The following is a 112,348-nucleotide window of genomic DNA, read 5'->3' on the forward strand; positions in this document are numbered from 1 at the left end:
CCAAACTTTCTAACTCTTAAACTCTAATACGCTTCTTTCTCGTTCGGGAAGTCTTTGCTCTTTACATCCTGCACGTAGTTTTTAACGGCATCGGTCATGATGCTGTGCAGGTCGGCGTAGCGGCGCAGGAAGCGGGGCTTAAACTCTTTGTTGATGCCCAGCATATCGTGCACGACCAGTACCTGTCCGTCTACGTGCGGACCGGCGCCTATACCTATGATCGGGATTTGCAATTTCTCTGCCACACGCTTCGCCAGCTCCGAAGGGATTTTCTCCAGCACAATGGCAAAGCAGCCCAGTTCCTGCAGCAATAAAGCGTCTTCTATCAGTTTCTGAGCTTCAGCGTCCTCTTTGGCGCGAACCGTATAAGTGCCGAATTTGTAGATCGACTGCGGTGTCAGGCCCAGGTGCCCCATCACCGGCACACCCGCGCTCAGGATGCGTATGATCGATTCTTTTATCTCAGCGCCACCCTCCAGTTTCACGCCATGCCCACCCGACTCCTTCATAATGCGGATAGTGGAGCGCAAAGCCTCCGAAGAGTTGCCCTGGTAAGAGCCGAATGGCAGGTCTACTACCACAAAAGCACGGTTCACACCCCTGATAACTGAAGAGGCATGGTAGATCATCTGATCGAGTGTGATAGGCAGTGTCGTTTCATGACCGGCCATTACGTTGGAGGCCGAGTCACCTACGAGCAGCACATCCACACCGGCGGCATCCAGAATGGTGGCCATAGAGTAGTCGTAAGCCGTGAGCATAGAGATTTTCTCTCCGCGCTCTTTCATATTCTGTAGTTGATGCGTGGTTATTTTTTTAACGTCGCTTTTGTGTACAGACATAGTATGCTGTTTAGGGTTCGGTTCAAAATTATAAAAATCAAAACAAAAACAGCCACCCAATTTGAAGAGGCGGCTGTTTAACTTTTATCTGAAGTTCATGCCCGATCGGTTCCGGGTGAGGCGCAGGTCGCGCAGCAGGGCGGAGCGGGCATTGATAGTCACGTTATAGCCTCGCATCAAGCCAAACGGCCGCCAGCCAATGCTCATTTCCCAGCAGTGCAGGTCTCGGTATATGTCGAGGCTGGCGTTGGAAATGTTCTTGTTCGAAAAGTCGTAGCCAGCCATATAGCCAAATTTCCACTTTTCGGTGAAGTTCACGGTACCCTGCACCCCAATGTTTTGCGTCAGGCTGCTTGGGTTAAGTGGGCTGGTGGCGCCGGTATAGAAAATGGTATAGTCGACACTAAGCGTCCATGGAATATTGAAGTCTACATAATCTGGTAAGAACTGATCGTTCGGGTTCAGCATACCTGGTAGGTTGGTCGGTGGCGGCGTGTTGCTGGCCCTTGCCTCCGGGTTGAAATTGGCCCTTACACTTAGGTTGGCATTAGTCAGTCTGGCCAGTTTAAAGCCATCGCCCTCCAGCATGTAGCGGTTTATGCGGCGCGTCCCGTCCGGGCTCAGTTGGTACGGGTCGAAGGTTGAGTTAACGTTTATGTCAAAAAGCTTGAGCAGGCGTGTGTTCATGTTCAGATTGATCGGGCTGAGTTGAAGCGAGTCAAGCGCAAAGTTGTAGAACGTACTCACGCCGAGGTTGTCAATCAGGCTGACCTTCTCGGTGGCAGTGGCAGCAGAGTCGGAGCGGGAGCGCACTTTCATCTGTACCTGGTTGTCAATTCGCATGCTCAGGCCGCTTGACATACCTGCCGCAGGCACGTTCCCGCTAAAGCGTGGCAACGTCTGGAAGATCTGTTGGTTGGTCAGGGTATCTATACCTGTCTGAGTGGTCTGGTAAAAGCCAAAGCGGTCCTGATCGCCAAAGTCAGGGCGATACTGATAACCTATGCTCGGGCGCATTACGTGGCGGATCGCCTCTACTTTCTTGCCCTTGCGAAACAGTACTGTACCATACACCGTCGTGTTAAGAGAAGCGCCTGCACTGTACTCATATACCCTGCCGAACTTAGCAGTATCTACCTGCACAGCCTGCGAATCGGGGTTAAAGGTATAAGTAAGCTTGTTGTCGAACCAGGACTCGCGGTAATTAACAGAAGGCGTCAGGTTAAAGAAGCGAAGCACCTTGTAGTTACCCAATCCTATCTGGAAGTTGTGGTCGGCGCTTTTGCGGCCATTGCGCCAGAGGCGGTCCAGGTTGTCTAGGTTAAGGGCAAAGGTATCGCCACGCGACTCGTTCAGTGTTGGGATATTGCTGAGCCTACGGGCCGCCACCGAGTTGGATACCTCGTTGCGGGCACGCACGTTATAGCCGATCGTGAAGTTCTCATACCACTTGCCTGTGGGCACATTCTTCGAGAAGATCTCATAGATGCTCATTTGCGTCATGGCAAAGTTAAGGTCCGGCAGCACGAAGTTCATGATGGTGGGAACCGGACTGCCATCGCTCAATCGCCCGCCGTTGTTCTGTCCCTGGCTCAGGGTGGCGGTATAGCTGAATGGCGTGTTCTGGATATTCTTCTGATAGGTGATGGTTGAGTTGAAAGTAGGGGCCAGGTATTGGTTCGGGCTTTCGAAGTTTACCCGGTTGTGCTGGCTGCTACCCGCCCGAACGTTGGCCGTCAGGCGGCCTCGGCCAGGCTTCTGCACCGGGCTGTGCGACCAGGTTACGAAGGCCGTGCGCTGCGAAGGGGGCAGGCCCTGCAGGTTCGTGGTAGACCTGCTCGGGTCAGCGACATCGGCCTCATCGTTTTTGAAGTAGTCGTAGCTGATGTTGAGGTTGCCCCGGTAAGAGTAGCGGTTGACGTAAGTGTTGTCTACGGATATTTTGTAGCCGCCCAGTGAATAGATGTCGCCGGTAATGCGGGTACCGATATAGTCGTTAAGGGCGAGGTAGTAACCCCCGTTGCTCAGGTAGAAGCCACGGGCACGGGACTCACCAAAAGTCGGCACGATGACGCCCGACGAGCGTTTGTTTCGCGGTGTCGGGAAGAGGCCAAACAGGAAGCCCAGCGGTGTGGGAATATCTGCGATCACGAGGTTGAACGGCCCGGACATGATCTTATCGTTGGGAATGGCCTTGATCTTGCCGGCGCTGATGTAGAAGTGCGGATGCTCCAGGTTACAGGTGGTGTACTTGTTGTGCAGACCGAAAATCTCGTTCTGCTCATTTTTTTTCACCACTTCTGAATGTATATACCCTTCGCCTTGTTGCGTTACTACTTCGGAGATACGGCCTTTTTTGGTTTTGTAATTGTAGGCTATCCGTTTGGCAGCATAGCTTTCTTCGCCATCCTTAAACACCGGAGTACCAACCTCCTTGCCTGTGGAGTCGGCCAGTGTGGTGGCGGTAAGGGTATTGAGGTCGTAATTGATCTGGATGTAGGCTGCCGTCAGGTCCATAGTGCCATAATTAATTTTGGCATCACCATAAAGATGTACGACCTTGCGGTCTACCTCAAACTGGATAGAGTCTCTGGCAGAATATTTGATAGTCGTCTCGATGTCTCCCTTTGGCACGGTTGATATGAGCGTATCCTGAGGAGGGATGATACTGACGGTATCTTTTGGTGTGGCAGATGGTCGCCTCACTCTTTGCCCCATCGCTGGTTGTGCAGAGAGCATGGCAAGCTGGGCCAGCAGCAAAAAAATCAAAATGTAGCGTAACTTCTTCAGACTTCCCTAAAGTTTTATTTATTTTGTACAAAGTTATTGTTTTAGCTTTTAACTAACGAGCGTTGTGAGAAATATTGTTACTATTTCAATTCTGGCCCTTGTTCTACTGCTATTTTCCTCAAGCAAACTTGAGTTCCGTAAGGCGTATAAACTGCGTACGGTAGTTATCGACGCAGGTCACGGCGGTAAGGATATAGGGTGTAACGGAAAAGTTTCGCATGAGGCTGATGTGGCTCTCAAGCTGGCTATGCAGGTGGGCAGCCTGATCGAAAAAAACCTGCCGGATGTGAAGGTGGTGTATACCCGAACGGATGATAAGTTTGTAGAGCTGATTGACCGTGCGGGAGTAGCCAACAAAAACAACGCAGACCTGTTCATCTCCATTCACCTCAATGCAGGCCCTCCGTCAGCGTTTGGTACCGAAACCTATACCATGGGGCTCCATACCACCAATGGCAACCTGTCTGTGGCCAAGCGGGAGAATGCCGTAATCTTGCAGGAAAACGACTACAAGGAAAAATACGGAGGCTTCGACCCGAACTCGCCACAGAGCCATATCATGTTTGCCCTGCACCAGAGCGCCTACATCGATAACAGCTTACGTTTTGCCCAAAAAGTGGAAAATGAGTTTAAAACCCGGGTTGGCCGTACTAGCCGCGGTGTGAAGCAAGCCGGCTTCCTGGTGCTGTGGAAATCGTACATGCCAAGCGTTCTGATCGAGGCTGGGTTCCTGACCAATCCAAATGAAGAAAAATTCCTTAACGATAAAACCGGCCAATCGTATATGGCATCAGGTATATATCGTGCCTTCAAGGAATACAAGCAAGAGCTTGAGGCCATGAACTAATGCAAAACGCTAACTCACCTTCGTGAAAATCTCTAAAGAAATTAAAGTTGCCCTATTAGGTATAGTGGCAATTGTCATCCTGTATTTCGGGTATATGTACCTGAAAGGCTCCGACCTCTTTTCAAAATCAAACACCTTTCATGTCGTTTACGACAATGTAGACGGGCTTACCGTCTCGAATCCCGTGTTTCTGAACGGTATTCAGGTAGGGCATGTGAAGAACATGACACTCCTCATTGACCGAGCCAACATGGTGCAGGTTGACATCGAGGTACGCAAAGACCTGCAGATCGGGGACTCTACCATCGCCAGCCTCGGCAACTCTGACATCCTGGGAAGCAAGGCCATCACCTTACTGCTTCGCAACAACTCGAAACAGTACAATGGCGGCGAAGAGTTGATTGCCTTTAAGGAGACCAGTATTACCGATATGCTTTCTTCCAAGTCGGTACCCGTAATCGATAAGGTGGACACGACGCTCGCTCGCGTCAACAGGCTCCTGGACAGCGAAGCCAAAAGCAACATACAGCAGATCCTGGCCAACTCCAACGAAACGACCAAGCTGATCAATGCGATCCTGGCAAACAACCAGCGTAACATCAACCAAATTACCTCTAACCTGAGCCAACTGACTACGGCCCTTCGGCAAACGCAGCGTAACATCGACCGCCTTGCCCTGAACATGACCGAGATCACCGACACACTCAAGCGTGTAGAGGTGAACAAACTGGTGCGCGACGCCAACTCGGCCGTGAATGAACTGGAAACCACCATCGCCAAGCTCAATTCCAACGAAGGCTCCTTGGGCAGGCTGATGAATGACGAGGAACTTTACCGAAACATGAATCGCTCGACGGAGGCGCTCAACCTGCTGCTGCGCGACATTCAGGCATATCCGAAGCGCTACGTGCAGTTTTCGCTGATTGGCCGCAAAGACAGGTATAAGGTAGATGCTACCGGCCGTGTGATCACGCTAGAGGAGGTGAAGGAGTTGCAGGACGAAAATGCAGACGAGTTCCGTCAGTCTAAGCCTGACTCTGTGAAGCCGTCTTCCGTAGATACCACAAAAAGGCAATAAGCCATCTTATAAAAATTGTATATTTGTGAAATCCGCCCTTAAAGCGGATTTTTCATTGTAAGTAGTCCCCTTATTTATAATAACCCTTTCATGGATATCGAATTCAATAAGAACGAAGACTCTCTCAAACAGCTGAGTTTCCAGCTCAAAAGCAAACTAAACAAAATATACCTGGGTGGCGGTGAAAAGCGCATCGCCAAAGAGCACGCCAAAGGCAAGATGACCGCCCGCGAGCGCATCGACTACCTGCTCGACGAAGGCACGGAGTTCCTGGAAGTAGGGGCTTTTGCCGGCGACGGCATGTACGAAGAGGTGGGAGGCTGCCCGAGCGGCGGTGTGGTGACAGGTATAGGTTACATCAAAGGTCGCCAGTGCGTGGTGGTGGCCAACGACGCCACCGTGAAAGCCGGTGCCTGGTTCCCGATCACTGCCAAGAAAAACCTGCGCGCCCAGGAAATCTCCATCGAAAACAAAATACCGATTGTATACCTGGTAGACAGCGCCGGTGTGTTCCTTCCTATGCAGGATGAGATATTCCCGGACAAAGAGCACTTCGGCCGCATGTTCCGCAACAACGCAGTGATGAGTTCGATGGGCATCGTGCAGATTGCAGCGATTATGGGCAGCTGCGTGGCCGGTGGCGCTTACCTGCCTATTATGAGTGACGAGGCCCTGATCGTGGAAGGTACAGGCTCTGTGTTCTTGGGCGGTTCTTACTTGGTGAAATCTGCTATTGGGGAGACGATCGACAACGAAACGCTGGGTGGGGCTGCCACCCATTGCGAGATTTCTGGCGTAACCGATTACAAGTGCAAAGACGACAAAGAGGCGTTGGATCATATTCGCACTATTTTCGACAAGCTGGGTGATAACCCGAAGGCTGGTTTCAGCCGGGTGGAGCCTGCCGCGCCGAAACTGGACGAGAAAGAGATATATGGCATGCTGCCAGCCGACCGCACCAAGCCCTACGACATGATGGACATCATCAACCGTTTGGTCGACAACTCTGAGTTTGAGCCTTACAAAGAGCTTTACGGCCAGACGCTGATTTGCGGACTGGCGCGCATCGACGGCTGGGCGGTAGGTATAGTTGCCAATCAGCGCAAGATCGTGAAAAGCAAAAAGGGTGAAATGCAGATGGGGGGTGTTATCTACTCCGACTCAGCTGACAAGGCTGCCCGCTTTATCATGAACTGCAATCAGAAAAAGATTCCGTTAGTGTTCCTACACGACGTGTCGGGCTTTATGGTGGGCAGCAAGTCAGAGCATGGCGGTATCATAAAGGATGGAGCCAAAATGGTAAATGCCATGGCCAACTCGGTGGTGCCGAAGTTCACCGTTATCCTCGGTAACAGCTATGGTGCCGGTAACTATGCCATGTGCGGCAAAGCCTATGACCCACGCCTGATCTACGCCTGGCCAACGGCACAGTTAGCCGTAATGAGCGGCGCTGCGGCGGCTAATACCCTGCTTCAGATCCAGGTTTCAGCTTTGAAGTCAAAAGGGGAGGAGATTACTCCGGAAGCTGAAAAAGAACTGCTGGAACGCATCACGGCAAAGTATAACGAAGAATTATCGCCTTACTACGCAGCAGCCCGCCTATGGATAGACGGCATCATCGATCCATTGGAGACCCGCAAGGCCATCTCAATGGGGATAGAAGCCGCCAACCATGCACCAATCGAAAAGCCGTATAATGTGGGCGTAATCCAGACCTAAGCTGCTGCAATTGAAATTTGATGAAGAATACAGGCGATCAGGTATCTGATTGCCTGTGTTTAGAGTAAACTATTGAATACCTGGTACCTAATAAGATTTAAATATTCCTGTGACAAAGAAGGAGATAAAGGCGCTGATCTCGCTGCTGGATGACATAGATTATGAGGTCGCGTCGCATGTAGAGGGTAAGATTGTATCGATGGGAGAGGGGATCATCCCGTTTCTGGAAGAGGAATGGGAAGAAACGCTGGACTCGGACTTACAGAAGAAGATCGAGGACCTGATCCATAACCTGCAATTTGACGGCCTGCTGCAGCGGCTTAAGGCTTGGAAAGAAGGCGGTGGCCTGGACCTGATAGAGGGGATGTGGCTCGTGAATACTTACCTATACCCGGACGTGGAACTGGCAACGCTTACCAAAGGCATAGAACAGCTCTACTTCGACGCCTGGACGCAGATGAAGGAGAACATGCATCCCTATGATCAGGTGAAGGCGCTCAACAATGTGCTGTTCCGGGAGAAGCGATTTTCGGCTAATACCAAAAATTTCCATTCGCCCTCCAACTCCATGATGCATCTGGCGCTGGAAACAAAGCGCGGCAACCCGCTTACCTTGTGCGTTATCTACCTGACCATAGCCCAGAAGCTGGATATGCCCGTGTACGGAGTGAACCTGCCCAATCTGTTTATCCTCACCTACAAGAAAGGCGATGTGCAGTTCTACATCAATGTGTACAACAAAGGACTGATGTTGTCCAAAACGGATATTGATAACTATATCCTGCAGCTCAACCTCAATCCGGTGGATATCTTCTATGAACCTTGCTCTAACCTGGAAATTATCAAGCGGGCACTGCGCAACCTGGCATTCGCGTTTGAGAAGACCAACGATCTGGAAAAAGCCACAGAAGTGACCAAACTGCTCACCGCCATCACCGACGACGATCCGGTTATTTAAATTAGGTATAAAGGTGAAAGCAAAAGGCCGTTCCAAGTATAGGAACGGCCTTTTGCTCTCATTAAGATCTCAAAATCTGTACATGTCGTGCTGGTTGAAAACGTATCTAGTAACGCTTAATCATACAGCCTGTAGCACGCTTATCTGTCGTACTCACGTTTTTGTTAGCCAGCACTTCGTCAATCACTGATTTCAGGTAATTGCTTTTGACACCGCTTTCTACCTGTGGGTTATCATCGATGGCACCTTTGTACTTGAGCACGAACTCACCACCCATGTTGTGCAGCACAAACACTTCGGGCGTTTTAGAGGCTCCAAACTGCTGGCTAATGCGCTGGCCCTCGTCGGCAAGGTATGGGAAGCTGTAGTTCTTGGCGGCTAAATCTTCCATGCTGTCGCTGCCCTCACCAAGGCCCACTCCCGGGTTGATAAAGATAAACTGCACCCCACGGGCTGCATAGGTGCTTGATAGCGTTACCAGTCGGTTTTCATAAAGTTTGGCGTAAGGGCACTGATTGTCCGTAAAGACGACCACCACCGTTTTGCTGTTAGTGAAGTCGCTCAGAGATACGGTTTTATTCTGCCCGTCCTTCAGCGAGAAGTCAGCCACTTTACTGCCCAGTTGGTATCCGCGCTGGGCGAATACACTGGCTGTAACCAGCAAGGCCACAACAAAAGAAGCTAGGTATTTCATATGAGTTTGTTTAAGGTAAGAAGGTGTCAGATTATCGGTCAATACTATACGTGAGTATATGGTTAAGCAGCAACTCGTGGTGAATCTGATACAATTTAGAAAATTTATCGGTAACTACACGACCCAGTAGTAAGTTGTTTTCAGGGCTTTGTGTGGGTTCAACCAACAGGTTTTCTTTAAAAATGAGCTGCTTCTGACTATACATTTTGTACAATGTTTCTTTGGCGCTCCAGTACAGGCAGGTCTGTTGCTCATCGTCTGCGGTCAGGGCTTTCTCCTGCTCCGTCAAAAACTTGTCGGCCACCCGCAGCGCCTTCGCACTTACTAGTTCAATATCTATGCCAACATCATACCTTTCTGAAAGTATAACAGCGGCTAAGCGAGGCGAGTGCGTGATGGACAAATGAAAGCCCTTTTGTGCAAACACCGGTTTACCGGTAGTGTCGCGCAGTAGGGGCAGGGGCTCATCGGTGAAGCGCTGCAACAGCTGGTAAGCCAGTGTGCGGCTGGCCAGCCACTCCCGCTGGCGGCGTGGGTGCGCCTGCGCCATACTGGCTTCCGGACTCAGGTGGGCCGGCAAGGTATGCATGAGCTCCTCCGGGCGCTCCTCCAGCGACCATATACCCAACAGGGTATGGGAGTCGAGTTCGCGGGTGTGGAGCAGGGGCATAGCAGGAATTTTTAAGAGACAGCAAATAGGTTCGCCACAATTGTTGTAAATTTAGCTAAAATTAAGCGTAACAGACCAAGCATAGATGGCCAGTAAAATACAAGTAGAGAAAGTCGCCACCCTGACCGGCCACCGGGACTGCGTGTATACCCTGGAAAGCGGTGCCAGTCCGGCCACGGTATATTCCGCGGGCAGCGATGGCATGGTGGCTTCCTGGGACCTGCACCAGCCAGACAACGGCGAACTGGTAGCCAAGGTCACCACTTCGGTATATGCCTTGCGCTATGTGCCTGAACGCGAGCTGCTGCTGATAGGGCAAAACATGGAAGGTGTGCAGGTAATTGACTTAAAGAGCAAGGCTATACTTAAATCCGTGGCCCTGCCCAAAGTGCCGATTTTTGACATAGCCTATGTGCCGGAGACAGGACAAGTATACGTGGCCCTTGGCAACGGAGGTATAGCCGTAATCGGAGCCGAGGACTTTGAACTGCGCAGCATGGTGCGCAAATCGGACCAGAGCGTGCGCTGCCTTGCCTACAACAAAACCACTAACGAACTGGCCGCAGGATACAGCGACAACATGGTACGGATTTTCGACGCGACCAGTATGGAACTGAAATACGAACTGGCGTCACATACCAACTCCGTGTTCGCGGTCGTTTACTCACCAGACGGCACCCTGCTGCTCACGGCAGGCCGGGACGCACACTTGCGGGTATGGGAGGTAGAAGAAAAATACAAGGAACGCGGCTACGTGATCGCGCATATGTATACTGTAAACCACATATCCTACAGCCCCGATGGGCGCTATTTTGCTACCTGCAGCATGGATAAATCCATCAAAGTATGGGACGCCCAGACCTTCAAGTTGCTTAAGGTTATTGATAAAGTCCGGAACGCGAGCCACGGCACCTCGGTAAATAAATTATTTTGGTCAGCTCATCAGAATCAGTTAGTTTCGTGTAGTGATGACCGCACCATTTCGGTGTGGGATATAAAATTCAGTTTGGATCATGAAGATTACACCCTTAGAAATCAGACAAAAAACATTTGAGAAGGCGTTTAGAGGGCTTGACAAGGACGAAGTAAATGCTTTTTTGCTGACCTTATCGCAGCAGTGGGAGAAGTTGCTGGATGAGAACAAAGACCTGCGTAACAAGCTGGAGGCGGCTCACCGTGAGACGCAGAAGCTACGTGAGGTGGAATCTTCTTTATACAAAACATTGAAAACCGCTGAAGATACGGGCAACTCTATTCTGGAGCAAGCCAACAAGTCTTCTGAACTGAAAATACGGGAAGCGCAACTGCAGGCCGACCAGCTGATGAACACAGCCCGAAACCAAGCCCGCATGGTGCTGGAGGAAAGCCAGAAGCAGGCGGAGCGCTTGCTGATCGAAATGCAGCAGGAGGTGAAGGCCCTGGAGCAGGACTACCAGCGTATGGAGAGCCACCTGGATACGATGGTACGCGATCTTCGCAATCTGGCAAACGAAGCTTTGGAGAAAGCGGAGAAGACAAAAGCTAAACCTAAAACCAATACAAACAGTATTCTTTCAAGAGCAGCCGAACTGCGGGTAGAACAGCCCGAGTTACTGCAAAACCTGAAAGATATGGACACAACTAACAAAACAATACAACTGCCGGAAGCTACAGCCACTGCAGTAACAACTGCACGCGTACTCACAAGTGGCAATGGCTATGATCCGCTGGGCGACCCTGCTCCGGACGTTACGCAACCGCAGCCAGAGGTGCCAAACCCGATCACGCCTGTGCCGGATATACCTGCCCCAGAGATCGAACAGCCAAAACCTGACTACCCGGGTACCGTACCAGCTCCCGAAATCGAGCGTCCTATACCTGAAATTCAGCCAGTAAAACCGAATCAGCCAGAGATTCAGCCACCTATGACCGAGCCATCGCGTAACGCTTTGGCCAACTGGGCACAGCGCCAGCAGAAGCCTGCCGGTTCTTTCTTCGACGAGATAGGCTAATTTACGGCTGATGGGACAGATCGCACTGGAGGGCATGGAGTTTTTTGCCTTCCATGGGTTTTATGACGAGGAGCAGAAAATCGGCAACAAGTATGGCATAGACCTCATCATTGAGGCAGACCTGCGCCGCGCCGCCGAAAGCGACGACCTGCATGAGACGGTAAATTACGAAGTGCTGTATGCGCTCGCGTTGGAGGAAATGAAAATCCCGGCCCGTCTGCTGGAGCACTTAGGCCACCGGATTATCGACAAGATCTATGAACGTTTCCCGTTTGTGCAGTCCGTCAAGATCAACGTGTATAAGTTTAACCCCCCGTTGGGAGGTATATGCAAATGGGCGAAGGTAACGCTGGAAGAAGCCCGCTAAAGAGTTTACTTATTGATAAGAGAGCAGCCGGTACAGTAATGTATCGGCTGTTTTCGTTTACACCAGCTTTAACAACTCTGTGGCAGCTGCAAAAGCCGATTTTTTGCCTTCCTTCACCTGCTCGGCTATACCTGGCAATTGGTCTTTTACCTGCTGGTGCGCGTAGAAATTGTCTTCCAATCCCTGACGGATGGCTTCATACATCCACTGCAGGTTCTGATCGTGGCGCCTTTTCTCAAAAAAGCCGTTCTGCAACGTGAGCTCAACATACTCGGCTATCGTCTGGTAAATGGTGTCCAGACCGGTTCGCTCCAGGGCAGAGCAGATCGATACCTTGGGCAGCCAGCCAGAGGCGGCCATCGGGTATAGGTGCAGGGCGTTCTGGTACTCGGCACGGGCAGCTTTGGCTTTCATGGCGTTCTCGCCATCGGCTTTGGTAATGGCAATGGCATCGGCCATCTCCATGATGCCGCGCTTTATACCTTGCAGTTCGTCTCCGGCACCAGCTAGCATCAGCAGCAAGAAGAAGTCCACCATGGCATGCACCGCCGTCTCAGATTGGCCTACCCCTACGGTTTCCACCATGATGGCGTCAAAGCCGGCCGCTTCGCAGAGAATGATCGATTCGCGGGTGCTACGGGTAACACCCCCCAGCGACCTGCCGGCAGGAGAAGGACGGATAAAAGCCTGCGGATTAATAGAAAGCGATTCCATGCGGGTCTTGTCGCCCAGTATACTGCCGCCTGTACGCTGACTGGTAGGGTCAATGGCCAGTACTGCCAGCTTTTTGCCTTGCTCCTGAATCAGGTAGTTGCCGAATGACTCGATAAAGGTGCTTTTGCCCACGCCCGGCACGCCGGTTATACCTATCCGTACTGACCTTCCTGCATGCGGCAGCACTTGGTTGATCACGTCCTGCGCCAGGTCAAGGTCCGAAACCAGCCGGCTCTCCACGAGTGTGATGGCACGGCTCAGCATCACACGGTCACCGGCCAGAATGCCTGCTACATACTTATCAGCACTGAAACGTTTTGCCAAGGCGCTAAAGCTTTAGGTATAGAATCGATTACACTACAAATTTAGAATTAATGCGCAATCGAGCCAGTTTATTTGTGCGAAACTAAAAAGCCGAACATTATTGTCCGGCTTTTAAAAACTTACGGTTATTGCCTTATTTCACGTTGGCAGATCTTGCTGCGCCAGATCGTATACCCTGCGGGAAGTTGGGCAGGCCAAGGTCGCTTTTGCGACCACCCAAGTGCAGGCCTGTATCCACGTAACCGCTTTCTTTTCCTAGCGCGTTCGGCTTGTTGATCACACCGAGGTGAATATTGTCCTGCCGGGCCACATAGATTTTCCCATCAGGGCCAAGTTGCAAAGCGCCTATGCGCGGGCTGCCGGACGTGCCTACTACCACAGCCGACTTGGCAATGGCTGCTTCGTCGCCAGCCTGCAGATTGAATTGGATGACCTGCGCCTTACCGCCACCTTTGCCGTTGGCCGTGCCGTAAAGTTTGGTGCCATCCGGGGAGAAACACACGCCATACGCTTCCTCATAGCCTTTCAATAAAACAGGGTCGGACACTTCGCCTGTACTTCTGTTGAAGCGGAGAACTTCGAAATTGCTCTCGCTATCCCATAGAGCAGCGGCCAATCGGGTGCCATCCGGCGAAGGCACGAGGTAGCCGATGGCCTTACGGTGAGCGCCACCGTGCACGGTGCCCACATTGGTCATTACAGGTTGCATGCTCACGCCTTCGTCCGTTACCAGGTAGGCAATGTAAGCGTTGCTGTTCCAGCGATGGGCAATCACCCACCAGTCACGGTTGTTGCTGTGTCGGATAGCGGTCAGCTTTTCGGTGGCGGGTGCGATCATGAACACATTGCGGGCGGTAATTCCGCCGTTGCCTTCATCCTTGTTCATGTTCACCACACTGTAACGCAAGCCGTTGGATTGTGCCTGTATATCGGTTGTAAAGATGTAGAAAATACTGTCGCTGGCGGGCTTAGGTATAATCAGGGCAGATTGTGTGGAGGACTTCATGCCCATCAGGCCGTTGCCGTTTGGCATCACGCGGTGGTGTTTATTCCAGACGGTGATGCCATTGGTATAGAACAGCAGGTTGCCGTCTTTATCGGAGATAGTGGCACTGCCTTCTTCGGTGTGGAGTCTGCTGTTAACCACAGCCGTTACCGTGTCACCCCTGAAGATGAGTCCGGCTCCTTTGCCAAAGTACCAGTTGGAGGTTTCGCCTTGCGCAAGGGCGGTGAAGGTAACCAACGCCAAGGCCAGTGATGCTATAATAAGTTTAGGCTGAATCATAGAGCTATTTATGTGTATAACGCTCTTGTTGCAAACTGAGTGCCAGTTTAGGGCGCAATTTGCAGGATTAGGTATAGCAACCATGCCTCATGCCCGGTCAACAGGTCGAAATACAGCAGAACAGCTGCACTGTAAATCAGGTAATGCTAGCGGCGATTCAGTAGGTCAGGTTTCTGCTCTGCAATAGGACGTAGCTCCGGGTATAGCGATAAGAGTTTGAGGAACACACCGTTCGTCCAGCCAAAACCGTCCTGATTTGGGTACTCGCCTCCACCTGCCTCGAGATCGAGGTCTTCCACGTTGTACTTCTCTACCATCTTGCCGGTGTTTTCGTGCACTTCGGTGCCGAGTGTGATCCAACGGGTAGCAATGTCGCGGGCAAGGTCCTGGTGGTTATAATTGCGCAAGGCCTGTATGCTCATCCACTGCAGCGGAGCCCAGCCATTTGGTTTGTCCCATTGCTGGTCGGTGTGCACAAGGGTGGTAGCCAGCCCGCCTGGTTTCAGGAAATCGTTTTGCAGGCGCTCCGCCACGGCCGCTGCCTGTGGTCGTTTGGCCATGCAGAAATAGAGCGGGAATACTGCAGCCAGTGTAGGAACGTTGGTGGTGCTGCCCTTTACAAAATCATAATCGAAGAAAAAGCCCTCTGACTCATGCCATGTATACCTCAGCAAGGCTTTCCGGCGGGCTTTTGCCTTTTGACGGTATAGCCGGGCCTCGGAATTGTTGCCTTCCAGCTCAGCCACCTCGGCCAAGGTGAGCTCCATATGAAAGAGCAGGGAGTTAAGGTCTACGGGAATAATGTCGGTGGTATGGATAGTGCTCAGGTTTTGGGCATCGGCAAACCAGCGGCTGCTAAAATCCCAACCCGATTCGGCGGCTGCCCTTATGTGGCGGTATACCTCTTCTGGATTCCTACCGGACTGTTGCGCAATGTGCACATCTTCTTTAAAAGCCTCTGGGCGCGGTGCCGGCTGATCGTCCCAGTAACGGTTGAGTATGTTCCCATCGGGCAACAGCACCACGCGGCGATATGCAGGATTGGCTACAGTCAGCGACTCGGCTCCGTCCATCCAGAAGGCATATTCTTTACGAAGCGCCGTCCCGTATTTCAGCAGTACTTCTCTGCCCTTAACCTGTGTGAGCAGGTGCAGCATAAGGGCATAAAAAGGAGGCTGGGAACGACTGAGGTAATAGCTTCGGTTGCCGTTCGGTATGTGGCCGGTCGTGTTGATCAGGTGCGTGAAATTGTCGACCATGTTCTGAATCAGGCCAATCTCGCCACTGACCTGCAAGCCAAGCATGGTGAAAAAGCTGTCCCAGTAGTATATTTCCTGAAAGCGTCCGCCCGGCACCACGTAGGCACGCGGAAGGGGCAACAAGGAACCGCCGCTCTCGTCGGGACGTCGGGTCAGCACAGGCCAAAGCTGTTGTATATGGGCTGTTACGGACAGGCTGGTGTCGGTTGTAAAATCAGATGAGGGCTGTGTAGGCAGCATGAAGTGCTGCAGCACAAAGTCTTTTAAATCAAAGCCAGGTTGCTGGCGTTGTTCGCGATAAGCCTGCAGAATGAACTCCGGGGATTGCAGCGGCACGCAATCGGCAAAGGTTTTGGAGTCAGGGAAAACAGGCAGCAACTGTACGTCACTAAAAAGCTCTTCCAAATCAGTCTCAGGGCGGTACTGTGCCTGCGCATAAAATGGGGCAAATATATAGGATAGAAGCAAGAGACTCAGATTTAGTAGGAAGTATAATTTTTTTGATTTACCGTGCTTCATGATCAGTGTTTTTAATATGAATATTCGTTCATACGATATTTGAAGCAGGGAGTCAATTATACTATTCTGTAATCTGTTGCACAAATATTAGTTTGTGCATTTTCGTTTTTTCATAAATAGCTCACGTAATTTCTTAAAATTGTATTAAATCTGTTATTTATCGAAAAGGGTAACGCACAAAAGATACCTGTCCCATGGCGTCTTTTTCGTAGCGGGCCAAGGTATAAGGCGCAAACTCAGGGGCGATGTGCTGCTGCCCGGGCTGTACCTGTGCTGGTGCAGGCAGGCTGTTCAGAAAAAAGTAGACCCGTGTAGTGCCATATTTGGTATGGGGCATGTAGTTGCCATACTGCTCCATCTCTTGCCAAAGCGTGTCAGCCACTGTTACGGCATAGATCCGCACAATCGGGCCAGTGTTATTCTCGTTGCGGTAAAAGGCTACTTCCTTGAAATCACCTTTCAGATCATCGACGCTGGGCTGGGAAAAGGAGTCGTAGATGAAGTAGACGATAAGGACAGCGGTTATGGCGAGGAGTATGTGTTTTAGTTTCATGGTGGAGGATACAATTTGAATTTGCAGATACAAATTTAGGATATCCTAACTTAACCCTTACTCATCTCCAAAGTAATCTATATCAATTCTTTTTACCTCATAGATAGATTCAGTTGCAACGCCTAAGTTATAATCGATCATGTACTGCGAGAGTTGCTCTCCATCAATTAAAACTATTTTAGTTTCATTGCGTGGAGTATAAGCTTTTGCGTCGGGTGTAAAACGGGAAGTGGTAATAAAAACTCCTTTCTTAGCACCATGGCCTGCTAAGGCACCTACGAAGCCTTGTACATCAGGTCTACCTACTGGATTGTTACTGTTCCACCTTTTAGCTTGGATATAAATAACATCAAGACCCAATTTGTCTTCTTTGATAATACCATCTATACCGCCGTCACCGCTTTTGCCAAGTGCTCTACCTGCATCTCTTAGTGAGCCTCCATAACCCATTTTAACTAATAGTTCCACGACAAGCTTTTCAAAGAATGAGGGCGGTAAACTTTGAATTTTATTGAGCAGTTCCTGAGCAAGAGCTTTACGTATAGCTAAATAAGCCAAATCCATTGTCTCTTCTGGAGTTTTGCCATTGTCTTCCTCATCTAATACCGTGACTAATTCACCGTTATTTCGTGGACTATTGTCTATGCTTTTAAACTCTCGGAATTCGGGAAACCGTGTAAGATAGTTGTTGCAAAGTTTATCAGGTTTAGTAGATAATACTTCTAGTCCACGCTGTGTTATTTTGAAGTGTGCTCTTTTAGTTGCTTCTAAAAGGAGCGCTTTCTTAAAATAAGTTATGGCCCAACCTGTACGGTTCCTAATGATTGGCTCTTTTCCACTTGGAATAACTTCATTCTTTTCCTCTTCGGTAAGTTTAAAGTAGTTTGCAAGGTATGCAGTAGCATCTTTACTAGAGTGTTCCTCGTAGTTGCTAGAAAACTTAAGCAAAGGGAGCATTAGAGTTTGAAAATCAGGAATTGCCATATAAACAGGTTATATATTTAAATTCCAATATAAAACAAAAACCCATGCTGAGCAATTTGCTAGCATGGGTTTTAAGATTTATAGAATAAAAAACTTACTCCACCACTCTCCTTATCAATTGCTCCAGAATGTTCTGAGCCGCTACCGAGATGATCGTTCCCGGGCCAAACACCCCGGCTGCACCGGCTTTGAACAGGAAATCATAGTCTTGGGCAGGTATAACACCACCTACAATAACCATGATGTCTTCGCGGTCGAGTTTGCGAAGCTCCTCGATCAGCTGTGGTACCAGTGTTTTGTGGCCGGCTGCCAGCGAGGATACGCCCACCACGTGCACGTCGTTTTCGGCGGCTTGCATGGCTACTTCAGCCGGCGTCTGGAACAGTGGGCCGATGTCCACGTCGAAGCCGAGGTCTGCGAAGGAGGTAGCGATTACCTTGGAGCCGCGGTCATGCCCGTCCTGCCCCATTTTGGCGACCATGATGCGCGGTCGGCGGCCTTCCAGTTCCTCGAACTGATCGGCCAGCACCTTGGCCCGCTCAAAGTTCTCGTCGTCGGAGAGCTCGGCAGAATAGATGCCTGAAATGGATCGTATCACAGCTTTGTGTCTTCCGTAAATTTTCTCGAGTGCGTCTGAAATCTCGCCTAATGTAGCACGCAGACGAGCTGCGTTCACAGCCAGCTCCAGTAAGTTACCTTCACCGGATTCAGCGGCAACTGTCAGGGCTTGCAGTGCCTCTTCCACCGCTTGGTTGTCACGGCTTTCTTTTACCTGTGCCAGTCTTCTCAGTTGCGATTCTCTTACGGCCGTATTGTCGATGTCGAGAATATCGATTTCCTGAATCTGGTCCGGACGGTACTTGTTCACCCCAACGATCACGTCTTTGCCGGAGTCGATGCGGGCCTGCTTGCGGGCAGCGGCCTCTTCGATGCGCATTTTCGGCAAACCGGTCTCGATGGCTTTGGCCATGCCTCCCAGTTCCTCTACTTCCTGAATCAACTCCCAGGCTTTGTGGGCAATCTCGTGCGTGAGTGCCTCTATATAATAGGAGCCACCCCACGGATCGACCACCTTCGTGATGTTAGTTTCCTGTTGCAGGTAGATCTGGGTGTTGCGGGCAATACGTGCCGAGAAGTCGGTTGGTAGTGCGATGGCCTCGTCGAGGGCGTTAGTGTGCAAGCTCTGAGTGCCACCCAAAGCAGCGGCCAAAGCCTCCACGCAGGTACGGGTCACATTGTTGAACGGGTCCTGCTCGGTGAGGCTCCAGCCGGATGTTTGGCAGTGTGTGCGCAGCGCCAGCGATTTCGGGTTTTTTGGGTTAAATTGCTGGATCAGCTTGGCCCACAACATACGGGCAGCACGCATTTTGGCTATCTCCATGAAGTGGTTCATGCCGATAGCCCAGAAAAAGGAGAGGCGCGGGGCGAATACATCGATGTCCATACCTGCCTTTAAGCCGGTGCGCACATACTCCAGGCCATCAGCCAAGGTATAGGCCAACTCAATGTCGGCAGTGGCGCCCGCTTCCTGCATGTGGTAACCCGAAATAGAGATGGAGTTGAAGCGCGGCATGTTCTGAGAAGTATACTCAAAGATATCCGCGATGATTTTCATGCTCGGCTCCGGCGGGTAGATGTAGGTGTTGCGCACCATGAACTCCTTCAGGATGTCGTTCTGGATGGTGCCGCTCAGTTGCTCCGGCGTAACGCCCTGCTCTTCAGCAGCCACAATGTAAAAAGCCATGATGGGCAGCACGGCCCCGTTCATGGTCATCGAAACCGACATATCGTTCAATGGGATCTGGTCGAAAAGGATCTTCATGTCCTCAACCGAGTCAATCGCGACACCAGCTTTGCCCACATCGCCCACCACCCTCGGATGGTCGGAGTCGTAACCGCGGTGCGTGGCCAAGTCAAAGGCTACGGAAAGGCCTTTTTGGCCGCCCGCCAGGTTGCGACGATAAAAGGCGTTGGATTCTTCAGCGGTGGAAAAACCGGCATACTGGCGGATAGTCCAGGGTTTCTGCACATACATTGTGCTGTAAGGGCCGCGCAGGTAGGGCGGCAGACCAGCGGCAAAGTCCAGGTGCTCAAAAGATTGTACGTCCTCGGAGGTATAGTAACTTTTGAGCGGAATCTGCTCAGCGGTTTTCCAGTCCTTCGGCTGTAGCGGGTCTTTGGGGCCATGCGCTGCCGAGGCTACCTTGCTGATATCTATTTTCGAAAAGTCAGGTTTCATGTAATTGAGTTTTGAATGAGTGATTGAGTGAATGAGTGAGTAGGGTTTCCATCAATTCATTCGCTCATCAAAATCCAGTTATATTCTTAATAATTTCAGAATGGGTCACTAAGGGAATATGCTTCAGTAAATTCACTCAATCACTCATTCACTAATTCAGTCACTGTTTAACTCGCGTGCTCGGAGGTGATGACCCAGCGGCCATTGATTTTTTTCCAGAGCTGCGACGAGACGCCGCCCATCAACTTTTTGCCCTGCAGGTCGATCTGCCAGCGGTATACATAATACACGGTTTCCGGGCCTACCTGCTCGATGTGGAGCGGCTCGTAGGTATACTCACCCATCTTGCTGCGGTCGGTGAAGTCATTCTGAAACATTTCCAGCACTTCTTTCCAGCCTTTTTCAGTGCCGTTGCGGCTGATCCAGAGCATGTCCGGCGACTCCCAGTAAAAGTCCATGGCCTTTTCCAGATCACCATTGTTCCAGGCGGCCAGTTGCCCCTCGAGGGCTTGCTTTACTTCTGTTGTTGCGTCAGCCATAGCGATGCGTTCGTTTTTGGTGGTTTTACCTTTAGGGATTGTGCAGGAAGTCACCGCTATACCTGTTAATAGGACAGCGGCGGCAAAATGCTTAGTTAGTCTGGTTGTCCTCATCCCGTGATATCCTTTTGTGCACCAGCTCCAGGATAGTGGACATGTCGCAGTCTTCGAATATGAATTCATCATAACCGTGCGCCACCAATTCCTCTTTCATGTGCTGCGGGTCGTCGGCCATGATAATGGTAGGTTTGGCTTTATGCTCACGCAGTCGCGGTCCGAATTCACGGGCATAGGTATTTTCAGATACTGAAACGACTACCACTTCGGCAGCAGCGTGCAATAGTCTGTCAGCAGCTTCCTGCACATCGTTATACTGCTGTATCTCGGTTTCAAAACCGGCACAGCTGAAAAACTCCTGGGCAAACGATGCGTTGAGATGGCGCTTCTCTGATTTTCCGATCACGGCCACCACGGCTTTTGGGCGGCGCTTGCGCTTGCGCAGGTGCAGCTCCGTCGCCATGCGTATAACCTCGGTCGGGTAGGCGGCGCGGGTCGTGTCAAAATCGGCATGCTGGATCAGCTCCTCCGGGTCGAAGTCAATCTTCTCTTTCGGGTTCGGGTATTTGTTGGTGCCGACCAATACCTCGCGGCCGGTGGCAATATTCCTGAATTTTTTGCGGCTCACCGCTGTGATAGAGCTCAGGATAAAGCCGCTTTCGTAGGCCGCTTCGAAACCGCCTTTCGTCTCCACTTCCTTGAAAAGCTCCCATGCTTTGGTAGCCAGCTCGTTGGTGAGTGTTTCCAGGTAATAAGAGCCGGCGGCAGGGTCCACGGCTTTGTCCAGGTATGACTCCTCTTTAAGGATGATGGACACGTTGCGGGCAATGCGCTCTGAGAACTCATCGGATGACCGGAAAGTATAGTCAAAGGGCATAACCGTAAGCGAGTCGCATCCGGAGAGAACCGCCGACATGGCTTCCGTGGTCACGCGCAGCATGTTCACGTAGGGGTCGAGTGTGGTTTGGTACCAGCTGGAGGTGATGCTGTGAATGCGGAGCTTGGCGGCCAGCGCCGGCTCGGCCTTGTAAGCTTCTACCACGGCCGCCCATAGCAGGCGCAGGGCCCGCAGCTTGGCAATCTCGAAAAAATAATTGGTGCCCGTTCCCACGCAGAAATGCATGTTGCGCAGCACCGATTCCAATGGCTCGCCGGCTGCGGTCAGGCGGTCTGCATAAGCCACAGCCGCACTCAGGGTATAGGCTACTTCCTGGGTGAGCGAAGCGCCAATGCTGCTGAAGTTGGTGCCGCAAATTGAAATGCCGTAGAAGTCGCTGCTGTCCTTGGTCAGGTCCAGTATTTTGGTGATGGCTTTGCCTTCCTTATCTGATAATTCGCCTTTGCCGGTCATCGGGTCGTAGTTCACGAAACCCTTCAGGTTACGGTGCGAGATGTGCTGGTCAGCAAGCAAGGTATAGAGTCGCTTCAGGAAAGCGTCCGGCGTGCTGCTCAGAGTATAGCTGACCGTGTGCTTTGTCAGGTCGATGTTCTCTAGCAGGTATGCGGTGTCAAAAGCCTGTTGATCTTCAATGTTGAAGTGTATGCCGTCAGCGCCTCTGCCAAGTGCGTCAGCTGCCTTGTCGATAGCGGGTCTGCCGTTGCCTTGTGCTTTTATCTGCTGTATGTTCAGCCAGTTGTTGTCGCTGCCAACGTTACCCCGCAGAAAGGGGAAGTCGCCTGGCTTGTGATTTGTAAAAGGAAGGTGCTGAATGTCTTCGCGGGTATAATAGGGCTTGATGGATATGCCCTCATAGGTCTTCCAGGTCAGTTGCTCGAGAGGGGTTTCGCGCAGGTCTTTTTGTGCGCGGGCCGCCCACTCGGCTGCCGTGGCAGGCGTGAATTCTGAGAATAGCTTCTGCTCGTCAGTCATCGTGTATGGGTGTTATTTCCTGTAAATATATACTTTCTCTGGCAGCTTATAAAAACTCAGGGAAAGGTATAGCGGTTTTCTGGCTGCGTTTTTACTCTACGTGCGCAGCCAGCCGCTGGTATAGCCAGAAACCTAAAAGAAGCCAGACGATCAGGATGGCAGCGCCCATGATGTAGTTCGGCTTCCGCTCCTGTAACGCATGCCTGGCTTTTGCGCGGTATTCCTGCACCACCTCGTCAGGTAGAAGCCTGATGGAGAGCCAGATACCCAGCGGCAGCAGAATGAGGTCGTCGAGGTAGCCCAGCACGGGTATAAAGTCCGGGATGAGGTCGATGGGGCTGAAGGCGTAGGCAACCGTAACAATCACAACCACCTTGGCGATGAAGGGGACCCGCGGGTCGCGATAGGCCAGGTATAAGGTATAAATATCCTCCTTGAGTTTACGGACTTTTGCTTTCCACTGCTGCAGCATAGGACGTTGTACGTTCGTGCCGAAAAAACTGTAGCTTTATACCTGTAAGTATCAGAAAACAAGTAACAAGGCATCCTGCAACAGAGTCGTTTCAGGTTTGCCGTGTAACTTATCCCTATTCAGATTCCATATGAAAAATAAACTGACACGCCTGCGTTATACCTTGCCGATTTGCCTTGTCCTAAGCTTTATGGCTACAGGTACGTCCCTGGCGCAAAATGATAAGCTGACTGCCCGCGCCCATGCCCTGGCCGACAAAATGGAGCCCAAAGTGATCGAATGGCGTCGCGACTTCCATCAAAATCCGGAACTGGCAAACCGAGAGAAACGGACAGCCGACAAGGTAGCCCAGCATTTGAAATTGTTGGGTATGGAAGTGCAGACAGGTATAGCGCATACAGGCGTGGTAGGGATACTGAAAGGTGGCAAACCCGGTCCGGTAGTAGCATTGCGTGCCGATATGGATGCGCTGCCTGTAACCGAACGGGTGGAGGTGCCCTTTGCCTCCAAAGTACGCACCACGTTCAATGGGCAGGAAGTAGGGATAATGCACGCCTGCGGCCACGATGCCCATACGGCCATGCTGATGGCCACGGCTGAGATATTGGCAGGTATGAAGAACGACCTGGCTGGCACGGTGAAGTTTATCTTTCAACCCTCTGAAGAAGGTGCGCCCGCCGGAGAGGAGGGGGGGGCCAGCCTGATGATAAAAGAAGGCGTGCTCGACGAAGGACCCAAACCGGAAGTGATCTTTGGGCTGCATTTGAACTCTCAGGCAGAGGTAGGGCAAGTGCTTTATCGTCCGGGAGGGATTATGGCCAGCGCCGATGTTTTCCGGATCAAAGTAAAAGGCAAGCAGGTACACGGGGCAAACCCTTGGGATGGTATAGACCCGATTGTGGTGTCGGCACAAATCGTGACGGGTCTGCAGACCATCGTGAGCCGGCAAGTGCAGTTGACGGAAGACCCCGCCGTGGTGAGTGTGGGCATGATACAGGGCGGCGTGCGCAACAACATCATTCCGGAGGAGGTGCTGATCGAGGGAACTATTCGCGCTTTCAGCCCCGAGATGCAGACGCAGATTCATGAAAAGATAAAACGCACCGCCACCAAGATCGCAGAAAGTGCCGGGGCTACTGCCGAGGTAAGCATACAGCGCATGGCGCCGGTCACCTTCAACGATCCTGCCCTGACTGACCGCATGTTGCCAACGCTGCAGACGGCCATTGGGCGCGACAAGGTGGTGCAGATGAAACCAGTCACCATCGCCGAGGACTTCGCCTTTTACCAGCAGAAGATACCTGGGCTATTTCTGTTCATTGGCGGCATGCCCAAAGGGCAAGACCCCAAAACCGCTCCGGCACACCACACCCCGGATTTCTTTATCGATGAGAGCAGCATGAAGACAGGTATAAAAACCCTGACGAGCCTGACGCTGGATTACATGGCCGGGAAAGGGAAGAAGTAAAAGCCCATTTCTAAGTGTCGGGTAGGTTGCTTTGGTTTGAGTCACCTCATCATATAGCAAAAATGGATGTAATTGGCTGTCAGTGTAGAAATAAGGCGCTTATAAAATCTTGAAATTTTATAAGCGCAGCAAGCTTGCCGGAGCCCTGTAATGTTGATAACTTTGGGGATAATTACAGCAGCATCCCATGAAGCTTCCTCTTTTCAAACACCTCTCCGGAGTAGCCTTGGCCCTGAGTCTGGTCGCCTGCCAGCGGCCCTTGCAGCCCGCGGCCAATCTGAGCGAAACGGATGTAGCCGTTGACCACAACATCGCCGCCGACCCGGCCGTGGAGGCAATAGTAGCCCCATACCGTGAGGAGGTGACTGTGAAAATGTCAGAGGTGGTGGGGACAGCGCCCGTGGCTTTGGGAAAAGGAGACTACGAGTCGCCGCTCGGCAACTTTGTGGTGGACCTGCAACTGGCCCAAAGCGAACCAGTCTACGGCAAGCCCATCGACCTGTCATTGACGACCGAAGGCGGTTTGCGGGTGCCGCTTCCGAAAGGAGAAATCACAACCGGCCATATTTTTGAGCTCATGCCTTTCGAAAATGAGCTGGTGGTGCTGACGCTGCGTGGCGAAACGGTGAAGCAGTTGTTTAACGATGCGGCCGCGCGCAAGATCATCTACATCGGCAATGCGACCTACACGGTGGCTGACGGCAAGGCCACTGACATCCGAATCAAAGGCCAGCCTTTTGACCCTGGCAAGACCTATACCTTGGTGACGTCCGATTACCTGGCTGGCGGCGGCGATAACCTCACTTTGCTCAAGAACCCTGTAAAGTATGAGAAACTGGGCCTCATGCTGCGCGACGCCATTCACCAGCAGATAAAACAACTGACGACCGCCGGCAAACAGGTAACTGCGCCGGCCGGAAAGCGCGTGACTGTTCTCCGATAACCTATACCTGAGCCATGAAAAGAAGAGACTTTATAAAGCACACGGCAGTAGGGGCGGCAGGTATAAGCATGCTGGGCCTGCCCTTTTCGGCGGCGGCCGCCCGCGAAGGTATAAAACTGACCATCCTGCACACCAACGACCAGCACTCGCGCATCGACCCCTTTCCGGATGATGGCCGCAGGTATGGCGGTATGGGCGGCATGGCCCGCCGTGCCACGCTCATCGACAGCATACGACAGCAGGAACCCAACGTGCTCTTGCTCGACTCGGGCGACATCTGGCAAGGCACGCCCTATTTCAATTTCTTTGAAGGAGAGCTCGAGTACAAACTTATGACCCAGATGAAGTACGACGCGGCCACGCTCGGTAACCACGACTTCGATATCGGGCTCGAAGGGTTGCAAAAACAGCTGCCCCTGGCGGGCTTTCCTTTTCTGACCGCTAACTACGACTTCTCCAAAACCATTTTGAAGAACCGTTTTCAACCTTACAAGGCGTTCGAAAAGCAAGGTATACGGATAGGCATTTTCGGTTTGGGCATAGAGCTGGAAGGGTTGGTGAGCAAAAAGATGTATGGCGAGACCATATACCTGGACCCCGTGGAGAAAGCCCGTGAGATGGTGCAGGCCCTGCGCGAAAAGGAGAAATGCCATTTGGTTGTCTGTCTCTCGCACCTCGGGTATAGCTACAACACCGAAAAGATAGACGACCGCAAGCTGGCACAGCAAGTGAGCGGCATCGACCTGATACTGGGTGGCCATACCCATACCTTCCTGGAAAAACCGGAGGTGCTGCGCCACGAAAACGGCCATGAGACCATGATTAACCAAGTGGGCTGGTCTGGGCTGTTTTTAGGGCGAGTCGACTTCATATTTAACAGAAAATCAAAGCGAAGTACAGTTATTAACACGGCTGCTTTGCCTGTGGATAACCCTGTATTAACTTCGTGAATAAATAATTTTTTGTTTAGAATAATTTAATCAAATTTGTAACCCCCCGCCGTAAAGGAGAGGTTTGTTTCACCAAACGAATCTTAGTGAGTTTTGGAAAATTGGATGATAAAAGACTGTTCAACAGTATGGAGTAACTGTCTACAGGTAATAAAGGAAAATATTGGCGAGCAGAGCTTCAAAACCTGGTTCGAACCAATCAAGCCTTTGTCCCTGCGCGACAACGTGCTGACCATACAAGTGCCTAGCCAGTTCTTTTACGAATGGCTGGAGGAGCACTATGTAGGTCTTTTGAAAAAAGTGATTTACCAGGAGCTGGGAAGCGAGGGGCGACTGGAGTATTCTATTATCGTGGACCGTGGCAACGAGGCGAACAAACCGCAGACGGTCAATATCCCTACCAAGAAAATACCGCAGGCCGTGGTTAACTCTTACCGGCCGGAGCAGAACTTTATCAAGAGCCCGTTCGAGTCGAAGACTATCGACCGCAACTTTTTGAACTCGCAGCTCAACGGAGCTTATACCTTTGAGAACTACATCGAAGGAGACTGTAACCGCCTGGCACGCTCAGCCGGTTATGCCGTGGCCAACAAGCCGGGCACGACTTCCTTTAACCCCTTGATGGTATACGGTGGCGTAGGATTGGGCAAAACGCACCTCGTGCAGGCCATCGGCAACCACATCAAAAACAGCAACCCCGATAAGTTCGTGCTCTATGTGTCTTCTGAGAAATTCGTGAATCAGTTCATCGAGTCGCTCAAGACCAACAACGTGCAGGACTTCGCCAACTTCTACCTGCTGGTGGATATCCTGATCATCGACGACGTGCAGTTCCTGAGCGGCAAAGAGAAGACGCAGGAAATGTTCTTCCACATCTTCAACCACCTGCACCAGTCCGGCAAGCAGATCGTCATGACCTCCGACTGTCCGCCGCGTGATCTCAAAGGCTTGGAGGAGCGTCTGTTGTCCCGCTTTAAATGGGGCCTCACCGCCGACCTGCAGAGCCCGGATTTCGAGACGCGTATGGCTATCATCCAGAAAAAGATGCAAGGCGACGGCATTGATATTCCGGACAACGTGGTGGAGTACCTAGCCTACAGCGTGGATACCAACGTGCGTGAACTGGAAGGCGTACTGATCTCGCTTATCGCGCAATCTTCATTAAATAGAAAAGAAATTGACCTGGAGCTTGCCAAGCAGGCCCTGAAGCATATTATTGAGGATGTGGAGACTGAGGTGAACCTCGACTTCATCCAGAAAACCGTGGCGGAGTACTTCCAGGTAAGTTTGGATTCGCTCAAGGCCAAGACTCGTAAGAAAGAGATCGTGACGGCACGCCAGGTGGCTATGTACTTTGCCAAGGAGTTCACGAGCCATTCGCTCAAGTCGATTGGTTACCATTTCGGCGGCCGCGACCACAGTACCGTGATTCACTCGGTGCAAACTGTTTCGGACCTGATCGACACCGACAAGAAATTCAAGGTGAGCATTCAGGAGCTTCAGAAGAAATTCAAATCAAAGGCAGGCTAACCTATACCTGTGTCCTAAAAACTGAAGAAGGCCATACCTGCAGGTATGGCCTTCTTTATTTGTGGCTTCTAAGTATGTATTTCCTAGGAGGGAATATTAGCTTCCGTTATTTCAAAATTGTGCACGGTAGAAAGCTCACGCAAACGGCTCTTTATTTTCTCGATATCTCTTTTTTTGCGCACCTGCTTCAGGTCCAGGTATAGCTTGTTGCCGTCGCGCTGCGTGATGCGCAGAGCCATAGGCGAAACGTGTATAGCGGCAATGTCAGGTATAGCCGTTATCATTTTGGAGCGGAACACACCATTCTTTTGCACGATGTACTCGGGCGTCACCTCAATGTAAGACTGAATGCCAAAAACAGAGGTATTCTGCAAAATCACATAACCCAAGAAAATCACTGCCAGCCCGAAGAAGATGTAATACAGATAATTCTGATCATTGGTCGGGTTTTCGGTTAGCAGCAACATGGTGGCCCAGGCCAACCAAAAGAGGGTGAGCACGAGCTGAACCGTGAACGAGAGCTTAGCATTGCGCGACGGGCTTAACTGTACAAAAAGCGACGATCTTGCATTACCTGCAGTGGGCATAGAAGGATGTTAAAGTGAAACAAACGAGCACAGTCTAAGTGCAAGCTGCAATATAGTAAATTTATTTTTTTAGTGCAGCAGTCAAAATAATCTCCGGCACTGCTCCCAACGCTTTTGAGATCGGGCATTTCGCCTTTGCCTCCTGCGCAAGCTTCTGAAACTCCTCGTCTTCTATTTCTGGCACACTGGCTTCGGTGTTCAGTTCGATTTTCATCACATGCGGTCCACCGTCTTTTTCACCTAAGTGTACGGTTGCCACCGTGCGGATAGTCTCAGGCTGATAATTTGCCTTCTCAAGCAAGGCGCTCAGGAACATGGAGAAGCAACCGGAGTGTGCTGCGCCAATCAACTCCTCAGGATTGGTGGCAGAGGTATCATCGCCAAAGCGGGACGCGAAGGTATAGCTAACCTTGAAGTGGCCGGTGCCTGATTCTACTTCTCCCGACCCGTTTTTCAGGCCTTTGTTCCATTGGGCTTTTGCTGTGCTTTTTTTCATGTCTGTTGTTTTAAGTATTGGTTTTTAGATGAATATAGTACCTATAAACTGCCTGATCGGTTTTTTTGTTAGACGAAAGTACCCCTAAGCGGGCAAAACATGGCAATTGATTATGGCATTGCCCGTTTATCTGGCTATATTTACCTTCTTTAAAAGCAGAAATTTATGGGTGTGAAAGCATGGCTCAGTAAGCCGCTTGCCGCTTACGTGCACAGAAAACACCAGGCCTGGATACAAAACCCGGTAGCAGCACAGCAGGCCGTTTTTGATAAGATAATTAAGAAAGCCCAGCATACGGCATTTGGCCGTGAGCACCGCTTTTCAGAAATAAAGACGCATGCCGACTTTGTGAAGGCTGTGCCTGTGCGCGACTACGAAGGACTGGCTGATTATTTTAACCGGGTAAAAGAAGGAGAAAGCGATATTCTCTGGCCTGGAAAGCCGCTATACCTGGCCAAAACCTCCGGTACCACGTCCGGCGCCAAATACATTCCGATCACAAAAGACTCGATACCGAACCACATCAACGGGGCTAAAGATGCCCTGCTGTCTTACATCCACGAAACAGGCAACGCCAGCTTTCTGGATGGCAAGTTGATTTTTCTGTCGGGTAGCCCGGTGCTGGAGCAGGTAGGCGGTATAAACACCGGCCGTCTGTCTGGCATCGTAAACCACCACGTGCCCGGCTACCTGCGCACCAACCAACTGCCGAGCTACGAGACCAACTGCATCGAAGACTGGGAAACCAAACTCGACGAGATCATCGAGGAAACCATCGAGCAGGACATGACGCTCATTTCAGGTATACCGCCCTGGGTGCAGATGTATTTCGACAAGCTGATCCGGCAGACCGGCAAGCCGATCAAAGATATTTTTCCTAATTTTTCGCTGTTCGTGTACGGTGGCGTAAATTTTGAGCCATACCGCAAGAAACTGTTCGAGTCGATTGGCAAGGAAGTGGACTCTGTCGAAACATTTCCGGCCTCTGAGGGTTTTTTTGCCTACCAGAACGAGCAGCATGACAAGGGGCTTTTGCTCCTGCTGAACGCCGGTATCTTCTATGAGTTTATACCTGCAGGAGAATATTTCAATGAGAACCCGACCCGCCTGACCATTGGGGAGGTAGAGCCCAATGTGAATTATGCCCTCGTGATCAGCAGCAATGCCGGTTTGTGGGCCTACTCTATCGGCGACACGGTGAAGTTTACGTCGGTGAAGCCTTATAAAGTAATCGTGAGTGGCCGCATCAAGCACTTTATCTCGGCTTTTGGCGAGCACGTGATAGGCGAGGAGGTAGAGAAGGCCATGCAGCGCACCATGGAGAAGTACCCAACCGTGGAGTTGGTGGAGTTTTCGGTGGCTCCTTATGTGAGCCAGGACCAGGGACAGTCCTACCACGAGTGGCTGGTCGAGTTTTCGAACCCACCGAGCGATCTGGACGCTTTCGGAAAGGAGCTGAACATGCAGCTGCAGAAGCTCAACACCTATTATGATGATCTGATAACGGGGCATATTCTGCAAGACCTTCAGATTAAGCCGCTGCCCATGGGTACGTTCCGCAACTACATGAAGTCGCAGGGCAAACTCGGAGGGCAAAATAAAGTGCCGCGCCTCAGCAACGACCGCAAATTGGCCGAAGGGCTAATCGAAACGGCCGGCATACTTAACGCTAACAGTTGATAATGAAACGAATTGCCATACTCGGCTCCACCGGCTCCATCGGCACGCAGGCCCTGGAAGTGATCGGGGCCCACCCTGCAAGTTTTGAGCTTGAGGTCATCACGGCCAACAACAACGCCGATTTACTGATAGCCCAGGCCCTGGCTTTTAAACCGAATGCGGTCGTAATCGCGAATGAAAGCCTGTACGAGCAGGTGCGCTACGCCCTGCAGCACGAGGACATCAAGGTATACGCCGGGGCAAATGCACTTTGCGCTGTGGTGGAGATGGGCACTGTGGACATGGTGCTTACCGCCATGGTGGGCTATGCCGGTCTGCAACCAACCATACGCGCCATCAAAGCCGGCAAAGAGATTGCCCTGGCCAACAAAGAAACGCTGGTGGTGGCAGGTCAGCTGATCACCGACCTGGCCCGTCAGCAGGGCGTCAACATTTACCCGGTAGACTCCGAGCACAGCGCTATTTTCCAGTGCCTAGCCGGCGAGTTTCATAACCCTATCGAGAAGATTATCCTGACTGCGTCCGGTGGACCATTCAGGGGCCGAAAAGCCGATGAGTTGCGCCAAGTGACAAGAGCACAAGCGCTCAAGCACCCGAACTGGGAGATGGGCGCCAAGATCACCATTGACTCGGCATCGCTCATGAACAAAGGTTTGGAGGTGATTGAGGCGAAGTGGCTTTTTGGGCTACGGAACGACCAGATCGAAGTAGTGGTGCATCCGCAATCCATCATCCATTCGCTGGTGCAGTTTGAGGATGGCTCTATTAAGGCGCAGCTGGGGCTGCCGGATATGAAACTGCCGATCCAGTATGCGCTGGGCTACCCGAACCGACTCAAATCCGACTTTCCCCGTTTCAGCTTCCTGGACTACCCGCAACTCACCTTCGAGCAGCCTGACCTGGAGACCTTCCGCAACCTGCAGCTCGCTTTCGATGCGATGGAGCGTGGGGGTAACATGCCGTGCATTCTCAACGCAGCCAATGAAGTTGCCGTAACAGCCTTCCTGCGCGAGGAGGTGGGCTTCCTGGAGATGTCCGATATCATCGAAAGCAGTATGGCAAAAGTTGCGTATATTGCGAATCCTTCTTACGAAGACTATGTTACAACAGACAGGGAGACGCGCGCTCATGCGGCAGAAGCAGTTAGCAAACGAAGCCATTAAAGCACGTTATTCATTGTCAAACAATCATCTGTTCTAAATTTATTTCTATTAAATGGATATTTTAATTATGGTGGGCCAGCTCATTTTGGGCCTGACAATATTGGTCGGATTGCATGAGCTGGGACATATGTTGGCTGCCAAGTGGTTTGGCATGCGCGTCGAGAAATATGCGATCGGTTTCCCACCCAAGATATTTAGTAAGAAGGTAGGCGAAACAGAATATATGCTGGGCCTGATTCCGCTGGGAGGTTTTGTGAAGATATCCGGTATGGTGGATGAATCGTTGGATACAGAGGCTCTGAAGAAAGACCCGGAGCCATGGGAATTCCGCGCCAAACCAGCCTGGCAGCGCCTGATTGTGATGATGGGCGGTATTATCGTGAACGTGATCACAGGTATAGTGATCTTCATCGCACTGACTTACAGCTATGGGGAGAGCTATCTGCCCGCCAAAGAAGTGAAGTATGGCGTACAGCCAAACGAGATCGGGCAGGACATTGGTTTCCAGACCGGCGATAAGATTGTGGCCGTGAATGGTCAGCCTCTGGAGAAATTCGAGGATGTGTATTCGATGGACATGCTGCTTGGCCGCGACGCTTTCTATACCGTGGAACGCAACGGCGACCGCATCAACATCCCTATACCTGCCGACTTTATGGATCGCATGGCCGACAACAAGGAGCGTATGTTCTTTGTGCAGCCGCGTGTACCGTTTGTTGTAGGCGAGGTTGCACCAAGCAGTCCTGCCTCTAAAGCTGGCCTACAGTCCGGAGATTACATTAAGCGTATTAACGGAGAAAGCACCCAGTTCTTTACCGAGTTCCAGGCCGTCATGCAGAAGTATGCTGGCAAGCCAGTAACGATAGAAGTGGAGCGTAACAATGAGCTGGTGGTTCTTGAAACCACGGCGAATGAGGACGGAACCCTGGGCTTTTACCAAAAGCCGCTTCTGGAGTACGCCACCCGCGACTATAGTTTGGGTGAGGCCATTCCGCTGGGTACCAACCAGGCCTTCGGAGTGATCACGGCCAACCTGAAAGGCTTCGGCAAGATTTTCCGCGGCGAGGTATCGGCTTCTAAGTCATTGAGCGGACCGATCGGTATAGCCCAGATTTTTGGCGACACTTTCAACTGGTATAAATTCTGGTCGATTACAGGTATGCTGTCGATGGTGCTGGCCTTTATGAACTTCCTGCCTATACCTGCACTGGACGGCGGCCACGTTGTATTTTTGACATATGAGATGATCAGCGGTCGCAAGCCGTCGGATAACTTTTTAGAAAACGCCCAAAAAGTGGGCATGGTTTTATTGTTGGGCTTAATGGCTTTTGCTATATTTAACGATGTGTTCAAGATAATCTTCTAACCAAAGATTCCCCTATGAAAACCTTCGTGAAATATGCCCTGGCAACAGTTGCCCTTATTTTTATTTTTGCATTTAATCAGGCCGGTGCTACACCCGTAGCATCGGCCTTTTCATTTTCCCAGCATAAGGCCGTATCAGACAGCGTGTATGTTGTGCAGCAGGGTGAGACCTATTACAGCCTGTCGCGCCGTTTCAACATTCCACTAGATTCGCTGCAGAAATGGAATGGTACAAAGTTGCAGATGGGGCAGAAGCTATACCTGACCAGCCGCAAGCCGCAGGCGAAAGCAGTAGCCACCAAGCCAGCCACAGCCTCTAAACCGGTTGCCGCTGCAACAACGACTAAGGCTGCAACACCGGCCACAGCCAAGCCTGCCACCGCCGCCAAGCCAGCTGCAGCTATGGGCACTGGCCCGGCCCGCACCCAGGAAAGTACATCTGCCTCGGCTTCTACGCTGCCCTCACTCGAAAGCAAGGTAAAGCAACGCATCCTGGTTGTTCCGTTCGACCCATACCTGTACTTCTCCGATGCCGACGATGAAATAGCCCGTCACTCCAAGATCCCACGCCAGAATGTGCGGCACGTGTTCAGGGGGAGGCTCAATGCCATGTTGGCGCCTGATGGCTACGAGACCATCAACCTGCTGGGCGGGGTATACCGCGATAGTGTGAGCGAGCTCAGCACCCTGTACAAATCATTGAACTACGGCTATCAGGATAACAAACAATCCCGTTACAACCACCAGCCCGTAGTGAAAGCAAAGGAACGTGAAAATGCGCTCGACTGGGTGAAGCGTCAGAAAAAGAACCTGAACATTAAAAGTGGCCAACTGGCCACGGTACCGGTGGCACAGGACGAGAACAAGCACTTCGGCGTGCAGGTGAAAGACCCGAAGTTCTTCACGCACTTCAACAACCAATACGGGATCGACTACTACGTTTTCATCAATCAGTTTGAAGTGAAGACGAATTACGAAAACTGCCTGGACCGTGCCAGCTGGAACTACGAGCGTGACTTCCTGGTTCATTATTCGATCTATGACAGTAAGGGAGAGCTAGTGTCTGGCAACAAGGTGAAAGTGCCTTATCAATCCAATATGAACGACGTGCAGCGCATCGTGAGCGACAACATGCCCAACATGGCCAAACGCGTTCTTTCTGACCTCCCGCAAGCCCAGAAATAAGCATGCTCCGAACAATCATATTTGCATTGGCTCTCACCTTTTTGAGCCAGTTCGCCTTCGCCCACGACTACCACGCCAGCATTACCGATGCCAGGTATAACCCCCGCTCCCAAAGCCTGGAAGTGGCGATAAAGGTGTTTGTGGACGACCTGGAGGAAGCCCTCTCGCGGCGCAGCAAGAAGAAAGTAGTCTACAACCGGTCTGCCCAGGTGCAACAATATGTGCAGGAGTACATTGGGGCTAGCCTTTCTTTTGAACTGGAAAAGGGGAAACCGCTGCGGCCTACCTTTGTAGGCGCGGAGCAGGAGGCCGATGTGGTGTGGGTATACCTGGAGGTGCCACTGAAGACCCCGGTCCTTACCCACCTGTATGTGCGCAACGTGGTGCTGCAGGAGTTGTTCAGTGACCAGATGAATATCGTGAACCTCGACTATAAAGGCAAAGTAAGCAGCACGCTGTTTCAGAAGAATGATGGCACCCGCAAGATGGGCTTTTAAGCTCGCTGCCGGTACCTGCTGATTTGGAGGGCTATGCTCAGGGCCAGCGTGGCCAGCATAGCGCCTGACAGGAACGACACCACAATCCCCATCAACGACCGCATAAAGGCACTTGCAAACAAGGCGAAAACCATAAAGCCAAACCCGGCAACCCCAATACCCGTCCAGAACCAAAATTTACGGCGCAGACCCATGCCGTCAGGTATAGCCACGGCCGGAAGCTGCCAGGTATAGAGCAAAATAGCCAGACTGCCTACCAAAGTGCTGGTATGCTGCAAGATCCGGCAATACATCATTTCCATTCCCAGTATGGTTGTTGTCCTAGTCAGGGCGGGCCACTGTTGCACAAAGTATCCGCCATAATGCGTGAACCCATCCCAGAAAATGTGCGTGGAAGCGCCTATTATCACCGAAGTGGCGAATACCAGCCACCTCTCCCGCATATAGGAAATCCACGATAACCTTGGTACAGCCAGCGCCCGGCTTTGAAGCCAGGTAGGTAAATGTGCCACGACCGGCCTTCGGACTATTACATGAAACACCATTGCCAATACAAAAGCCACAGGCAGGTTGAAATAAAGCAGTCCTTCGAGGGTATGGCCGCTATGCCTGAAAAGGGGGAGTAAAAAGAAATACTGAAAGTCAGGCGCAATGCTACCCGTGATCAGGCCAGTGGCTGAAAACCAGCGGCTACGTCGAAGCAACGGAAGTATGGCGGCAGGATGGGCAGCGGTGAAGGGCATAAAATGGCAAACATGATTACGCTAGTTTGCTTTACCTCCTTTACTCACAACGGGTTTTAACAATCTGAACTCCACGCGGCGGTTTATGCGGCGGTCCGCTTCTGTCTTCTCCTCACGGAGCGGTTTGCTGCTGCCATGCCCATAGGCTTCTATCCGGCCATCGTCTATACGAACCCTATGCTGGATGTACTGCATGATGGCGTCAGCCCGGTCTTTTGACAGAATCTGGTTAAACTCCGGATCGCCGGCACTATCGGTATGGCCTGAAATCTCAAGGCGGAACGCTGGATTCTCCGCCAGGAAGAAAGCCACTTCGTCGAGTATGGGATGCATGCTCTCGGTAATGTTCGACTCATTGGGGGCAAACTCAATGTTCTTGAACACCATCGGAATGTTGTGGTCAATCACCTTGGCCATAATCTGCAGTGAAGTGTCCTGTTTGAGAGCCAGCTCACGCTCAATCGTGAAAAAGTCAGGGCTCTGGATGATCATCATATACCTGGAATTGTCGATCAAGCTGAAGGCAAAGCTGCCATCCGGACGAATGTACTTCGACGAGATTTCAATTCCGTTGTCCAGGTCGATGATAGAGATAATGCCCGTGAGCGGCTTGTTCGTAACCGAATCGCGGACTACTCCCTCCACTTTGGTAACGGCAAGGGGGTGTGCTTCCATGGGGAGCGGGAAAGAGTAAAGGTCCAGATTCTTGATGTCACTCTCTTCGGAACGGGCATAGTAGAGGTTTTTCGACTGCGCATCGATGGTGAAGTAGTACTCGCTGCCTCTTCCGTTCACAAGCGGCCCGATATTGCGGGGTTCCTGCCAACGGTTGCCTACCAGGTATGTTTTGTAGATGTCAAAATCGCCGAAGTTGAAAAGCTGGCCTCTGGAGCTGAAATACAGTACTTTATACTTGGGGTGGTAGAATGGGCTGACTTCACTCTGTCGGGTATTGATGATCGGGCCCATGTTCTGCGCGGGAGCCCACTGTCCGCTCTTGGTTTTGTAGGTGAAGTAGATATCGGAAAGTCCGAATCCGCCCAGGCGGTCAGAAGCAAAATAAAGCGTGTCCTCGTTTGGCGATAGGGCTGGCTGCGAGTCCCAGGCAGCACCGTTAACGTTAGGACCCAGGTTTTCTATTTCGTGCCAGTTGCCGTCTGGTTGCAGGGTGGCCTTGTAAATGTCACAATTGCCGTACCCGTCCGGCGATTCGCAGCGTGCAAAGTAGAGTGTTTTTCCGTCGCGGGTAAGGGTGGCAGAACCTTCGTTGTAAATACTGTTGATCGGCTTGCCAAAAGACTTGGCCTCAGACCAGAAATCATTGTGGTTCTGGGCAAAGTACAGGTCTTCGTTTGGCCTGCTTTGTATCCCTAAAAAAGTACGCTTTGATGTGAAGATCAGGGTATTGTTGTCACCGCTCAGGGTAGGGCCGTAGTCTTCGTAAGGCGAGTTGATGCCATTGCCCATGTTCAGGTATACCCCGCGTGGTGGCTGGTAACTCGAGATGGACTTACGGTACTCCACCAACTCATAGTAGTAGCTAAGCGGCACGTAGTTGTCTTTGGTGTTCTGCTCCAGCGAGTCGTAGTATGACTGTACCTGGCGCACATCGCTGCGATGGTGTTTCAGTACAAGGCGGTATACCTCCATGGCCTGGTTCATCATACCCTGGCGCTCGTACAGCTGGCCAAGCCGCCACAGCAAGCGGGTATCCTTGTAAAAGTTCTGAATACCGAAGCTGCGCACATAGCGCTCGAGCAACGGGAGCGCCTGCCCATACTGCTTGCGCCTTTCGAAACGCTGTATCTCCGATAGCTTTTTGGAGTCTTTGTAGTACGTGATTTTATTCAGGTTCGGGAAGGTGAGGTGCATCTCCTGGTTGGGAGCGGTTTTTTTCACTTTCACATCGGGGCCGTCCTTCAGGGGGGTATGCTTCGACTGGCCCAGGCATAAGATGGGAGTCAATAGAAGAAAGAAAAGCACAAGGGCATTAAATCGTTTCATCAGCACAGGGCACGTTACCTGAAACCAAAGATATTATTTTTTAGCCTATGTTCTGAAACGATTTATTAAATATGGCTTATATTTTAGGTATAGACACCGGAGGAGGTACAAAAAGCGACAATTTCGACTATTGGCCGCACTTGGCACAGCTCTTGACCATAGTACACCTCACAGGCATAAAGGGAGAAATTCGCTATCTTTATGTCAATTTGGCACTGATACAACCTATGAACTATACATCAAAGAACTACTTCAACAACCTTTTGTTCGGAAACATGTCGATTGAAGACAGCGATGACCTGATTCCTGTTATTACCACTGACCCTGACGAAGAAATGCTTCCGGAGGATATGCCCGGCGAACTGCCTATACTGGCCGTGCGCAACACGGTGCTGTTCCCGGGTGTGGTGCTACCGATTACCGTAAGCCGCAAAAAATCAGTACGCCTGGTGCGCAAGGCCCACAAAGGCGACAAGATCATCGGGGTGGTGGCGCAACGCAATACTAACAGCGACGACCCTACTGCGGAAGACCTGTATGATACCGGCACGATGGCCAAGATCCTGAAAATGCTGGTGCTGCCCGACGGCAACACGACCATCATCATTCAGGGCCAGAGCCGCTTCAAGATAGACGAGGTTACGCAAGAAGACCCTTACCTGTCGGCTAAGGTGAGCTACTGCCAGGACACATTCCCGAACAAGAAAAGCAAAGAGGTAAAGGCGCTGGTGCATTCGCTCAAAGACGCGGCTGCCAAAATGCTCAAGCTTAACCCCGAAATTCCGCAGGAAGCCCAGGTAGCCCTTGACAATATTGACAGCCCAAGTTTCCTGACGCATTTCTTGTCGAGTAACCTGAATGTGGATGTGGCGCAGAAGCAGAAGCTTCTGGAAGTGAACGACGGGGTGGAGCGTGGTACGCAACTCCTCGAAATCATGCTGCGCGAGATTCAGCTGCTCGAACTCAAGCAGGAGATTCACAGCAAGGTGCACACCGACATCGATCAGCAGCAGCGCGACTACTTTTTGCGTCAGCAGATCAAAGTGTTGCAGGACGAGTTGGGGCAGGAGGGACCCGATCAGGAAATTGAGCGCTTCCGTGAGCGTGCCGCCAAGAAAAAGTGGCCGGAGCAGGTGGCCAAGCACGTGCAGAAAGAACTGGAGCGACTGGCTCGTCTTAACCCACAGGCTGCGGAATACCCGGTAGCGGTGAACTACATCGAATTCTTGCTAGACCTGCCCTGGAATGAAACCACCAAAGACAATTTTAACCTGAAGCGCACCAAAAAAATACTGGACGCCGATCATTATGGTCTGGAGAAAGTAAAGGAGCGCATACTGGAATACCTGGCTGTACTGAAGCTCAAGCAGGACATGAAAGCTCCTATTTTGTGTCTCTATGGACCTCCGGGTGTGGGTAAAACATCACTGGGCCGTTCCATTGCCACTGCATTGGGGCGTAAATATGTCAGAATGTCACTGGGCGGCGTGCGGGATGAGGCCGAGATTCGTGGTCACCGCCGTACTTATGTGGGGGCCATGCCGGGCAAAATCATTAGCCAGATCAAAAAAGTGGGATCTTCCAATCCTGTGATCATACTCGACGAGATCGATAAGCTAGCCTCTGATTTTCGGGGCGACCCGTCTTCGGCTTTGCTGGAAGTGCTGGACCCGGAGCAGAACCATACCTTCATGGACAACTACCTGGACGTGGAATACGACCTCTCCAAGGTACTGTTCATTGCCACAGCCAATTCCCTAGAGACCATACAGCCTGCCCTGCGCGACCGTATGGAGATCATTGAGCTCACGGGTTATACCATGGAAGAAAAAACCGAGATCGCCAAACGCCACCTCGTGCCGAAGCAAGTGAAAGAGCATGGTCTGGAGGAAGAGGACGTGAAAATGCCGAAGGCTACGATCCAGAAAGTGATCGAGGACTATACCCGTGAGTCAGGGGTACGAAGCCTGGAGCGTAAGATCGGGCGGGTAATCCGCAACACAGCGAAAATGAAGGCGATGGAAGAAGAATATGTTCCGACCATCAAACCGGAGGACGTCGTGAAAATTCTTGGCCCGGAAACTTTTGACAAGGAAATCTACCAGGACATAGATACTGCTGGTGTGGTTACAGGCTTGGCCTGGACCTCGGTAGGTGGTGATATTCTGTTTATCGAGTCGATTCTTAGCAAAGGCAAAGGCAAGCTGACCTTGTCTGGCCAATTAGGCGATGTGATGAAAGAGTCGGCCATGACAGCCCTCTCTTACCTGCGTGCCCATGCCGAGCTGCTGGACATCGACTACCGCATATTCGAGCAATACGACTTGCACATTCACTTCCCGGAAGGCGCCGTTCCGAAAGACGGTCCTTCGGCAGGTATAGCCATTTTCACATCGATTGCTTCGGTGTTCACGCAACGCAAAGTGAAGTCGCGCCTGGCTATGACCGGTGAGATTACGCTGCGTGGCAAGGTGTTGCCGGTAGGAGGTATAAAAGAGAAGATTCTGGCTGCGAAGCGTGCCGGAATATCCGATATCATTCTTTGCAAAAAGAACCGGAAAGACATTAGCGAGATACCGGAGCAGTATATCAAAGGGCTGCACATCCATTATGTGGACCGTGTAGACGAAGTAATTCAGATTGCGTTGCTGAAGCAGAAAGTAAAGCACCCGCTGAAACTGGTTGTGACCGAGAATAATAAGAGTGAGTAATTAGCGTAAGCAGGCTATGCCGCGTTCTCTCCTGAAACCCTCCGTATGTGGTTTAGGCACAGGGTGGCTATTGCTTTGGGCAGTACCTGACATTAAAAAGCTACTGTTATACGGACACGTTTCCGAAACGTAGGAGTAAAAAGTAAGGCAGTTTATGGCCCTGTGGGGTAACTGTCAGGTTTTTAATTTTAAAATATCGAAATGTTAGATTCAATTGAGCATTTGACACCAGCCCAGATTGTTGAGGAGCTGGATAAATATATCATCGGGCAGAAAGACGCTAAACGCAATGTGGCCATCGCGCTGCGTAACCGCTGGCGCCGCATGAACGCTGACGAAAGCATCCGCCGCGATATTGTGCCCAACAACATCCTGATGATCGGTGCAACCGGCGTGGGTAAGACCGAAATTGCCCGTCGCCTGGCCAAAATCGCCGATGCCCCCTTTACTAAGGTAGAGGCCTCTAAATTTACAGAAGTAGGCTACGTGGGCCGCGATGTGGAAAGCATGGTGCGCGACCTGGTGGAGCAATCTGTGAACATGGTGAAAACCAAAAAGAAGGAGGAAGTGAAGCAGAAGGCTGCCGAGGCGGTGGAAGACATCATTCTGGATGCGCTGATTCCGCCGATACAGGGAGGACGCGCGACCCCCGGCTACTCCAGCACAACCGAGCCCAATGCCATGCCCGACAACGACTACGAGCTGAATGAGCGCACCCGTGAGAAGTTCAGGGAGAAAATCCGCAACGGCGAACTAGAAGACCGCAAAATTGAAATCCGCATTCAGCAGAGCGCCATGCCAGGTATGGGCGTGATGGGCCCGGGTATGGACGAAGCCTCTATGATGAATATTCAGGAGATGATCAGCGGCATGATGCCCAAAAAGACCAAGAAGCGCAAAGTAACCATTGCTGAAGCCCGCAAGATTCTGTTGGAGGAAGAGGCGTCTAAGCTTATTGATATGGATGAGGTGAAGGAAGAGGCCATCTTTAAGGCTGAAAACTCCGGCGTGATCTTTATCGACGAGATTGACAAAGTGGCCAGCGCCAGCAGCAAAGGCAGTGGGCCGGACGTGAGCCGCGAAGGCGTGCAGCGTGACCTGTTGCCGATCGTAGAAGGTTCTACGGTAAACACCAAGTATGGCGTCATCAACACCGACCACATTCTGTTCATTGCAGCGGGTGCCTTTCATGTGGCCAAGCCATCAGACCTTATACCTGAGTTACAGGGCCGTTTCCCGATCAGAGTAGAGCTGCAAAGCCTCACCAAAGATGACTTTTACCAAATCCTGAAGTTCCCGAAAAACGCGCTGACCAAACAGTATGTAGCATTGCTGGCAGCCGAGAATGTAGAGCTTAGCTTTGCTGACGAAGCACTGGATGAGATCGCGAACATCGCCTTTGAAGTAAACTCGGAGGTGGAGAACATCGGTGCCCGCCGTCTGCACACGGTGATGAGCCGCCTGCTCAACGACATCCTCTTCGATGTGCCAGACAAGATCGGCCCGAACGCCCACATCATGGTAAACCGCGAGATGGTACTGGAAAGGCTGTCTGATATGGTGAAGAACAGGGATTTGAGCCAGTATATTCTGTAAGTTTAGGAGTTGAGGAAGTTAGAAACGGGTAAACCTCAACTCAAATCATACAAAGCAAGAACAGGTCGCGACCTGTCCGAATCATGCTTAAGTTTTTTAAAGAACTGGCGCGGGAATTATTCCCGTGACTTGCATATAAGAGCGAGTCTGTGACTCGCCAAAATGAAAAGCTGGTGTTTCCGCGAAGGCAGAGACATCAGCTTTTTAGGTTAAGCGAATTCGCTACTTGCAGTCAAGTGATTTTCCTATGAATAGAACGCAGTTTTCTCAGTTATTGGCTGTCCTAACATTGTTTTTAGTGTTAGGCGCTGTTTTGTCTTACTTTCTATTGCTAGATGTGTCCACTTCGAAACATGTGAAAGAGATGAGACATTTCTTTTCCACTGTAGACAGCTGTGAGTCGGCTATTTCAAAGGCAGAAACAGACCATAACAAAGGAGAATTCAAGATGTACTTCAGTAGTGGGTTTGATGCATATGAAAATAAGTTTCCATTCACATTCTACAAGCGCATAGAGGAACAATATGGGATCGAGATTATCTATACTGGTGATGTAGGGCATCCCTATTTCAGTTGTTATAATCTCAAAATGGATAGTCTGTTAATTGAGAAGATCGGCTATAAGACAATAGAAAACCTTTACAAGGCAATGCATAGAGAGCAGTATCCGGATTAAAGTATCCCCATTCACACCCTATCCGTAATCTGAAGAACAACCCTTAACTCCTAAACTCTCAAACTCCCAAACTTTCATGAACTACTACTTCATCACCGGAACGAGCAAAGGTATAGGCAAGGCCATCGCAGAGGAACTTCTTAAGGACGAGCACAACTGTGTGATTGGCGTATGCCGCAACAGTACCATACAGCATAAGAACTACCGCCACCAGCCACTGGATTTCTCGGACATACCTGCCGTGGAGCATAACCTGCACAAGGTGTTTCTACCTTACAAAGACGCCGAGCGATTGGTGCTGATCAACAATGCTGGGGTGCTGGGTGACATCGGGTATGTGGGCGAAGGTATGCCAAACGAGCGTTTTGAGTTCGTGTTTGATATCAACGTGATCGTGCCGGCTATGCTTATGAACAGCTTTCTGCAGGTGTACCAGCCGCTGCAAGTCCCCAAAGTAATAGTCAACATCAGTTCTGGTGCAGGGCAGCACCCGATTGATGGGTGGGCGAGTTACTGCGCTTCCAAGGCGGCGATCGACATGCTTTCGCAAACCATACAGCAGGAGCAAAATGTGCGCGGCTCTGGGGTGCGGGTATACGCCCTTTCGCCAGGCGTGGTGGATACGGCCATGCAGGAGCACATCCGTGAAAGCGATGAAGAGAAGTTTAGCAACGTGCAGCGTTTCCGCGATTATAAAGAGCAAGGCGAACTGGCATCACCGGAAGAGGTGGGACGCAAGATCGTCTGGTTCCTCAACAATACCGATGATTTTGGAGAAGTGCTGGTCTCGGTGCGGGACATGCAGGTATAAAGCAGTTAAGCCAAAACAAAAGCCTTGTCATAAAGACAGGGCTTTTGTTTTTACCGGAAGGCAATAGATATAGGTGCTATACCTGTTGTGTAAGGCAGCCAATACGTCCATATAGTTCAAAGCTATTTTTGTTATTCTTCTGGAGTTGTGCTAATTTAATCAACTGTAGTACAGCACGCTCTAGCCCGGCAACATCTAATTACTGACTTTGGGCGGGCAGCTAAGTCTTACCTAACAATCAAGCCATCTTATGGAGAATGACAAAAAAAGCATGCGGGAGTACTGGCGGCGCAACATCCGGTTACTGTTAATACTACTGGGCCTATGGTTCGCTGTATCCTATGTGTTCGGAATTCTGCTGGTAGACGAAATGAATGCTTTCCGGCTGGGCGGTTTCAAGTTAGGCTTCTGGTTTGCGCAGCAGGGGGCAATTTATGCCTTCGTGCTCATTATTTTCATTTATGTGTGGCTGATGAACAGGCTCGATCGCGAGTTTGATGTAAACGAAGACTAACCAATCTCAACCAAAGCATTCAGCACGATGGATATCCTAACCTGGACCTACCTCATAGTGGGGCTAACCTTCGCCTTGTACATCGGTATTGCAATCTGGTCGCGGGCCGGTTCCACCAAAGAATTCTATGTGGCCGGTGGCGGCGTGAGCCCTTTGGCTAACGGGATGGCCACGGCAGCCGACTGGATGTCGGCCGCCTCGTTCATTTCGATGGCAGGCCTGATTTCGTTTATGGGCTACGACGGCTCGGTATACCTGATGGGCTGGACGGGCGGCTATGTGTTACTGGCCCTACTCCTGGCCCCATACCTGCGCAAGTTCGGCAAGTTCACCGTTCCTGATTTTGTGGGCGACCGCTATTATTCCAAAACCGCCCGGCTGGTGGCGGTGGTCTGTGCCATTTTCATTTCTTTTACCTACGTGGCCGGCCAAATGCGTGGTGTGGGCATTGTGTTCTCCCGTTTCCTGGAAGTACAGATCGAAACAGGGGTAATCATCGGTATGGTGATCGTGTTGTTTTATGCCGTGCTGGGCGGTATGAAAGGCATTACCTATACCCAGGTGGCCCAGTACTGTGTCCTGATTTTCGCATACATGGTACCGGCTATTTTTATCTCGATGATGCTGACAGGCAACCCGGTTCCGCAACTGGGTCTGGGCGGCACTTTGGCCGATGGTACTTACCTGCTCGACAGACTGGATGGCATGCTGACCGAGTTGGGCTTCGTGGCCTATACCGACGGTAGCAAGGCCACAATTGACGTGTTTTTTATTACGGCTGCCCTGATGGTAGGGACAGCGGGACTGCCGCATGTTATTGTGCGATTTTTTACGGTTCCGAGGGTAAAAGACGCCCGCAAGTCGGCAGGTTATGCGTTGGTGTTTATTGCCATACTATACACAGCCGCGCCTGCAGTGGGGGCTTTTGGTATGTACAACATGCTGCAAACCACGAGCAACCAACCCATGGCTTCTATGCCGCAATGGGTAAACAACTGGGAGAAAACCGGACTGATTGGCGTGGACGACAAGAACGGTGATGGCCGCATTCAGTATGCGAAAGACCCTGCCGTGAACGAACTCAAAATCGACAAAGACATCATGGTGCTGGCGAACCCGGAGATTGCTAGGCTGCCCAACTGGGTGATTGCCCTGGTAGCGGCCGGTGGTCTGGCAGCGGCGCTTTCCACAGCGGCCGGTCTTTTGCTGGTCATTTCCACCTCCATCGCACACGACTTGCTCAAAAAGTCGGTTATGACAGGTATATCCGAGCGGCAGGAACTGATTGCGGCCCGTCTGGCAGCGACTTTTGCGGTAGTGGTGGCCGGTTACTTTGGCATCAATCCGCTTGGTTTTGTGGCGGAGGTAGTGGCTTTTGCTTTTGGTCTGGCCGCTGCTTCGTTCTTCCCGGTCATCATCATGGGCATCTTCTCGAAGCGTATGAACAAGCAAGGTGCGATAGGGGGCATGATCTCAGGGCTCTTGTTCACGATCAGCTACATTTACTACTTCAAATTCATGAACCCAGCCGCCAACATACCTGAGAACTGGTTCATGGAGATTTCTCCGGAAGGTATAGGAACCGTCGGGATGATTATCAACTTCGGGGTATCCTTCATTATCTCCCGCTTTACTCCGGCTCCACCAGCCCACATTCAGGATTTGGTAGAGGACATCCGCATACCGAGAGGAGCAGGTGCTGTTGTGGCAAAACATTAAAGCAGATCGGGCAGGTAGTCTTGTTAGCTAAAACCGGAGTAGTCTGTTGTGCCGCTGCTTGCCTTGTGGTATTCTGTCTGGTTAACTCAAAGGGTGATTATAAGACTGAGAATAGGGCATTTTACAAGGAAGATGGCTATATTTAGATCATCGACGATATATTTCTAACTGCCATGTGAGCAATATCTCTAGGGAAATTGGAGCCCGCCCATGAACCGAGGAACCAGAATGCCATCTGATAAAAACACCTGAACCTAAAACACTAAACTAAACTTACCTGTCACCATGCCTAACATCCAAATTAAAACTATTGAAGAATACCAGCAAGCTTATAAGCGTAGTGTGAAAGACCCGGAAGGGTTTTGGGCCGATATAGCCAGCACGTTTACATGGCGTAAAAAGTGGAACACCACATTGGAGTGGAACTTCGAGGAGCCGAACGTGAAATGGTTTAAAGGCGGCAGGCTTAACATTACCGAAAACTGCCTCGATCGGCACCTCAAAACCCGCGGCAACAAACTGGCCCTGATCTGGGAACCGAACGATCCGAAAGAAAGATATATCCGCTATACCTACCGCGAGCTCCACGAGAAGGTATGCCAGTTCGCCAACGTGCTCAAAAAGAACGGAGCTAAAAAAGGCGACCGCATCTGTATTTATATGCCTATGATTCCGGAACTGGCTTTTGCCGTACTGGCCTGTGCCCGTATTGGAGCCGTCCACTCGGTAGTGTTCGCCGGTTTCTCGGCGGTGGCCATGGCCGACCGCATCAACGATGCACAGTGCAGTATGGTACTCACCTCTGACGGTCTGAACCGCGGCACCAAGCAAATACCGGTGAAGCGTGTGGTGGACGAGGCCCTGGAGCGTTGCGACTCGGTGCAGAAAGTGATTGTAGTGGAGCGATTGGGCTGGGCCGTGAACATGGTAGAGGGCCGCGACGTGTGGTTTCACGACGAGGTGAAAGGGGTAAGCAAAGACTGCCCCGCCGAGGAAATGGACGCCGAAGACATGCTTTTTGTTCTCTATACCTCCGGCTCGACAGGCAAGCCGAAAGGTGTGGTGCATACCTGCGGTGGCTACATGGTATACGCCCAATACAGCTTCAGCAACGTGTTTCAGGTGCAGGAAAACGACATCTACTGGTGCACCGCCGACATTGGCTGGATTACGGGGCATACCTACCTGCTTTATGGCCCGCTCTTGTCGGGTTCCACTTCACTGATGTTCGAAGGCGTACCCACTTATCCGGACATGGGCCGTTTCTGGCAGGTGGTGGATAAGTTCGGCGTCAACATTTTCTATACCGCCCCAACTGCCATCCGGTCCCTGATGGGCGGCGATATCGACGATGTGTTATCCTATAGCCTCGACTCCCTCAAAGTGCTGGGTTCGGTGGGCGAACCGATCAACGAGGAGGCGTGGCACTGGTACCATACCCACGTCGGAAAGGAGCGCTGCCCGGTGGTGGATACGTGGTGGCAAACCGAAACCGGTGGCATCATGATCTCGACCATAGCGAACATTACTCCCATGAAACCGAGCCACGCAGGCTTGCCGCTGCCGGGTATACAGCCGATACTGGTAGACGCAGAGGGCAATGAAATAACCGACAATGAGGTGGAAGGTTACCTCTGCATGAAGTTCCCGTGGCCAAGTATCATCCGTACCACCTACGGCGACCACGAGCGGGCCCGCCTCAGCTACTTCTCGACCTACAAAGGTCTGTACTTTACCGGTGATGGCGCCAAGCGCGACAAGGATGGACTGTACCGCATTATCGGCCGCGTGGATGACGTGATCAACGTGTCTGGTCACCGCTTTGGAACCGCCGAGATAGAAGAAGCCATCAACCACAATGCGCATGTGGTGGAGTCGGCTGTGGTGGGGTATCCGCATGATGTGAAGGGGCAGGGCATTTACGCCTTCGTTATTTGTAAAGATGTGCCGGAACGCGCAGATTACCTGCGTGCCGAGATCATCGAGACGGTGGTGGAAAAGATTGGCAAAATCGCGAAGCCAGACAAGATCCAGATCGTGAGCGGTCTGCCAAAGACCCGTTCCGGCAAGATCATGCGCCGCATCCTGCGCAAAGTTGCCGAGGGCGATACGTCCAACCTGGGCGATACCTCTACTTTGCTCGATCCGGATGTGGTGGAGGAGATCAAAGCCGGGGCTTTGTAGAAGTGTATTAGTTTAGTTGATTGTGTAAAGTCCTGCAACGTTTGTGGCAGGATTTTTAACTTTCCTGCGATAGTATACCGGGCGTTTAGCACTGCCAGGAGCCTCATTTGTTACTCGCCTTGCGGCAAGTTTACAAACTGCAAATTCTTATCTTTGCCACAAATGACAGTAACCGCTATGATCGACGAACAACGTAACCCCTGGACGACCCTATCATCCGAAGAAGTGTACCAAAACCCCTGGATAAAAGTACGCGAAGACCAGGTGCTCAATCCAAACGGCGGAGAGGGCATTTACGGTGTGGTCAGCTTCAAAAACAAAGCCATTGCCGTTATACCTGTCGACGACGAGGGCTATACCTATCTGGTGGGGCAGTACCGCTACGCACTCAACGAGTACAGCTGGGAGGTACCCATGGGCGGTGGATTGATCGAACACGACATACTCGATTCGGCGAAACGCGAGCTACAGGAAGAGACCGGTTTCACGGCTGAAAAGTGGACTAACATTGCCCGACTGCATACCTCCAACTCGGTTACCGACGAAGAAGGCTTTGTTTTTCTGGCGCAGGAACTAAAGGCCGGCGAAACAGCTTTTGAAGAAACGGAGGAGCTTCACATCCGACGGGTATCCTTCGAGGAGGCCGTGCGCATGGTCATGGACAATGAGATTACCGATGCCATCAGTGTGGCCGGGATCCTCAAAGCCGCCATACTCTTGCAGCAGGATAAATAAGTGCTCTTTAAGTTGCTGCACTCTCAAAGCGCCCCGATTGTTAACTGATGGATTATTGTTACATTTGAAGGCATGAAAGCGCTGAAATACCTGTCACATCGTCTCTACACAACCTGGTGCGTTACCTGGTTTGTAATGCCGTTTGTGGTTACCTACCCGTTCCAGGCGGTGCTCATCCGGAGGCAACGCTGGTACCGGCACGTGCATGGCATCAACCGCTTTTGGTCCTCCTCGGCCTTGCGCATGTTTTTAGCGCCGATCATAGTAGAGTGGCGCATGCGATTCAGCCATAAGGAGCAGTATATCTTCACGCCCAACCATAGTTCTTACCTCGACATTCCGCTTTTGCTGCATACCATCCCGGGTTTTATTAACTTTGTCGGGAAGAGCTCCTTAGCCAAAGTGCCGCTTTGGGGCAAGGTATACGAGAAACTTTACATCTCCGTAGACCGCAAAAGTGCCATTAGCAGTGCCAAGAGCTATATCCAGTCGATGAGGTCGCTGGAGCAGGGGCGTAACCTGGTTATTTTCCCGGAAGGAACCATTCCGCCTACGGCAGGGGAAGAACTTTTGCCTTTTAAGGATGGTCCTTTCAGGCTGGCCATTGAGAAGCAGTTGCCAGTGGTGCCGGTAACGATGCCCTTTAACCATAGGTTTCTGCCCGTTCTGGACGGCAAGCTGAGGGTACGCTGGCATCCGCTCAAGATCGTGCTCCACGAGCCGATTGAAACCAAGGGCATGACGCTACAGGACGTGCCCGCCCTGAAAGAGAGAGTGCATCATATTATTCAAACTGAAATTACGAAACATAACAAGATAGATGTCAACCGATATTCAAACCATCAGAAAGATCGCGCACCTGGCCAGGCTGGAGTTTAACGAGGAGAAAGAGCAGGAAGTGCTGCAGGACCTGAATAAGATCCTGAACTGGGTAGACCAGTTACGTGAACTCGATACAGAAAACGTAGAGCCGCTGATTCACATGTCGGAAGAAGTGAATGTGATGCGCGAAGACATCGTGTTTAACAGCGTGTCGCACGAAGACGCCCTGAAAAATGCTCCTAAGAAAGACTCCGATTATTTCAGAGTGCCGAAAGTACTGGAATAGCCTCCTGGCGTGTCTATGAACAAAATTAAGTTTTGGAACAGATGGGATGCGGACACCAGGTATCCCTATCTTTTTTTACTGATACTGGCTGTACTGGCACTGCTGCTGGGGGTATACCACTATTTTACTGGTGATAGCACGGCATTTGCCTGGGACAAGTTGCCTGAGCTGCAGGTCGTGCAGGTGCCCGTGCATGAGTTCAGCCGCCTGCTCGAACCTTTCACACTATACGTCGACGGCTACCTGCTAACCGAGCAGTACGATGTGGCCATGCCAAGGGTCAATACCTTTGCGGCCATCGGGGTGCTGGTGGTGCTTGCCATTGCGCTGGCCTTTTATGCCGCCGCCATCAGTACCATGCAGCGTATTCCTTACTTTGCGGGCATGCTGCTGCTTATGCTCTTGCTGGCATCCTTTAACCTCGATCTGCTGGGCGTGATCGGCAACAGCACAGGACAGACCACTCTGCTGCTCTTTATCGTGTTTTTTGCCGTGGCCAGCTATGCATTCCAGGCTTTCTACCAGCAGGTTTCCTTCACGCTGCGTGTGCTGGCCATGTTGGGTCTGGTAGGGGTGCTGGGCGCCTTGGTTTACATGGAGTCCGACTTTCCGCCGCTGCTCACCACACTGCACCTGGTCAACTACAGCTCATTGGGGTTGATCGTGGCATCTTTCCTCTTTATGATCTGGGTGGGCTATGCGAACATCAACGCATTGCTTTGGATCAATACACAGGGCGGCAAGCCCGAGCGCCGTTTCAGCATGTGGCAATTTGTGCTGGTAAGTATGTTATACCTGCTCAACCTGCTGTTGCTATACCTGCGCCACGTGGGCTATGTAAAGGGCGAAGATTTGTTTTATGTGAACGCCTACGTGATCCTGCTGCTCTCGGTGGTGGCCGGGTTCTGGGGGATGGGGCAACGCGAAGCTTACTATGGCAGGCTGTTCCCTTTCAAACCGACCGGGGCGGTGCTATACCTGGTGTTTGCCATCATCACCTTTCTGAGCATAGGCTACGCCTTCGCCACCTCCAACGACTCACTCACCGTGCTGTTTCATGACCTGATCGTGTACACGCACCTGGCTTTTGGGGTGTTTTTCTTCATCTATGTGATGGCCAACTTCGGCCGTCTGATCGAACAGCGGCTACAGGTATACAAGATTGTGTACCAACCGAAACGGCTTCCTGTTTATACCATTTTCACGATGGGAGCCATTCTGATGGCCATTCTGGTGATGCGCACCCAGTACCGGGTCTATTTCTATGCCTACGCAGGCTACTACAGCTACCTCGGCGATCTGTACCGAACCTCCGACAACAGCATTTTGGCCGAGCGCTTCTATCAGGAGAGTGACCTGTACGATGTCAACAACGTGAAGGCCAATTTCAGCCTGTCTAGTATGTACCGCGAGCAGGGACAGCGGAACAACGAGATACTAAGCCTGCAGGAGTCACTGCAAAAGCGCCCAAACCCGAAGCTGTACGTGCGCCTGGCAAACCTCTACGATCTGAAACAGTACTTCTTCGAAAAGCTGTATGTGCTCCAGCAGGGGGCAGCTGCCTTCCCGGAAAGCGGTGAGATATACAATAACCTGGCCCTGTTGTACGCCAAAACCAGTGTGTCTGACAGTGTGGAGTACTATTTTGACCTGGCACAGAAACACACCTCTGAGCCGGATGTGGTGCGAAGCAACAGGCTGGCGTTTTATACCCGCCAGGCCATGCCGGATGAGGCCAAGGAACTGGTGTCTGAGATACGTTCTGCCAAATACAAGCCGCTTCGCAGCAATATGGCCGCGCTCGACCTATTGCTGGGTCGAACGCATGATGTGAAAGCAGACATTTTTGAGCCCGATTCGCTGGAGCAAGTGGCCGATATGACACTGTTCTACAACAACACGATCGGCAGCGTGAACAAAGGCGATACCTCACTTTTGAAGCCGATCAACCGTTACCTGTCCTCCCGCGAGAACCAGCTGTTTATGGAGGACCTGCTATACCTGAAGGGGCTCGTGCACCACTATGACGGACGGCCAAAAGAAGCCAGAAGCGTGGTGGAGAACCTGGCCCTTTCAGCAACAGGCCGCAGTGGCTACTATTACAATGCACTGGGCCACTGGATGATGGAGGAGGAGAACTACGGAGCAGCCGCTTCCTACTTCAAAGAGGCCAAAGACCGAGGGTTCAACCAGGCTTTCATTTCCCACGCCTATGCGCTGGCCCTCAACCACCAGACCGAGGCTGCCACGGAAGCCCTGCGTGAAGTGGGTTTCACAGAATTGGAGTCTGCGATTGCTGTGGCTACCTCCCTGCGCGAAGTGCTGGACCAGTCGCCTGTCACCATCATGGCGGAGGCCCCGGACCGTGACAAGGTGCAGTACCTCATTGCCTACCTGCCGGACCTGCTGCCACAGGATGTGGAGGGCATCGTGAGCAGCGTGAAGGACAAAGACCTGCGCCGCGAGGCCATGGTGGCCCGGGTGGACTATTACATAGAGAAGAAACGCTGGAAACTGGCGAGCGATGCCATAAAAGAGGCCGCTGCAGAACTGCGTCCGGAAGGAGAGCTCCGCTCGAAGTTGAACCTGCAGCAGATGAAGCTCTGGCTCTACACCAAGAACTACGACATACTGGTGAAACGCATAGACAACCTATACCTGACACCGAAGGACAAACGGCAGAAGCTATACCTGCGGGCCAAGATCGCCGAGGTGAAAGGCCGTGACCGCGAAGCCGCCGAACGCTACGAGCAGGCCCTGAGTATGCTACTGTACGATGAGCACGTTGTGGAAGACGCAGCCGCTTTCTTCGCCAGGTATAAGCCAGCAGAAATGAAAGCCTACAGCATCCTGCTGGATGGTATCACCTATAACCCTTACTCGGCGAGGCTGTACAAAGCCTATGCGCTGGAGAGTGTCAACAAAGGCTTGGGGAGCTATGCCGATCAGGCACTTGTTTCGCTGCGCAGCTTGCTTTCTGCCCCGGAATATACTACATTTAAAGAGAAATTTGATAGACAGCGCCGAGCGAAAGAGGCTGAGGCCGACGAATGGCAACTATAACCCAGGTCATATGAGCACCATCATTGAGACAAACGATATTTCCAAGGTATACCGGATGGGGAGCGAAACCATCCACGCACTCAAGTCTGTGTCTATCCGGATAGAGCGGGGCGAATACGTGGCGTTTATGGGGCCTTCCGGATCCGGAAAGTCTACGCTCATGAACATCATCGGCTGTCTCGATACCCCTTCGGGCGGGCAGTACGTTCTCAATGGCAACGATGTGAGCAATATGACTGACAACGAGCTGGCAGAGGTGCGCAACAAGGAGATCGGCTTCGTATTCCAGACATTTAACCTGTTGCCGCGCCAGAGCTCACTCGAGAATGTGGCCTTGCCTTTGATCTACGCCGGGTATAACAAATCTGCACGCGAAGAGAAAGCACAGCAGGCGCTGGAAAGTGTGGGACTGGGCAACCGGGGCAAGCACAAACCGAACGAACTATCCGGTGGTCAGCGGCAGCGTGTGGCCATTGCCCGTGCCCTTATCAATAACCCGAGTATCATTCTGGCCGACGAACCCACGGGTAACCTCGATACCAAGACCTCTTACGAAATTATGGAGCTGTTCGAGAACCTGCACGCCAAAGGCAACACCATTATCATGGTGACGCACGAGGAGGACATTGCCAAGTATGCCCATCGCATCGTTCGACTTCGGGACGGGCTCATAGAATCGGACGAGGTGAACCACGAAATTGCCTCGCATGCGAATGAAAACGCAGCGCATTAACCCAACATGAAAATATACACGAAGACAGGCGACAAAGGCACCACCTCCCTTATAGGAGGCACCCGGGTAGCCAAGTCGCACCTGCGCATAGAATCTTACGGCACCATAGACGAACTCAATTCCTACATCGGACTGGTGCGCGATCAGGAAGTGAACAAAGGCCGGGCTGATATCCTGAAAGAGATTCAGGACCGCCTCTTTACCATCGGCTCCACCCTGGCGACCGATCCTGAAAAGGGCACTAAAATGGTAACGCCCGATCTGCACGAACAGGATGTAACCTTACTGGAGCAGGAAATTGACAAGATGACCGCTGAAGTGCCGCCCTTGCGTGCTTTTGTGCTGCCGGGAGGCCACCAATCCGTTTCGTTCTGCCACCTGGCCCGTTGCGTGTGCCGCCGTGCCGAGCGCCTGGCCATACGCCTGCAGGAAGAGTCTGCTGTCGCTGATCTGGTCATCGTATACCTGAACCGATTGTCGGATTACCTGTTTGCTCTTTGCCGTAAAATGACGTATGAGTTACAGGCTGAAGAGATAGCCTGGAAGCCACGCGTCTGATTTTATTGTTCAACTCTAATAATCCCTTTATTTATGTCAGTTGATACCCCAACTATACCTGTCCGGTGCGTGCCCCAAAGCCGCATTAGCGAGCTGGACTTCAATAATATCGAGTTCGGGAAGATCTTTGCCGATCACATGCTGGTAGCCGATTATAAAAACGGTGCCTGGCAAACTCCTGAAATCGTGCCTTACGGTAACATGTCGCTCAGTCCTGCTACTTCGGCCCTGCACTACGGTCAGGCAATTTTCGAAGGTATGAAGGCCTACAAAAACGCTGAAGGCGATATCCTGTTGTTCAGGGCGCTCGATAACTTCAGGCGCCTCAACATATCCGCTGACCGCATGTGTATACCTGAACTGCCGGAAGAAATCTTCATGCAGGGACTGGAGCAATTGCTGCGTCTCGATGCGGCCTGGGTGCCACCTACACCAGGCTGTGCCCTGTACATTCGTCCGTTCATCTTCGCCACTGACGACTTTATCGGTGTACGCCCGTCATCCAACTACCGGTTCGTGATTTTCAGCTGTCCGGTTGGGGCTTACTACGGCCAGCCGTTACGGGTAGCCATCGAGCCAAACTACGTGCGATCTGCTGAAGGCGGAGCGGGGTATGCCAAGGCAGCCGGTAACTATGGTGCAGCGCTTTACCCTGCCCGTAAAATGCAGGAGCGTGGCTATCATCAGCTAATCTGGACAGATGCCCTGGAGCACAAGTACATCGAGGAATCCGGCACCATGAACCTGATGTTTGTGATCGACGGCAAACTGGTGACACCTTCCGTGAGCACCACCATCCTGGCAGGTATAACCCGCGACAGTGTGCTGCAGATTGCCCGCGACAAAGGCATACCGGTGGAAGAGAGGAAAGTATCTGTAGACGAGATTGCCCAGGCTCACAAAGCAGGCAAGCTGCAAGAGGCTTTCGGTACAGGTACAGCTGCCACCATTGCGCAGATTGCCACCATCCATGTGAATGGCGAAGACCTGGATTTGCCAGCAGTGGAAGATCGCCAGATCTCTCTCAGCATAGCCGAAGAGCTGGAGCGCATTAAGACTGGTCAGGCACCAGACCCGCACAACTGGATTCAAAAAATCAGCCTCTAAAGGCTTTTTCCAATAATACAGTGCTGGAGGACAGGCAGACAAGCTTTTCCTCCAGCATTTTGTCGTTCTAACCAGAATTTAACCAACCCATATGACTGCTGAGCAAGTAAAGGATTTAAAAGCCCGTGTAGAGGCTTTGAGGAGGTATCTTTGACTACGATACCAAGAAAGAACAGATAGAAGAAACCGAGAAGCAGACGCTGGCCTCCAACTTTTGGGACGACCCGAAAGAAGCTGAGAAGGTGCTCAAGGAAGTGAAGTCCATCAAGGTATGGACAGACCATTACGAAGAGGTGGAGAAAGTGCTCTCAGACCTGGAAGTACTTTTTGATTTCTACAAAGAAGGAGACGTTTCGGAGGAGGATATTAAAGAGGAGGCCAAAAAAACGGAGGAGGCCATTGAGGGACTCGAGTTCAAGCGTATGCTAAGCGGCGAGGAAGACCAGCTCAGCGCCATTTTGGAGATAAATCCGGGCGCGGGCGGCACCGAGAGCCAGGACTGGGCCGAAATGCTCATGCGTATGTACATCATGTGGGCCGAGTCGCACAGGTTCGGGGTGAAGCAGGTAAACTACAACCCGGGCGAGGGGGCAGGTATAAAATCGGCCACGCTGGAAATAACCGGCGACTTTGCCTATGGCTACCTGAAGTCTGAGATCGGTGTGCATCGGCTGGTGCGTATCTCTCCGTTTGACTCCGGTGGCCGGCGCCATACCTCTTTCGCTTCTGTGTTTGCCTACCCTGTGGTGGACGACACCATCAACATCGAGGTAAACCCGGCCGACATTGAGTGGGACACTTTTCGTTCAGGTGGTGCAGGTGGTCAGAACGTGAACAAAGTCGAGACGGCCGTACGCCTGAAGCACAAACCGACAGGCATCGTGATCGAGTGCCAGATCGAGCGCTCGCAGCTCATGAACAAAGAGCACGCCATCCGTATGCTTCGGTCGCGCCTGTACCAGATAGAAGTTGACAAGCGCAATGAGGAGCGTGACCGGGTGGAGAGCACCAAAAAGCGCATTGACTTCGGTTCCCAGATTCGCAATTATGTGCTGCACCCATACAAGCTGGTAAAGGATATCCGGACCGGTGTGGAACGCTCTGACGTGCAAAAAGTGCTGGACGGCGACCTGGACGAATACATCAAGGCGTTTCTGATGCAGGCCTAGGCAAATTGCAAAGTATCGTATACCCTTTTAATAAAAAAAGAGGCTCCTTAACGGGAGCCTCTTTTTTTAATTAAACTGAATAACAGGTTTAGTCCTCTGTGCCATCATCCCACCAAACACCGCTTGAGAAAATCTGAGACCCCCTCACATCCGGAACATTTGACTCGTTTGTGTCCAGTTCGTTTTGAGCGTAAGGGAAGCGCAGGGGCGGAGGGGAGATTGGATGCTGGGATATAAAGGCTGGGAAGCCTGTTCTTCGCCAGTCGTTATAAGCCTCAATCGACTGGAAGTAGAAGAAGGCGATCCACTTCTGGCGGATGATACTCTCCAAGGAAACAGTAGCCGCATTTGCAGCGATATACGCGTCAATGGCAGCAGGGGGAGCATTGATCTGCCTGACCATGGCCGCCCTAATTCCTTCCTGATAAGCGATCAGGGCTTGCGCGGTGTTGCCTAATCTAAGGTGAGCTTCGGCCTCAATGAATTTTAATTCATCGTATGTCATCAACGGAAGAGTAGAGGTCGACTCCAGTACATAGGGCCCCGATGAGGTGTTATTCGGGTTCTTGACATCCGAGAAGGCGCGGTTAGCCTGATCATTGATGAGCGTGCCATTGGGAGCTCCGACTATAACGGGGTTTCCGGCTGCAGTGCTCGGATCAGGAGCGGGGGCAACCATAGCCGCCAGGCGAGGGTCATTCAGGCCCTGCAATGTTTGCACGAAAGATGCGCTCACGGCGTGGTGGCTTCGGTCATTGGCTTCTTGCCACCAAGGGTGTTGCCCCGTGGCGGCTGCAGAATATTTGTTGAAAGTGAAATTCTGAGTAGCGCTAGTGAAGCCTTGGGCCGCCGCTGCAAGCGCCGCTTGGGCAGAGCCCGTCGGGTCAATGTTGCTCAACCTGTTGTGAAACCTTGCTTTCAGGGAGTAAGCAGCCCTGGTCCAGTTTGTGGTATTGCCTGAGTAAATCAGATCCTGGCCGGCAGGAGTGGGAGCCCCGCTTGCCAGATCGACAATGGCCTCGTCCAGCAGACTTTGAATCTCGGTGTAGATCTGCTGCTGCGTATCGTAAACCGGCGTGCGGTTCTCTACGCCCTGACCCGCTTCGGAAAGGGGAACGCGGCCCCAGATGTCTGTGGCAATGGACATGGTGTACGCCTTCAATACTTTGGCTATACCTACATGCACCAGGTTGCCGTCCTCCGCACCGCCAGCTGAACCACGCTCAATTATCAGGTTCAGGTCTGGAAGCACGCCAGCGTATATGTTGTTCCACATATTATTGACCAGCGTGTTGTTTTCCAGTCCGGAACGGCGATCTGCCTCCTGCAGCTGGGCATGCACACCGGCGGTATGCTGCACAAAAACGGAGGAATACCACGACAGGTCGGCACCTGCCACTGCTGTTGGAATGTTTACCGTTACCTGCGGCAAAAGCAGGTTCACCGACACCTCCTCGGGGTTATTGGGGTTGGTGTCAATCTCATCTAGCTTATCGTCGCTGCATGAGCCGCCTCCTACGACTAACCCAACAGCAAGAAAAAAACTTATATATCTATGCTTTTTCATGATTCTATGGTTTCTGTCTGTTAAAATGTTAGTCTTAAACCGGCTCCAAAGCTTCTGGCCTGCGGTAGTGTCACATACTCCAATCCCTGGAAGTTGCTACCGCCACCCACACTTGTCTCGGGGTCAAAATTAGGGTAGTCAGAGATCAGGAAGATGTTACGGCCAGTCAGCACCACCGAAGCGTTTTTGACAAAAGTCCGGTCGGTCAGCGTTTCAGGAAGTGAGAAGCTGAGGGCAACCTCCCGCAACCTCACAAAAGAGGTAGAGAACACATTGGATTCATCGATCTGGTCCATGGTGCTTTGCCAAAACACCTGATTTCGCTGGATGGTGATATCATTTGGCCCTTCCACAACCAAGTTTCCATTGTCATCCCGGAATCCTTTCACGCCAGGGTATACATAGTCGCTTTCGCGGTCTTCGGTCAGCTCTGCCATGCCGTACAGCTTCAGCAGTCTGGTATTTCCAGCGTACATGTTGCCGCCTTTGCGCCAGTCCACCTGCGCTGTCAGGTTGATGCCTTTATAAGTGAAGCCATTGGTGAAAGAAATTTCAAAGTCAGGCTGCACGTTGCCAATGTTCTTGGCTTCGCCGCCAAGCAGCGGCATGCCAAACCTTGGGTTCGGGTTGCCGGATATGGTTTCGCGACTGTCTACCACCACATTGCCGTTGTCGTCCCTCACAAAAGAAGAGCCGAATATGATCGGATACAGCGCTCCGGCCTCAGCCCGGACGTTCGGTGTCACGAAGCCACCCAGAAAGATGCTCTCCACCCCTTCGGCCAGTTCGACCACCCGGTTTCGATAGCGGGTATAGTTCGTGGTGAAGGTCCATTCAAAATCTTCTGTCTGAAGAGGGATAATGGAGGCGATTAATTCATGGCCTTTTGTCTCCAGGCGTCCTGCGTTTCTAAACTCAGCGGAAAAACCCGAAGAGCTCGCCACCGGAACACTGAATATCTGATCTTCCGTTGTCTGCACATAATAGGTATAGTCCAGCGTGATGCGGTTATCGAACAGTCTGAAGTCACCGCCAAACTCCACTGTACGCGTGTTCTGTGGCCTCAATTCCTCTGTCCGGAATGTGGCGCTGCGGGTATAGCCAATGGTGTTGTTGAACGGGAACTGTATACCATCATTCAGGAAACCACCCACATTCAGAGCGCCTCCCGGGATGAAGATATTGCGGGTGATATAAGCCTGGTCAGGCGCCTGGCCAGCCTCGGCATACGATGCTCTCACTTTGCCAAAGTTCAGGATATCATTCTGCAGGTCGAAGGCATCGGTAAAGGCAAAGCCCACTCCCACCGAAGGGTAGAAGAAAGCACGGTTGCCGCGGGCCAGGTTAGATACATAGTCCCTTCGTGCTGATGCGTTCAGGAAGAGGTAATCCCGAAATCCGACTTCTGCGTTGGCATAAAATCCGGCGACCCTTCTGCGGGTGATGGTTTCAGCGGCGTTTTGCACCACCGTGTTGCTTATGTTGCGGAAACCGCCCTGCGCTATACCCCGGCCCACCGTAGAAATTAGCCGGTTGCGGATATCGTATATCTCATTTCCCAAAAGGAAGTTTACATTGATGTCCTCACCGAACTCTCTGTTGGCAATAAAGGAAAGGTTGGAGTTGATCTGGTTTTGGTTGTAGGCATAGTCATTGATCTGGCCGCCAGAAGGAGTAGGAGTTCTACCACCCGTAAAGCCCGAACCAAGTTCATAAACCTCTTTGCCATCTGTTATAAAGAAGTCGCCGCCTAGCCTGTAGTTTACTTGCAACCAGTCCAAAGCCTGGTAATTAATATTGGCTGTACTGATAACTCGACGGGTGTCCTCATAGAACTGGTTGTTGGCCAGCGCCCATCTTGGGTTGTCCATCGCGCCCCGGTAGTTGATTTGTCTGTACGGGTTGAGCGGGTCGGCAAAAGGAAGACCCCATAGGTCGAAGTTGCGCGGTGCCGCGTACAGTGTGAAGAGCGGGTTGGAAAGGTTAGAGCCGCCCGGCACCTTATCGATGTGAACGTCAGAATAATTGACGGATGCACCGAGTGTTACCTTAGGGTGCATCTTGAATTCGCCGGCTATTTTACCGTTGAAGCGCTCCATACCTGTAGTCGGGATAATTCCCTCCTGGTCTGTATAGCCCAGGGTTACGGCATAGTTGCCTATCTGGCCGCTGTTAGCTACCGAGATGCTGTTTGTGGCCGTATGTCCGGTCTGGAAGAATGGGTCCACGTTGTCGAACACCCTGTTGCCGGATACTGTTGCGCCAGTGGCATCCACCACATCGCCGAGCTCACTGATCCGGGGGCCCCACGAGAGGGAGGTGGCGCGGTTATACACACCGCCGGAGCCTTGGGAGTATGTGCTTTGCAGGTCTGGCAGTTTGGATACGCGATCTATTTGGTAGTCGGTTGAGAACGTAATGGTTGCTCTCTCTTGTGCATCCAGGCCTCTTCCTTTCTTAGTAGTGATGAGCACAACACCATTTGCGGCGCGAACACCGTAAAGCGCCGCGGCTGCACCACCCTTGAGCACAGAGATCGACTCGATGTCATTCGGGTTGATGTCAAGGGCACGTGCCGAAGCATCGGTTCCGCTGACACCACCCACGCCTATACCTGTACCGCCGGCCTGTTGAATCGCATCGCTTTCAATCGGCATGCCGTCCACCACATACAGCGGTTGGTTGTTGCCTACAAGAGAGCGGGCCCCCCGGATGGTGATCTGTGAGGACGAGCCCGGCATGCCGCTTGACTGGCGGACAATCACGCCGGCCACCTTGCCTTGCAGCGCATTCGTTACGTTGGGCTGGTTAGCCCGGTTCACTTCGTCGCCGCTTACCTGTTGTACGGAGTAGCTTAGCGCCTTTTCTTCCCTTTCTATACCGAAAGCGGTTACCACAACCTCACCAAGTTGCCGCGTGTCTACATTCAGGGTCACGTTAATGGTGGTCTGGTTGTCGATGTTGCGTGTAACGGTAGTATAGCCGATAAAACGGAATGCGAGTGTGTTGGAGCCTTGCGGCACGTTGATGGTATATTCGCCATTGGTTCCGGTTGTTGTGCCGACGCTGGTACCTTGTACCAGTACGGCAACTCCGGGCAGTCCCTGCCCTGTTTGCTGGTCTGTTACGGTGCCCGTAACCGTTTTAGTCTGGGCCATACCTTCATGAAAAAGGAAGAATGCCAGAATAAAACTTACTAGTAGTAGTTTGTGCATGTTGCCAAGTTTTTTGGGTCATGATTAATGCAGAATATCAAAAGTGCAAAGCGCTTGGGAAGACACTTAGTGGGGAATTTGGAATTGGACTTAAGAAGATTTTAGAAATATTTGAACTAAATAAAATGAAAGTTTAAACAATGAATATTTAAATAAAAGTATCTTTTAATGTTAAAATGCAATTATAGATTCATAACATTATACGTAACAAAACTTTAAAAAGGCTTGATATACAATATTTTAACTAAATATATACCCTTTATTAGGCTGCATATAGCATTGTTAAATTTATATATTCAATGTTTAAAAATGTTGAAACATTGTTTTGGGGGAATTTGGGGGTGTTAAGCAGGCGGTAATGCCAACAACGGAGGAGATAGGTGTAATGGAAAAAATAAGTGTGCTTAGCGAAATCCGGAAACTTATATTTCCCGTAAGTGAGGCGCTGAGAATGAGTATGATCTAGGTTTAATTTTATATATATCTGTTTGCTATACTGTGAAATTATATTCTTAATTTACCGCTCTGAAAAGGTGAATTAAAATTTTGACATCCGAAGGATGGAGTATTGCAAGAGCAGAATTTTATTCATAAATATGGGGCATGAATAGCCTGTAAATAATATATTAAAAAGAATATGCTTTAGATTTACTTTACATTTTACCTGTATTTGTAGTTAGCTGCAAAACAAGCCCATCAGGCAAACACTGCCTAATCCATAGAATTCCTGACGACTTTCCGATAAGGGTAGTTCATGCTCTGAGCATCAGAACTTTCAGGATTATTGTGTTAAATGTGTATTACAACTCTAATCTATAATTATTATTCACCTCAATTAACAGACCAATGAAAAAACTACTACTGTTGAGTTTTGCTCTGGTATTCGCCCTGCTTCACCAGGCAGTGGCTCAGAGCAGAACCGTTACGGGTACCGTAACAGACCAGTCGACTGGCCAAGGCCTTCCTGGTGTTGCAGTGCTTGTGAAAGGAACAAGTGCGGGTACCGCTACAGGTGCAGACGGTGCTTTCTCTATTAATGTGCCTGCGGGCGGCAATACTTTGGTATTCCGATTCCTGGGTTACAAGACCGTAGAGCGCCCGATCGGTACTGCTGCCTCTATTAATGTTTCGCTTGAAATTGACCAGAGACAACTTGACGAAGTTGTTGTAGTAGGTTATGGCACGCAACAGAAGAAAGACGTGACCAGCTCTATCGCTTCTGTAAAAGGTTCGGATATTGCCAATTTGGCCACTCCGTCTTTTGATCAGCAGCTGGCAGGTCGTGCATCTGGTGTACAGATCACGCAGCCATCTGGTATCCTAGGTGCGCCTCCAAAGATCAACATCCGTGGTGTAAACTCTATCTCTTCCAGCACGCAGCCGCTTATCGTAATTGATGGTGTGCCAGCTACTTCTGGAAACCAGGGTGCATTTACTCCATCTAACTCGCTTGCCGACATCAACCCGAACGATATCGAGTCATTTGAGATCCTGAAGGACGGTGCTGCAACTGCAGTTTACGGTTCACGTGCATCCAACGGTGTAATCCTGATCACTACAAAACGTGGTAAGGCTGGCCAGGCCAAGTTTGCTTACGATGGCTGGGCAGGTACTGCCAAGGCTATTGAGCTGCATGACCTGCTCAACGCTCAGGAGTTCGTGGAAATCACAAACGAGAAATACAGAAGCCTTGGTCTGACTTCGCCAGCCGCTTTAGGTGACGCAGATACAGACTGGAACGACGAAGTGTTCCGTAGAGCATTCCAGCAGAGCCACTCATTCTCTGCAAGCGGTGGTACTGATAAAACTACTTACTACTTCTCACTTGGCTATTCAAACCAAGAGGGTATTGGCCGTGCCAACAGCCTGGAGCGCTACTCTGTGCGTACCAACCTAAATACCAAAGTAACTAAGTTCTTGGATTTTGGTTTGCAGGCTGGTTTGACCAATCAGATCAACGAGGGTCCTCTTACAGGATCTAACAGCTTGTCAGGTAACATCTTCAGTGTGATTCGTATGCACCCTAACGTGCCGGTATTCAACCCGAACCACCCTACAGGTTACAACATTGACATAGCTGAGCCAAGAGCTCTTGGACGCGGTCCGAACGCCGGCATCATCGCCAATGGTATCCCGAACATCCGTTTCGTTCTAGATAACAACGTTCGTAGAGCAACTACTTACCGTGGTCTTGGTAACGTATACCTGGATTTCAAACTGGTGGATAACCTGCGCTTCAAGACCTTATTGGGTGCTGACTTAACATTGGTTGATGACTTCCTTTACAATGACCCACGTCATGGTGACGGTATAGGTTCTAGCGGTCTGGTATCTCAAGCTTACTCTCCAATCAAAGCATGGAACTGGCAGAATATCCTGAGCTATAACAAAACATTGAACGAGGTTCACAACTTCGATGTAACTGCTGTTCAGGAATATAACAAAACAAGATCAAGCTTCTTCCAGGCACAAGGTACAGGCCTATCTGACCGCTTCTTCAGCGAAAACCTGGTAAGTGGCGCATTTGCGAACCAGTTTGCTTCCGGTGGTGTAGGCGAGAACGGTCTTGCTTCTTACCTGGGTCGTTTCAACTATAACTACGCTGGCAAATACTATGTAGGTGCTTCAATGCGTGCCGACGGTCTTTCTAAACTTTCTCCTGACAACCGTTGGGGCTATTTCCCTGGCGTATCTGCTGCCTGGAGAGTTTCTGAAGAGGAATTCTTTAAGAACGCAAGCAGCCTGAGCTTCATCTCTGATCTGAGATTGCGTGGTAGCTTCGCTGAAGTTGGTAACATTGGTATCCCTGGTGGTAACTATCCATACCTGGGTTCATTCGGTGCAGCTCAGTACGGAACTTTCAATGGTATTTCGTTCAGCAACACTGGTAACCCAGACCTACGTTGGGAATCACAGCAGATTACTGACTTCGGTATGGACTTAGGCTTGTTCGACGGACGTCTTAACCTAGAGCTTGCTTACTGGAAAAAGGACAACTCTGACGTAGTGCTTGCTGCGCCAACACCTCCATCATTGGGCGTTCCTAACAACTCTATCATCAGAAACATCGGCCGTGTGTACAACGACGGTATCGAATTCAGTATCTCTGGTACTGTAATCGATAAGTCTAACTTCAGCTGGAACTCTAACTTCAACTTCTCTACGCAGAACAACGAAGTAAAAGAACTGGTTGACGGTCGTGACATTATATTTGACTACACGATCCACCGTGAAGGAGAGTCTATCAACTCTATCTACGGCTATCAGTACGAAGGTGTAAACAAAGTAAATGGTAACCCAATCTACCGCAAGGCAAATGGCTCATTAGTACAGGGTAACATCTCTGGTAATGGTGGTTCTGCCGGCGTTTACTACGTTTACGATCCTGCTAATCCTAACGTGCTTGGTGCGCAGTCTTCACTGTCATCTGCTGATAAAGTTATCCTTGGTAACACACTTCCTAAGTGGTTCGGTGGTTTCGACAACAACTTCAAGTTGGGTAACTTCGACGCTAACGTGTTTGTTCGCTTCTCTGGTGGCAACAAGATCATGAACCGTACGCGCCAGGACCTTTTGACGATGGCATTTGAAAACAACGGTCGTGAGATCCTTGGCAGATGGCAGAGTGCTGAAAACCCAGGCGACGGACAAACTCCTAGACTGGCAGCAGGTGCGAACTTCGGTAACTTCATCAACACAAACGGCGAATCTTCTTCTCGTTTTGTTGAAAGCGGTGACTTCTTAAAAGTGAGCAACCTTTCATTGGGTTATACCTTGCCTAAGACACTGAGCGAGCGTATCAGCGTTGACCGTCTGAGATTGTATGCGCAGGTTCAGAATGCATTTGTGTTCTCAAGCTACACTGGCCTTGATCCTGAGACCTACACCAACCTGACTAACAACAACCTGGGTGTAGATTGGAATGGCCAGCCTCAGCAGCGTGTGTTCACAGTAGGTTTAAACCTTGGTTTCTAATAATTTAATTTCCTTAAAATGAAAAATAGATCATTCCTGAAAAATAAGCTGAAGTTAGCGGTACTTGCCCCAGCGGTATGCTTCTCGCTGATGCTGACTTCATGTGATAAAGACGTAACGGAGCTGGCTCCATTCGATCGTCTGACAGAAGAGAGTGCCTTTACAACTCCTGAGCGTGTTGAGCTTGCTGTAAACGGTGTTTATGACGCTGCCCAGTCTGGTTTCTATGCCGGTGGAGCTGTTCGTGGCTATCCATTCGGAGCTGCCCACGTAGAGCAAGGCGATAACCGTGGTGAGGACATGTTGAACCTCGAGGCTTTCTATGCCATCACTTACGGCTCAACTTACAATGCGGCATCTGCTAACAACGTTTTCCACTTCGAAACACTTTATGCTGTAATTAACAAGGCAAATATCGTGATTGAAGGTGTTGAGAAGGCAGTAGCAAGTGGTCTGATTACGGCTCAGGTAGGCAATGCTTACATTGGCGAGGCTCGTTTCCTGCGTGCTCTCTCAAACCATGAACTGCTGGTGCATTTTGCACGACCTTACAACCACACGGCGGATGCTTCGCACCCAGGTGTTCCGATCAGAACGATTCCTGTGAACACTCCGGCCCGTGTTGAAGAAGCAAGACAGCAAGGTAGAAACAGTGTGAAAGAAGGTTATGCCGCCATTCTAGCCGATTTGGACTATGCAGAGGCAAACCTTCCGGATACGCGTGCAGCTGGAGCTAAAATCTCAAGAGCAACCAAAGGTGCTGCTATTGGTATGAAGACCAGAGTTAAGCTTCACATGCGCGACTGGCAGGGAGTGGTAACAGAAGGAAATAAGCTTATCACTGGTACGGTAGCTCCTTTCTCCAGCCCAATCGGCGGATATGCATTAACAGCGTCACCTGATGGCCCATGGGCGAGCAACTCTGGTAATACGGAGTCTATGTTCTCGTTCATGAACACAGCAAATGACAACGCCAGTGTAAACGGTTCATTAGGTCAGATGTACAATGCCCTTCCTGGTGCACGTGCGCTGGTGGCTATTAGCCCAATTATCTGGAATGCAACTTTTTGGCCTGCAAATGACGCTCGTCGTGCCATTACCACTTCGACTACCCGAGCGATCTTCACCAGAAAGTACAGAGATGCTGCTACACAGTCAGATTGGTCACCAATCATGCGTTATGCTGAGGTACTGCTAAACGTTGCGGAAGCTGAGTCTAGACTTGGTAACAGCCTGAGAGCCCTTTCACTTCTGAATGCTGTGCGTGGCCGCTCTACCAGCGAGGTTTATACCTTATTGGTTGGCGATAACCTGACGCAGGCGATCGTAAATGAGCGTCGTATCGAGTTCTTGGCAGAAGGTATGCGTTGGAAGGACATCCACCGTCTGGCAAAAGAAGGTAAGTTTGGACCTGCAGGTATACCTGCTAAGGTAGCGTCTGCCCCAGTTGTACTTCCTCAGTACGAGGCTGGCACAGGCAAAGCCGTGACAACTGCTATACCTTTTATACCTTACGATGACTTCCGTTTTATCTGGCCTATTCCAATCTCTGAAATTTCATCTAACCCTGTGTTAGCTGCTCAGCAGAACCCTGGATACTAAGTCAAGCGGTTATTATAAATTGAAGAAAGCCTGCCAATGCAAATTGGCAGGCTTTCTTATTTAAATGGAGTTGATTAACAGGTAGTAGCGAGTATGCAGCTTCAAGTGAAACCTACTCTTTTTTGTCCATCATGGTGCATTGTAATACCTTTACATGTAAATCTAAACCATTTACTAGTACTATGCTCCTCCCCAACTTCAGCGGAAAATTATTCGAAGCCGGCATTGACGAAGCAGGCAGAGGCTGCCTGGCAGGACCGGTGGTGGCCGCAGCCGTTATCCTGCCGCCGGACTACAGGCATGCATTGCTGAACGATTCGAAAAAGCTGAGCCATAAACAGCGGACACTGATACGGGAGGATATTGTGCGAGATGCCGTGGCTTGGGCCATCGGCGAGGCGAGTCCGGAAGAGATAGACGCGATGAATATTTTGCAGGCGACTTACCTGGCCATGCACCGGGCAATTGAGGGGTTGAGGGTAAAGGCAGAATACTTGATTGTAGACGGCAACAGGTTCAAGCCGTTTCAGCTTGTTCCGCATACCTGTATCGTAAAAGGGGATGGCAAATACCTGTCTATCGCTGCCGCTTCGGTATTAGCCAAGACGCACCGAGATGAGCTGATGCACCAGCTGGCGGCAGCGTATGGGCAATATGGTTGGGAAAGAAATGCCGGCTATCCGACGCAGGAACACCGTAGTGCCATTGCCGCATCAGGCACTACGCCGCATCACAGACTGTCTTTTAAATTGCTTCCTGACCAGCTAACACTATTCTAATGGAGGTATAGCAAACTTATTTCAGCTTGATCAGATCCAGGAAAAGCGTGAAACTGTCAAGTGAGGAGTGGCTGTTGTCAAAATGATCAAAAGTCATGGGCTTTACAATGTAGCCAGCTACGTTCAACCGCTGCGCTGCCATCCGGTCGGTCTCCTCGTTCGAAGTGGTCATGATGAAAACCGGAATGTGGCTGAACTCAGGCTCTGTGCGCAGTTCTGCCAAAAACTCCAAGCCGTTCATCTTGGGCATGTTAATGTCGAGTAGGATGACGCTGGGAGCAGGGGAAATTTTGGGCACACCGCTTCCTCGCAACATGTCAAGGGCTTCCCGGCCGTTACGTGCCACGTGTATCGGATGTGTGATACCTATTTTCTTTAGTTCACGTTCGACGTTCATAATATCCAGGTAATCGTCTTCTACAAGCAGGATATTAACTTCTTTATTGGTCATGTTGTTTGTCAAAATTCAATGTGCAAAATTACTATAAATATTTAACTTATACCTGATCTTTAGGCCAAGTAAAGCTAAAAGATGCACCGTTGCCGGGCGATGAAGATACCCAGATGCTACCGCCATGCCGCTCTACAATCTTCTTGACGATCGCCAGGCCAACTCCGGTGCTTTCAACGGCGTCGCGTTCCTGTAATGTCTGGAAAATCACGAAAATTCGATCATGGTACTCGGGGTCAATGCCTGGCCCGTTATCCGACACCGAAAAGGTATAGAAGGAGTCAGCGTCTTCCCAAGTCACGTCAACCTCGCCCTTTTGCTTATCATGGTACTTCAGCGCATTGCTGATGAGGTTAAGGAAAACCTGGTGCAGCTGTACCCGCTCAGTATATAAAATCGGCATACCCGGTGCAATGTTTACCTGAAAGCCTTCCGCCGGAGCCACCATATCGGAAACTTCCATCAGCAACTGATTCACATCTACTTCCTCCTGTATATGGGTGGTGCGGCCAACGCGGGCAAGCGCCAAAATCCCGTTAATCAGGTTCTCCATGCGATGTACCCGTACCCGCATCATCATGAGGTATTCTTTGATGTTCTGAGGCAGGCTCTGCCCCATATCTTCCTCTACCCAGCGGGACGCCACCTCGATGCCGCGCAGAGGCGCCTTAAGGTCATGCGAAACGACGTAGGCAAACTGGTCCAGCTCTTTGTTTTTGCGGTCGAGCTCGGTAAAAGTCTCGTCGATGGTGGCCGACATCCGGTTGAGAGAGTTCGAGAGCTGGCTCATTTCATCTTTGGTGGTGTCCACGATCTGCGTCTGGTAGTCGCCCCTGGAAATTCTGTCGGCCAGCGTAACCATCTTGACAATCCGGTTAGAGATCAGCCTGGTAATGTAGTAGGCCCAGCCCAGGCCGAGCAGCACCGACAGTATGGTGAGAACGGTGGAAACCTGCCGCGTAGTATTGATACTGCTGTTGAGACGTTCCCGCCTTTCCTCCCGAAGCTTGTACTCAAATGAGTTGAAGTCCCGGAACGCGGTTCGGATTGTGTCCATCAATATTTTTTCGCCCATCACCAGGGTGTCCAGTTTCATGTCGAAAGCGCGTGAAGAGACCGATAGGGTGTCGGTGCGCTTCATGGCGATCAACGGCTCTGCGTATTCATTCACCCAGCGTTCCTGCGTCCGAATGATCTTGTCCAGTTTTTCGCCCTGGCTGGTCGAGGTGTCTACATAGCCTTTGATTTCGGTGAATAAGCTAGGCAAATGTCTTTTGGCCTCATGGTATGGGTCCAGGAAGAGCTCGTTCCCATTCAGCAGAAAGCCGCGCAAGCCTGTCTCCATATCGATGATATTACGCTGGAGAGAAGCCGAATTACGCACCACAATCTGGGATTTGGATACCCATTGTGAGTTTTCGATCACATCTTCGGATAGCCTGAAGTTGACAATGGCCACCGCCGTGAACAATATCGAGATCAGAACGAACCCGGTAAAAAGTTTGGTTGATAATTTCATCTGAGTTTACCTGTAGCAGTGCTTATCGGAGAATACCTCCGGCCAAGGAATCGGGTACATACGTATCTGTGCTAAATTAGCAAGAACTGAGCTTCCGTGAAAATTGGCTTACAGATAAAGGAACTAGATTGCGACTGTATATGGACAGGCGGGTGTATTGCCCCTCTAAAAAGGCAACAAGGGCTTTTCTTATAAAATGCATTATCCTTTTGGCTAAAAAAGTGATGGTACGGTTTACGCTCCAGCCGCATGTAAGTTGTGCAGTATCTCTATGAATACATTGTGTTATTTAAAGGAATTCGATAGACCCGAGCCTCTGTAGGTATAGCCGCAATGCTGGAGCATGACATGAATTGTTTTCGGGGCAAAAGTGGAATTCTTAGGGTGGAGATAACCGATAAAATTTCAGAAGCGGGCATAATTTACTTATTTTTGCTGTCAACCACTTTATAAGCAAACGAACCTATAATGGAACTGAAGAAAATAGCTTTAAATGACGTGCACGAGTCGCTGGGTGCGAAAATGGTGCCTTTTGCAGGGTATAACATGCCGGTGCGCTACTCGTCTGATCTGGAGGAGCATAACACCGTGCGCAATGGCGTAGGTATATTCGACGTGTCGCACATGGGCGAATTCCTGGTGAAAGGCCCTAATGCCCTTGACCTGATCCAGCGCATTACTTCAAACGACGCATCTAAACTAACGCCAGGTAAAATTCAGTATTCCTGCTTCCCGAACGAGGACGGCGGCATCGTAGACGACCTGCTGGTTTACTGCATGGCCGAAAACGAATACATGCTGGTGGTCAATGCCTCTAACATTGAGAAGGACTGGGCTTGGGTAAACAAATACAACACAAAAGGAGCGGAACTGGAGAACATTTCGGATGAGATGTCGCTGTTTGCCGTGCAAGGTCCGAAAACGGTAGAAGCGCTGCAATCGCTTACTTCAGTAGACTTGGGCAGTATGGTATACTACACCTTCGAGAAGGGTGAGTTTGCTGGTGTGCCCGATGTTATACTCTCTGCTACAGGCTATACCGGCTCGGGTGGATTTGAGATCTATGTGAAGAATGAGGACGCTGAGAAAGTGTTCCATGCAATTATGGAAGCTGGCAAGGAGCAAGGTATAAAGCCGATCGGTTTGGGTGCCCGCGACACGCTGCGCCTCGAGATGGGTTTCTGCCTGTACGGCAACGACATCAACGACACGACCTCACCGCTGGAAGCCGGTCTGGGCTGGATCACCAAGTTCGACAAGGAGTTCACCAACTCAGAAAATCTGAAAGAGCAGAAAGCCGCTGGCGTTAGCAAAAAACTTGTTGGTTTTGAGATGATGGAAAAGGCGATACCTAGAGCGCACTACGAGATTGTAAATGCCGAAGGTGAGCAGATAGGAGAGGTAACCTCCGGCACCATGTCGCCTACATTGGGCAAAGGCGTAGGTATGGGATATGTGCAGACGGAATACAGCAAGCCGGGTACTGAAGTGTTCGTACGCGTGCGCAACAAGGACATGAAAGGCCAGGTAGTGAAGCTGCCGTTTGTGAAGAAATAGTTAATCGTTAACCGTTGATCGTTGTTCGTGATAAATTAAATCGAATAACGATCAACGATTAACTAAAAACGAAATTAAATGCCAAGTATAGATGTGTGCTACAGCCCCGAGCTGTTGCACTTGTATGAACTGAAGGGAAAGGCAGTGGTGGCCGTGGATATTCTGCGTGCTACCTCCACCATGGTGGCAGCTTTTGCGCATGGTGCCACCGATATTATACCTGTCATGCAGCTGGAAGAGTGCCGTGGGTACGCCGAGCAGGGTTGCCTGACAGCCGCTGAACGCAACGGCATCAAGGCGGAGGGCTTTGACCTGGGCAATTCACCCTTTGCTTACATGGATGGTAACGTGAAAGGCCGAACGGTCGCCATCACGACTACCAATGGTACCCGGGCTATCCGGATGTCGGAAGCGGCAGACGAGATCATTGTCGGGGCTTTTCTGAATCTGGAGGCCGTAGCGCAGCACCTGCGTGAGCTGCAGCTGGATGTATTGGTGGTGTGCGCCGGCTGGAAAGGAAAGTTCAACCTGGAAGACACGCTGTATGCCGGGGCCCTGGCCGAACGCCTGCAGGACGACTTTACGTTTGAGAACGACGCCACACTGGCTTCGCTATACCTGTACCATGCCGCTAAGCACGATATGGTCTCCTTCCTGCGCCAATCCTCGCATGTGCAACGACTCGAAAACCTCGAAATCCACAAAGACATTGAGTTCTGCCTCCAGCACGACACCTATGATGTGCTGCCCGTTTGGAAAAAGGACAGGCTGGTGGATATTAGTTTAGAAGTTAGAAAGTTAGAAAGTTAGAAAGTTATGAGTTTCTAAACCTGTTCTGTTTTACAAAAAGCACTAAGAGAGTTCAACTACCTAAAAAATCAGAGCCGGCCCTGCAGAGCCGGCTCTGATTTTTTAAACGACTTTCTAACTTCTAAACTTTCTAACTTTCTAACTTACCTCAATTTCTCATTCTGCTTGTGCCGATCGCTGTCGCGGGAGGTTTTCTTTTCCAGGTTTTGGCGGAGCGCTTCGGTGAGGTCTATACCTGTTTGGTTGGCAATGCAGATGAGCACGAAAAGAACATCAGCCAACTCGTCGGAGAGTTGCTTGCCTTCCTCGCTTTTTTTGAAAGACTGCTCACCATACTGCCGTGCCATGATGCGGGCCACTTCGCCTACCTCCTCTGTGAGGATGGCCATGTTCGTTAACTCGTTGAAGTAGCGAACGCCATTCTCTTTTATCCAGTTATCTACTATGGTTTGGGCTTCGGCAATGGTCATAGGTATAGCGACTAAGGTTATTTGCCAAATTTAATCACAAAATCGACATAGGGTATACCAATGGCGATCTCTTCGGCAATTTCGCGGTTGTTGATAAAGGCCAGATCGACGGTGAGGCGCTCCCCCATGAACCGCAGCCCGTAGGATACGACACCATAATAACTATCGGTGGGCACCAGCCAGTTCTCGGTTACCAGGCCGATGCGTCGGCTCACCCGCTTCATGCCGCTCAGCGTAATCACCGGTTTGCTCGAAAACTCACCATCCACGAAGCCGTAACCCACACCCAGCGTGGCATTGTCGTCGCTGTTGCCGTAGGTCACGATGCCATAGCCTATTCCCAATCCCGAGAAGTCCTCCTCAATCCCGATGACATTGGCGTATAGCAAACCGCCGCCTGCCCGCCACTTTTCATTTATCTCGAAGGTGGCTTTGGGTGTGAGATAGAAGGCTGGGGAACCACTGAAGGTCGAGATCAGTTCAAAACCGCCCCCCATGGTAATGTTATCTGTGATGCCGATATTGAAAGAGTTGAGCACCAGGTAGGTGTTTTGGTAATAGGCTTCGCCTTTTTTGAGGCTAAAAGCAGAGGGAGAGAACAGGTAACGGGTAGCATTGGGATTCTCGAACCAGTACTCGCCGTTGCGCATACGGCTCTCATCCACCACTTTGGTGCTCCTGATTTGGGCATGCGGAATGACTACTTCGCCGGCACTGTCAGTCCGCAGGCGTATGCCCCCTTCCGTTTGGCCCAGGAATACACCTTGGATCGTAGAGCCGTCACGGGTTTCTACGATCCAGCGCTTCCCTACCACGCTTTTAGTTAATGTGGTATCCGTTTGAGCATAGGAGGAGTTGGCAGAAGCGGCCATGAGCAGGCAGCACCAGAAAGCTATTCCGAAAATTCGTGACAGCCTGATCGCAACAGGTATAGCAGACATAACCCTGAACTTTAGATGTGAAGCATTTAACTGAAAGCTATTGAAATATAGTGATTTTATCTAGTGCTCTATCAGTTTGCTGCCACATTTGTTAAGCGGGGGCTATTCTTTGTTCTTCGAGTCTATTGTGATAGTTACCGGGCCATCGTTGAGCAGGGCAACTTTCATGTCGGCACCAAATTCGCCGGTTTGTACTCGCTTACCCAAGGCTTGCTCCAGCAAAGTTACAAATCGCTCATAAAGCGGTATCGCCATGGCAGGAGGGGCGGCGTTGATATAAGAAGGCCGGTTACCTTTTTTGGTGAGTGCAAATAGCGTGAACTGGCTGATGACCAGCAGATCGCCCTTTACATCCTGCACACTCAGATTCATTTTGTCCTCGGCATCGCTGAAAATGCGGAGCTGCACGACCTTATTAGCCATCCACTTCAGGTCTTCTTCTGTGTCTTCGGCCGTGAAGCCGGCCAGCAGCAGTAGGCCAAGGCCTATTTCGCCTTTCACCTGGTTGTCTATAGTGACGGAAGCCTGAGTTACACGTTGTATGACGATGCGCATGCGGTTACACCTTTGGTTGAGGTGCAAAGGTATAGCTTTACCCCCTAATCCACATACCCCTCATATCTGATCCTGTTCACTTTGCCGTTTTTCAGGTAGAAGCGGAGGGAGGCTGGGGCGCCTTCCACGGAGGTAGCTACAATCTCGGAGTTGGTCTGTAGAATGCGCACGTCAAAGTTCTTGAGTTTTGTCATGAGCTCGGGCTGTCCCATCCCTACTTTCATGTTGCTGCGCAAGGCTATACCTGCGTTTCGGATATCGGCTACCTGCAACAGCAGCTCGCCTGTCTGGCTGGGTGCGTAGAGTTCTATCACCGATTCTCCAAACCGGATGGTATAGATCGTGTCCGTGATGGCAGGCTTGTGGATGTTCTCAATCGGGTCGGCGTCCAGGGTAAAGTCCGTGCTGATGCGGGCGAAGTAGGCGTCCAGCTTTTTGCTTAGGCGGTAATCGGCTAGGATCGGGTTGCCCAGAAAATCGATGGTGGACGGTGGACCGGCGGGCTGGCGGCGGGCCAGCATGGTGTCAGGCTGTGCATTTTGCCGGTTGCGCTCCAGCGGCTCCTCTTTTTGCTCGTTCCGGGCGGTGTCGGTGCTGCAGGCTCCGGCACTGGTGCTGATCAGCAACAGCAGGATCAGCAGGCGTACAGTAAGGCTGTACCTGTGTCGAAGGCTGAGACTGAAAAGGTATAACATGATGAAACGTTTAAAAGAGGGCAAGCGGATTATACTTTGCATACGAGAACTGACGCGCTTAAAGTTTTCTCTAAAAGGAAAATTAATCTGTAGCTTCTGCGGGTTGTAAAGTATAATTTTGGGGCAAATATCATCATTTATGTCATTACTACAAATAGCTTTGGTTACTTGCCAGAGCCTGGGCGATTACACCGCCAACGCCGATAGCGAAGATGAACGCCTATACCGTTTTTTGCAGGAAAAAGGTTTGAATATTTCTTTCCAGGTATGGGATGACGAGCAGGTAGACTGGACTGCTTTCGATGCCATCATTATCAAATCTCCCTGGGATTATTTCGATAAAATTGCCGCTTTCTATACCTGGCTGGACAAGCTGGAGACGCTAGGATGCCGTGTGCTCAACCCAGTGCAGACGCTCCGCTGGAACGCCGACAAAATCTACTTTAAAGACATGCAGGAGCAGGGCGTGGAGGTAGTGCCCACTGTATGGCTGGAGCAAGGTAGCAGCTTCGATGCAGAGGATGCTTTCGAGGCGATTGGGCAGGAAAAGATCATTGTGAAGCCGCGCGTGAGCGGGGCCGCGAAAAACACATTGGCTATTGACCGGAGTGAGGCCGAAGCCTATACCCCGCGCATCAATGCCTTGCTGCAGGAAGAGCCGTTCCTGGCCCAGCCATTTCTGGAGCAGATCAAAACACTGGGCGAGTGGTCTTTTGTCTTCTTCAACGGAGTCTATAGCCATACCGTGCTGAAAACCGCCAAGTCCGGCGACTTCAGGGTGCAGCACTTCTTTGGCGGCAGCATACACACCCCAGCGCCTCCCGCTGCTTTGTTGAACACAGCTACCCACATCGTGCAGCAATTTGCAAAAGGCTGTCTGTATGCCCGCGTGGACGGGGTGGAACTGAACGGAAGACTGGCTCTGATGGAATTGGAGCTGATCGAGCCGTTTCTCTTTCTGAGTACCAGCGAAGGGGCGCTGGAGCGCTATTACCAGGCCCTGTTGCAATTGCTGGAGAAAGAGCCGGCATCACGCGGCTAAGGTATAGCGCCTATAACTTGCTATGGAAGACCAGCACCGGCAGCGGCGCATGGAGCACCATCTTTTTGGCCAGACTAGGGCTGAACAGCGAATCAAAAGTATTTCGCTCCCGAGTGGTGAGGGCCAGCAGGTCTACGCCTTCGCTCTGTGCGAAGTCCTGCAGGGACTCGGCCACATCGCTGCCTTCCAGCAGGGCATAACGGATGTTGTTTTCGGGGGAGCCGTGCTGCAGTTTCTGTTGCAGTTCCAATAGTCTCTCGCGGTCTTCCTCCGGGTCATCGGAAATGTGTACACAGTAGATCATGGGTTGCAGGTGCTGCAACAGTTTGCGGAGCTGTTCTATGTCCGAGGCATCTGTTTTGCCGAAGTCGGTGGCGTAAAGCACTTTGCTAACCGTAGCGCCCTCGTACTGATTGGGTACTGTCAGGACGGGTACGCTGGTTTCTTCGATTACCTTGGTCGACACGGTGCCAAATACGGCACGCCCAATACTTGACTCCCCTTTGGTGCTCATCACGACCACCACAGGTCGGAAGCGCTCAATCTGCTCGAGTATCTCCTCCTCGGGCAGGCCATGGATAAACGACCGCTCTATGTGCAAGGTATGGCCCGCAGCCCGTGATCTGTGCAGCAGGTCTTTGTATAGCTCATCCAGTTGCTGCTGCGCCTCCAGTTCGTTGCGGTGCAGTACCCGATCTGTTATTTGCTCAGAAGGCGTCATGCCGGCGGCGCTGTTAGGAATAAGGTCATCGTCTACCAGGTAATCCTGAAAGCAGTGCAGGAGCAGCAGCTTGGCATCGGGCACCGATGCGGCGAGTTGCAGGGCATAAAGGCAAGCCTTGTGAGAGCCTTCCGAAAAATCAACGGGAATCAGGATTCGAAACATGGTGTGCAGGATGTGGGTTGGGAAATATATACGTGCCTCCTGCCCGGTTAGTCTATCCCGTTTTGGCCACAAACCCTGGAGTTAGGCTGCATAAAATAGGATACAACCGACGCTCTCCCGGGATATTCTAAATTTTTCGGTTAATTTGTGACCTGATAACCCTTCACCATGCCGAAACGCATCGTTTTTTACTTCATCGGATTTGTGCTGCTGGCATCGCTGGTCTACTATGGCTTTAGCAGGTGGCAGGACACCCGACAGCAGGTGGACCTATGGACGCTGGTGCCCCACAACGCCGCTTTTGTAGTGGAGACCAACAACCACAGCGAGCTGGTGAGCCACCTGCGGGAGACAGAGCTATGGGAGAGCTTTTCGGTGCTGCCCGTCGCACAGCGTTTTCAGGAGAACATGTCCATGCTCGACAGTGTGGCCCCCGGTAGCCAACGGTTGGAGCGGTTCCTGGACAAGAAGAACATCCTCACCTCGGTACATGTACTGGGCAAGTCTGAGGTGGAGTTCGTGTACTATATACCTGTGGTATCGGTGGGAGAACACCGTTTTTTGCGCACCCTTACCGAGAACATTGTCAAGAGCGTTATTTTTAAAGAAGAGACGCGTGAATACCAGGGCTTTCTGCTCACCGATATCACCAATACCCAGTTTGGGACCGGATTCACCTATTTTTCCTATCACAACAACATCATCCTGAGTGCTTCACCCGTGTTGGTGGAGGAGATCGTGCGGCGTATCAACAGAGGCAACCTGAGCTCCATCGCCTCGGATTTCAAGAAAGTGAACTACCTTGGGCAGCCAGACGTGTACGCCAACGTGTTTGTGAACTACCGTGCCATGCCCGAAATTCTGGGGCTGTTTCTGAAAGAAGAACTGATGCCGCAGGTACGCTACCTGAGCAGCTTTTGCCGCAATGCCATGCTGGAGCTCAAGATGGACCGCAACAAGCTTTTCCTGAATGGGTTTTCCAACCCGGAAACACTGGAAGGGTCTTTCCAGTCGCAGCTGAAACCATCGGCCCCCCGGGCGCTGGAAATCAAACAGCTGTTGCCTACCCGCACGGCAGTGCTGCTGCATTTAGGGGTGAGGGAGGTGTCGCGGCTGCGAGATGCCGCCCGCGGGAAGGGCGATGTTTACAGCACAGTTCTGGATAGCCTGGCCCGGTCGTTCAACCAGGAAGTTGCGCTGGCCTATATGGAGTCTTATAACATGAACACCAGCCCCGAGAAGATTGCGATAGCCCGCATGGCGAGCCCCTCCAAAACCGGCGCTTTGCTGAAAAAACTCGGAGAGCAACTCGGAAAAGAGCAACGGCAGAAAACGTACTCGGAGCAGTACGGAAACTATACCTTACAACTACTTGACCTGGAGGATATTCCAGCCCGTCTGTTCGGAGAAATGTTCACTGGCTTTGAGCAGAGCTATGTGCTGCAACTGGATAACTACGTGGTGTTTGCGCCCGAGTCGGCTACCTTACGCGCCCTGATTGATGACATAGCGGTAGGAGAAGTGTGGGGACGTTCGGTTGCGCAGAAATCATTTTTAGAGGAAACACTGCAGGAGGGCAACTTCAGCCTATACCTGAACACCGTGAATGCCTGGTATATCCTGAACCGCTACGTGCAGGAGGAAAACCGGGAGGACCTGCTGCAAAACTCCAGCCTGATCCGGCGGTTTAACCAGGTGAGCCTGCAGTTTGCCAAAGCGGAGAATCAGTATTACACCAGTTTTCTGTTCAGAAGGCAGGAGCGTTTTTCTGCCACGGGTCAGGGAGGTTATGTAGAGGAGGTGAGTATACCATTCGCGCAACGCCTTATCTCACAGCCATTCGCCATACAAAACGCCGTGGACAGAAGTCGTGAGATTGTAGTGCAGGACTCGCTTTTGGTGCTGCACAACATTACGGCCACCGGCAGCCGTGGTTGGACAGATTCTCTGCAAAGCCAGGTGCGGGGCAGTATACAACAGGTGGAGTTGGGCAACGACAATAAGTTGCGGTATGTTTTTGCGACTACCTCCCGTATTCAGGCCATCGACAACCAGGGCCTAGACCTGGAGCACTTCCCCTTCAATGTGGGCGATACCCTGCGGCTGCAACGGTTGGCGGTGTTCGATTATGAGAAAAACCGGAACTACCGCTTTTTGGTGGACGATGCCTTGGGCAACCTGTATATGTACGACACCCGGGGCAACGCTATACCTGGCTGGCAACCCCGCCGCATGGATTACAGGCTGGCCGCCACGCCGCAGCACCTGCGGGTAGGGGGGCGCGACGTTATCCTGGTGTTGCTCGAGAATGGTTATATCTATGCATTGAATACCCAGGGCGAAACCTATCCGGGTTTTCCTTTTAGCTTGCGGGTTCCCATTACCTCAGAAGGCATCGCAAAAGTCGGAGCTGACTTGCGCCGCTCGCAGGTAACCGTGGTGACACGATACGGCGATGTGGTGGTGTTCAACCTGCAGGGGCAAATTGTAAGGCGGGAGCAGTTGCCACGGCCAAGCAAAAGCGCCATGTTCGACCTGTTGCCCGATGCCACGGGCCGCTCTTTCGTGATCGTGCGGCAGGACCAGGGCAAGGTGGCCGTTTTCGACCAGGACTTAAAGGAAATGTTTGAGAAGCGCTTTGTCACCTCAGCACCTAAGATCGTGCAGTTCTTTAACTTTGGGGGTGGTAACCAGGTATACGCCATTACCGAAACAGGCCCGCAGAAAACCTACCTCTACGATTCGGATGCCAGCTTGATCGGGGGGCGCTCCCTGGAAAGCAACCAGCCGGTTACGATCCATTACAACGAAGTGGCCAATAACTATACTGTGTATAAGGTATACCGCCGCGAACTGCAGAAGCTGAGTTTCAAACTGCCGAATTAGCCTTCTAAAAGCTCTTAAACCAACCTTTCCTATAAAACATATACAGCTGCACCAGCACCAGCGCGGTCATCAGGAGGATGAGGAGCGGGTAGCTGTAAGGCAGGTATAGCTCGGGCATGCTGAGCCTAAAAGCCTCTCCCGTTTCCGGGTCTTCCCGCGAAAAGTTCATTCCGTACAGACCAGCGATAAAACTCAGCGGAATGAAGATACTCGAAATGATAGTCAGCACTTTCATGATCTCGTTCATGCGATTGCTCACCGTGGACATATAGAGCTCCACCAAGCTGGTTGACATTTCTTTGTGGCTGTCGATCAGGTCGATAAGCTGGATAGTATGGTCGTAGGCGTCGCGGAAGTATACCTTCAGGTTGTCAGGCATCATATCATCTTCCATGCGAAGCAGTTCATTCATTTTGTCCCGCTCGGGCCAGGCGATGCGGCGCAGTTTGATCAATTCATTTTTGAGGTCCAGAATTTCGCGCAAGGTTTGCTTGGATGGCTTGTCCAGTATCTTCTGCTCGAGCTCTTCTATGTAAATCCCGATGGCACCCATCACCGGAAAATAGTAGTCCAGCACCACGTCCAGAATGGCGTAAACCAAATACATGGGTGGCCGATGCCGGATAATGCCTTTGCCAACCCGGATGCGGTCGCGCAGTGGGTCCAGACAGTCTTCGTAGTCGCTCTGCAGCGTGAGAACGTAGTTTGGCCCTGAGAAGACCGAAAGCTGCACATCCTCCAGCGTGTGCTGTTCCTGTGACCAGCGCAGCATGCGGGTGATGATGAACAATCTATCGTCCAGCTCATCGACCTTGGGCCGCTGGTAGTCGTTGATCACGTCCTCCATCTGCAGCGAGTGAATGCCAAAGTCCTGTTTTAGCAGCTCCAGCATGGGCAGGTCGGCATAGCCGCGTATGTCAATCCAGTGGGTGGCCTGCGGTTGCGACTGCACCTGTTGCAGCAGCTCCGCATACGAAGCCAGCTCCTGTTCCCTGAACATCTGCTCGTTGAATGACATCAGGAAGTAGCGGGGTGCGTGCGCCTCGGCAGACACAAACAACGTGCCGGGGCTGGTGCCCAGCTTTCTGTCCAGGATTTTATGACGGGAGCGGTGACGTTTCTTTTTGGCCATGGGGTGATACGGTGTAGCTGTACAAGGTAGTAAAATTTAGAATTGCTTGCTGCTTTAGCTGGCGTGGTGGCTATTTTTGCTTTCTCAACATCATCTGTTTTATAGCTTCGCCTGTGCGGCGGGCACCTACTTTTTTTCTTGACAAAAAAAGTAGGCAAAAAAGTCAAGACGATTTTAAACTCGCTGACCGCTCAAACACAAAATCGTCATTTATGCACATGGCTAATGCCATTGCTTTGTCGCTACCGTGCGAGTATGTATTTCAATGCGTGTCAGTGATATGTGTAGGTAGAGACAAAAACTACAACGCTTCTACCTGTGCATAGGTAGTGAACATAAATTCCCCTCTTTGGATAAGGAGGGGAAGGGATGGTTTGACCCAGTATGGCAAAACAAAGCCTGAAGCTACAGCGCTTATACCTGGGGATTGGCAGCTACAGAAAGTCCCCCTTCGAAGGGGGTAGGGGGATGACAATCGTGCACGAGAATTCCCCTCTTGGGAGGGGCCGGGGGAGGCAAAAAAGCTGGGCTAGGATACCCTACTCAACAACCTCAACCTCAACTCCTTCCACTACCTCCAACTTCCCGCTGACTTCCTCCTGCAACTTCTTGCGTACCTCCAGCGTCATGCGGCAGTCTAGTTCGAATTGCTGTTCTTTTATGCTGAGGTCGTATTCCTTTACCAGGCTCATCACATCGTTCATTTGCGGGTAGGCGAAGTGTACCTGCAGCAGTGCCGTTTCGTGCCTTTCTTCGATCGTGGCGGTAGACAGGGCTTCGGCAGCGGCGGTTTTGTAGGCGTGTATCAGGCCACTCACACCCAGCTTGGTGCCCCCGAAATAGCGGATGACGACCACTAGCACATTGCTCAGGTCCGCGGACCGGATCTGGCCCAGGATCGGGTCGCCAGCGGAGTGGTTGGGCTCGCCGTCGTCGTTGGCGCGGTAGCGGCTTTTGTCGGCCCCCAGGCTGTAGGCATAGCAGTGGTGGCGGGCATCATAGTATTGTTTCCGCAGGCCTGCCAGTATTTCTTTCACCTCTTCTTCGGAGTAAACCGGGTAGGCCAGCGCAATAAATTTGCTGCCTTTCTCTTTGTAGAGTCCTTCGGAAGGTTCGGCTATGGTGCGGTAGGTGTCTTCCATTGTGCTTAAAACAAATTGGCGGCTATCTCCTGGTACGAAAGCAGCACCAGCGCCAGTACGGCTATACCTAAGCCAACCAGGTTGAGTGCGCTCAGTTTCTCGCGGAACACCAATACGGCCCCCAATGCGCCAGTCATGATAATACCGATGTTGTTAACGGGGTATAGAAACGCGCCATCGTTGCCAAAAGCCGAGAGTGCCTTGATCAGGAAAAAGATAGAGAAATAATTTGGAATGCCCAGCACAATGCCCGCCCAAATGCTTCTGGCCCGGAACACGGTCTTTCGCATCAGCAACATATAACCCAGCACCACTATACCTAATACGGCAGAGGCGGTGAAGGTGAGCATGGTGAACTGGCTGGCCTCATGCGCCTGCAGGTGGTACTCGTTCACGTAGTTGATGAGCGAATCGGCAAAGCCACTGGCCAGGAAAATGATAAAGGGCAGCCCGAGTGCAAGCAGCCTCGGCGTGCGCTTGTCACCCACCTCGCCGGGGCGGACCGAGGATAGGACAATGGCCACCAGCGCCAGCGCCATGCCCAAGTAATTGACGAAGGTATAGTCTTTGAGGCTGCTTTTGAGTACCAGCAGGCTGAAGAGCACCGGGATGACGAGCGAAATCTTGGCGGCGACCGAAGCGGCTGTTACACCCACTTTTTGGGTGGTGATGGCAATGAGGTAAAAGGCCCCGATGAAGATGGCCCCCAATATGAGCGCGTAGATGGCCCAGGGTTTTTGGAGCACCTGTGGCTGCAGTACATCCGTGCCGCCAGGAAAGGCCAGCCCGACCAGCACACAGGTAATGTAGTTTACAGCAATGCCCTGAAAGGTATGGACATTGAACCGCTCGTAAAGCTTGAAGATGAAAATCAGGGAAGCGCCGGAAAGTACGCTCAGAATCAGGTATAGCATAAGGTATAAGTATGGGCAGACAGCCCACCGCAACTGCAAATTTAACGGAACTGCGGGCATGGGCAAAGGCAGGCGGCAATCTATCGGCACATTCCAACTAAAATGCTTTAATTTGTGATTGCACTAACATTGTAGATTTGTCAGCTATACCTTACCTGTTGCAGTTTACCGAAGTTGGAAGCGAAGCCATTGGGTATATCGCCTCCACGCAATACGCACGGCACGTGCCGTTTAAGATAAAGCGTGTGTTCTGGACCTACGGCACCCCGCAGCAGGTGCAGCGGGGGCAACATGCCAACAAAGCAACCGAAGAGGTATTGGTCGCCCTGACAGGCAGCATTACGGCAGAGACGGACAACGGAAAAAACAGACAAACATTCGTGCTGGACGCACCAACCAAAGGACTGTACATACCGGCCATGTGCTGGACTAACCTGCAGTTTTCGGAAGGGACCATCGGCCTTTGCCTGGCTTCCACTGATTTCGACGACGCCGACTATATCCGCGATTATGCGGTCTTCCAACGGATGGCTACGCATATTGCACTCTGATCTATACCTGTTTAAATGACCTCATTTGCCGTACCTTTTTTTGCTTTCAGAGACTTCCCCGCAGGTATCAACCGCGAGGTAGAGCAGGCTTTGGTACGGGCGGCTGCAAGTCAGCATTACATATTGGGGGAGGAGGTCGAAGCTTTTGAGCAGGAACTGGCCACTGCCTTGGGCACAGGTATGGCTATTGGTGTGGGCAACGGCTACGATGCGCTGGTCGTGGCGATGAAGTCGGCAGGTATAGGCCCCGGCGATGAGGTGATCGTGCCGGCCAATACCTTTATCGCGACCGTAAATGCAGTGGTGCAGGCAGGGGCTATACCTGTGCTGGCCGAGCCTGATCCGTATACCTGCAACCTCACAGCAGGAGCGGCAGCGGCTGTACTCACCAAGAAAACAAAAGCCATTATACCGGTGCACCTCTACGGGCAAGCCTGCGAAATGGCGGATTTCATGCAACTGGCGCAGAAACACAACTTCATCCTGATAGAAGATTTTGCGCAAGCACAGGGTGCAAGCTACGGTGGCCAATCTGTTGGGAGTTTCGGGAAAATAAACGCGACCAGCTTTTATCCGACCAAAAACCTGGGGGCTCTGGGCGATGGCGGTGCCGTGGTCACATCCGATGCTGCACTTGCCGCCTTTGCACGGATGTACCGCAACTACGGCCAGGAACAGAAGTATCACAACAAGATTGTCGGCATCAACTCCAGGCTCGACACGCTGCAAGCCGCCGTGCTGCGGGTAAAGCTCCGTTACTTAAATCAGCTGAACAGCGAGCGACAACGGCTGGCGCAGGTATACCAGAACGAATTGCAAGGTATAGTTGGACTTATTTTGCCTGTCACGGCTCCTGCTTGCACGCATGTTTACCATATTTTCAATATCCGGACCAGCCAGCGTGACAAATTGCAGACGTGGTTAGCAGCGCAAGGTATACAGACCGCTATCCACTACCCGGTGCCGGTGCATTTGCAGGAGGCTTATGCCTTTCTGGGTTACCAGCCAGGCAGTTTTCCGGTAGCAGAAGAGTTGGCCGCGACTAGCCTCAGCCTGCCTTTGTTTCCAGGGATGACAGCAGCAGAACAGCAGCAGGTCATCAGTTCCATTCACACATTCTTTAAAGTCCATGGCTGATACTGTTGCTTTGCCGCTTGTTTCGGTCATCTGCCTTTGCTACAACCACGAGCGCTTCATTGCCGAGGCACTCGACTCGGTGCTGGCCCAGACGTATCCTAATCTGGAGATCATTATTGTCGACGACTGCAGCACCGATCATAGTGTGGAAATCATGGAACCGTATCTTCGGGAATACCCGCAGCTTACTTTTATCAGCACGGGCACCAACTTAGGCAATACCAGGGCTTTTAACATGGGCTGGCGTGCGTCAAAAGGGGCTTTTATCATCGATTTTGCCACCGACGATGTGCTGTTGCCCGACCGCGTAGAAAAGCAGGTGCAGGCATTTCTGAAACTGGACGAAAGCTACGGCGTTGTCTATTCCGATGCTGAGTACGTGGACGATAACACCAAGCACATCGGGTTTCACTGTGTCCGTAACAAACAAGGCGAGGTGATTTCTTTTGCACCTTCCGGCGATATTTTCAAGCACCTGCTGGGGCGCTACTTCATCTGTCCGCCTACCATGATGATGAGGCGCACGGTACTGGATGAACTGGGTGGCTACGACGAAACACTGGCTTACGAGGACTTCGACTTCTGGGTGAGATCCTCCCGAAACTATAAGTACTTTTTTCTGGGCGACGTCACTACAAGACGGCGTGTGCATGCCCGTTCGCTCTCGCAGCAGTGGTATAAGCCCGGCAGCCTGTTAGTCGCCTCTACTGTAACAGTATGCGAGAAAGCAGCCCGTTTGGTCCGGACACCGGAAGAGAAGCAGGCCCTCACCAAAAGGCTGCGCTACGAAGCGCGGCACTCCTACCTGACAGGCCACTACCAACAGACAGAACGCTTTTTGGAGCTGATGCGAAAACACGCCGGCTTAGGTCCTGTATACCAGACAATCAGACTACTCAACAAATACAAAATTAACCTGGGTTTCCTGCGTAGGGTATATCAAAGCCTTCGGAATAGGCTGTAGAATTGCACTCTTTGGCGGACTTGCTAGACAATCCCATTATAAGTAAAACTGTTTCAAATTTTTACGTAAGAAAGATTTACTATTAATCTGAAACTCCCTTTTTTGCAGCAAGTTAACTAATTGCATTGCCTTAAAGCGAATTTTATTAATAATGCTTATATTTGAAGTTCAATCTCTTAAAACAATATAATGATTACAGCTGTTGCCTCCCGTATCGAAGTTATGAAATGGATGGAAGACTTTGTCCAGGAAAAAATGACAGAGTTTCTGAAATCCGTGGAAGATAGCTGGCAGCCTGCCGACCTGCTGCCCGATGCCCGCATGGAGAACTTCTTTCAGGAAATAAAGAACCTGCAGGAACGTGCCCGTGACCTTTCCTATGATCTGCTGGCTGTGCTGGTAGGTGATACCATTACAGAAGAAGCCCTGCCGACTTACGAAAGCTGGCTGATGTCCATTAAGGATGTGCCTCAGAACGAGGAGAGTCCCTGGATGAAGTGGAACCGCGCCTGGACTGCAGAGGAAAACCGCCACGGTGACTTGCTGAACAAATATCTATACCTGACCGGACGTGTCAACATGCGTGAGATGGAGGCCTCTACGCAGTATCTGATTGCCGACGGATTTGATCTGCAGACAGATAATGATCCGTACCGGGCTTTCGTTTACACCAGCTTCCAGGAAACAGCTACCAATCTGTCGCACCGCCGTGTTGCCCAGATCGCCAAAAAGCAAGGCGATGGTATGCTGGCGAAACTTTGCGGTTACGTAGCTTCTGATGAGGCCCGTCACGCAAAAGCTTACAAAGCGTTTGTTGGCAAAATATTCGAGGCAGACCCGAACGAGATGATGCTGGCCTTTGAGGACATGATGCGCAAGAAGATCGTAATGCCGGCCCACTACATGCGCGAGCTTGGTGTGGACATGGGCAAGACCTTCGGCCACTTTACTGATGCTGCTCAGCGTATCAACGTGTATACCGCAATGGACTATACCGATATCCTTTCTGACTTGGTAAAGGAGTGGAAGCTGGAAACTGTTACAGGTCTGAACGACGCCGGAGAGCGTGCACGCGAGTATCTGATTGCACTACCGGATCGTCTGAAGCGTGTAGCGGAGCGTATGCGCTCGCCACAGCTGGAGTACAAGTTCCGTTGGATTGACTAATCAGCGAAAGCTATACCTATAAACAAAGGGCAGGTTGCGAAAGCAGCCTGCCCTTTTGTATTTCTTCGTATTAACTGCTTTCAAGGTATAGCAACTTATGTTGTTTTATTGCTTGGCCTGTCCGGCCGGGCACCCCGAAAGCTTTCGGGGCAAAAAAATCAAGTGGCACATCCCGAACTGGTTTCGGGGACTCCCCAAATAGAGGGCCCCTACCCCCACTCGCTGAACGCACAAACAGTGGGTAGTCTTTTTAGTGCACCTGGCAAGTGTAATTTGTTTCATTGCTAATGTGCAAGTTAGTCTATCAATGCGTGCCTGTGATAGTTTGCACCAAAGGAAACAACAGTGCTTATACCTGTAAAATGGTAGTAGCTGAGAAGTCCCCCTTTGAAGGGGGCAGGGGGATGTCAATCATTCACAAATTCACTCCCCCTCCTGTTATGGGGATAGGGCCCCTCGACAGAAGGAGGGGGCCGGGGGGAGGTAACTCCCGTATAAGAACAGATGTGCAAGAACATTCGAAGGCGCAACGTTGTTAGGTTATAAATCAGGAGAAATATGGGAGTAGGGTATCGATTTACAGAGTATGTGCCGCCGCAGGACGATAAGCAGGGCTTCGAGTCGCTGCTGAAGATCTTTCTGCAGTTGGTGATGATCACCTCCGGGGATGTGGCCGAAGCGCTATCTTGGCTGAGTTCGCTGGACAAACAATATGGCCTCACTGGCGATGATTACGGGATAGGCGATTTTATTGAAGACCTCAAGAAGAATGGTTACATCGATGAAAAACCTTTGGAGGAAGGCGTGCTGAAACTCACTGCCAAAAGCGAGCAAAACATACGAAAAAGTGCTTTGGAGGAGATTTTCGGCAAACTGAAGAAAGGCGGCAAGGGGAGCCATGCCACGCCGCAGACAGGCATAGGCGACGAAGCCAGCACCGACCGCCGCGAGTACCGTTTCGGCGATGCGCTGGAACAAATCTCCATGACCGATTCTATCCGCAATGCCCAGATCAACCACGGGCTGTCAGACTTCCGACTCACAGAGCAAGACCTGGAAATAACCGAGACAGAGCACAAAACACAGTCCTCCACGGTGCTGATGATCGATATTTCGCATTCCATGATCCTGTACGGCGAAGACCGTATTACCCCGGCCAAAAAAGTGGCGATGGCACTGGCCGAACTGGTGAAGCAGAAGTACCCAAAAGACACGCTGGACGTGATCGTGTTTGGCAACGACGCCTGGCAGATCGAAATAAAGGATCTGCCATACCTGGAGGTCGGTCCATACCATACCAATACCGTAGCTGGCCTCGAGCTGGCTATGGACATCCTGCGCAAGCGAAAAACACCTAACAAGCAGATATTCATGATTACGGACGGGAAACCGACTTGCCTGAAAGAGGGGTTGCACTACTACAAAAACAGCTTCGGTCTGGATCGCAAGGTGGTGAACAAAACGCTGAACCTGGCCGCCCAATGCCGAAGGATCAAAATACCGATCACCACTTTCATGATCGCGTCGGACCCATACCTGCAGCAATTCGTAGACGAGTTTACCAAAGTGAACAATGGCCAGGCATACTACAGCAGCCTGAAAGGCTTAGGGCATTTGGTGTTCCGTGACTATGGCCGCAACCGGAAGAAAAGCTTTTAAAGTTTGAGAGTTTAGGATTTAAAAAGAGCTTATAACTCAAGGAATTCCCCTCCTCGGAGCGGTTAGGGGTGGGTTAATAACCTCTATAACAATTTAACAATTTAGCCATTCAACCATTTAAGAATGCAATACAAAGACATTCCAACCGAAAACTTACTGAAGATAAAAACACTTGGCCAGCTGCGAGCAGCCGGGTATGAGCCGCAAACTGTGAAGCAGGAGTTGCGCCACAACCTGATCCGCAAGCTGCAGAACAAAGAGGAAATTTTCCCGGGCATCTGGGGCTACGAGGAAACTGTGGTACCGGACTTGCAGCGGGCCATTCTTTCGATGCACCACATCAACTTGCTGGGTTTGCGCGGACAGGCCAAGACCCGTATCGCACGCCTGATGGTGGATTTGCTGGACGAGTACATACCGGTGGTGCAAGGCTCTGAGCTAAATGATGATCCATTGCAGCCACTATCGCGCTATGCCAAAGATCTGGTGCACGAGCACGGCGACGACACGCCCATTGGCTGGATGCACCGTTCCGACCGATATACCGAGAAATTGGCCACACCCGACGTGTCGGTAGCCGACCTGATCGGTGATGCCGACCCTATTAAAGCGGCTACTTTAAAGCTGCCCTATTCTGATGAGCGGGTGATTCACTTCGGATTGATTCCGCGATCGCACCGAGGCATTTTTGTGATCAACGAGCTGCCCGATTTGCAGGCCCGCATACAGGTGGCCTTGTTCAACATTCTGCAGGAAGGCGATATTCAGATCCGGGGTTTCAAGGTACGTTTGCCGCTCGATATTCAGTTTGTGTTCACGGCTAACCCGGAGGACTATACCAACCGTGGTTCCATCGTAACGCCGCTCAAAGACCGCATCGACTCCCAGATCATCACCCACTATCCGAAGTCCATTGAAATTGGCAAGAAGATTACGCGGCAGGAAGCACACATCAAAGAGGAGCAGGAACATCTGGTTACGGCTAACGAACTCATCAGCGACCTGATAGAGCAGGTGGCGTTTGAGGCCCGGGAGAGTGAGTACGTGGATGCTAAGAGCGGCGTGTCAGCACGTCTGACCATCTCGGCTTTCGAGAGTCTGCTGAGCGCTGCCGAGCGCCGTGCCCTGCTGAATGGGGAGAAGTCGACCTACGTGCGGGTAGCGGATTTCCTGAACACCATACCTGCCGTGACGGGCAAAGTAGAATTGGTATACGAAGGCGAGCAGGAGGGGGCAGGCCATGTGGCGCAAGTGCTCATGGGCAAGGCGATTCGTACGCAGTTTCTGAAATATTTTCCTGACCCGGATAAGGCCAAAAAGAACAAAGAAGGCAATCCTTACAAGCAAGTAACCGACTGGTTTGGCGAGGGCAACACGCTGGACATCCTGAACGACGCCAGCACCAGCGATTACAAAAAAGCTCTGCAGCAGGTACCCGGCCTGGCGGACCTGGTAGAAAAATACCAACCAAAAGCAGAGGCCAAAGAAAAGCTATTCCTGATGGAGTTTGCCTTGCACGGACTGGCCGAGCACAGCCAACTCAGCAAAAACCGCCTCAGCACCGGCCTGCAATTCAAGGACCTGCTTAGCGGTATGTTCTCCATGCCGAGCTTTGGCGAGGAAGAGGATGAAGACGACTTTTAGGAGTTTAAAAGTTAGAAAGTTTAGAAGTTAGAAAGTTAAATGCCAGAAGCGCTGTGTGCTGCTTCTGGCATTTTTTGTTGATAGTTCGGAGTGGAGTAACGTAGTACTTAATCGCTTTTGTTGCCATGCTGGAGGTATGTATACAGGTCGCGCCGATGTCCCATTTGCCTTCTGCCTCATGCTGCAAAATTGGCAGGTATACTGAAGTCGTTGGGTGAGGTGAGAAAGCGAATCGTTTTAAAGGTGAGGCGTAGCTAAAACCTAAATTATGCACTTTAATGGCATAAGCTTTTTTTAAGTGCTACAATTTCGGAAATTGCTTAACATGCTTAAGTAGGACTTCCTTCTTATTATCTCTCCCATTGCTATTACAGGAGGTACAAAAATCATGAAGCTCCAAATATCTCCCAATAGCTCAGTCAAACTATATTCTTCACCGATGTAATAGAAGTGGAATCTGTAGTAGATTAAGTCAAAAGCAAAGCTTATTAGTCCACCCAGCACAGCTATTAACAAAACTTTTATAGTTGTTCCATACTTGGCAAATCGTGAAGATGCTAATGGCAAACTATTAAAGTAATTTACAAGTGCTACAAGTATAAAGTAGTTAAACAATATCCATAGAGCGAGCATAATCCAACCAGGAGCTTCTGACAAAGCTAACATCAAAAACAAGCCTTCTCCTTTTGTCAGAACTATAAGTGCTACAAGTTGTGTCACCAAGTGTTGCTTCCCTATTTTCTTCTGGTTTAGAAGGAGTTTCATAATTATAAATTTACCACCAACGGTTAGTACATAAGGTGTGCGAGGTGAAGCCGAAGCCTTACTTATGTACCATGTTAGCTGTAGTTTTATTTATTAAATTCTCCAGTAAAGCCGTCAAGCATATCATCACTAATTACCAGATTTTGATCAATTGAAAGAATTACCATTCTATAATCAGTATTATTCACCAAAAGGACTTGGCTCTTCCCAGTTTGATCGATATTATACTGGTACGTTCCGCTGGGCAACATATAAGCATTGTCATTGCCTATGTTGTTAGCAACGGTTAGTGTTTTATTTGTTTCATTGAAAATCCACTTAACATCTCCTTTTTTATATTCACGATTAATGGAAGCTAGTCCGCCTCTAACACTTTTCAGATTCCAAGTTCCATTTATTGTTATTTCAGGCGCTGGATCATTATCATCCCTTTTACAGCTGGTCATAAGTCCTATTCCAACAACCATAAGTAAAATCAAAATTTGTGCTTTCATAATAATTTTCATTTAGATGCTAAAATGATTTTTTACCTCAAATTGAAGCTAACTATCAGCTAGCAGGAGTACCCACTCCTACTATTCGCACTTTGAGTGGCATACCCTGCCGCCTGCATTCCAAGTTAATCATAAAAAGCTGATCAAGTCCAACCTTAGCTAAACAAATCCGGCAGCTGCTTCATCAAGGTATAGCCGCCCATCCAGGCCATTACCAGCACAACCAATATTCCGAAAATGGTCAGCCAAAGCGGGTGCTTATACCTGCCGATGATCTGGGTTTTGTGAGCGGCAATTAGAATGGTGCCGAGTGTGATAGGCAGGATAAGTCCGTTGAGGGCACCGGCCAGGATGAGCAGGTGCACCGGACGGCCGATAGTCACGAAGATAGCCGTAGAGATGGTGATGAAGCCGATGATGAACCAGTTTTCATTCTGCTCAATGCTTTTGTGGAAGGACTTGATAAACGAAACCGAGGTATAGGCCGAGCCGATAACTGAGGTGATGGCCGCCGACACCATCACGATGCCAAACAGCTTATACCCGATATTTCCGGCTGCAAGTTGAAAAACAGACGCGGGTGGGTTACTCTCATCCAGCACCAAGCCTTTGCTCACCACCCCCAGCGCCGCCAGGAAAAGGAAAATCCGGATAATCGAAGCCACGGTTATACCTGACACGGCACTGGTGTTCACTTCTGAGAGCGACGACTCACCCTTCACCCCAGCGTCGAGCAGGCGATGTCCTCCGGCAAACGTAATGTAACCACCCACCGTGCCACCCACCAGCGTGATGATGGCGATGAGGTCGATCTTGTCAGGTATAAAAGTCTTGACAACAGCCTCGCCGACCGGAGGGGCGGAGGTAATGGCTACGTAGACGATCAGCAGGATCATGAGCAGTCCCATAATCTGAGCAAAGCGGTCCATCACTTTTTTGGCTTCGCGCACCAGGAAAATGCCGATGGCAATGGCAGCGGCAACGACAGCACCCATCTCCGGAGAAATGCCGAACAGCACGTTGAAACCCAGGCCTGCCCCACCGACATTGCCGATGTTAAAGGCAAAGCCGCCAAGTACAATCAGCACAGCGATAAAAAGCCCAAGCCCGGGCAATAGCATATTGGCAATGTCCTGTGCCCGTTTCTCTGACACGGCAATGATGCGCCACACATTGAGCTGCACACCAATGTCGAGGATGATGGATGCCAAAATAACAAAGCCGAAACTTGCAGCCAACGATTGTGTGAAGACAGTGGTTTGGGTCAGGAAGCCAGGACCGACGGCGGAAGTGGCCATCAGGAAAGCGGCCCCCAAGAGCAAGCTCCAATTTCTTTTTGCCTTCATCCGTTCTTTACTTCTTTTGCCATCAGACTTATACCTTCGTTTAAAAGTGCCGCCCGAATGTGGCTGGCAAACTCCAGGGCATGCAGCCCGTCGCCGTGAATGCAAATGGTATCGGCCTGTATACCTACATCCTGTCCTTGCTGCGACATTACTTTGCCCTCTTTTATCATCCGGACCACCTGCTGCACTGCCTCTTCGTGGTCTGAAATCAGGGCATTGGGCAGCCTGCGGGAAGTGAGTGTGCCATCCTGCTGGTAAGTGCGGTCCGCAAATACTTCGTTGGCCGTTTGCAAGCCCAGCCGTATACCTGCTTTTATAAGTTCGCTTCCGGCCAGGCCATACAACACAGCCTCCGGTTTTACCTTATAAACCGCCTCTGCTATGGCCTCTGCCAGATTAATGTTGCCGGCTGCCATATTGTAAAGGGCGCCATGCGGTTTCACGTGGTGCAGCGTGCCACCCTCCGCCTGCACAAAGGCCTGTAGTGCGCCTATCTGGTACACGACCATATCGTACACCTCTTCCGGGGTAACGGCCATCTCGCGGCGGCCGAAGCCCACCAGATCGGGCAGCCCGGGATGGGCTCCAATGGCCACGTTGTGTTTCATACAAAGCTGAACGGTTTTGCGCATCACGCTAGGGTCGCCAGCATGGAAGCCGCAGGCGATGTTAGCCGAGGTGATATAAGGTAATAGCTGTGCGTCGTTGCCCAGGCGATAGGCGCCAAAGCTCTCGCCCAGGTCGCAGTTCAGGTCAACGGATAAGGGTTTGTTCATGGGTTGCGTTTGAGATGGATGGCCCGTGCCAGCAACTCTAAATTCTGCTCCTGCCGGATGTAAAGCTGCTGGGCTTCTTCCAGCGTCACTTCCTGCAATTGAATGGTCTGACCGGGCACGACCTGGGCTAATATAGGCAAATCAGCCGAAATCACCTGCGCGATGCGTGGATAACCGCCGGTGGTCTGGTGGTCGGCCATCAGCACGATCGGCTGCCCGTCCGGGGGGACCTGCACCGTTCCGAATGTGACGGCACTGGAAATCAATTCGGTTTGCTCCTGTAGGTATAGCGACACGCCCTGCAGCCGGTAGCCCATGCGATCAGACTGCACCGATACCTGGAAGCGCTCCGACCAGATCCGCTCCTTAGCTGTTTCGGAAAAGAGTTCGTACTCGGGGCCTTTGATGGCACGTATGGTGGGGCTGGGCTGATAGTTCGGGTATCGCTGCGGATCGGGTGTCCAGTTGGTGGAGGTATGGCCTTCTGTAGGTCCTGCTGCCATTTTAAACAGTTCCATCCCATTGCCGGTAGGGGCATGACAAGGTATAAGATCGCCTGCTTGCAGGGCCCTGCCGCCAAAGCCTCCGAAGCCAGCCTTCAGGTATGTTGCGTAACTGCCCAGCACTTCAGGTATAGCGAAGCCCCCGGAAACCGCCAGGTATGCGCGACAGCCTGATTGGGGGCTCTTGAACTCCAATATGCTACCCTGCTTCACGAAAAGAGGCCGCCACATTTTCACTGCTTCGCCATGGAGGGCAGGGGAGAGGTCGGCCCCGGTCAGGGCGATGAGCTGGTCTGTTGTGAACCGGATGGTAGGGCCGGTCAGGGTGATCTCCAGTGCCGCCTGGTGCTGTGGATTGCCCACGAGCATGTTGGCCACACGCAGGGCAAAAGTATCCATGGCACCGCTCACGATGATGCCTTCTTTTTGGTGCCCATACCTGCCAAGGTCTTGTATGGTGGTGAGCAGGCCGGGTTTCAGTATCTCAAGACTCATGCTGCTGCTCCTTTCTCTGCCAATATTCTTTTTCGCTGATGGCCACAAAACGCACCAGGTCACCGGCCTGCAGCAGGCTGGGAGGGTTTCGCTCCGGGTCGAAAAGTTGCAGGGGAGTGCGGCCGATCAGTTGCCAGCCTCCGGGCGTCTCGATGGGGTAAATGCCAGTCTGGTTGCCGGCTATACCTACTGAGCCGGCCGGTATGCGGGGCCTTGGGTTTTGCTTGCGTGGCGTCGCCAGTTTTTTGCTCAGGCCGCCCAGGTATGGGAAGCCGGGCGCGAAGCCGATCATGTAAACCAGGTATTTGCCCCGGGTATGGCTGGCGATCACCTCCTGCGGCGTCAGCTTGTTATGCCGGGCCACGTACTCCAAGTCGGGGCCGAAGGCGCCATCGTAGCAAACCGGAATCTCAACCACGTGTGGTTTGCTGCCCTTGTGGCTTTCTTTGGCCACCTTGAGCATGTGCTGCAATTGCTCCGTTATGCGAGTATAGGGGTTGTAAAGTCCTTTCTCGCTCACCACCCAGGGGTCGTAGTAAATTGTGACGGTCGTGAAAGCAGGTACCTGCTCCACGAAGCCAGGGAAGGGGTGGCGCTCCAGGTAGGCGCTGAACGTGCGTACTTTGGCGTGGGTATCCTCGTCTATGCAGTCGCCGAACTGCACTGTGACCGCCGTGTCGCCCAGCGGATACAATTGGAATAACCGCATGTCCTTTTGCTTCATACCTCAATCTTTTGTCCCGCCTTTTATAATACCCGGTGCCTTGGGTTATAGTTAACCAAGGTACATAAAAAAACACAAGGCCCCGTTGCGGAACCTTGTGTTTCTCTGTAGTAAAGCAGTCTTTAGTTTATACCTACATCCTCCAACACGGGTGGGTGCAGTTGCCCTTCGGTACGGGCCACTACCATGGCCACGGTGGCATCGCCGGTGATGTTTACAGTCGTACGGAGCATGTCGAGGATACGGTCAGGGGCCAGGATCAGGGCGATGCCTTCTATGGGTATACCGGCCTGTTGCAGCACGATAACGAGCATCACGACACCGGCACCCGGCACGGCTGCGGCACCTATCGATGCGAGCGTGGCCGTCATCACGATTCCGACCTGCGTCATCAGAGACAGGTCCATGCCATAGGCCTGGGCAATAAACACAGCTGCCACAGCCTGGTAAAGGCTGGTGCCGTCCATGTTGATGGTAGCGCCAAGCGGAAGCACGAAGCTGGTGATCTCCCGGTTGATGCCCAGCCTTTCCTCGCAGCGCTCCATGGTAACTGGCAGCGTAGCCGCACTAGACGAAGTAGACAAAGCCAGCATCTGGGCCGGGAAAATACCTTTGAAGAAGTCGATATACCTGGTTTTGCCAATCGTGACTACCAATATCGGGTAAACGACCAGCATCATGATCGCCAGGCCAATGATCACCACAATACAATAGTAACCCAGCACAAGCAACAGCTCCACGGCGGCGCTCGGGTCATCGCCTGCAAACTCCACCACAAGGCCTGCCAGCAAGGCAAATACGCCATAAGGAGCCGCCATCATAATAATGTCGACCATTTTGAGTATGACGAGGTTGACGCCATCGAAAAACGCATTGACGGGTGAGGACTTCTCAACAGGTATCAGGATGAGGGCAATACCGAAGAGCAGGGCGAAAAAGATAACCTGCAGCATCTTGCTGTTGTCCGTCATGGATGTGAAAATGTTGGCAGGCACAATGTCGATAAGCGCCTGCAGCGGCCCCTGTTGCTCTACGGCGGCGGCATCGGTAGAGCGCTGGGTAGTGGTAGCGGCATACTGGGCCTTAAATTCTTCGCGCTTTTCGGGTGAGAAGGCCTTGCCGGGCTCGGCAACGTTGACAATGGTAAGGCCCAGCACAACGGCCACTACAGTCGTAACCAGGTATAGGCCGATTGTCTTGGAACCGATGCGGGAGAGTTTGCTGATGTCGCTTAGGCTGGCCACACCCGTGATCAGGGATACGAACACGAGCGGCACGGCAATCAGTTTGAGGAGGTTGATAAAGATGGTACCAAAAGGCTTGATCCAGTCGGCAGTAAACTCAATGAGGCCATTGGAGCTGGCGAAAACTCCCCATGCTACCCCCAGTGCCATACCGATTAGTATCTGCCAGTGTAGAGCTAATTTCTTCATAAACAGGTTGGCGGCAGGGTGTTTGCAAAAGCCTGCCTGCAAATTAGGTGTAAGGTTCAGGATTAGGTTCAGCCGGGTAAAGCATCAGGTATGGCAAGCCAATAAGCCCGAAATGTATGCCCGCGTCAGGTAAAATTAAGCATAAATCCTTAAGAACAGAGCGGAATATCTGAATTAGGATATTCTAAATAAGAAAGGCCGCTTAAACAGCGGCCTTTCCCAAACTTCTTCGATAGCTGACGGGCTATTCTTCGTTTACGACGATCTTCTCGATCTTGTCTTCTGCCCGGATGGTATCGATCACGTCCACGCCTTCTACCACTTTGCCGAAGCAGGTATGGTTGCGGTCGAGGTGGGCGGTGTTCTTGCGGCTGTGGCAGATAAAGAACTGCGATCCGCCGGTGTTACGGCCGGCATGCGCCATGCTCAGCACACCGCGGTCGTGGTACTGGTTCTCGCCGGTCAGCTCACAATCGATCTTGTAGCCTGGCCCGCCTGTGCCCGGTATACCTTTGGAGCCTTCGCGTGAGTTCGGGCAACCACCCTGAATCACGAAATCAGGAATAACGCGGTGGAAAGTCAGGCCGTCGTAAAAGCCTTTTTTGGCAAGGTCTATAAAATTCTGAACCGTCTTGGGAGCGTCTTTCTCATAAAACTCAACTTTCATGACTCCTTTGGCGGTATGGATTTCTGCGGTCTTCATAATTTCATCTATTTGATTGGTAAAACACTGTCAGGTACAAAAGTACGCAAAATATAATTTACAGTCTACGGTGCCTGGCCATGTCTTGGGTGTATCGTTATGCATTTAAGAAAACTTGAAGGAGTAAATAAGAGTAATTGTACTATAACGCGACCCCGAAATTTTGCCTACACCTAAAAAAGACACGAAACCCATGAGAGGACTACCGATAGCAATCCCCATCATTGTGCTGTTTGGCTTTACAGTATCAAGCTGCGACCAGCGGCAGGGTGCTGATAACCAGACAGACCCAAACGGCACAGAATTGAGACAGGATGGCGTGGCAACGACGCCAGACCGCGTGCTTGACGAACCAGCCACAACGACGCAAGCCGCTCCGGAAGAGGACGACACGTCCCTGGAAGCGTCGCGTAACATTGTGGATAATGCCGCCAAAGACAAAGAACTCACCACTTTTGTCTCGTTGCTGCACACTGCCAAAATGGTCAGTAACCTGAACGGAACCGGGCCTTATACAGTATTCGCCCCTTCCGAGGCTGGTTTCAAAGCCCTGCCCGGCAGTACCCTGGAGGACCTGATGAAACCTGAAAACCGGGAACGGCTGCAGCAGATTCTCAACAACCACATTATTTCAGGCAAACTGGCCGTAGATGACCTGCAGGACGGCACCATCCTGAAGACCGTTGCCGGGGAACAGCTAAAAGTATCGAAACGTGGCGGACAAGTGATGATAAACGGAGCTCTGATAGAAGACGCTGACGCCATGAGCAAAAACGGGGTGCTGCACACGATCAATAAACTGTTGTTGCCGGCTGAGAAATAATAATCTTTGGATGAAAGTAGAAACGCCGCAGGTATACCTTTATACCTGCGGCGTTTTTGGTTAAAATGGGTTCGTGGCCCAAACGGACAGCTCCGGTATAAAGCCCCGGTCATCGAGCTCCAGCGCCCCTTTGATAGCCCGCGCAATTTCCTGGCCACGCAGTTTGTTGGGCTGACTCTCGCGCTCCTCCCTTTCCTCACGCCCAAAGGCGGTGGTCACTTCGCTGGGGTTCAGCAGCATGACCCGCACGTTGTACCGGCGCAGTTCTGCCTGCCAGCATTGTGTCATACCGCGCAGCGCAAACTTAGACGAAGCGTATACCGAGCCACCCTCATAGCCCTTGGTGGCAGCCGTAGACCCGATGTTGATGATATTGCCGTAGTTCTGTTTCTTGAAGATCTCTGCCGCACGCTTGCCCATCATGGCTGCGCCAAATACGTTCACGCTGTATATCTGCTGAAAATCCTCCAAAGTTGCTTCCTCCAGTAATTTCGATCGGCCGATACCTGCATTGTTGATGAGCACATCCAAGCGGCCGTACTCGTTCAGGAAAGTCTTGAAGGTGCGTTTCACATCTTCCGGATTAGCCACGTCTGCCGTGATGGGCATCGCCCCGATCTCACGGGCGGCCTTGTGAGTGCGCTTGTCGTCACGCCCTGTAATAGCCACATTGGCCCCGTGTTCTATCAGCAGTTTGGCCGTGGCATATCCGATGCCTAGCGTGCCGCCTGTAATGAGGATGTTGGAGTTTTCGATTTTCATAGTAGCGTAGGTATGGTCCGTGTTTTTTGTAACGTGCAGAGGGTGGGGAGGTTGTAGCTGTGCCAGTACCTTTGCTCAGTCGCTCAACGGTGCAGAATTAACGGTTGCTATACCTGACCTATAACTTTCTAACTTCCAAACTTTCTAACTACTTCCGGTTGTCTTCGCCATGCAGCATGCTCAGGTAGCTCTCATACCTGGTCAGGGCGATTTCATTTTTGCGTACGGCGTCTATAATGGCGCAGCCGGGCTCATTGAAGTGGGTGCAGTCGTTGAAGCGGCACTGGTTCAGGCGCTCGCGCATTTCGGGGAAGAAATGACCCAGCTCTTTTTTGGGGATATCGACAATGCCGAGTTCCTTGATGCCGGGTGTGTCGATAATGAAAGTCTCAGAGTCGATTTCGAACATCTCGGCGAAGGTGGTGGTGTGCACGCCTTTGTCGGAGAAGCCGGATATCTCGGAGGTTTTCAGGTCGAGGTCGGGCACGATAAGGTTGATAAGCGTGGACTTGCCCACCCCCGAGTGACCCGAGAAGAGCGTTGTCTTGCCGTGCAGTAGTTCCCGGAGTTCGTCTATACCTTGGTTGGAATGCGCTGAAACACCCATTGTTTTGTATCCGATCCGCTCATACAGGTATTTGATTTGTCGCTGGTACTCCTGCATGTCCTCGTCGTAGAGGTCGGTCTTGTTGTACACGATCACGGTAGGTATGCCATAGGCCTCGGCGGTTACCAGAAAGCGGTCGACGAAACCAAAGGAGGTACGCGGTGATACCAACGTAGCGATGAGCAAAGCCTGGTCGAGGTTGGCGGCGATGATGTGGGCGTGCTCCGCCTTGTGCGTGGATTTGCGGATGATGTAGTTCTCGCGGTCTTCAATCTTGTGAATCACAGCGGTGTCCTCGCCGGTGGTTTCCACGTCAAACTCCACACGGTCGCCGACGGCCAGCGGGTTGCTCACCTTCATGCCCTTGAGCTTGAACTTGCCGCGCAGACGCGCCCGGTGCAGTTTGCCCTCCGCATCACGCACCAGATACCACGACCCCGTCGATTTTACTACAACTCCTTTCATTCGTTTTATTTCAGCAGCTGGCGCACATCAGCCATGATTTTGGCTGTGGCACCCGCCTGTTCGTGTACGTAAGTTTTTTCTTTGTCGGTTATACCCTGGTGCAGCCCCGGCGTGGAATGCACCCGCTCAAAAGCCTGCAGCAACTCGTCTGCATTGTTTACCGGGAAAGCGCAGCCCAGTGCCACCAGATCCTTCGCTTCCTGAAACTTATCGAACTTAGGTCCGAAGAACAGCGGCAGTCCAAACACGGCTGCCTCCAGCGTGTTGTGCAGTCCCTTGCCGAAGGCCCCGCCAATGTAGGTATAGGTGCCGTAACTGTAAAGCGACGAAAGCATGCCAATGTTGTCGATCACCAGCACGCTATACCTGCCTGCGTCCGCCGCTGTGGCCTGCGAAAAGCGCACGGCGCTCTCACCGAGCTGTTGCATGAGCTGGCTGATACCGCTCTCGTGAATTTCGTGCGGGGCAATGATGAACTGTATACCTGTTCGGCGCTTCTGAATCAGGGGCAAGAGCACCTCGATATCGGCAGGCCAGCTACTGCCGACCATAAATACTTCCTTACCTTGCGCAAACGCCTCCACCACAGGTATAGCCTTCACGCTGGCGGCCGTTTGCAGCACACGGTCGAAGCGGGTGTCTCCGGCTATGCTGGCTTTTTCTATTCCTATACCTTTTAAGAGTTTTAGGGAAGTTTCGTTCTGGGTATAGATATGTGTAAAACGCTGCAAGATATTCCGGTTGAAGCCACCGTAGGGTTTGAAAAAGACCTGATCCGGACGAAAGATAGCCGAAATGGAAAGCACAGGTATAGCCCGTTCCTGCAAGGCCTGCAGGTAGTAGTGCCAGAACTCGTACTTCACAAACACCGCCAGTTTAGGCTTTACAATGTCCAGAAAACGGTTGGCGTTGCCGTGGCTGTCGAGTGGCAGGTAGAAAATATAGTCAGCACCTGCGTAGTTTTTGCGCACCTCGTAGCCCGAAGGGGAGAAGAAGGTGAGTACCACCTTATATCCCGGAAACTCCTCCCGAAACGCTTCGATCACCGGCCTGCCTTGCTCAAACTCGCCCAGCGAAGCGCAATGGAACCACACCACCGGTGCTGTGTTACCCTGCAACTGTTGCGCCATCCGCTCAAACTGCCCCGCACGCCCCTCCTGCATTAGCTTTGCCTTTTGATGAAAGGGCGCCGCCAAGGCAATAGCCGCCTGGTAAGCTTTCAGTCCGATATCGTAGAGTAGTTTCAAGTATAATTTTGGCTATGACCTTGCAGTGGATTTCCTTCCTCTGATTTCAAAGTGCAAATATAGGGTATTCTGAAGCGATTGTGGTAAAGGGGGCTTAGTTTGTAAGAGGGGAGGGAAGAATGATAACTAAATTACTGATATCCGCTATATTTGGTAGGATAAACGTAGGTAATTACTTTTATCTAGAAGTTATGTGTAATCATGAAAATAAATTACAATAGGAAAGCTTAATGGAAGAATTAACCACTAGTATAATCCAGAAGGTAAAAGATGAACTTAAAATTACCGAAGAGCTTTCTTCAACTGAACTTTATGACATGTTGCATAAATACAGGAGTTCACAACATCCTGACAAATTTTTAGATAAAGAAAGAAAGAAGGCTGCAGAAGAAAAATTCAAAAGGCTAAATTCTTTGTTGATTGAATTAGCTAATCTTATTGAGCAAGAAAAACAACAGAAGCTGCCGAGTGAAATAATACCATATAAAAAAGAGTATGAAATAATTAAAAACAAACAACAAATCATCAACTATGAAGAGATAATTGCAGAGCTTAGGGTTAAAAATGAATTCAATGAAAATCATATTGCTAACCTCCAAAAAGACCTGCTAAAAATTCAGGGAAATAAAGCAGACGAAAAAGCGTCAAAACTTATTGAGCTTTATAAACCATCCAAGAAAAGCCTTATTTCACAAGGTATAACATTCGTTTTAACTTTTGTAATTGGTGTCTTTACAAAAGTTGAAGAAGTTGCAGCAGTAATAGGAAAATACTTTCCTTTTGAGCCGCAATTATTAAACTATGCAATTTTTGGAATTTTAGTCTTTATTCCTGTAAGGCTTTTTAAAATGCACTTAGAAGAATCAAAAATTGAGGATATATCCAAAAGAATCAGAACTCCATATTTTATAAATAAGTTTTATAAATATCTAAATAACAATGATATTGATGACAACTTTACAGAAATGAATGTATTTGATTTTCTATCAAATGGGCTTAGTCCTAAAAACATTTTAAGTAAATTCTGGAATATACATTTCCTAAATATATATAATGAACCAGTAATCGACTCTCTGAAAGATATTTTTATTTTTAATTTGCTAAATAAGCAGCTTGTCACAATTTCAAGTGCTAACAATCTTGATAGAAGATTTAAAATAGCTAAAACTAGACATTATACAAGTGCTGATTTTGACTTAGACGACATTGATTTTTAGAATAATAAATAGGCCTGCCTGCTGCTAACATTGTATAAAAGTCATGCTTCGGCTGTGCCTCGCTCGTTTTATGTACTAACCGTTATCTGCCAAAGACACTATTTATAAAAAGAGAATAATATTACCCCAATCAACTTCACCCCCTTGGAAGGATTCTTCATCACCGCCATCGATCTAACCGGAACCTTTGCGTTTGCCATAAGCGGCATCCGGCTGGCTTCTGGTAAGAACATCGACTGGTTTGGGGCTTACATCATCGGCTTGGTCACGGCCATTGGCGGCGGTACTACCCGAGATCTACTACTCGGTGTCACGCCCTTCTGGATGCTGAACGGTACCTATTTCCTGACTACAGGCGTGGCGCTTTTGGCGGCATTGCTGTTTCAAGAAAGAATTTTCAGGCTGGCGGGAACTTTGTTTCTGTTCGACGCCATTGGGCTGGGGCTTTTTACGGTGGTCGGTATAAGCAAAAGCCTGGAGGCGGGATTGCCTTTTTGGGTGGCGATTGTAATGGGGGCCATTACGGGGTCTGTCGGTGGCCTTATCCGGGATGTGCTCTTAAACGAAGTGCCACTTCTGTTGCGCCGCAATATCTATGCGCTTGCTTGTGTAGCGGGTGGGCTAGTCTACTACTTATGTACACAACTCCATGTCTCAGTCAGTGTGACCGAGCTGATGGCGGCCGCAGTCGTGATACTGGTGCGCGTCGTAGCAGAGAAGTTTAATATCCATTTGCCTGTGATGCGTCCTGTGAAGCAGGAAGAAGAAAGTCAGAGCCACTAAGCTATACCTATGTCCATTAACATCCGCCCCATCCAGCCGTCAGACAATGAGCCGCTGGCCACTTTAATCCGAAAGGTTTTCCGCGAGTTTAAAATTGACAAGCCCGGCACCGTGTATACCGACCCAACTACTGACGCTTTGTACGAGCTGTTTCAGCAGCCTGCCAGCGCTTATTTTGTAGCTGAAGAAAATGGTGCTATCCTGGGAGGCTGCGGTGTATACCCAACCGAGGGTCTTCCTGTAGGTTGTGCGGAGTTGGTAAAGTTTTATCTGGCTGCTGAGGCTAGAGGAAAGGGAATTGGCAACCGGCTTATGCAGCAAAGTATAGCGGCTGCCCGGGAGCTAGGCTACAAACAACTATACCTGGAGTCGTTCCCGGAGCTGGCCAAAGCTGTCTCGATGTATGAGAAAGCAGGCTTCCGACCTATACCCCATGCGATGGGCAACTCCGGCCACTACGCCTGCAATATTTGGATGATGAAAGACTTATGACAGTAGTATTCGTCATACAACCTCACCGATTCTTTGCATAGTGTAAGTGGCTCAGAGCCGCCTTTATGCTGCAGGTATCGTTAGGGCGGTTTTGTTCCTGGATTTGTGTATAGTAGCTATTGTGAAACAGGAATATAAGCTATATTTGAAGCCTCAAATCATAAGTAACCAACCAAAAAGGAAATGAAAATTCTGAAGAAAATTTTATTAACAGTAGTAGCACTTGTCGTGCTGGCTTTAGTTGTTGCGCTGTTTGTGAACAAAGAGTATGCGGTGGAAAGAGAAATTACCATCAACAGGCCCAAAGCCGAAGTGTATGACTACCTGAAGTTCCTGAAGAACCAAGACGAATTCAGTGTGTGGGCGACCAAAGACCCGAACATGAAGAAAGACTTTAGAGGGACGGACGGTACTGTGGGCTTTGTTTCGTCATGGGATAGTGAATCGGATGACGTGGGCGCGGGCGAGCAGGAGATCAAGGGCATGACGGAAGGTGAGCGCATTGACTACGAATTACGCTTCTTCAGACCCTTTGAAGCAACCGACAACGCCTACTTAGTTACAGAAGCTGTCTCTGAGAACCAGACAAAAGTGAAGTGGGGATTCGATGGGAAAATGGATTACCCGATGAACCTCATGCTGCTGTTCATGGACATGGAAGAAATGCTGGGCAATGACCTGCAGGCAGGGCTTGACCAACTGAAAGTGAATCTGGAGAAATAACTAGCGTACGGCAGGTATAGCCGAGTTTCCTATACCTGTTAGCAGCCAATTTCAGAAGGCCGGGCATTTGTCCGGCCTTCATTGTTTTAAGCTACTGGCTTTACCCTGCCCATAGGTTTGCCGTAAACCCCATACCTGCAGCGGCAGGCACAATCGCATAAAAATGGCAGAAAACGACGATAAGGAAATACAGGTAGTGGTGTTCGACCTGAACGGTACGTTCTACAGCAAAAGCTCCAAAGAGGAGTTTTTCAAGTTTGTCAGTAAAAAGAAGCCGCACAAACTGGTCTATTATTTCCAGATGATCTATTATAAGGCCTTGTTAAAGCTGCACCAAATTCGGATGACGGAGTTCAAGGAGAATTTTTTCAATTACCTCGACCACCTGCCTCCTGAGCAAGTAGAACAATATGCCCGTGAGTTTTGGAAAGAAGAGTACCCTAAGGAGTTTAACAAAGAAATAAAAGCCAAACTGGACAGGTATAGGCAGGAGGGGGTGCAGGTGGTCTGTGCCACTGGTGCGCTGGAGGTATACGTTAAGCCTCTTTTTGAGCTATACCCGGTGGATTTGTTTTTCGGAACGCAAGCCAGGTATAGCGGCGAGACTTACATAGTGGAGGGCAAGGCCTGCAAAAACGAGGAAAAGATAAAACGCCTCGACAAGCACTTCAAAGGCAAGCGCTACAAGATTGTAGAAGCCTTTTCGGATAGCAAAGAAGAGATACTGGACCATGCCGAAAAAGCCTGGCTGGTGAAAGACGATGGAAAACTGGTGCCCTATACCTAAAAACAAAAAGAGCTAAAGTGAAGACAATCAACGTGGCAAAGAATCTGAATTAGCCTATATTTGGAAAGCCTTAAACTATAAACCAAACCAATCGCTAAAATGGCCTCTATTAATCCTTATCTCACCTTCGCCGGCAACTGCGAAGAAGCTTTCAATTTTTATAAATCTGTATTCGGGGGCGACTTTACGTATGTCGGCCGCTTCAAAGACATGCCGTCCGAACAGCCCGTGCCCGAATCAGAACAAAACAAGATCATGCATATTGGTTTGCCGATTAGCAAAGAAACTACGCTGATGGGCAGCGACTCTTCTGAGGCTTTCGGACATGCTACTATACTGGGCAATAACTTTTCCATCTCTGTTAATGCAGATAATGAAGAAGAAGCAAGAAGGATTTTCGACGGACTGTCAGCTGGCGGGAAAGTTACGATGGACCTGAATAAGACGTTCTGGGGTGCCTTGTTTGGGATGTTTACCGATCAGTTTGGCATTCAGTGGATGGTAAACTACGACTACGAACAGCAGTAATGTAAAATGGCTGAAATTATCAGCTGTGCCTGCAAAACAAAAAGCCCCGACAGATGCCGGGGCTTTTCTATGATCAAGCTGTTTAAAGCTTAGTGCTTTGCAAGGTAGTTCGAAACGCTTTCTTTTGTAGCGCTCATGGCTTCTTTGCCTTCAGACCAGTTGGCTGGGCAAACTTCGCCTTTCTCTTCGAAATACTGCAGGGCGTCTACCATGCGCAGTGTCTCGTCGATAGAACGGCCAAGCGGCATGTCGTTTACAACCTGGTGACGAACCACACCTTCTTTATCGATCAGGAACAGGCCACGATAAGCAACCGGATCCCCAACGAAAATAGCTTCGCCTTCTTCGTTGTAGTCGTAGTGACCAGCCAGTACGTCAAAGTTTTGAGCGATCGTCTTGGCGGCGTCAGCTACCAGCGGATACTCAACACCTTCGATACCACCCTGGTTGCGTGGCGTGTTCAACCATGCGAAGTGAGAAAAATGCGTGTCGGTAGAGCAACCAACCACAGCTACGTTCTTACGCTCGAACTCTTCCATTCTGTCCTGGAACGCGATGATCTCGGTAGGGCAAACGAAAGTGAAGTCCATTGGGTAAAAATAGAAAACCACGTGCTTCTTACCGATGTACTGGTCAAGAGAGAAGTCTTCTACGAACTCGCCGTTAACTACTGCTGTAGCTTTGAAAGAAGGTGCTTTTTTACCTACTAATACTGCCATTATGTTGTTTATTTATTGGGTTTTAGAAAATCTATTTTGAAACTCGTGTAATGCTGATCTTTTTGTCTGGCTCTACTTTGCAGCCCGTCAGTTGCACCGAAAAACCTTTGATCTCGAAGTTCTCCAGCCTTCGCTCACTGAAAAACTTCAGCAGCAACTGCTCTAGTTCGTCATCCTCAAAATCAACGATCTCTTTGGTCTTGCTGCAATAGATGTGGCTGTGAGTCATCGTGTTTGCGTCGTAGCGTTTGCTACCTCCTTCTGACACAACTCGCCGCAGCAGGCCAGTTTCGGTAAAGGTATCCAGCGTTTTATATACCGTGCCGAGCGAAATCGTCGGGTTAGCCGGTCTCAATCGCTGAAAAACATCCTCTGCCGTAGGATGAGACCCATGCAACTCTGCCACCGCTTCGAGCACGACAATGCGCTGGTGCGTGGCCTTCAGGCCGCACTTTGTCAGGCTTTGCTGTATTTCGTCTCGGGTCGGGTGTTGCATATTGCAGATAAGAATGATTCCTAACTAGGAATAGTTCCGCAAAGGTAGAAGGAAGTTTGGGAGTTAGAAAGTTAGAGAGTTAAAAAGTTAAAAGTTCTGAGCTCCGGGAGAACTTTGGGAATGAAAGAGTTTGGTAGTTAGCGTCATGAGTTATGAACGCAATTATACCTGTCATTTCGAACGCTAGTGAGAAATCTGGATAATAAATCGCAATAACTCAGATTTCTCCCGTTGGTCGAAATGACAGAATAGGTATGAGTCTGACTCTGACTCTGACTCAGAATTCAGCACTCAAGACTCAGAACTCCTTTACCGGCCTTTGAACTCCGGTTTGCGTTTCTCCACGAAGGCGTTCATGCCTTCGGTCTGGTCTTCGGATGCGAAGCAGAGGTAGAAGTTCTTGCGCTCGAAATGGAGCCCCTCGTCAAGGTTGGTTTCGAAAGAGCGGTTCACAGATTCTTTGGCCAGCTTGGCAGCTACCGGCGACATCTGCGCCACTTCTCCTGCCAGTCTGAAGGCTTCTTCCAGGTATAGCTCTACTGGTACCACACGGTTTATCAGGCCATGCTTCTCGGCTTCGTCGGCACTCATGAATTTACCAGTCAACACCATTTCCATCGCTTTGGCTTTTCCGATGGCTTTGGTCAGGCGCTGCGTACCGCCTGCTCCCGGCATTACCCCGATCTTAATCTCTGGCTGGCCGAACTGTGCGGTTTCCGACGCTACAATCATGTCGCAGGTCATGGCCAGTTCGCAACCACCGCCCAGCGCGAAACCCGATACCGCTGCAATGATCGGTTTCTTGGTCTTGCGGATCTGGTCCCAGGTAGAGAACTGGTCGATGTTCAGCATGTCGATAGCCGTTTTGCCAGCCATTTGCTTGATATCGGCACCCGCAGCGAAGGCACGCTCATTCCCCGTGATGATGATGGCACGCACATCCTCGTTGTCGTCAAGCTCTTTCAAGGCGTCACGTATTTCGCCCATCAGCTGTAGGTTCAGGGCGTTAAGTTCTTTCGGGCGGTTGAGTTGGATCAGGGCCACATGCGGACGCGCCTGTGGAGTAACCAATATAAATTCCATAGTTAAGTCGTATGAGTTTCGGACTAAGTTACGGCTTTTCGAGGAATCGGGAAAAGGCACGGCGTTTTCAACTCCCCCTCCTGTTTTTAGGAGGGGGCAAGGGGGGAGGTTCTGCACACTACCTGAAACGTCGTTCTGGTCCGCTGTTCCATCAGCACTTCTTTCCCTTGCGTGATTTCCTGTATACTATCGTTGTCGTAGTTCTTGATCGTAAAAAGCTGCAGCCCTGTATTGTAGTGTATGCTGAACTGGTCTTGTAGCGTGTCGATTAACCTGTGCAGACGCTCTTCATAAAAGTCGGTACAGATCGAAAACGAGATGGCAGAGTTTTGCATAAGGTTGATCTTCAACCGCAACTCCGACAAGGCATTGAAAATGGTGCCCAGGTTCTTCTCGCTGATAAAAGTAAAGTCCTTGGCACTGAACGATACAAGGCATTGGTTGTCCTTCACGATAAAGGCCGGCGCCAACTTATCGAAGCGGCAGTCGCAGATCTTGGTGCCTTCAGCCGATGGATCCAAAAACGACTTCACATAAAGCGGGATCGACTTGTTGGCGAGTGGTTTGATGGTCTTGGGGTGAATAACAGAAGCGCCGTAATAGGCCATCTCTACCGTCTCCTGGTAGTCAAGTTCGCGGTAACGCACGGTATGGGCAAAGCGCTTCGGGTCGGCATTCAGCAGGCCAGCCACATCTTTCCAAATGTAGAGCCCTTCGGCGTCGAGGCAGTAGGCGAAAATGGAAGCACTGAAATCGGAACCCTCGCGGCCAAGCGTGGTGGTCAGGCCATTGTTGGTGCCCCCTAGAAATCCCTGCGTCACGACAAGCTGCTGCGCCAGTATACCTGGCAGGTCGCGTTTGATTACCCGTTCAGTCCAGGCCCAGTCCACACGGGCCTCACGCCAGGTGTTGTCGGTCTGGATATATTTTCGGCTGTCCAGCCAAGTGTTGGCTATACCTTGTTCCTGTAAAAAATAATGCACTATAACAGAGGATATTAGCTCTCCAAAGCTGACTACCTGATCATAGCTTTTGTCATAATTCCCCTCTGATTCCTCTTGGTAGGGTGGCAGTTGTTGCTGCAATTGGGCAAACAGATGTTCGAGGCGCTCGTATACAGGGTTTTCCTGTTTCGGAAAAAGCTCATTGGCTATAGACAGATGGTATTGGCGGCTCTGTTCAAGAGGCTCACTGAAATCTTGCCCGGCTACGGCCAGGTCGTATACCTGTTCCAGTGCGTTGGTCGTTTTGCCCATGGCCGACACGACTAATAGCAATTCCTGTTTTCCGCCCTGTGTGGCGACAATTTGAGCCAGGTTTTGCAATGCACCGGCGTCTTTTACGGAAGCGCCTCCAAACTTAAATACTTTCATCAATTCACACTATTACTTCGTAAATGTAAGTATCCTTCGGTTATGTTTCAAAATATCATATTTTTGTAGCTATATATTTAAATTTCACCATAATGAATGACAAACTAGCGCTTCCTGTTGGTACCACCCTCGACAGGTTTATTATGAGAAAGCAAGAGGACTTTCCTTTTGCGACCGGAGAGCTTTCGCAGTTGCTGCGCGATATCGCCCTGGCTGCCAAAATCGTGAACCGGGAGATTAACCGTGCCGGCCTGATCGATGTGACAGGTGCTTACGGACAACAGAACGTGCAGGGCGAGGAACAGCAGAAACTTGACGTGATCGCCAACATCCGCTTCATACGGGCCCTTCGAAACGGCGGGGAGGTATGCACGATCATCTCTGAGGAGGAAGACGAGATCATTCACACTGGCAACAACAAAGGCAGGTACATCGTGGCCATCGACCCCCTTGACGGCTCCTCGAACATTGATGTGAACGTATCGATCGGCACGATCTTTTCTATCTACAGACGGTTATCTGAAAGTGGGGAAGAAGGCACAATGGAGGACTGTCTGCAAAACGGTACGCACCAGATTGCAGCTGGCTACATCGTGTACGGCTCTTCAACTATGCTCGTCTATACCACAGGCCACGGCGTGAACGGCTTTACCTACGAGCCATCGTTAGGTGAGTTTTTCCTGTCGCACCCTAATATGACCACGCCAAAAACGGGCACTATCTACTCCTGCAACGAAGGTGGCTACAACAGTTTCCCGGAGGGCATCAAGAACTACCTGAGCTTCTGCAAGGAGAGTGGTTATTCTGGTCGCTACATCGGTTCGCTGGTGGCTGATTTTCACCGCAATCTCATCAAAGGAGGAGTATACATCTACCCGGCTACGGCCAAATCGCCCAAAGGCAAGCTTCGACTGCTGTATGAGTGCAACTCGCTGGCTTTCATTGCGGAGCAGGCAGGGGGCAAGGCGTCAGACGGCACTGGAAGAATTATGGAGATAGAGCCAACTGAATTACACCAGCGCTCTTCGCTGGTTATCGGCTCAGCTGAAATGGTGGATAAGGTAGAGGAGTTTATGAAAGCCTCCGTAAAGGCTGCAGATACCGTAACGGCAAACTAATTCTGGCTATAGCGAAAGCGGATCTGTGCTTTTAGCAGTTCGCGTTCCACAATCAAACGGGCTATGTTTTCGGCTACTTCTTCTTCGGAGGTCGCCAGCATAGCCTGTTTTACTTTGCGCTCCTCCACGTCAATGCGGTAAAGAATGTGCAGCAGCTGGTTCAGGTTGTGGCGCAGCAGGTATAGCACCAGGCGCGACACCTGGTGGATCAGCTCGTTTTCCTCGGAGGCAAGCTGGTGGTCGGCTTCGAAGACGCGCTGCAGTTGCCGGGCGGCACTGTTGAGTAGGGCTGGTGGGTAAGCCATAAGCTGGGTATGCTAAATGCAATGGATAAGCGACAAAAAAAGCCCTCTTTGCCAGAGGGCTTTTTTGATGCAGGTATGTCCGATTATTTCTTGGCTTTCTTCGCCTTCGATTCGGCCTTTTCCTCCTTTTCTTCCCCAGCTTGCTCCTCAGAAGCGGTTTCTTCGGCAGCGGTGAATTCAAGGTGCTTGCTCGCAATCGTGTACCAGTTGGCCAGCTTCTTCATATCTGAAGTATACACGCGGTCCTCGTCATAGTCAGGCAGCACATCGGCCATAAAGCTCTTCAGCTCTTCATCAGAAGGCTTGTCGCCAAACGGCAGTTCGCCGTTGTATTTCTGGTGAATGCGGTCCATCACCTCAGCCAGTGGCACGGTAGCCTCTTCGTCGTTGGTATAGATGGAGATCTCATCGAGAAGCGACATACGGTGGCGGGCCTGCGCTACCATACGGGTAGGCTTGTCAGAAAGGCTTTCAACGATTACGCCATTGCGTGTAGGCTTCACAATGCGGAAGAGTCCGCTCATGCCGGCAATGGCTGCAACTTGTCTTAAATCAATAGGCATAATCAGGTATAAAAACTGTTGGTTATAGTTTAAAGTTAATCGGCAGGCTGGCCACCATACCGAAGCCAGGCCCAGGCGCCTTGAATTTCAGCATTTGGGCAATGCGCAACGCCTCTTCGCCAGTGCCTGCGCCTGCATTTTTCAGGACTTTGAACCCTGAAGTAGAGCCGTCTTCGTTCAGGGTGAAACTGACAATGCATTCGCCCTGTATCCGGTTTTTGCGTGCCATGGCAGGGTACTTGAGCTGCTTGTCTATAAAGGTATACATGGCCTCCTGACCACCCGGGTAGAATTCAGCCACAGGTATAGATTTAGACGGCATCCAGATTGCCTTTTCTGTTTGCGCCTCGGCAGTCTGGGCAGAGGCGGCAAAGCTCATCAGGGCAAATAAAAGAAACAAAATCGAGATTTTACTTTTCATAAGGGTAAAGAATTTAAGTTAACGCATACCCTCCATCAGGTCAGTACTGCACCTGCGCGTTAACCTCGTCTATAAAGTTGAGTATTTCGTCGCGCCCGGCTCTGTCTACTGCCGATGTTTTGAACATGCGGGGGAGTTCGTCCCAGGTTTCCTGCATTTTACGGGCATAGGCGGCTATGGTTGAATCTGTCTTGGTAGCCGACTGCTTGTCCATCTTGGTAAACACCAGTACAAAAGGAACGCCAAGTTTGCCCAGATAGTCTATAAATTCCAGATCTACTTTCATTGGCTCATGACGCGAATCGATGAGCACAAACACGCAGGTCAGGTTTTCGCGCTTCTGCATGTAGTAGTTGATCATCTTGCGCCACTGCTCCCGCGACTCCTTGCTCACCTTCGCATAGCCGTAGCCTGGCAAATCGACCAGGTACCACTGGTTGTTGATCAGAAAGTGGTTGATAAGCTGCGTCTTGCCAGGCGACTGAGATGTTTTAGCCAGTCCTTTCTGCTCGGTCAGCATATTAATCAGAGAGGACTTCCCCACGTTGGAACGCCCTATAAATGCATATTCTGGCTTGGTGGGCTCCGGGCAGAGGTCTACCCTCGTGTTACTTATTAAAAACTTAGCCTCTTTTATGACCATGCTGTAAATTGCTTGGGCTCTGCCGAAGTGACCACAGTGGTCAACAAAACAGAGCGATTGTTATCAGAATAATGTTTGGCAGCTAACCTAAGCGGCCCATGCCGAACACCTTATAGCCCCAAATTTACGACTATTTTTATTAACAATCCGAAAGCAGGTCGGTCCCTATGCAGGTAGGGCGCTTTCCGGCTTTTGCCAAAAGTACCTGGCAAGGTTTTGTTGAGGTTTTTGGATGCGATACAGTGCTGTCTTAAAAGTAAGTATTTCATCTGCCTGTATTGAAAAGGCCAGCAGACAAATTCAACGGTGATTGAAAAGGGAGGCTGTGCGCGGGCACACAGGGGGTGATTCGGATAGGCACAACGTAATACATATTGAAAATAATATATTTACTTATATTTATTGCAGGGGTATAGTTTTATATGTAAATTTTTATATATTTGCTGTCTGGTTCTCAGTATAGGGGAGGTATGTGTAGCGAAATGTATAGTTCAAATCAGATAATTAACTCAAGTTGCGAGCTACTGCATCACTTGATTTAAGGTATAGGCGAAGATAAAGAGGATTAGCTTGAGAATGAACCCTTCGGCAGTGACGGCGTGGATTTTCTTAGGGAAAAAGCCGGTGA

101 protein-coding genes and 1 pseudogene (1 of these 102 cut by a window edge) are annotated in these 112,348 nt (G+C 50.9%); 52 read left to right on the forward strand and 50 right to left on the reverse strand.

All coding sequences use genetic code 11. The features are described from left to right. The 3 genes from H9Q13_RS14595 to H9Q13_RS14605 form a co-directional block, all read right to left on the reverse strand. Window positions 1–4, reverse strand: the 5' portion of a protein-coding gene (locus tag H9Q13_RS14595; RefSeq protein WP_191184538.1) for an RluA family pseudouridine synthase. Its footprint begins 686 nt before the window's first position; 4 of the gene's 690 nt are visible here — the first part of the coding sequence; its start codon is at window positions 2–4; its stop codon lies beyond the left edge, outside the window. A gap of 19 nt (window positions 5–23) precedes the next feature. Beyond that, window positions 24–842, reverse strand: a complete 819-nt coding sequence (gene panB, locus H9Q13_RS14600; protein WP_191184539.1) for a 3-methyl-2-oxobutanoate hydroxymethyltransferase — start codon at window positions 840–842, stop codon at window positions 24–26. Between the two features lie 84 nt (window positions 843–926). Continuing rightward, entirely contained in the window at window positions 927–3,611 is a 2,685-nt protein-coding gene (locus H9Q13_RS14605; protein ID WP_191184540.1) for a putative LPS assembly protein LptD, read from the reverse strand. An 85-nt stretch (window positions 3,612–3,696) separates the two neighbouring features. On the opposite strand from H9Q13_RS14605, the gene H9Q13_RS14610 reads away from it, so the two are divergent. The 4 genes from H9Q13_RS14610 to H9Q13_RS14625 all read left to right on the forward strand — a co-directional run bounded on the left by H9Q13_RS14610 (window position 3,697) and on the right by H9Q13_RS14625 (window position 8,234). Continuing rightward, window positions 3,697–4,479: an N-acetylmuramoyl-L-alanine amidase family protein gene (locus tag H9Q13_RS14610; RefSeq protein ID WP_191184541.1), complete on the forward strand. Its 783-nt coding sequence runs from the start codon at window positions 3,697–3,699 to the stop codon at window positions 4,477–4,479. A 22-nt stretch (window positions 4,480–4,501) separates the two neighbouring features. Beyond that, a complete protein-coding gene (locus tag H9Q13_RS14615; RefSeq protein ID WP_191184542.1) occupies window positions 4,502–5,557 on the forward strand; it encodes an MlaD family protein in 1,056 nt (351 codons plus the stop codon). A gap of 90 nt (window positions 5,558–5,647) precedes the next feature. Beyond that, window positions 5,648–7,276, forward strand: coding sequence for an acyl-CoA carboxylase subunit beta (locus tag H9Q13_RS14620; RefSeq protein WP_191184543.1), 1,629 nt, complete (start codon window positions 5,648–5,650; stop codon window positions 7,274–7,276). 109 nt (window positions 7,277–7,385) lie between these two features. After that, a complete protein-coding gene (locus tag H9Q13_RS14625) occupies window positions 7,386–8,234 on the forward strand; it encodes a transglutaminase-like domain-containing protein (protein ID WP_191184544.1) in 849 nt (282 codons plus the stop codon). A 106-nt stretch (window positions 8,235–8,340) separates the two neighbouring features. Here H9Q13_RS14625 and H9Q13_RS14630 read toward each other — a convergent pair whose 3' ends face one another. Together H9Q13_RS14630 and H9Q13_RS14635 are read right to left on the reverse strand one after the other, a co-directional pair. Beyond that, window positions 8,341–8,928, reverse strand: coding sequence for a thioredoxin family protein (locus H9Q13_RS14630; RefSeq protein WP_191184545.1), 588 nt, complete (start codon window positions 8,926–8,928; stop codon window positions 8,341–8,343). 31 nt (window positions 8,929–8,959) lie between these two features. Further along, window positions 8,960–9,598: a 4'-phosphopantetheinyl transferase superfamily protein gene (locus tag H9Q13_RS14635; protein WP_191184546.1), complete on the reverse strand. Its 639-nt coding sequence runs from the start codon at window positions 9,596–9,598 to the stop codon at window positions 8,960–8,962. A gap of 85 nt (window positions 9,599–9,683) precedes the next feature. Here H9Q13_RS14635 and H9Q13_RS14640 point away from each other — a divergent pair, with 85 nt between their 5' ends. Genes H9Q13_RS14640 through folB form a run of 3 tightly spaced genes read left to right on the forward strand, consistent with a single transcriptional unit; the run spans window position 9,684 to window position 11,956 of the window. After that, window positions 9,684–10,652, forward strand: coding sequence for a WD40 repeat domain-containing protein (locus tag H9Q13_RS14640; protein ID WP_191184547.1), 969 nt, complete (start codon window positions 9,684–9,686; stop codon window positions 10,650–10,652). Beyond that, window positions 10,612–11,589: a DivIVA domain-containing protein gene (locus H9Q13_RS14645; RefSeq protein WP_191184548.1), complete on the forward strand. Its 978-nt coding sequence runs from the start codon at window positions 10,612–10,614 to the stop codon at window positions 11,587–11,589. The genes H9Q13_RS14640 and H9Q13_RS14645 overlap by 41 nt, the downstream gene beginning before the upstream one ends. Before the next feature lie 10 nt (window positions 11,590–11,599). Continuing rightward, window positions 11,600–11,956, forward strand: a complete 357-nt coding sequence (folB, locus tag H9Q13_RS14650; RefSeq protein ID WP_191184549.1) for a dihydroneopterin aldolase — start codon at window positions 11,600–11,602, stop codon at window positions 11,954–11,956. Between the two features lie 57 nt (window positions 11,957–12,013). On the opposite strand, the gene meaB is transcribed toward folB, so the two are convergent. From meaB to H9Q13_RS14695, 9 genes are all read right to left on the reverse strand, one after another. After that, window positions 12,014–12,994 (reverse strand): methylmalonyl Co-A mutase-associated GTPase MeaB, encoded by a 981-nt coding sequence (gene meaB, locus H9Q13_RS14655; protein WP_191184550.1) that lies wholly within the window; start codon window positions 12,992–12,994, stop codon window positions 12,014–12,016. Window positions 12,995–13,127: 133 nt separating this feature from the next. Next, the gene (locus H9Q13_RS14660) at window positions 13,128–14,279 is read right to left on the reverse strand and encodes a WD40 repeat domain-containing protein (RefSeq protein ID WP_191184551.1); all 1,152 of its coding nucleotides are present in this window, start codon (window positions 14,277–14,279) and stop codon (window positions 13,128–13,130) included. A gap of 146 nt (window positions 14,280–14,425) precedes the next feature. Beyond that, the gene (treF, locus tag H9Q13_RS14665; protein WP_317173908.1) at window positions 14,426–16,006 is read right to left on the reverse strand and encodes an alpha,alpha-trehalase TreF; all 1,581 of its coding nucleotides are present in this window, start codon (window positions 16,004–16,006) and stop codon (window positions 14,426–14,428) included. 208 nt (window positions 16,007–16,214) lie between these two features. After that, window positions 16,215–16,610 carry a hypothetical protein gene (locus H9Q13_RS14670; protein ID WP_191184553.1) on the reverse strand — a complete coding sequence of 132 codons (396 nt, stop codon included), beginning with the start codon at window positions 16,608–16,610 and terminating at the stop codon, window positions 16,215–16,217. Window positions 16,611–16,667: 57 nt separating this feature from the next. Further along, the gene (locus H9Q13_RS14675) at window positions 16,668–17,594 is read right to left on the reverse strand and encodes a restriction endonuclease (protein ID WP_191184554.1); all 927 of its coding nucleotides are present in this window, start codon (window positions 17,592–17,594) and stop codon (window positions 16,668–16,670) included. A gap of 94 nt (window positions 17,595–17,688) precedes the next feature. Continuing rightward, window positions 17,689–19,833 carry a methylmalonyl-CoA mutase gene (gene scpA / locus H9Q13_RS14680; protein ID WP_191184555.1) on the reverse strand — a complete coding sequence of 715 codons (2,145 nt, stop codon included), beginning with the start codon at window positions 19,831–19,833 and terminating at the stop codon, window positions 17,689–17,691. 167 nt (window positions 19,834–20,000) lie between these two features. Then, window positions 20,001–20,486, reverse strand: coding sequence for a YybH family protein (locus H9Q13_RS14685; RefSeq protein WP_191184556.1), 486 nt, complete (start codon window positions 20,484–20,486; stop codon window positions 20,001–20,003). Further along, window positions 20,464–22,299 (reverse strand): methylmalonyl-CoA mutase family protein, encoded by a 1,836-nt coding sequence (locus H9Q13_RS14690; RefSeq protein WP_191184557.1) that lies wholly within the window; start codon window positions 22,297–22,299, stop codon window positions 20,464–20,466. The genes H9Q13_RS14685 and H9Q13_RS14690 overlap by 23 nt, the downstream gene beginning before the upstream one ends. 91 nt (window positions 22,300–22,390) lie before the next feature. Beyond that, window positions 22,391–22,771, reverse strand: a complete 381-nt coding sequence (locus H9Q13_RS14695) for a YkvA family protein (protein WP_191184558.1) — start codon at window positions 22,769–22,771, stop codon at window positions 22,391–22,393. Between the two features lie 130 nt (window positions 22,772–22,901). Between H9Q13_RS14695 and H9Q13_RS14700 the strand changes: the two genes are divergently transcribed. From H9Q13_RS14700 to dnaA, 4 genes are all read left to right on the forward strand, one after another. After that, window positions 22,902–24,239: an amidohydrolase gene (locus tag H9Q13_RS14700; RefSeq protein ID WP_191184559.1), complete on the forward strand. Its 1,338-nt coding sequence runs from the start codon at window positions 22,902–22,904 to the stop codon at window positions 24,237–24,239. Between the two features lie 187 nt (window positions 24,240–24,426). Next, on the forward strand, window positions 24,427–25,182 hold the full coding sequence (locus tag H9Q13_RS14705; RefSeq protein WP_191184560.1) for a 5'-nucleotidase C-terminal domain-containing protein: 756 nt from the start codon (window positions 24,427–24,429) through the stop codon (window positions 25,180–25,182). A 14-nt stretch (window positions 25,183–25,196) separates the two neighbouring features. Further along, window positions 25,197–26,132, forward strand: coding sequence for a bifunctional metallophosphatase/5'-nucleotidase (locus H9Q13_RS14710; protein WP_191184561.1), 936 nt, complete (start codon window positions 25,197–25,199; stop codon window positions 26,130–26,132). A gap of 105 nt (window positions 26,133–26,237) precedes the next feature. After that, a complete protein-coding gene (gene dnaA / locus H9Q13_RS14715) occupies window positions 26,238–27,662 on the forward strand; it encodes a chromosomal replication initiator protein DnaA (protein ID WP_191184562.1) in 1,425 nt (474 codons plus the stop codon). Between the two features lie 83 nt (window positions 27,663–27,745). Here the strand turns inward: dnaA and H9Q13_RS14720 are convergent, their stop codons facing one another. Together H9Q13_RS14720 and H9Q13_RS14725 are read right to left on the reverse strand one after the other, a co-directional pair. Then, complete coding sequence (locus H9Q13_RS14720) at window positions 27,746–28,249, reverse strand: hypothetical protein (RefSeq protein WP_191184563.1); 504 nt, start codon at window positions 28,247–28,249, stop codon at window positions 27,746–27,748. Between the two features lie 61 nt (window positions 28,250–28,310). Next, window positions 28,311–28,745: an OsmC family peroxiredoxin gene (locus H9Q13_RS14725; RefSeq protein WP_191184564.1), complete on the reverse strand. Its 435-nt coding sequence runs from the start codon at window positions 28,743–28,745 to the stop codon at window positions 28,311–28,313. A gap of 165 nt (window positions 28,746–28,910) precedes the next feature. Here H9Q13_RS14725 and H9Q13_RS14730 point away from each other — a divergent pair, with 165 nt between their 5' ends. Genes H9Q13_RS14730 through H9Q13_RS14750 form a run of 5 tightly spaced genes read left to right on the forward strand, consistent with a single transcriptional unit; the run spans window position 28,911 to window position 34,635 of the window. Continuing rightward, on the forward strand, window positions 28,911–30,425 hold the full coding sequence (locus H9Q13_RS14730) for a GH3 auxin-responsive promoter family protein (protein ID WP_191184565.1): 1,515 nt from the start codon (window positions 28,911–28,913) through the stop codon (window positions 30,423–30,425). Window positions 30,426–30,427: 2 nt separating this feature from the next. Beyond that, window positions 30,428–31,588: a 1-deoxy-D-xylulose-5-phosphate reductoisomerase gene (locus H9Q13_RS14735; protein WP_191184566.1), complete on the forward strand. Its 1,161-nt coding sequence runs from the start codon at window positions 30,428–30,430 to the stop codon at window positions 31,586–31,588. Window positions 31,589–31,640: 52 nt separating this feature from the next. Further along, window positions 31,641–32,954 carry an RIP metalloprotease RseP gene (gene rseP, locus H9Q13_RS14740; RefSeq protein WP_191184567.1) on the forward strand — a complete coding sequence of 438 codons (1,314 nt, stop codon included), beginning with the start codon at window positions 31,641–31,643 and terminating at the stop codon, window positions 32,952–32,954. 14 nt (window positions 32,955–32,968) lie between these two features. Next, window positions 32,969–34,138 (forward strand): LysM peptidoglycan-binding domain-containing protein, encoded by a 1,170-nt coding sequence (locus tag H9Q13_RS14745; RefSeq protein ID WP_191184568.1) that lies wholly within the window; start codon window positions 32,969–32,971, stop codon window positions 34,136–34,138. Between the two features lie 2 nt (window positions 34,139–34,140). Beyond that, the gene (locus tag H9Q13_RS14750; protein WP_191184569.1) at window positions 34,141–34,635 is read left to right on the forward strand and encodes a DUF6702 family protein; all 495 of its coding nucleotides are present in this window, start codon (window positions 34,141–34,143) and stop codon (window positions 34,633–34,635) included. Here H9Q13_RS14750 and H9Q13_RS14755 read toward each other — a convergent pair. Next, complete coding sequence (locus tag H9Q13_RS14755; RefSeq protein ID WP_191184570.1) at window positions 34,632–35,378, reverse strand: DUF4184 family protein; 747 nt, start codon at window positions 35,376–35,378, stop codon at window positions 34,632–34,634. The genes H9Q13_RS14750 and H9Q13_RS14755 overlap by 4 nt on opposite strands. A gap of 21 nt (window positions 35,379–35,399) precedes the next feature. Continuing rightward, a complete protein-coding gene (locus H9Q13_RS14760) occupies window positions 35,400–37,382 on the reverse strand; it encodes an OmpA family protein (RefSeq protein WP_191184571.1) in 1,983 nt (660 codons plus the stop codon). Between the two features lie 227 nt (window positions 37,383–37,609). Between H9Q13_RS14760 and lon the strand changes: the two genes are divergently transcribed. The 15 genes from lon to prfB all read left to right on the forward strand — a co-directional run bounded on the left by lon (window position 37,610) and on the right by prfB (window position 56,066). Beyond that, window positions 37,610–40,093 carry an endopeptidase La gene (gene lon, locus H9Q13_RS14765; RefSeq protein ID WP_191184572.1) on the forward strand — a complete coding sequence of 828 codons (2,484 nt, stop codon included), beginning with the start codon at window positions 37,610–37,612 and terminating at the stop codon, window positions 40,091–40,093. Window positions 40,094–40,294: 201 nt separating this feature from the next. Then, window positions 40,295–41,689, forward strand: coding sequence for an ATP-dependent protease ATPase subunit HslU (gene hslU / locus H9Q13_RS14770; RefSeq protein ID WP_191184573.1), 1,395 nt, complete (start codon window positions 40,295–40,297; stop codon window positions 41,687–41,689). Between the two features lie 355 nt (window positions 41,690–42,044). Continuing rightward, window positions 42,045–42,365, forward strand: coding sequence for a hypothetical protein (locus H9Q13_RS14775; RefSeq protein ID WP_191184574.1), 321 nt, complete (start codon window positions 42,045–42,047; stop codon window positions 42,363–42,365). 76 nt (window positions 42,366–42,441) lie between these two features. Continuing rightward, window positions 42,442–43,176: an SDR family NAD(P)-dependent oxidoreductase gene (locus H9Q13_RS14780; protein WP_191184575.1), complete on the forward strand. Its 735-nt coding sequence runs from the start codon at window positions 42,442–42,444 to the stop codon at window positions 43,174–43,176. 250 nt (window positions 43,177–43,426) lie between these two features. Next, window positions 43,427–43,690 (forward strand): DUF4212 domain-containing protein, encoded by a 264-nt coding sequence (locus tag H9Q13_RS14785; RefSeq protein ID WP_191184576.1) that lies wholly within the window; start codon window positions 43,427–43,429, stop codon window positions 43,688–43,690. 27 nt (window positions 43,691–43,717) lie between these two features. Then, a complete protein-coding gene (locus H9Q13_RS14790; RefSeq protein WP_191184577.1) occupies window positions 43,718–45,409 on the forward strand; it encodes a sodium:solute symporter family protein in 1,692 nt (563 codons plus the stop codon). 285 nt (window positions 45,410–45,694) lie between these two features. Beyond that, window positions 45,695–47,593: an acetate--CoA ligase gene (acs, locus tag H9Q13_RS14795; protein WP_191184578.1), complete on the forward strand. Its 1,899-nt coding sequence runs from the start codon at window positions 45,695–45,697 to the stop codon at window positions 47,591–47,593. A gap of 162 nt (window positions 47,594–47,755) precedes the next feature. Continuing rightward, window positions 47,756–48,328: an NUDIX domain-containing protein gene (locus tag H9Q13_RS14800; RefSeq protein WP_224744312.1), complete on the forward strand. Its 573-nt coding sequence runs from the start codon at window positions 47,756–47,758 to the stop codon at window positions 48,326–48,328. A gap of 72 nt (window positions 48,329–48,400) precedes the next feature. Next, the gene (locus H9Q13_RS14805; RefSeq protein WP_224744313.1) at window positions 48,401–49,207 is read left to right on the forward strand and encodes a lysophospholipid acyltransferase family protein; all 807 of its coding nucleotides are present in this window, start codon (window positions 48,401–48,403) and stop codon (window positions 49,205–49,207) included. Further along, window positions 49,149–49,436, forward strand: coding sequence for an Asp-tRNA(Asn)/Glu-tRNA(Gln) amidotransferase subunit GatC (gatC, locus tag H9Q13_RS14810; RefSeq protein WP_191184579.1), 288 nt, complete (start codon window positions 49,149–49,151; stop codon window positions 49,434–49,436). The genes H9Q13_RS14805 and gatC overlap by 59 nt, the downstream gene beginning before the upstream one ends. 15 nt (window positions 49,437–49,451) lie before the next feature. Next, window positions 49,452–52,499, forward strand: coding sequence for a tetratricopeptide repeat protein (locus H9Q13_RS14815; protein WP_191184580.1), 3,048 nt, complete (start codon window positions 49,452–49,454; stop codon window positions 52,497–52,499). 10 nt (window positions 52,500–52,509) lie between these two features. Beyond that, complete coding sequence (locus H9Q13_RS14820) at window positions 52,510–53,232, forward strand: ABC transporter ATP-binding protein (protein WP_191184581.1); 723 nt, start codon at window positions 52,510–52,512, stop codon at window positions 53,230–53,232. Window positions 53,233–53,238: 6 nt separating this feature from the next. After that, the gene (locus H9Q13_RS14825; RefSeq protein ID WP_191184582.1) at window positions 53,239–53,790 is read left to right on the forward strand and encodes a cob(I)yrinic acid a,c-diamide adenosyltransferase; all 552 of its coding nucleotides are present in this window, start codon (window positions 53,239–53,241) and stop codon (window positions 53,788–53,790) included. Between the two features lie 33 nt (window positions 53,791–53,823). Beyond that, a complete protein-coding gene (locus H9Q13_RS14830; RefSeq protein ID WP_191184583.1) occupies window positions 53,824–54,897 on the forward strand; it encodes a branched-chain amino acid aminotransferase in 1,074 nt (357 codons plus the stop codon). 91 nt (window positions 54,898–54,988) lie between these two features. After that, a protein-coding gene (prfB, locus tag H9Q13_RS14835) for a peptide chain release factor 2 (RefSeq protein WP_191184584.1) occupies window positions 54,989–56,066 on the forward strand; the annotation gives its coding sequence in 2 pieces (ribosomal slippage) (window positions 54,989–55,048 and window positions 55,050–56,066; 1,077 coding nt in all). Window positions 56,067–56,154: 88 nt separating this feature from the next. Here prfB and H9Q13_RS14840 read toward each other — a convergent pair. Both H9Q13_RS14840 and H9Q13_RS14845 read right to left on the reverse strand, forming a co-directional pair. Then, complete coding sequence (locus H9Q13_RS14840) at window positions 56,155–57,633, reverse strand: SusD/RagB family nutrient-binding outer membrane lipoprotein (RefSeq protein WP_191184585.1); 1,479 nt, start codon at window positions 57,631–57,633, stop codon at window positions 56,155–56,157. Between the two features lie 20 nt (window positions 57,634–57,653). Further along, window positions 57,654–60,848, reverse strand: coding sequence for a SusC/RagA family TonB-linked outer membrane protein (locus H9Q13_RS14845; RefSeq protein ID WP_191184586.1), 3,195 nt, complete (start codon window positions 60,846–60,848; stop codon window positions 57,654–57,656). 846 nt (window positions 60,849–61,694) lie between these two features. Between H9Q13_RS14845 and H9Q13_RS14850 the strand changes: the two genes are divergently transcribed. The 3 genes from H9Q13_RS14850 to H9Q13_RS14860 all read left to right on the forward strand — a co-directional run bounded on the left by H9Q13_RS14850 (window position 61,695) and on the right by H9Q13_RS14860 (window position 67,204). Next, the gene (locus tag H9Q13_RS14850; protein ID WP_224744314.1) at window positions 61,695–64,823 is read left to right on the forward strand and encodes a SusC/RagA family TonB-linked outer membrane protein; all 3,129 of its coding nucleotides are present in this window, start codon (window positions 61,695–61,697) and stop codon (window positions 64,821–64,823) included. An 18-nt stretch (window positions 64,824–64,841) separates the two neighbouring features. Further along, window positions 64,842–66,425, forward strand: coding sequence for a RagB/SusD family nutrient uptake outer membrane protein (locus H9Q13_RS14855; protein WP_224744315.1), 1,584 nt, complete (start codon window positions 64,842–64,844; stop codon window positions 66,423–66,425). A 182-nt stretch (window positions 66,426–66,607) separates the two neighbouring features. After that, complete coding sequence (locus tag H9Q13_RS14860) at window positions 66,608–67,204, forward strand: ribonuclease HII (RefSeq protein ID WP_191184587.1); 597 nt, start codon at window positions 66,608–66,610, stop codon at window positions 67,202–67,204. A 16-nt stretch (window positions 67,205–67,220) separates the two neighbouring features. Here the strand turns inward: H9Q13_RS14860 and H9Q13_RS14865 are convergent, their stop codons facing one another. Then, window positions 67,221–67,655: a response regulator gene (locus H9Q13_RS14865; RefSeq protein ID WP_191184588.1), complete on the reverse strand. Its 435-nt coding sequence runs from the start codon at window positions 67,653–67,655 to the stop codon at window positions 67,221–67,223. A gap of 46 nt (window positions 67,656–67,701) precedes the next feature. Beyond that, window positions 67,702–69,174 carry a sensor histidine kinase gene (locus tag H9Q13_RS14870; RefSeq protein WP_191184589.1) on the reverse strand — a complete coding sequence of 491 codons (1,473 nt, stop codon included), beginning with the start codon at window positions 69,172–69,174 and terminating at the stop codon, window positions 67,702–67,704. A gap of 468 nt (window positions 69,175–69,642) precedes the next feature. Between H9Q13_RS14870 and gcvT the strand changes: the two genes are divergently transcribed. Beyond that, on the forward strand, window positions 69,643–70,731 hold the full coding sequence (gene gcvT, locus H9Q13_RS14875; RefSeq protein ID WP_191184590.1) for a glycine cleavage system aminomethyltransferase GcvT: 1,089 nt from the start codon (window positions 69,643–69,645) through the stop codon (window positions 70,729–70,731). 78 nt (window positions 70,732–70,809) lie between these two features. Further along, window positions 70,810–71,541: a 2-phosphosulfolactate phosphatase gene (locus H9Q13_RS14880; RefSeq protein WP_191184591.1), complete on the forward strand. Its 732-nt coding sequence runs from the start codon at window positions 70,810–70,812 to the stop codon at window positions 71,539–71,541. Window positions 71,542–71,684: 143 nt separating this feature from the next. On the opposite strand, the gene H9Q13_RS14885 is transcribed toward H9Q13_RS14880, so the two are convergent. The 4 genes from H9Q13_RS14885 to H9Q13_RS14900 form a co-directional block, all read right to left on the reverse strand. Further along, a complete protein-coding gene (locus H9Q13_RS14885; RefSeq protein WP_191184592.1) occupies window positions 71,685–72,011 on the reverse strand; it encodes a nucleotide pyrophosphohydrolase in 327 nt (108 codons plus the stop codon). 17 nt (window positions 72,012–72,028) lie between these two features. After that, window positions 72,029–72,952 (reverse strand): hypothetical protein, encoded by a 924-nt coding sequence (locus H9Q13_RS14890; RefSeq protein WP_191184593.1) that lies wholly within the window; start codon window positions 72,950–72,952, stop codon window positions 72,029–72,031. A 102-nt stretch (window positions 72,953–73,054) separates the two neighbouring features. Further along, window positions 73,055–73,507 carry a D-aminoacyl-tRNA deacylase gene (gene dtd / locus H9Q13_RS14895; protein WP_191184594.1) on the reverse strand — a complete coding sequence of 151 codons (453 nt, stop codon included), beginning with the start codon at window positions 73,505–73,507 and terminating at the stop codon, window positions 73,055–73,057. 44 nt (window positions 73,508–73,551) lie between these two features. Continuing rightward, a complete protein-coding gene (locus H9Q13_RS14900) occupies window positions 73,552–74,202 on the reverse strand; it encodes a hypothetical protein (RefSeq protein ID WP_191184595.1) in 651 nt (216 codons plus the stop codon). 139 nt (window positions 74,203–74,341) lie between these two features. On the opposite strand from H9Q13_RS14900, the gene H9Q13_RS14905 reads away from it, so the two are divergent. After that, window positions 74,342–75,244: an ATP-grasp domain-containing protein gene (locus H9Q13_RS14905; protein ID WP_224744316.1), complete on the forward strand. Its 903-nt coding sequence runs from the start codon at window positions 74,342–74,344 to the stop codon at window positions 75,242–75,244. Window positions 75,245–75,254: 10 nt separating this feature from the next. Here the strand turns inward: H9Q13_RS14905 and H9Q13_RS14910 are convergent, their stop codons facing one another. Further along, window positions 75,255–76,130 carry a universal stress protein gene (locus H9Q13_RS14910; protein ID WP_191184596.1) on the reverse strand — a complete coding sequence of 292 codons (876 nt, stop codon included), beginning with the start codon at window positions 76,128–76,130 and terminating at the stop codon, window positions 75,255–75,257. A gap of 168 nt (window positions 76,131–76,298) precedes the next feature. On the opposite strand from H9Q13_RS14910, the gene H9Q13_RS14915 reads away from it, so the two are divergent. Further along, complete coding sequence (locus tag H9Q13_RS14915; protein WP_191184597.1) at window positions 76,299–79,016, forward strand: PQQ-like beta-propeller repeat protein; 2,718 nt, start codon at window positions 76,299–76,301, stop codon at window positions 79,014–79,016. A gap of 4 nt (window positions 79,017–79,020) precedes the next feature. Here H9Q13_RS14915 and corA read toward each other — a convergent pair whose 3' ends face one another. From corA to H9Q13_RS14930, 3 genes are all read right to left on the reverse strand, one after another. Continuing rightward, entirely contained in the window at window positions 79,021–80,148 is a 1,128-nt protein-coding gene (gene corA / locus H9Q13_RS14920; RefSeq protein ID WP_191184598.1) for a magnesium/cobalt transporter CorA, read from the reverse strand. A gap of 539 nt (window positions 80,149–80,687) precedes the next feature. Beyond that, complete coding sequence (locus tag H9Q13_RS14925) at window positions 80,688–81,290, reverse strand: IMPACT family protein (RefSeq protein WP_191184599.1); 603 nt, start codon at window positions 81,288–81,290, stop codon at window positions 80,688–80,690. Window positions 81,291–81,295: 5 nt separating this feature from the next. Then, a complete protein-coding gene (locus H9Q13_RS14930) occupies window positions 81,296–82,204 on the reverse strand; it encodes an EamA family transporter (RefSeq protein ID WP_224744317.1) in 909 nt (302 codons plus the stop codon). Window positions 82,205–82,341: 137 nt separating this feature from the next. Between H9Q13_RS14930 and H9Q13_RS14935 the strand changes: the two genes are divergently transcribed. The 6 genes from H9Q13_RS14935 (at window position 82,342) to H9Q13_RS14960 (ending at window position 89,326) form a co-directional block, all read left to right on the forward strand. Then, the gene (locus H9Q13_RS14935) at window positions 82,342–82,755 is read left to right on the forward strand and encodes a sugar 3,4-ketoisomerase (protein ID WP_191184601.1); all 414 of its coding nucleotides are present in this window, start codon (window positions 82,342–82,344) and stop codon (window positions 82,753–82,755) included. Between the two features lie 15 nt (window positions 82,756–82,770). Next, window positions 82,771–83,892 (forward strand): DegT/DnrJ/EryC1/StrS family aminotransferase, encoded by a 1,122-nt coding sequence (locus H9Q13_RS14940; protein ID WP_191184602.1) that lies wholly within the window; start codon window positions 82,771–82,773, stop codon window positions 83,890–83,892. Next, window positions 83,885–84,856, forward strand: coding sequence for a glycosyltransferase (locus tag H9Q13_RS14945; protein ID WP_191184603.1), 972 nt, complete (start codon window positions 83,885–83,887; stop codon window positions 84,854–84,856). The genes H9Q13_RS14940 and H9Q13_RS14945 overlap by 8 nt, the downstream gene beginning before the upstream one ends. Window positions 84,857–85,045: 189 nt before the next feature. Then, complete coding sequence (locus tag H9Q13_RS14950; RefSeq protein ID WP_191184604.1) at window positions 85,046–86,023, forward strand: acyl-ACP desaturase; 978 nt, start codon at window positions 85,046–85,048, stop codon at window positions 86,021–86,023. 558 nt (window positions 86,024–86,581) lie between these two features. Beyond that, window positions 86,582–87,682, forward strand: coding sequence for a vWA domain-containing protein (locus H9Q13_RS14955; protein WP_191184605.1), 1,101 nt, complete (start codon window positions 86,582–86,584; stop codon window positions 87,680–87,682). A 123-nt stretch (window positions 87,683–87,805) separates the two neighbouring features. Then, window positions 87,806–89,326 carry a sigma 54-interacting transcriptional regulator gene (locus H9Q13_RS14960; protein ID WP_191184606.1) on the forward strand — a complete coding sequence of 507 codons (1,521 nt, stop codon included), beginning with the start codon at window positions 87,806–87,808 and terminating at the stop codon, window positions 89,324–89,326. A 294-nt stretch (window positions 89,327–89,620) separates the two neighbouring features. On the opposite strand, the gene H9Q13_RS14965 is transcribed toward H9Q13_RS14960, so the two are convergent. The 8 genes from H9Q13_RS14965 to H9Q13_RS15000 form a co-directional block, all read right to left on the reverse strand. After that, window positions 89,621–90,091: a hypothetical protein gene (locus H9Q13_RS14965; protein WP_191184607.1), complete on the reverse strand. Its 471-nt coding sequence runs from the start codon at window positions 90,089–90,091 to the stop codon at window positions 89,621–89,623. Window positions 90,092–90,177: 86 nt separating this feature from the next. Beyond that, window positions 90,178–90,585 (reverse strand): hypothetical protein, encoded by a 408-nt coding sequence (locus tag H9Q13_RS14970; protein WP_191184608.1) that lies wholly within the window; start codon window positions 90,583–90,585, stop codon window positions 90,178–90,180. A gap of 155 nt (window positions 90,586–90,740) precedes the next feature. Then, the gene (locus H9Q13_RS14975; RefSeq protein ID WP_191184609.1) at window positions 90,741–91,931 is read right to left on the reverse strand and encodes an NRAMP family divalent metal transporter; all 1,191 of its coding nucleotides are present in this window, start codon (window positions 91,929–91,931) and stop codon (window positions 90,741–90,743) included. Next, complete coding sequence (gene pxpA / locus H9Q13_RS14980) at window positions 91,928–92,707, reverse strand: 5-oxoprolinase subunit PxpA (protein WP_191184610.1); 780 nt, start codon at window positions 92,705–92,707, stop codon at window positions 91,928–91,930. The genes H9Q13_RS14975 and pxpA overlap by 4 nt, the downstream gene beginning before the upstream one ends. Beyond that, complete coding sequence (locus H9Q13_RS14985; protein ID WP_191184611.1) at window positions 92,704–93,705, reverse strand: 5-oxoprolinase subunit C family protein; 1,002 nt, start codon at window positions 93,703–93,705, stop codon at window positions 92,704–92,706. The genes pxpA and H9Q13_RS14985 overlap by 4 nt, the downstream gene beginning before the upstream one ends. After that, window positions 93,695–94,429, reverse strand: coding sequence for a 5-oxoprolinase subunit PxpB (gene pxpB, locus H9Q13_RS14990; RefSeq protein ID WP_224744318.1), 735 nt, complete (start codon window positions 94,427–94,429; stop codon window positions 93,695–93,697). Before pxpB ends, H9Q13_RS14985 begins: the two co-directional genes overlap by 11 nt. Window positions 94,430–94,551: 122 nt before the next feature. Beyond that, on the reverse strand, window positions 94,552–95,862 hold the full coding sequence (locus tag H9Q13_RS14995; protein WP_191184612.1) for a dicarboxylate/amino acid:cation symporter: 1,311 nt from the start codon (window positions 95,860–95,862) through the stop codon (window positions 94,552–94,554). 244 nt (window positions 95,863–96,106) lie between these two features. After that, window positions 96,107–96,565 (reverse strand): peptidylprolyl isomerase, encoded by a 459-nt coding sequence (locus tag H9Q13_RS15000; protein ID WP_191184613.1) that lies wholly within the window; start codon window positions 96,563–96,565, stop codon window positions 96,107–96,109. Window positions 96,566–96,758: 193 nt separating this feature from the next. Between H9Q13_RS15000 and H9Q13_RS15005 the strand changes: the two genes are divergently transcribed. Then, window positions 96,759–97,388 (forward strand): fasciclin domain-containing protein, encoded by a 630-nt coding sequence (locus H9Q13_RS15005; protein ID WP_191184614.1) that lies wholly within the window; start codon window positions 96,759–96,761, stop codon window positions 97,386–97,388. A gap of 60 nt (window positions 97,389–97,448) precedes the next feature. On the opposite strand, the gene H9Q13_RS15010 is transcribed toward H9Q13_RS15005, so the two are convergent. From H9Q13_RS15010 to H9Q13_RS15020, 3 genes are all read right to left on the reverse strand, one after another. Further along, the gene (locus tag H9Q13_RS15010) at window positions 97,449–98,150 is read right to left on the reverse strand and encodes an SDR family oxidoreductase (RefSeq protein WP_191184615.1); all 702 of its coding nucleotides are present in this window, start codon (window positions 98,148–98,150) and stop codon (window positions 97,449–97,451) included. 148 nt (window positions 98,151–98,298) lie between these two features. After that, the gene (gene rsgA / locus H9Q13_RS15015; protein WP_191184616.1) at window positions 98,299–99,222 is read right to left on the reverse strand and encodes a ribosome small subunit-dependent GTPase A; all 924 of its coding nucleotides are present in this window, start codon (window positions 99,220–99,222) and stop codon (window positions 98,299–98,301) included. A gap of 5 nt (window positions 99,223–99,227) precedes the next feature. Then, window positions 99,228–100,469 carry a 3-deoxy-D-manno-octulosonic acid transferase gene (locus tag H9Q13_RS15020; protein ID WP_191184617.1) on the reverse strand — a complete coding sequence of 414 codons (1,242 nt, stop codon included), beginning with the start codon at window positions 100,467–100,469 and terminating at the stop codon, window positions 99,228–99,230. A gap of 230 nt (window positions 100,470–100,699) precedes the next feature. On the opposite strand from H9Q13_RS15020, the gene H9Q13_RS15025 reads away from it, so the two are divergent. From H9Q13_RS15025 to H9Q13_RS15050, 6 genes are all read left to right on the forward strand, one after another. Then, on the forward strand, window positions 100,700–101,686 hold the full coding sequence (locus H9Q13_RS15025; protein WP_191184618.1) for a coiled-coil domain-containing protein: 987 nt from the start codon (window positions 100,700–100,702) through the stop codon (window positions 101,684–101,686). A 144-nt stretch (window positions 101,687–101,830) separates the two neighbouring features. Continuing rightward, window positions 101,831–102,469 carry a trimeric intracellular cation channel family protein gene (locus H9Q13_RS15030; protein ID WP_191184619.1) on the forward strand — a complete coding sequence of 213 codons (639 nt, stop codon included), beginning with the start codon at window positions 101,831–101,833 and terminating at the stop codon, window positions 102,467–102,469. A gap of 9 nt (window positions 102,470–102,478) precedes the next feature. Continuing rightward, window positions 102,479–102,961, forward strand: coding sequence for a GNAT family N-acetyltransferase (locus tag H9Q13_RS15035; RefSeq protein ID WP_191184620.1), 483 nt, complete (start codon window positions 102,479–102,481; stop codon window positions 102,959–102,961). 183 nt (window positions 102,962–103,144) lie between these two features. Then, window positions 103,145–103,684 (forward strand): SRPBCC family protein, encoded by a 540-nt coding sequence (locus H9Q13_RS15040; RefSeq protein ID WP_191184621.1) that lies wholly within the window; start codon window positions 103,145–103,147, stop codon window positions 103,682–103,684. Between the two features lie 163 nt (window positions 103,685–103,847). Next, complete coding sequence (locus H9Q13_RS15045) at window positions 103,848–104,471, forward strand: HAD-IB family phosphatase (protein ID WP_191184622.1); 624 nt, start codon at window positions 103,848–103,850, stop codon at window positions 104,469–104,471. A gap of 99 nt (window positions 104,472–104,570) precedes the next feature. Beyond that, window positions 104,571–104,999, forward strand: a complete 429-nt coding sequence (locus H9Q13_RS15050) for a VOC family protein (protein WP_191184623.1) — start codon at window positions 104,571–104,573, stop codon at window positions 104,997–104,999. Window positions 105,000–105,088: 89 nt separating this feature from the next. On the opposite strand, the gene H9Q13_RS15055 is transcribed toward H9Q13_RS15050, so the two are convergent. The 4 genes from H9Q13_RS15055 to H9Q13_RS15070 form a co-directional block, all read right to left on the reverse strand. Further along, a complete protein-coding gene (locus tag H9Q13_RS15055; protein WP_191184624.1) occupies window positions 105,089–105,718 on the reverse strand; it encodes a peroxiredoxin in 630 nt (209 codons plus the stop codon). Between the two features lie 31 nt (window positions 105,719–105,749). Continuing rightward, the gene (locus H9Q13_RS15060; RefSeq protein ID WP_191184625.1) at window positions 105,750–106,214 is read right to left on the reverse strand and encodes a Fur family transcriptional regulator; all 465 of its coding nucleotides are present in this window, start codon (window positions 106,212–106,214) and stop codon (window positions 105,750–105,752) included. A gap of 309 nt (window positions 106,215–106,523) precedes the next feature. Next, window positions 106,524–107,297 (reverse strand): enoyl-CoA hydratase-related protein, encoded by a 774-nt coding sequence (locus tag H9Q13_RS15065; RefSeq protein ID WP_191184626.1) that lies wholly within the window; start codon window positions 107,295–107,297, stop codon window positions 106,524–106,526. A gap of 86 nt (window positions 107,298–107,383) precedes the next feature. Further along, window positions 107,384–108,670, reverse strand: coding sequence for an aspartate kinase (locus H9Q13_RS15070; protein WP_191184627.1), 1,287 nt, complete (start codon window positions 108,668–108,670; stop codon window positions 107,384–107,386). Between the two features lie 92 nt (window positions 108,671–108,762). Between H9Q13_RS15070 and fbp the strand changes: the two genes are divergently transcribed. Continuing rightward, window positions 108,763–109,788, forward strand: a complete 1,026-nt coding sequence (fbp, locus tag H9Q13_RS15075; protein WP_191184628.1) for a class 1 fructose-bisphosphatase — start codon at window positions 108,763–108,765, stop codon at window positions 109,786–109,788. Here fbp and H9Q13_RS15080 read toward each other — a convergent pair. The 5 genes and pseudogenes from H9Q13_RS15080 to H9Q13_RS18310 form a co-directional block, all read right to left on the reverse strand. After that, window positions 109,785–110,093, reverse strand: coding sequence for a hypothetical protein (locus H9Q13_RS15080; RefSeq protein ID WP_191184629.1), 309 nt, complete (start codon window positions 110,091–110,093; stop codon window positions 109,785–109,787). The genes fbp and H9Q13_RS15080 overlap by 4 nt on opposite strands. 83 nt (window positions 110,094–110,176) lie before the next feature. Beyond that, window positions 110,177–110,656, reverse strand: coding sequence for a DUF5606 family protein (locus tag H9Q13_RS15085; protein ID WP_191184630.1), 480 nt, complete (start codon window positions 110,654–110,656; stop codon window positions 110,177–110,179). Window positions 110,657–110,678: 22 nt separating this feature from the next. Further along, window positions 110,679–111,077 (reverse strand): energy transducer TonB, encoded by a 399-nt coding sequence (locus tag H9Q13_RS15090; protein WP_191184631.1) that lies wholly within the window; start codon window positions 111,075–111,077, stop codon window positions 110,679–110,681. 40 nt (window positions 111,078–111,117) lie between these two features. After that, the gene (gene yihA, locus H9Q13_RS15095; RefSeq protein ID WP_191184632.1) at window positions 111,118–111,720 is read right to left on the reverse strand and encodes a ribosome biogenesis GTP-binding protein YihA/YsxC; all 603 of its coding nucleotides are present in this window, start codon (window positions 111,718–111,720) and stop codon (window positions 111,118–111,120) included. Between the two features lie 521 nt (window positions 111,721–112,241). Continuing rightward, window positions 112,242–112,348: pseudogene (locus H9Q13_RS18310) on the reverse strand (IS982 family transposase); the annotation flags it as partial.

Source organism: Pontibacter aquaedesilientis (genome assembly GCF_014773225.1).
Taxonomy (GTDB): Bacteria; Bacteroidota; Bacteroidia; order Cytophagales; family Hymenobacteraceae; genus Pontibacter; species Pontibacter aquaedesilientis.

Coding starts and splice junctions, on each gene's coding strand:
- panB (WP_191184539.1), bottom strand. CDS start 842: ATGTCTGTACACAAAAGCGACGTTAAAAAAATAACCACGCATCAACTA.
- H9Q13_RS14620 (WP_191184543.1), top strand. CDS start 5,648: ATGGATATCGAATTCAATAAGAACGAAGACTCTCTCAAACAGCTGAGT.
- H9Q13_RS14630 (WP_191184545.1), bottom strand. CDS start 8,928: ATGAAATACCTAGCTTCTTTTGTTGTGGCCTTGCTGGTTACAGCCAGT.
- H9Q13_RS14635 (WP_191184546.1), bottom strand. CDS start 9,598: ATGCCCCTGCTCCACACCCGCGAACTCGACTCCCATACCCTGTTGGGT.
- H9Q13_RS14640 (WP_191184547.1), top strand. CDS start 9,684: ATGGCCAGTAAAATACAAGTAGAGAAAGTCGCCACCCTGACCGGCCAC.
- H9Q13_RS14645 (WP_191184548.1), top strand. CDS start 10,612: ATGAAGATTACACCCTTAGAAATCAGACAAAAAACATTTGAGAAGGCG.
- folB (WP_191184549.1), top strand. CDS start 11,600: ATGGGACAGATCGCACTGGAGGGCATGGAGTTTTTTGCCTTCCATGGG.
- H9Q13_RS14660 (WP_191184551.1), bottom strand. CDS start 14,279: ATGATTCAGCCTAAACTTATTATAGCATCACTGGCCTTGGCGTTGGTT.
- H9Q13_RS14670 (WP_191184553.1), bottom strand. CDS start 16,610: ATGAAACTAAAACACATACTCCTCGCCATAACCGCTGTCCTTATCGTC.
- H9Q13_RS14675 (WP_191184554.1), bottom strand. CDS start 17,594: ATGGCAATTCCTGATTTTCAAACTCTAATGCTCCCTTTGCTTAAGTTT.
- scpA (WP_191184555.1), bottom strand. CDS start 19,833: ATGAAACCTGACTTTTCGAAAATAGATATCAGCAAGGTAGCCTCGGCA.
- H9Q13_RS14685 (WP_191184556.1), bottom strand. CDS start 20,486: ATGAGGACAACCAGACTAACTAAGCATTTTGCCGCCGCTGTCCTATTA.
- H9Q13_RS14690 (WP_191184557.1), bottom strand. CDS start 22,299: ATGACTGACGAGCAGAAGCTATTCTCAGAATTCACGCCTGCCACGGCA.
- H9Q13_RS14695 (WP_191184558.1), bottom strand. CDS start 22,771: ATGCTGCAGCAGTGGAAAGCAAAAGTCCGTAAACTCAAGGAGGATATT.
- H9Q13_RS14700 (WP_191184559.1), top strand. CDS start 22,902: ATGAAAAATAAACTGACACGCCTGCGTTATACCTTGCCGATTTGCCTT.
- H9Q13_RS14705 (WP_191184560.1), top strand. CDS start 24,427: ATGAAGCTTCCTCTTTTCAAACACCTCTCCGGAGTAGCCTTGGCCCTG.
- H9Q13_RS14710 (WP_191184561.1), top strand. CDS start 25,197: ATGAAAAGAAGAGACTTTATAAAGCACACGGCAGTAGGGGCGGCAGGT.
- dnaA (WP_191184562.1), top strand. CDS start 26,238: ATGATAAAAGACTGTTCAACAGTATGGAGTAACTGTCTACAGGTAATA.
- H9Q13_RS14720 (WP_191184563.1), bottom strand. CDS start 28,249: ATGCCCACTGCAGGTAATGCAAGATCGTCGCTTTTTGTACAGTTAAGC.
- H9Q13_RS14725 (WP_191184564.1), bottom strand. CDS start 28,745: ATGAAAAAAAGCACAGCAAAAGCCCAATGGAACAAAGGCCTGAAAAAC.
- H9Q13_RS14730 (WP_191184565.1), top strand. CDS start 28,911: ATGGGTGTGAAAGCATGGCTCAGTAAGCCGCTTGCCGCTTACGTGCAC.
- H9Q13_RS14735 (WP_191184566.1), top strand. CDS start 30,428: ATGAAACGAATTGCCATACTCGGCTCCACCGGCTCCATCGGCACGCAG.
- rseP (WP_191184567.1), top strand. CDS start 31,641: ATGGATATTTTAATTATGGTGGGCCAGCTCATTTTGGGCCTGACAATA.
- H9Q13_RS14745 (WP_191184568.1), top strand. CDS start 32,969: ATGAAAACCTTCGTGAAATATGCCCTGGCAACAGTTGCCCTTATTTTT.
- H9Q13_RS14750 (WP_191184569.1), top strand. CDS start 34,141: ATGCTCCGAACAATCATATTTGCATTGGCTCTCACCTTTTTGAGCCAG.
- H9Q13_RS14755 (WP_191184570.1), bottom strand. CDS start 35,378: ATGCCCTTCACCGCTGCCCATCCTGCCGCCATACTTCCGTTGCTTCGA.
- H9Q13_RS14760 (WP_191184571.1), bottom strand. CDS start 37,382: ATGAAACGATTTAATGCCCTTGTGCTTTTCTTTCTTCTATTGACTCCC.
- lon (WP_191184572.1), top strand. CDS start 37,610: ATGAACTATACATCAAAGAACTACTTCAACAACCTTTTGTTCGGAAAC.
- hslU (WP_191184573.1), top strand. CDS start 40,295: ATGTTAGATTCAATTGAGCATTTGACACCAGCCCAGATTGTTGAGGAG.
- H9Q13_RS14780 (WP_191184575.1), top strand. CDS start 42,442: ATGAACTACTACTTCATCACCGGAACGAGCAAAGGTATAGGCAAGGCC.
- H9Q13_RS14785 (WP_191184576.1), top strand. CDS start 43,427: ATGGAGAATGACAAAAAAAGCATGCGGGAGTACTGGCGGCGCAACATC.
- H9Q13_RS14790 (WP_191184577.1), top strand. CDS start 43,718: ATGGATATCCTAACCTGGACCTACCTCATAGTGGGGCTAACCTTCGCC.
- acs (WP_191184578.1), top strand. CDS start 45,695: ATGCCTAACATCCAAATTAAAACTATTGAAGAATACCAGCAAGCTTAT.
- H9Q13_RS14800 (WP_224744312.1), top strand. CDS start 47,756: ATGACAGTAACCGCTATGATCGACGAACAACGTAACCCCTGGACGACC.
- H9Q13_RS14805 (WP_224744313.1), top strand. CDS start 48,401: ATGAAAGCGCTGAAATACCTGTCACATCGTCTCTACACAACCTGGTGC.
- gatC (WP_191184579.1), top strand. CDS start 49,149: ATGTCAACCGATATTCAAACCATCAGAAAGATCGCGCACCTGGCCAGG.
- H9Q13_RS14815 (WP_191184580.1), top strand. CDS start 49,452: ATGAACAAAATTAAGTTTTGGAACAGATGGGATGCGGACACCAGGTAT.
- H9Q13_RS14820 (WP_191184581.1), top strand. CDS start 52,510: ATGAGCACCATCATTGAGACAAACGATATTTCCAAGGTATACCGGATG.
- H9Q13_RS14825 (WP_191184582.1), top strand. CDS start 53,239: ATGAAAATATACACGAAGACAGGCGACAAAGGCACCACCTCCCTTATA.
- H9Q13_RS14830 (WP_191184583.1), top strand. CDS start 53,824: ATGTCAGTTGATACCCCAACTATACCTGTCCGGTGCGTGCCCCAAAGC.
- H9Q13_RS14840 (WP_191184585.1), bottom strand. CDS start 57,633: ATGAAAAAGCATAGATATATAAGTTTTTTTCTTGCTGTTGGGTTAGTC.
- H9Q13_RS14845 (WP_191184586.1), bottom strand. CDS start 60,848: ATGCACAAACTACTACTAGTAAGTTTTATTCTGGCATTCTTCCTTTTT.
- H9Q13_RS14850 (WP_224744314.1), top strand. CDS start 61,695: ATGAAAAAACTACTACTGTTGAGTTTTGCTCTGGTATTCGCCCTGCTT.
- H9Q13_RS14855 (WP_224744315.1), top strand. CDS start 64,842: ATGAAAAATAGATCATTCCTGAAAAATAAGCTGAAGTTAGCGGTACTT.
- H9Q13_RS14860 (WP_191184587.1), top strand. CDS start 66,608: ATGCTCCTCCCCAACTTCAGCGGAAAATTATTCGAAGCCGGCATTGAC.
- H9Q13_RS14865 (WP_191184588.1), bottom strand. CDS start 67,655: ATGACCAATAAAGAAGTTAATATCCTGCTTGTAGAAGACGATTACCTG.
- H9Q13_RS14870 (WP_191184589.1), bottom strand. CDS start 69,174: ATGAAATTATCAACCAAACTTTTTACCGGGTTCGTTCTGATCTCGATA.
- gcvT (WP_191184590.1), top strand. CDS start 69,643: ATGGAACTGAAGAAAATAGCTTTAAATGACGTGCACGAGTCGCTGGGT.
- H9Q13_RS14880 (WP_191184591.1), top strand. CDS start 70,810: ATGCCAAGTATAGATGTGTGCTACAGCCCCGAGCTGTTGCACTTGTAT.
- H9Q13_RS14885 (WP_191184592.1), bottom strand. CDS start 72,011: ATGACCATTGCCGAAGCCCAAACCATAGTAGATAACTGGATAAAAGAG.
- H9Q13_RS14890 (WP_191184593.1), bottom strand. CDS start 72,952: ATGTCTGCTATACCTGTTGCGATCAGGCTGTCACGAATTTTCGGAATA.
- dtd (WP_191184594.1), bottom strand. CDS start 73,507: ATGCGCATCGTCATACAACGTGTAACTCAGGCTTCCGTCACTATAGAC.
- H9Q13_RS14900 (WP_191184595.1), bottom strand. CDS start 74,202: ATGTTATACCTTTTCAGTCTCAGCCTTCGACACAGGTACAGCCTTACT.
- H9Q13_RS14905 (WP_224744316.1), top strand. CDS start 74,342: ATGTCATTACTACAAATAGCTTTGGTTACTTGCCAGAGCCTGGGCGAT.
- H9Q13_RS14910 (WP_191184596.1), bottom strand. CDS start 76,130: ATGTTTCGAATCCTGATTCCCGTTGATTTTTCGGAAGGCTCTCACAAG.
- H9Q13_RS14915 (WP_191184597.1), top strand. CDS start 76,299: ATGCCGAAACGCATCGTTTTTTACTTCATCGGATTTGTGCTGCTGGCA.
- corA (WP_191184598.1), bottom strand. CDS start 80,148: ATGGCCAAAAAGAAACGTCACCGCTCCCGTCATAAAATCCTGGACAGA.
- H9Q13_RS14925 (WP_191184599.1), bottom strand. CDS start 81,290: ATGGAAGACACCTACCGCACCATAGCCGAACCTTCCGAAGGACTCTAC.
- H9Q13_RS14930 (WP_224744317.1), bottom strand. CDS start 82,204: ATGCTATACCTGATTCTGAGCGTACTTTCCGGCGCTTCCCTGATTTTC.
- H9Q13_RS14940 (WP_191184602.1), top strand. CDS start 82,771: ATGACCTCATTTGCCGTACCTTTTTTTGCTTTCAGAGACTTCCCCGCA.
- H9Q13_RS14945 (WP_191184603.1), top strand. CDS start 83,885: ATGGCTGATACTGTTGCTTTGCCGCTTGTTTCGGTCATCTGCCTTTGC.
- H9Q13_RS14950 (WP_191184604.1), top strand. CDS start 85,046: ATGATTACAGCTGTTGCCTCCCGTATCGAAGTTATGAAATGGATGGAA.
- H9Q13_RS14955 (WP_191184605.1), top strand. CDS start 86,582: ATGGGAGTAGGGTATCGATTTACAGAGTATGTGCCGCCGCAGGACGAT.
- H9Q13_RS14960 (WP_191184606.1), top strand. CDS start 87,806: ATGCAATACAAAGACATTCCAACCGAAAACTTACTGAAGATAAAAACA.
- H9Q13_RS14965 (WP_191184607.1), bottom strand. CDS start 90,091: ATGAAACTCCTTCTAAACCAGAAGAAAATAGGGAAGCAACACTTGGTG.
- H9Q13_RS14970 (WP_191184608.1), bottom strand. CDS start 90,585: ATGAAAGCACAAATTTTGATTTTACTTATGGTTGTTGGAATAGGACTT.
- H9Q13_RS14975 (WP_191184609.1), bottom strand. CDS start 91,931: ATGAAGGCAAAAAGAAATTGGAGCTTGCTCTTGGGGGCCGCTTTCCTG.
- pxpA (WP_191184610.1), bottom strand. CDS start 92,707: ATGAACAAACCCTTATCCGTTGACCTGAACTGCGACCTGGGCGAGAGC.
- H9Q13_RS14985 (WP_191184611.1), bottom strand. CDS start 93,705: ATGAGTCTTGAGATACTGAAACCCGGCCTGCTCACCACCATACAAGAC.
- pxpB (WP_224744318.1), bottom strand. CDS start 94,429: ATGAAGCAAAAGGACATGCGGTTATTCCAATTGTATCCGCTGGGCGAC.
- H9Q13_RS14995 (WP_191184612.1), bottom strand. CDS start 95,862: ATGAAGAAATTAGCTCTACACTGGCAGATACTAATCGGTATGGCACTG.
- H9Q13_RS15000 (WP_191184613.1), bottom strand. CDS start 96,565: ATGAAGACCGCAGAAATCCATACCGCCAAAGGAGTCATGAAAGTTGAG.
- H9Q13_RS15005 (WP_191184614.1), top strand. CDS start 96,759: ATGAGAGGACTACCGATAGCAATCCCCATCATTGTGCTGTTTGGCTTT.
- H9Q13_RS15010 (WP_191184615.1), bottom strand. CDS start 98,150: ATGAAAATCGAAAACTCCAACATCCTCATTACAGGCGGCACGCTAGGC.
- rsgA (WP_191184616.1), bottom strand. CDS start 99,222: ATGAAAGGAGTTGTAGTAAAATCGACGGGGTCGTGGTATCTGGTGCGT.
- H9Q13_RS15025 (WP_191184618.1), top strand. CDS start 100,700: ATGGAAGAATTAACCACTAGTATAATCCAGAAGGTAAAAGATGAACTT.
- H9Q13_RS15035 (WP_191184620.1), top strand. CDS start 102,479: ATGTCCATTAACATCCGCCCCATCCAGCCGTCAGACAATGAGCCGCTG.
- H9Q13_RS15040 (WP_191184621.1), top strand. CDS start 103,145: ATGAAAATTCTGAAGAAAATTTTATTAACAGTAGTAGCACTTGTCGTG.
- H9Q13_RS15045 (WP_191184622.1), top strand. CDS start 103,848: ATGGCAGAAAACGACGATAAGGAAATACAGGTAGTGGTGTTCGACCTG.
- H9Q13_RS15050 (WP_191184623.1), top strand. CDS start 104,571: ATGGCCTCTATTAATCCTTATCTCACCTTCGCCGGCAACTGCGAAGAA.
- H9Q13_RS15055 (WP_191184624.1), bottom strand. CDS start 105,718: ATGGCAGTATTAGTAGGTAAAAAAGCACCTTCTTTCAAAGCTACAGCA.
- H9Q13_RS15060 (WP_191184625.1), bottom strand. CDS start 106,214: ATGCAACACCCGACCCGAGACGAAATACAGCAAAGCCTGACAAAGTGC.
- H9Q13_RS15065 (WP_191184626.1), bottom strand. CDS start 107,297: ATGGAATTTATATTGGTTACTCCACAGGCGCGTCCGCATGTGGCCCTG.
- H9Q13_RS15070 (WP_191184627.1), bottom strand. CDS start 108,670: ATGAAAGTATTTAAGTTTGGAGGCGCTTCCGTAAAAGACGCCGGTGCA.
- fbp (WP_191184628.1), top strand. CDS start 108,763: ATGAATGACAAACTAGCGCTTCCTGTTGGTACCACCCTCGACAGGTTT.
- H9Q13_RS15080 (WP_191184629.1), bottom strand. CDS start 110,093: ATGGCTTACCCACCAGCCCTACTCAACAGTGCCGCCCGGCAACTGCAG.
- H9Q13_RS15085 (WP_191184630.1), bottom strand. CDS start 110,656: ATGCCTATTGATTTAAGACAAGTTGCAGCCATTGCCGGCATGAGCGGA.
- H9Q13_RS15090 (WP_191184631.1), bottom strand. CDS start 111,077: ATGAAAAGTAAAATCTCGATTTTGTTTCTTTTATTTGCCCTGATGAGC.
- yihA (WP_191184632.1), bottom strand. CDS start 111,720: ATGGTCATAAAAGAGGCTAAGTTTTTAATAAGTAACACGAGGGTAGAC.